The sequence below is a fragment of the Bacteroides sp. AM23-12 genome, assembly GCF_003434395.1.
Taxonomy (GTDB): domain Bacteria; phylum Bacteroidota; class Bacteroidia; order Bacteroidales; family Bacteroidaceae; genus Bacteroides; species Bacteroides thetaiotaomicron.
In genome coordinates this window covers 219,893-307,385 of record NZ_QTLF01000005.1, presented here as the reverse complement: position 1 = coordinate 307,385, position 87,493 = coordinate 219,893, and the positions used below count along the sequence as shown (strand labels likewise).

The window sequence follows — 87,493 nt, the reverse complement described above, 5'->3', positions numbered from 1 at the left end:
GACTTAAAGATACAAAGACAACGGGTACTTTATCGGGGGCTTACAAATGATGCAAGCTTTCTTTTTATTTCTTTCTTGCTCTTCATTTTCTTTGATGATATAATCATTAATTTGGGATTGTTGATCATTGATTGTTTTTTGCTGCCTGTTTAGCCTTCTTGTATGATTGACATATACATATAAACTAAACAAAAAACTAAATCCCATAATGAGCCATTCAATCCAATCTTTTGTAGAAACATTATTCATTGTCTATATTTTAATAGAAAACATGGAAAATATTTATTTGGCATCTCTTATCGTCCTGATTATTGTACTATTATTTGCAGGCATTGCTTACGCTATAGTATATACATTGAACGAATTGTATGAGACTGCAAGTAGTCTATTGAAGAAAAGAATTATTGCCACCATATCAATTATATTGCTATTAAGTTTTTTGTATTCTTTACCTATATTCATCTCTCATTTTTAAGCATTTGCTTAAACTTAGTCACCTTATCCTCATTCGAATCATCGAAAGATAATATTTTATCAATAATACATGAATCATCTAAATCTTCATGAGAACTTGGAAGCCATCTACATAGATAAACATCTATGTCATTGTTAGATTGCCAATACATAACATAGTTTCCACTAGGTAAGCTTTTATAAAATAAATCACCATTTTTTTGTTCTATACCGTAGTTGGTTAGATAATTTGTAACGTTCATTTTAATTCTGTATTATTAATTGCTATAAGATTACCTATTTGTAAAAGAACTCAAAAAGGCAAACCTGTGATGGCTTCTAAGCTTTCCTCTAAGATGGTTGTTTCAAATAGATTTTTCATATCCTGATTGTCTTTTACAATAGGATATATATTATCTAAATATTTACAGATAATATTTTGCAAACCAGTCATGTCAATAAATTCAATTGTCTTTTCTTTCTTGTTTTTATTTATAATAGCTAAATACTGTTCATTCATTATATTCCAATATGTTTCTGTGTATCTATCTACATTTGTGAGTTTTGCTATAAAAGAATCATTAAATATTAAAGATGTTATTTGCTTAACAATCATTATACAATCATCATAATGCAATTCTTCTTTTCTAGTAAAGGAGATATTAGAATAGAAGTAGTCTCTGAAAAATCTAAAAATAATTAAATTTTGATTATAAATAACTTTAGTGTAATCCCCAGAGTCTTTTAGAATGTTTCGACCAATGGCAGATAGCATTTCGTTCATTCGTTGAGATATATTTTCTAATGAAGAAATTGCATCTAACATTTCATCGTCTTTTTTTCTTCTCTGTAACTGCTGAAGGTATAAAAACAACATTCCTGATAACTGATTCTCTATATAATTCTCAATCTCTTCAACATGATCAAATGTCTTAATTGCAGTCGTGGGCTCTAAGATACTTATGAATTTGAAAATATTAATGTCATCAACATGGGCAAAATTAAATGGTATTTTATCCTCAAATATCTTCTTATTCTTCTTATATGTCTGATATTCTGCATAAACATTTTTATCAATAAACACGAAGGAAGGTATTCCGGCCATAGTAGCTGTCTCGTGCTCCTTTCTTGTTATTGAAACATATTGTTCATACAGCTCTTTTTTGTCTTGAGAAACTTTTTCTCCTGATGCGGTACTTCCATACCGTCCACCAACAATAAGCACCATCATTTGGCAAGTCTTGACTTCGTTATAGCATGACAGGTCTAATGGTTTATTGAACTCGAAAGTAACATTATCATTTTCAAACAGAACAGGTTCCATTCCAAAATTAACAAGAAACCGTTCTATTCTTTCTCTTACATGCTTTAGGTCATAGTATGTTGAACTTAAAAAGACTCTAGGTTTTGCCATAATATTATTTATATCTTGAGTTTTTATTAGTCTTCTTTCTTCACTCGCTTGGGATTGTATGTCCTGTTTTCTTGCAGATCATCACGCTTAATCACGTAATCACCATTATTATCCATTTCCTCAAAAGTTCCTTTATGGGGGGCTTCTTTAGGATAAATCCGTTCAACTTGAACTCGATCACCTTTTTAAAATATTTCTTTTCCCATGTATTTTGACTATTTAGTTATACAATCATTTACTAGACTCCTTATTTATTTGTTTTGTATATGCTTAACTTTAAATTCTTTCATGGACTTTTCTATCTTTTGAAAAAGGTCTGTCGTTTTTGTTGAGTATGTAGATAAAGACCCTCTAGGATCATCTGCAAATCTAAATAATTCATCTGCATCCGCATATATTGATACTAACTCATTATAAGCATCCTTGCAATTTGAAGGATAATCATTTAGTAGTGGCATTATAGTCTCGATTGAATCTCTCTTTTGTTTTAACCTTTTATACGTATCTGTTGTGATTATGAACTCATTAAGCTTTGCTAAGGCTTCATTGAAATCGGTGCAATACTCCCCATTGTATTCATGATCATAAATTACTTTTCTCCAAGTATCACAATAGGTAAGAACTATAGCTTCACTTAAATTAGCTTCTTTCTCAATCATGGAAGCAGCATTAGAGAGTTTTTCTTTATACTTCTTTTCTGAATTACATGAAACCAAAACTATGGTTAGTATTGCAGTTAAATAAAAAAACTTTTTCATCATATTGTTTTTTGTGTTATATAATCAATTAATTGGGCTCCTAAATTCTTTTATTTTTGCTTCTTATAGGTTCCAGCTTCACTTCCAGTTTCGACTTTAAGAGTCGTGCCTGATATCTTACAATCTAAATAATATGGAGTCTTTTCATCTGGATATACATCATAAATATAGATTCTACCTTCCTCGATTTTATAATCGAACATTTGAAAGGAAATTGGAGTAGCATTGCTGTAAATTCCAAAAGAGCCAGTACCATCCTCATCGAAACTTAATAATTTGTGAGTACCTTCGATTCCTGTCGACCAATAACCTATAATGTTATTGCTGTTAAGTTCAGTCCAATCTTCTTCATCTTTGCTGCAGCTAGTTAAGATGAGAATAGCAAAAAGTGTGAATAAAATGTTTTTCATAATACTATAGTTTTATAAGTTGTTTTGTTTTAGTTTATTGAGGCGTTCTTGTCATTCTATAATATCCTTTTATATTATAAGGAACTACATATTATTTGTTCATTAATACATTATAATATTAGGAATTACATTTCGGAGACCTATTATTCGTCTAATTCACAATCACTAGGATACTAAACTACGTAAATGGTGTGTGCAACAAGCAACTATTAGTAAAACCTTTGATTCTTACGATCACTATACTGAAACCTATTACGCTTCATCTAACGCAGTAGCAGCTTCAGCCGAGAGAATCTATCTATTCATCAAAGAGTATATTACTTACTTATCAGATGAAGAGAAAGAAGCCATCTTTCCGGAGAAGTACAAGAAAAAGGATGATTCTTAACCTCGTCCTGTCTTACGTGTAGACGGTTTTGTTTCAGATGGCAATTTAAGAAGCTTACGACTTAGTTCTTCATAAGAGTCTTTGACGTAAATACAATCATCTTTGCTGAATCGGATAATAGTGTAATCTTCATCTTTATATAAAGATTGGATAAAATCAATGTTGATAACCTTTTCAATATCATAGGCATCAATCACCTTGATAAAATTTTTCATAACAGTTTCATTTAGTAAAGAAACGGAAGCCCTGCATCCGGCCTGAGAAACTTGATTCAGAGCTCCGTGTCTTTCGATTAAACATTTTAAAACGTAATCTTTAAAACATTACAAATATGAGCAAAAAAAATGGTTCGGACAATAATATTGTCCCAAATCTCAAAAAATTACCCCTCGCAGAGTATTTTGCAGCCTTACCAAAGGCAGAACGTTGTCCAGTTATCATATCAGCTCCTAAAGAAGATGTTATTACAGCTATTGTAGAAGCGACACAACGTAATCGTCATACAGTTCGTTGCTGGATGTATGGATATACCCAACCTAACAGTATGGTTGAAAAAAAGATTGTGGCTGAGATCTTACAATCAGATGTCGCAACCTTATTTCCTGAAAGAAAGGAGGAATGATTATGACTGGAATGGAATTTTATTTCACTCCTAAAGGTGAAGTTATGATTACCGATGAATGTGGTACGCGTCAATTGGAACAGTCAAATCGGGAGTTTATTTCCGAAATCATAACTCGAATGGGAATATTTTGGCCAGAAGCACTGGAGAAAGCATCATTGGAATATACAGACCGACGGTATAATATTCCTTGGTTTGAATTTTCAATAGTACGTCGTTTTCTTAAATGTAATTTTGGTGAGTTCGATTCAACAATGGATATTGATCAGATGGGAAACTTTCACTTTGAGGAGGTCAAATGTCCGTTAAAGGGTGAATGCAAATATGAAGGAATAATCTGTAAACCAAAATTTAATAGTACACTCTCGGAACGTGAGTTAAGCGTTATGCGATCATTTTATGAAGGGATGGAAGAAAATGCAGTAGCAGATAAGTATTGCATTTCATTGGAAACTGTACGTACACATAAACGGAATGCCTTTAGGCGTATAAATGTCCACTCCTTGGCAGAGTTCTTTTAGTATGCTAGGAAAAACAATCTATTTCAATAACAAGTAAACTCTAAAATCAATATTAATCAGGCAGCATAGCATAGAGATGCAGATGTGTTTCAGTAAATCAGCTCAACACCATTCAAAAGTTAAACAAAGAAACAGCCTATTAGAGATTATGGAAAATTGCTTCGAAATGATGGTAGCACGATGTATTAAGATCGGAATAGTTCAAACGTTGACGATGTTAGGACTACTCCCCGAAGTAGTAACAATATCACAAGCGGAAGATATATACGGAAAACGCCTGATTACAGAATGGCGCGAAAAAGCCTGGATCAAATTTTATCCGGCAAATAATAAGGAACGAGGGAAATATTATGTGAAGCGTTCAGAACTGGAAACAGCCAGCGCAATGATGGACCTGCATAATAAAGTACCGGACAACATTATCAAACAACTAATGCAACTAACCGTATGACCCACATACTCTATCATTTCGCCGTTTGTTACGTTTGGCAGGATTCGTCCGGAGTCATCCATGTTTCCGGGTTGGATATAGTAGCTGGTGGCTATATACTGAGATTCTCTATTATGATAGATTCTAATTTTTATATTGGATGTTCCATCTTGTTTTATATGTCTTCCTGTTTGGAAAACGATCGCTTTAAATGTTGCCATACTGTTTTAATGTTTTTTAAATGTTTAAAATTGCATTAAACAGCTTGGATCGGGGTAATTTGATAGGAGATTGCTTTAATTTCCCCTAAACGGATGCAAATAGAGAAACATGTTCAAAGATAGTTCAAAGAAATACCCTCTTTATTTACCCCAAAACGGGGTATAATTGTGTCTAATTTACATAAACGAAAAAAGCCGATACAAACTGTATCAGCTCAACACCATTCAATTTTTCTTAACTTGAAATTTTCGTCGGGGTAGCGGGATTCGAACCCACGACCCCCTGCTCCCAAAGCAGGTGCGCTAACCGGACTGCGCTACACCCCGAAAACTTTTAACCGAACTCCCTTTTCCTTTTTCGTCGGGGTAGCGGGATTCGAACCCACGACCCCCTGCTCCCAAAGCAGGTGCGCTAACCGGACTGCGCTACACCCCGAAAACTTTTAACCGAACTCCCTTTTCCTTTGTAGTCGGGGTAGCGGGATTCGAACCCACGACCCCCTGCTCCCAAAGCAGGTGCGCTAACCGGACTGCGCTACACCCCGCTACTTTTAAAGGGTTGTTCTTTTCAAAAGCGGTGCAAAGATAGGGAGTATTTTTTAATTATCAATAACTAAATGAATGTTTTTTATTGATTAAATTACAATCGACTGAAATTCATCTGTTTGCAAGTCAACTTTTTTTCTTGGCAGAAATAAGAAGCATCATTGGACGCCGAAGTTCGTCTTGCATTTCCGGAATAGTATCCAGCATCATTTCACTCGGTTGGGGCTCTATCAATTCACAAATTTCAAATCCGGTCTGAAGAAGACTATTAATATATGTAGTTAAAGTCTTATGATACTTCACGACTTCTTCTCCTAAAAAAATAGCAGTACGTTTGCCTTCACTGAAGTAGTGGTCTACAGGCCAGTGAGCACGTTTTCCATCTTGGTCGTAATACCAATCCTGATTACCATAGGCTGTGAATATCGGATGCTCTACTGAAAAAACAAAAGAACCTCCTGCTGTGAGGCAGCTGTTGACTTTACGGCATATATTAATAAAAGATTCCAGATAATGAAAGGTCAAGGAACTGATTACGATATCATAAGTATCCGGTTGAAAGTCGAAATCCTCGATTGCCATACATTTATATTCGATGAGTGGTGAAGAATTTCTTTTTTGAGCTTCTTCCAGCATCTTCCCGGAAATATCAATTCCTGTAACACACTTTGCTCCATGTTCGATGGCATAGATACAGTGCCAGCCAAATCCGCAGCCTAAGTCCAGTACTCTCTTGTCTGTAAAGTCCGGTAGCATTTTCTGTAATATATGCCATTCTCCGGCACCTTGTAATCCCTCTACAGAGCGTGACATTTGAGCATATTGGCTGAAGAAGCGGTCGTCGTCATATTTATTTTCTTTCATAACTTCAATGAGGTTCATATTAGATGGGCAAATATATGCATTTATGCGATTATTGGGACGAATTAACTGAAAATAAAATCAGATAGGATGAACCATCTTTTGCTGTTTTCTGTTTTCAAAGTAGAAAACTAAAAATAAAAAAGCCATATGAAAACGGAAAAACAAAAAGAAACGAATGAAAAGGAAGTTCATTTGTTAGAACAAAAAGGATATGAAAGAATGGTCAATGAGATTGTTCCGGTACAACAAGCGGAAACTTACCGTAAACCGACCCAGAAAGCGGTAAAAGATGCTGTAAAGGAGTTGAATCCTGATACAAATAGTTTGGGTAGCAGAGGATGATCGAGTCCTCTGCTATTTTAAGTAGACGATCAGCAGGCATAATGAATATTCGGGCTATACCAGACTCAGATTAGTCTATTCGTTTAGTGAAAAAACGATCATTCTGAAAAAAAGAATATTTAAACAGGGAGGAAGGGCTATAATTACATCTGTCATAAGCTAAGAATCAATAAACGCCTGCATCTTTAAATAGGAAAGTACATAATTTCATTAATTGTCTGATATACTGATCGACTTGAACTGTTCTTTCCCTTGTTGCTAATCATTAAGCTGGATGAATGGCTTAATGATAATCATTATGCTACTTCTTGCCTTGCTTATAATTCTAATAAATCAGATGAAAACAAGCACTGAATCGCCTTTTTATCTCTTTCGCATCAAGGAAAAATAAGTTCCTCGGTGAGCAAGGTAGCGTTGGTTTAAAACCAACGAGGTGTTCCTTTTAAACCAATAAGTGTTTTGTACATACGAAAAGATGTATATATTATGCCGTTTTATGCAATATCAGGCTGCGTTTTCGCATATTATTGCATTTATTTATGCAGTTTATTTTCTGGTTTGTTGCTTTTGGTACAATAATTTTGGGACGTAATCTTAAGAATAGCACATCAAGATGCAAATATCAAAGGCTCTTATTTAGGAAAAGTAAGGATAAAACTGCTTCCTTTACCCACTTCCGACTTAACATTAATACTTCCTTCATGCAAAGTCATGATTTGCTTGCATAAACTTAATCCGATCCCCGAACCGGATGTTTTGGTGGTAAAGAAAGGAACAAATATTTTATCCAGCACATCGGGCAGAATACCTTCTCCATTATCAGATATCGTTAATGTCGTATTTCCGGCAGAAAGTTTTCTTGCTTTTACCTGAATCTTCTTATCTGATTTCCGACTGCATGCTTCACGGGCATTTTTCAGCAGATTAATAAGAATCTGTTCTATTTGTGTTCGGTCCACATTTAATTTCAGTTCGGGCGAGGGAACCTCAAACTGAAACTCTTCTTCCGGAAATAATTTCTTTAAATCCGTGAATAATTCCGCAATAGAAATTTGTGTACGAATAGGAGCAGGGATTCGTGTGAGCCGGCGATAGTTCTCTACAAATTCCAGTAATCCTTTGCTTCTTCTGTGAATGGTCTGCATGGCTTGCAGCATAACAGAATATTCTTTTTCTCCCAGTTGACTGGGGATCCCTCTCTCGCTTAATGTTTCCGAAAGAGAAATGATTGGTGTGATAGAGTTCATGATTTCATGAGTCAGCACGCGTATCAGCTTTTGCCAGGCTTCCATTTCATTGCGTTCCAATACAGAATGAATGTTTTTTAAACTGATTAACTGCTGTTCTCTACCTTGAGTGGCAAATGTAGTGCGTGATATGGCCATTTCCAGCACAGTGCTATTTTGTTCGATACGGATGACGGGGGTGTCATGGGCAACAGAAGCCTTTAGCAATGTTTCCGGCAATTGTGATATTTGTCCTAAGTGGATAACGGCCGCCTGATTCATCCATTCTATATGTCCGGCTTTATCGACAACAAGCACTGCCGTATCAACTTTGTTCAATAAGTTCTCGTAGTATTGGTGCTTGATCTCTTCTGCCAGCAATCTTCCCCGAAAATCTTTTAAAGTATCCGAAAGTTCTTCCGCCCATTCATTCATTATTTTGTTTTTGAAAGGTGGATGGAAAGTTTGCATCATGTCATTATAGCGGAGGCCGTCTGTCAGTCGTCGCAATAGGGCAATTTGTTTGAACTGCATACGGTAAAGGTGTATAGCCGTGGTTATCAGCAATATAATGCAGATAGTAGTGCTGAACCATAACTGCTTTTGAAATAACAGGTAGCTACTGATAGAAAACAATACTATCAGTAAGATATGTAAAATCACTCTGAATGCAAATCGTCTCATAAGCCTAGTTTTTCAAGTTTGCGATATAAGGCAAAGCGGGTAATGCCTAAATAGTCGGCAGCACGTGAGATATTCCCTTCACTAAGTTTCATTGCTTTTTCAATGGTTTGCCGTTCCAGTTGTTCAAGGTTCAAAACAATTTCTTCTTCCTTTTTTTGCTTGGGGGTGACGTGGAACTGGAAGTTTTCGGGTTTTAACAAAGAACCGTCTCCCAATATTACGACACGTTCCATTGTATGTTGCAACTCCCGTACATTGCCCGGCCACGTATATTTCAATAACTTATTTTTGGCTTCCCGTGTCAAGCCACGCATTTCTTTTTTATATTTGCGTACATAACGGTCCAGAAAATATTCGGCAAGCAGAATGATATCATTCCCACGTTCGCGGAGCGGGGGAATATGTATTTCAATTGTGTTAATACGATAGAGTAAGTCCTGACGGAAACTTCCTTCATCCACCATACGGCGAATATCCGCATTCGTTGCGCAAATCAGACGAACATCAATAGGCACGGCCTGTGTGCTTCCTAAGCGGCTGATCTGCCGTTTTTCGATCGCAGTGAGCAGCTTCGATTGCATGGGAAGCGAAAGATTACCGATTTCATCAAGGAATAAAGTACCATTGGTGGCAACTTCCATCCGTCCGGCTTTTGACTTTTTAGCATCGGTGAAAGCTCCTTTTTCAAATCCGAACAGTTCACTTTCGAAAAGTTGTTCGGGGATACTTCCCAGGTCGATGGTGACAAAAGGTTTGCCGTATCGGGGGGAACAGCGGTATAACAGTCGGGCAATCACGTCTTTTCCCGTTCCGTTTTCTCCCAAAATCAGAATGTTGGCATCTGTACTGCTAAGTTTGTTTATGGTTGCGAATACTTCCTGCATGACCGGAGATTCTCCGATAATGTCCCCTTCCGGAGAACTTTGTCCGCTGAGTGCTTCTACTTGCTCTTTTAAGATGTTTACCTCCCGTTGAGATTGGCGCAGACGCATACCGGAGGTGAGAGTAGCCAGCAATTTCTCCTTCTCCCAAGGTTTGGGGATAAAATCTGTTGCACCGGCTTTAATGGCCCGTACAGCTTTATCTGTATCCGCATATGCAGTCATGAAGATGACAATAGCTTGCGGATCAATCTGCAAAATCTGCTTCAGACTTTCAAAACCTTCCTGACCGCTAATTGCATCACGGCTGAAATTCATATCTAATAAGATAAGATCGGGCTGAAAGGTAGTCATAAAATGCTCAATCCGGTCGGGAGTGGTAGCTACCTTTATCTTTTCCGTATAGGGTTCGAGTAGTAGATTGAGGGCAAAGAGCACATCTTCGTTATCATCTACAATGAGTATCTTTCCTAGTTTGTTGACTTCATCCATAGGGTATGGGGTATATGATTCGTTACTTATCCTAAAGTTTTAATGCAAGGGCAAAGATATGGATAATAATCATGTGTTGTATGTGCGATTGCGCACTAAATTTGTGCGTATTTGCACGCTGCTTGTAATAGTGTGGTAAATGTAAATAGCTGAATTATAATGAAATATAAGAATGGCACAGGTTTTGAATAGTAAATAACAAATAAATCTAAGAATGAATCTGAAAATACTCTATATAACACTCGGAATCCTGTCGACTGAACTGCTGGCTGCTCAAAATCAAACAATGGAGATGTCGTTGGAGCAGGTGGTGAAAATAGCCCGTCTGGAATCACCTGATGCACAGACTGCACGACATAGTTTTCGTTCGGCTTACTGGAACTACAAATATTATCGGGCTAACTATTTGCCATCTTTGAGTTTGTCATCCGATCCTAATCTGAATCGTGCCATCAATAAGATTACAATGGGGGACGGTTCCGTTAAGTTTGTCGAGCAAAATCTGTTGAATACCGATCTGACTTTGAACCTGTCGCAGAATATTCCCTGGACCGGAGGTTCTCTTTTTCTCGAAACATCTGCGCAACGTATGGACTTGTTCAGCGAACATAAATACTCATGGCAAACTTCTCCTGTCATGATAGGATATCGCCAGTCGCTTTTTGGTTATAATAGTCTGAAATGGGATAAACGTATAGAACCGGTACGCTATCAGGAAGCCAAGAAAAGTTATGTGGAAACACTGGAACTTGTTTCCGCCAATGCAATTAATAAATTCTTCGCTTTGGCTACCGCTCAAAGTAATTACGATATTGCTTCTTTCAATTATACAAATGCCGACACGCTCTATCGTTACGCTCAGGGGCGCTACAATATAGGCACGATCACAGAGAATGAAATGCTGCAGTTAGAATTGAATCGTCTGACCGAAGAAACAAATCGTATGAATGCCCGTATAGAAATGGATAATTGCATGCAGGAACTTCGTTCTTATCTGGGCATTCAGGAAGATCGGGAACTTCGTGTGCGTATCAACTCCCAAGTGCCGGATTTCAGTGTCAATCTGGATGAAGCATTGGCATTGGCATACGAAAATAGTCCGGATATACAGACGATGAAACGAAGAAAACTGGAAAGCGAGAGTGCTGTGGCAAGAGCCCGTGCCAATGCGGGGCTGAAAGCAGATATTTATCTCCGTTTCGGACTGACGCAGACTGCCGAAAAGTTGCCGGATGCTTATCGGAATCTGTTAGACCAGCAATATGTAAGTCTGAGTATCGCTCTTCCTATTTTAGATTGGGGAAGAGGGAAAGGACAAGTGCGGGTAGCCCGTTCCAATCGTGATCTAGTATATACGCAAGTGGAGCAAAATCGGACGGATTTTGAATTGAATGTCCGCAAACTGGTGAAACAATTTAATCTGCAAACACAACGGGTACGTATCGCTGCCCGTACAGATGAAACGGCTCAACGAAGAAATGAAGTTGCCCGCAAACTTTATATACTGGGAAAATCCACTATCCTTGATCTGAATGCTTCCATTGCCGAGAAAGATAGTGCCCGCCGTAATTACGTATCGGCTTTGTACAATTATTGGAGCTTATATTACACACTTCGAAGTATGACACTTTACGATTTTGAACGGAATATGCTATTGACAGAAGATTACAATCTTCTTATAGAATAGCAACTTACTTAGCTTTAATAAATAAAAATATAAAATACCTGATAAAGTCATGGATATAAAATTAGAAAAGAAACCTTGGTACATTCGATACAGATACTATCTGATAGGCGGACTTTTGTTTGCTGCCTTTCTGATTTATGTAATTGTTCTGTCATTAGGCCCCCGAAAATTACGTATTGATGCCGAAAATATTCAGATAGCGGAAGTGAAAGAGGATAATTTTATGGAATATGTAGATGTGGAGGGACTGATTCAGCCTATACTGACTATCAAAATCAATACCCGCGAAGCGGGAAGCGTTGAAAGCATCGTTGGTGAGGAAGGGAGTCTGCTCCATCAGGGGGATACCATTATCGTCCTTTCCAATCCAGACCTGCTTCGCAGCATTGAAGACCAGCGTGACGAATGGGAAAAGCAAATGATTACCTATCAGGAACAGGAGATTGAGATGGAACAGAAAAGTCTTAATCTGAAGCAGCAGGCTCTGACGAATAATTATGAACTGGAACGACTGAAAAAGAGCATTGCCCTTGATCGGGAAGAGTTTCAGATGGGAGTAAAGAGTAAGGCTCAACTACAAGTAGCCGAAGATGAATATAACTACAAACTAAAAAACGCGGCATTGCAACAAGAAAGCCTGCGACATGATTCGGCTGTTACGATGATTCGTAAAGAACTGATTCGCAATGACCGTGAACGGGAGCACAAGAAATATGAACGTACTCATGAGCGATTGAATAACCTGGTGGTGACGGCTCCTATAAAAGGGCAACTAAGCTTTGTCAGGGTTACTCCGGGGCAGCAGGTTTCTTCCGGCGAAAGCATTGCCGAAATAAAGGTACTCGATCAGTATAAGATACATACTTCGCTAAGCGAATATTACATTGACAGGATCACTACCGGACTGCCTGCTACCGTCAATTATCAGGGAAAGAAATATCCGCTGAAAATAACGAAAGTCGTCCCTGAAGTAAAAGACCGTATGTTTGATGTCGATCTTGTCTTTACCGGCGATATGCCCGATAATGTCAGAGTTGGCAAAAGCTTCCGTGTACAGATTGAATTAGGTCAGCCGGAACGGGCGCTTATTATTCCACGGGGTAATTTCTATCAGTCTACAGGAGGACAATGGATTTACAAAGTGAATGCTTCGAAGACAAAAGCAATCCGTGTACCATTAAGTATTGGGCGGCAGAATCCGCAGCAGTACGAAATTACGGAAGGTTTGCAGACGGGAGATTGGGTAATTACGACAGGATATGATACCTTTGGCGATGCAGAGGAGTTGATATTGAAATAAGGAATATATAATATTATGAAGATAATACGGTTGGTAATTTATTAAGGAACCGATTTATTTCTCATAAAAACGAATAAACACAATAACTTTTAAATATTACAATTATGATCAAGACAATTAATTTACAGAAGATTTTCAAGACCGAAGAAGTGGAAACTTGGGCGTTGAATAATGTAAGTATCGAGGTGAAGCAAGGAGAGTTCGTTGCCATTATGGGACCTTCCGGTTGTGGAAAGTCAACATTGCTCAATATTCTTGGGTTATTGGACAATCCGACAGGAGGGGAATATTACCTCAATGGAACAGAAGTTTCCAAGTACACAGAGTCACAGCGTACCAGCCTTCGTAAAGGAGTGATCGGTTTCGTCTTTCAAAGCTTCAATCTGATAGATGAATTGAATGTTTATGAAAATATTGAATTGCCTTTGCTTTACATGGGTATCTCAGCTTCCGAACGTAAAAAGAGAGTGGAGACTGCTATGGAACGAATGGCTATCACACATCGCAGCAAACACTTCCCGCAACAACTTTCCGGAGGTCAGCAGCAGCGTGTTGCTATTGCCCGTGCAGTAGTTGCCAATCCTAAGTTGATCCTGGCCGATGAGCCTACCGGTAATCTGGACTCAAAGAACGGTAAAGAAGTGATGGGGCTATTGAGTGAACTAAATAAGGAAGGAACCACTATTGTGATGGTAACACATTCACAGCACGATGCCGGTTATGCCGACCGTATCATTAATTTGTTTGACGGACAGGTAGTAACGGAAGTCAGTATGTAATATATTCATAAAGTACCATGATTAAACACTATTTGAAAGTAGCCTTTCGCAATTTGGTAAAGTACAAGACACAGAGCCTTGTCAGTATCATTGGATTAGCTGTTGGTTTCACTTGTTTTGCGCTGTCTGTCTTATGGATTCGTTATGAAATGACTTACGATACTTTCCATAACGGAGCCGACCGTATCTATATGGTACGTGCGCATTATACTGATTCCCCTGGTAGTACATCCAATGTTACTCCTTACCCTTTGGCAAACTATTTACAGGAGAAAATGCCGGAGATAGAAGCTACTGCTTCCACTTCCATATATCGGGATATGAAATTCCGTATGGGAGATAATGAACAGGAGGTAGTAATGGCTACAGCAGATTCTGTTTTCATGAACTTTTTCAATATACGGCTGCTGAAAGGAACAGTCAACTTCCTGAAAGAAAATGATCCGGAAATCGCCATTACGGAAGAGTTTGCCCGAAAGCTTTTTGGCAGTGAAGAGGATGCTTTGGGGAAAGAAGTAGAACTGAGCGGACGTCCCCGTAAGATAGGCGCCATTGTGAGCGGATGGTCTCGTCATTCCAATATACCGTATAGTGTATTGAGTTCGGCAAGGCGCTATCCACGCTGGAGTAGTAAGGGAGAACAACTGTTTATCCGTGTTCGCGCAGGAGTGGATAGGGATACTTTTCAAAAGAAGATGGAAGACATTGATATCTTGGATATTCCCAAAGAGAGCGAACTTGTGAAGCTTCTGATCACGCCCATTTCGGCTTTGCGTTATTCGGATTATGTTTCTAAAGTAGAGGTAGTTATCTCCTTCAGTTATATTTTCTATTTCTCTTTAGCAGGCGGATTGGTCATTATTTGTTCCTTATTCAATTACCTGACGCTTTATATCAGTCGGCTTTGCATGCGTAGTAGTGAAATGGCGCTTCGTAAAGTAAATGGTGCAAGTAATACATCTTTATCGGTGCAGTTTGCCATTGAACTGTTGTTGATTCTATGTATCGCCCTGTTATGCGGACTGTTGATGATAGAGGTGAGTCTGTCCGGCTTCCTGAACTTCACACAGATAGAGGCCAGTGTATATTATGGAGAGATCATTGCATATCTTTTGATTGTAATCATTCTGTCTTTCCTGTTTGCACAGATGCCTTTATCTTATTTTCGCCGTCGGACATTGCAGGAAGCGATAAAAGGAAAAGCGGTAGCTACCAGACCTTATTTGTTTCGTAAGATAGGAATTATCATGCAGTTAGTTGTCAGTCTTGCTTTTATCTTCTGTGCGGCTGTTATGATGAAGCAACTCTATTTTCTGAAAAATACGGACTTAGGAATGGAACGTCATAATGTCGGTAATGTAGCCTTATGGAATGGTGATATTAAGCAATGGTCGGCGAAGATAGCTACTTTGCCCATGGTGACAGAGGCTTTACCCCCTTCGTATTTCCCGATTATTCCTACAGGACCGATGATGTATGTCGAAATAAACAACTGGGATGATTCGTCGAAAGCGGTTGAAGAACCTTTAACAGTTGGTATGATGCCTGCTAAAGAAGAATTCTTTGAATTCTATAAATTGAATTTATTGGAAGGCGAGTTTATATCGGACAAGAATCAAGAAAATGAAGTAGTGATAGATGAAAATACATGCCGTAAATTTGGATGGAAACGGGCTTTGGGCAAAAGTTTCTATCATGAATATAATGGTCAGCGTAGCCTATATAAGGTTGTCGGAGTAGTCAGGAACTTTAGCTATCGTTCTCCTACGAGTGAACCGGGACTGATTGCTTTTCAGCATCCTAAAGCGCAAGATTATCTGTTGAATCGTGCCAGCATTCTGTTTAAATTTAGAGAGGGCACGTGGAATGAATGTCGTGCGACCATAGAGAAACTGTACAGAGAGGAATTTCCGAATGCGTATATGCGATTGTTTAATGAAGAAGAGGAATATAACAAGTACCTCCGCTCCGAAGATGCACTGATGAAATTATTGAGTTTTGTATCATTGGTTTGCGTCATTATTTCTGTATTCGGAGTTTTCTCATTGGTAACGCTGTCTTGTGAACAGCGTCAGAAAGAGATTGCTATACGTAAGGTGAACGGAGCGCAAATCCATCATATCCTGCAGATGTTCTTCCAGGAATATTTATTGTTATTGATCATAGCTGCCGTTATTGCATTCCCCACAGGATATGTTGTAATGAGGAGATGGATCGACAGCTACGTGAGACAAACATCGATAGATGGCTGGGTATATATAAGTATCTTTGTTGTGATAGCTATTATTCTTTTGCTTAGCATCATTTGGAGAGTATGGAAAGCTGCCCGGCAGAATCCGGCAGAAATTATCAAGAGTGAATAACATAAACACAATGTCATGATATATCATTATTTAAAAATAGCTTTTCGCAATCTGATCAAGTACAAGACGCAGAGTATTGTAAGTATAGTCGGCTTGGCAATTGGTTTCACCTGTTTTGCATTGTCTGCCCTATGGATACGTTATGAAATGACATACGATACGTTTCATGAAGGGGCGGAGCGCATCTACTTGGCAGGTAATAAATTTGATTTGCAGGGAGACGGATTTTCTTATTATTCATCCAGTTTGTTGGCTGATTATATAAAGAAAAACTGTCCGGAGGTGGAGAGTGCTTGCCATATATATAATGGAGGTATAACTTCCATTGAACATGAGAAGAATGTATATCATACATACCAGTTGGAAGTTGATTCTAACTTTATTTCAATGTTTAATATCATTACGATAGATGGCGATAATCGTTTGAGACTGGGGGATAAACAAATTGCCATTACGGATAAAACCGCCCAAAAAATATTCGGAGAAGAATCCCCGATAGGCAAACAATTGCTATTTCCTGACAGAGGAAATGCTGAAATGACGATTGTCGCAGTAGTAAAATCATGGGAAGGACATTCCATGTATCCTTTTGATATTTTGTTACCATATAAAGATCGAGATCCGGATTGGGGAAGACAGCAATGCCATACTCTTTTCCGTATCTATCCGAATAGTGATGTAGAAGCTGTAGAGAAGAGACTGGCGAAATATAAAATACAACTGGACTCATATAGCCCGGTTATATCTACTCCTATAGCTCTGTTATCAACATTGAGGAGTACTCATCCGAGGGAGGATATCAATGTCAAATTGAATCATGTTCGTCTTTTTGCTTGCATTGGAGCTTTGGTTATTATTTGCGGATTATGTAACTATTTAACAATGCTCGTAACCCGTATCCGAATGCGCAAGCGCGAATTGGCACTACGAAAGGTGAATGGAGCCTCCAATGGCAATCTTCTTTCATTACTCCTTTCAGAATTGATCTTGTTGCTTGTGCTGTCATTAGGTTTGGGAATCATGATGATAGAGTTAATTCTGCCTGTTTTTAAGGAGTTGTCGCAAATCGATGAGAGTACTTCATACTTTTATAGTGAAGTGTTTGTATATATATTATTATTGTTACTGATAACAATGGGTTTTGCAGCTATACTTGTGCGCTATGTCAACAAGCGGACATTGCTCGATAGTATCAATCACAAATCAAATCTTCATCTTTCCGGCTGGTTTTATAAAGGTAGCATTTTATTCCAGCTTTTTATAAGTATCGGTTTTGTGTTCTGCACTTTGGTCATGATGAAGCAACTCAATTTTCTGCAAAATTCCAAAGAATTGGGATTGGAGAAACATAATGTGGGAGCCATTCTTTCTATTTATGGATTTGAAAATACCCCTTTCAAAGAGATACTAAAGCAGATGCCTGATGTAACAGAATGTTTATGTGGTTTTTCCAGTCCTATTCCTAAATCGTCATTTTCTTCTTATGAATTGAGGGAATGGGAAGGACAGACTGATAAAGAACAACGAATCAAATTAGAGAATGAAACAATCAATCAGGATTATGTTGATTTCTTTCAGATAGACGTTATAGAAGGTGATATGTTGGATGAAAAAGACGGACAAGGAGTAGTGGTAATCAATGAAGCTGCCGTAAAAGCTTTCGGATGGTCTCAACCGATAGGTAAAAAGATATATCTGAATGAAGTTTGCACAGTGAAAGGTGTTATCAGAGATATATATTATAATGCCCCGATTTATCCAGTGATTCCGGCTGTATTCTTTTTGCCGAAGGATAATCCGGGCAACGGAAACAGAGGACCTTTTCTTTTTAAATTTAAAGAAGGTACATGGAATAAAGTATACCAAAAACTGCAGGAAGAGGCGCATAAGGACAATATGGATGCGGTATTGGACTTGATAAATATGGAAGATACCTACAATGAATACATGAAGTCAGAAAACACATTAAGCAAGTTATTGAGTGTTGTTTCTCTTATCTGTATAGTGATTGCCGTATTTGGTATATTCTCCTTAGTGACTTTATCATGCGAACAGCGTCGAAAGGAGATTGCCATTCGGAAAGTAAACGGTGCAAGTGTTAAAGTTATTTTGAACTTATTCTTTAAAGAGTATTTGCTTCTGCTTATCGTTGCGTCATTCATCGCTTTTCCATTAGGATATGCCATTATGAAGCACTGGCTTGAAGGATATGTAAAACAGACTTCGATAGACATCTGGATATATGCAGGAATATTTGTAGCAATGCTTCTTATTATTTTTATAAGTATTATCTGGAGAGTTTGGAGAGCTGCCCGACAGAATCCGGCAGAGGTAATTAAGAGTGAATAAAATAATAAATAATATACGATGATACGACACTACTTAAAAATAGCCTTTCGCAATTTGATAAAATACAAAACGCAAACTATAATAAGTATTATAGGATTATTTGTCGGATTTACCTGTTTTGCTCTTTCTACGTTTTGGATACATTATGAGATGACTTATGATGCCTTTCTAAAAGGATCGGAGAGAACTTACATATTATATAAAGAATCAGTATTAGAGAATTCCGGTTTCGATACTTCGTCTCCATACCCTTTATCTACTTATTTGAAACGAGACTTTCCGGAAATAGAAGCAGCGTGTGCTTTGACTAGATGGCAAAATGTAGAAATCTCAGTGGAAGGACAGACACCTTTGGAAGGTATTGAGATAGGAGCAGATTCTTGTTTTATGAATATGTTTGATATTTCTGTTGTATCGGGGAATACGGATTTTATGCACTCGGATGAGAAAATAGCCTTAACAAAGGATATGGCGATGCGTCTGTTCGGTTCAACGGATATTTTAGGACAGAAAGTGAACTTAAGAGGTAGCTCTCAGACTGTATGTGCAATTCTTGATGGTTTGGAAGATCATAGCAATCTGTCATTCGGCTTTTGGACAGAAGGTGCTTATTTTAGTAGTTGGACCGAAGACTGGCAGAATTCAGGCTTCATGACAATTCTCAGATTCCATAAGAAAGTGGATCTTCAACTTTTTCAGAAGAAGCTTAACGAATATGCTCAGGAAAAAGAGAAGGAAAATATATTTATTGGGAAATATCGATTGATGCCAATCACAGGTTATTATTATTCAGCTCTAAATACAGAAAGGACAGTCGAGTTTTATTACCTGATTCTTTTTGCAGTAGTAGGCGGATTAGTTATATTGTGCTCTCTTTTCAACTATTTTTCTTTATTCTTTGCCCGTATGCGTATGCGTGTCAGAGAGTTGGAACTGAGAAAAGTGTGTGGCTCTTCTCATATGGGACTATTTATATTACTTTCCGTTGAATACTTGTTGATATTGTTATTGTCAGGATTACTGGGAATGACTTTTATTGAACTTTTTCTATCAGTATTCAAGGAAGTGTCAAATATCAGTGGAAATATTTACGTAGAATCTTTCTTCTATCTGGGAGGAGTTGCCATTACTTCCTTAATTTTATTTCTACCGTTTATTCTAAAGAAGAATTATCATTCCCAAAAGACAGTCGGAAAAGCTTTGTACCGTAAAATCAGTGTCGTGCTTCAACTGATAATTAGTATTCTTTTTATATTCTCAGTAAGCGTCATTATGAGACAGCTTTTTTTCCTGAATAATGTTGATTTAGGTTGGGAGAGAAAGAATATAGCAGTTTTTCAATATCTGTATCCGAATGATTCTTTTAGTGCCATAGCGGATAAAGTAGAACAGATGCCATGTACCAGGGAGGTACTGAAAGGAAATTATGGCTTATTGCTTCAGGGAGTAAGAATTTCATGGCGGATAACAGACTGGGATGGAAAGCAAAGTAGCACAGATCAGACAAATTTGGAATGTCTGGCAGAAAATGAAGAAATAATGCGATTCTATCATTTAAAGCTACTGAAAGGAGAAATGCTGAAAAAAGATGATGTTGATAAGATTGTAATCAATGAGACTGCCGTTAAATCTTTGGATATGCATGATCCAATAGGAAAAAAAATATACCAGGGAAAAGACAGGCATGCGTATACCATTGTCGGAGTCATTAAAGACTTTCATACCAGCCCACCTACAATTCCTGTAAAACCGGTAGCTTTTATAGGTCAGAATAACGAACTCTCTGACAGAAAGCAGATTATAGTCAAATATCATGAAGGGCAATGGCAAGAGCTAAAGCAGAAAACCGAGGATCTATTTGCCAAAGAATATCCGGGAGTTGAATATGTATTGCCCAATATAGAGGAACATTATAATGAATATTTAAAATCAGAATACATTCTTCTTAAATTATTAGGCTTTGTAAGTATAGTCTGCGTGATTATCTCTATTTTGGGTATTTACTCTTTGGTGACACTGACTTGCGAACAGCGATCCAAAGAAATTGCTATTCGTAAAGTGAATGGAGCTATAATTCGGGATATTCTGATTCTGTTCCTGAAAGAATACCTGATATTATTGATCGCAGCGTCCCTCATAGCTTTCCCAATAGGTTATATAGCTATGAAACATTGGTTGGAAAGCTATGTAGAACGGACAGAGATAAGTGCCTGGATGTATGGAGCTATTTTTATCATTGTAGGGCTTATTATATTCTTCAGTATTATAGGCAGAGTATGGAAAGCTGCCCGACAAAATCCGGCGGAAGTAATCAAAAGTGAATAACATCCTTATTATAAAAGCAATATGAAGAACCAATTATCTGCTATCAGGACTTTATCCCGTTTCAGAACATACACGATGATCAATATTATCGGGCTTGCAGTCAGTGTGGCTGCAACGTTGATAATTGTACGCTATATCCATCAGGAGATAACAGTTGACCATTTCTGTAAGGACCTGGACCGATTGTACTTGCTGACTATTCAAAGGAGTAATGGCAGTATTTCGATCGCAGATAATACAGACAGGAATAATGATCCTAATTTTATAGACCCTTTAAAGAATCCGGAAGTAGAAGCATATTCTTATAGTGTTTCTTTTGACGATGATTATATTGTAGTCGATAATCACCGTTACCGGGCCAATGTTTTGGTAACTGATAGCTTGCTTTTGCAGTTGATGGACTATCCGATAGCTTCGGGAATTAAAACTATTCAGAAACCGGATGATGCAATTATTACCCGGAAATATGCCCGGCATATTTTTGGTGACGAAGACCCGATAGGGAAACAATTAACTTCATCGTCAGGTTCTGTACTTACCATTCGTGGCATTGTGGATGAACCGAGTACCAAGGCATCTTTGCAATTCGACCTGATAGCTCCGGTGAATCAGGGGAAATATGCAGACTGGAGTCGGGTGGGATTCTGCATGGTCCGGCTGGCAAACGGAACAGATCTGAAAAAGTATAATGAAAAGATTTCCAAGTCACAGTCATTAATATGTTACAGTCATTCCCCTATACAGTATGGGCTTACTCCCTTGAAAGGATTGTATTTCAATAAGATTGTCGAACCTTCGGGAACTTCTTTTTTGCGAGGGAATATCAACCATGTGATGATTTTGACTGTAGTGGCTTGTATGTTGTTGTTGGTGGGAGTCTTTAATTTTATCAATATCTACACGGTTATCGTTCTAAAGCGGGCACGTGAGTTTGGTGTAAAAAAAGTATATGGTGCGAGCGGCTTTCAGATATTTACCCAGATTTATGTAGAGAATATATATATGGTGGCAGCCGCCTTGCTTATTATCTGGATGCTGATCGAAACTTCAGCCGGGATATTCGCCTCGGTATATGCAATTCCTGTAAAATCGGATATCGTTTTTGATCTGTCGCTGTCTCTCATTTTATTATTCGTGTTGCCGTTGGTGACGTCTGTCTTTCCTTTCTTACGTTACAACTATTCTTCTCCGATCACCTCTTTACGTTCTGTAAATGCCGGAGGAAATTCAATTGTTTCTCGTGTAGTATTCTTATTTATTCAATATGTCATTACGTTCAGTCTGATAGTAGTCGCATTGTTTTTTGTTCGCCAGTTGTACACAATGCTGAATGCGGATTTAGGATATCAGGCAAAGAATATCATTTCATGCCAGTTCCTGTCATTCGAAACACAAAACAGAAGATATGCAAATGATGAAGAATGGCAGAAAGAACGTGACTTGGAGCGGCATAAGGTACAGGTTATTAAACAGAAGATGGACGCATGCCCTTTATTCATTTCATGGGGATATGGGGAGGCACCTATCAATCTGGAACCATACGTCAATGTGGAGAGTAACGGAGAGAAACATAAAATGGCTATCATGTATGTTAATAATAATTATATGGATATGTTTGGTCTGAAGCTGAAAGAAGGAAGAACGTGGAATGATAAAGACCAGTTTGCCCAATATAAAATGATGATAAATGAAACAGCCAGGAAGCTCTTCCGGATAAAAGATATTAATGAAGCTTCACTGCAAACTGAGTCCCGTCTATGGTGGAGTGTGGGGACAGATGAAAGTAAAAATCCTGCTTATCAGGTAGTAGGTGTGATAGAAGACTTCCGGACCGGACACTTATCTATGGGGGATGCACCACTGGCTATTCTGTATGATGAAGGAGAAAACCCTACCGAACCTTTAATGGCTAAAATAGCCGAAGGTAAACGCAAGGAAGCCATTCAATTCTTGAAGGAACTACACAACGAAGTAATGGGTGAGGGGGAGTTCAATTACTCCTTCGTCGAAGATGAAGTTGAAAAACTGTACGATGATGACAAGAGAACAACCCGCATCTACGTCACCTTTGCCGGACTGGCTATCTGCGTTTCCTGCCTCGGATTGTTCGGGCTGTCATTGTATGACATTCGCCAGCGCTACAGGGAGATTGCATTGCGTAAAGTGAACGGAGCTACCGGCAAACAGATCGCTTTGTTATTGGTCAGGAAGTATCTTTATATTTTGGGAGCCGCCTTTGCTGTCGCTATTTCTTTGGTCTATTATATTATTAATGACTATACCAAAGACTTTGCGGTGAAAGCTCCGATAGGAGCAGGGATTTTTGTGACAGGCTTCATCCTTACCTTGCTTATCTCACTGGGTACATTACTCTGGCAGGTACGCAAAGCTGTCCGCATCAATCCGGCATTGATCATGAAGAACGAATAAGATTAAAAATGACTAAGATTACAACGAATGGAACGAACTGCTATGGAAAACCTCGTACTATTAAAACTTATATTCAGAAACTGGTGGCGCAATAAACTTTTTGCGGTCATCTCTTTGGTCAGTCTTGTGGTCGGTATTTCCTGTACCAATCTTTTGATCTCGTTTGTCATCCATGAATATACGATAGAAGGGGAAAATCCAAAGAAGGACCGTATCCTGCGCCTGACTCAGCGACTGCCATCCATGCAGAGCACCGGACAAGTATCATTTGTCTACGGAGGATCGGTTGCCGGAATGATAGCTTCGTTTCCGGAGATTGAATCTTATCTCCGGCTGACCGAGAAAGAGGCAACTCATATTGAAATTGAGAACCAGCGCTTTCCTCAACAGGTCATTGTTGAGGCCGACAGTTCTTTCTGCCGTTTTTTCCCGTACCAGATATTGTCCGGCAATATGAAAGAAGCCTTGACCAAGCCGGACTGTATTGCTTTGAGTGAAGAAAAGGCCATGCAATACTTCGGGAAGTTCGATTGTATCGGGCGAGAACTTTCTGTGGTATATGGAGATAAAGTTGAAATGAAAAAGGTATCTGCCATATATAAGTTTTATGCGCAGTCAGCACTCCGTATTGATTTGCTTGGTAATTCTCAGAACCTGCAGGAAGAAGGAACTTCCTGTATGATTCTTCTCAAAGAAAAGACTGACGTGTCAGCCTTTTGCGAGCGTTTTGAGTCAACAGAACTGCCTACAGTGACAGGTCCCGGTTATTATAAACTCCAGACATTACAAGAATCCTACTTTGACACAAAACTGGCTGATTCCGTGAAAACATTCAGTCATCGGCAGATCGCTTTGTTGAGTATCGGTTTATTATCAGCTTTTCTTGTCTTATTCATCGCTTGCTTCAATTACGTAAACCTAAGCTTTTCGCGCCTGCTGAAACAAGTAAACATGATTCATGTAGAGACATTGATGGGAGCTTCCCATTCATATATTTGCCGGCAACTTTTTATTGATACATTCCTTACCGTATTTATTGCTTTCATCCTTTCCATTCTTGTAATGGGGGACATACTTTCTCTTTTCAATTATTTCTTTGATGCCCGTCTGACTTTCGGTTTCATTCTTTCATGGAAAGTCTTTCCATATATTCTTCTGTTTGTTTCTCTTTTGGCCATTATACCGGCCACCTATATGACGAAGAAACTGAACCGCATTTCTATCAGCGGATATCGGCAATTTTTTCAAGGGAGAAAAAGAAGAAGACTGGTAGCGACCCTTGTAGGCGTGCAAATGGTTATCTCCATCGGATTGATGACTGCCTTTATGATGATACGTACGCAACTTTCAACCATAGAAGAGCAGGGTGAACGCTTTAAAGGAATTTTAATCTTAGGTAATGAGGGGACTGCCCTGACCGTCCCTTTGTATAATGACATTAAAAACCTGCCCGGTATCCAAACTGCCCTGTTATCCAAAGGGCGGATAACGAGTCCTTTTAATATCATCATTCCACTAAACAGGAACGGGCAGGAAGTAATGGTAAATAAAGTTTTATTGACCGAGAACTATGAACTGCTGGACTTATTCAACATAGAACTTCTCGAACCGGAACGAACGAAGGATTTATTTTCCAAGGTAGCCCATCCGGTAGTTGTTAATGAAGCCTTTGTGCAGTTTTTTGTGCCGGCAGGAGAAGACCCGGTGGGGCAGGCCTTAAGCAAATATGCGCAGGACAACGCCGGTGAAGGAACTATTATTGGTGTATGCAAAGATTTCAGACTGACTTCTTTCAACTCTGCCATTACTCCGATGCAGATCATTCTTCAAGAGATTCCGGTTGATCAGGCAACCTACCTGTCTTGTCGTATAGATGAGAGCAGACGCAATGAGATAGTAAAAAATCTCCGGTTGCTGTGGGAGAAACACGAGCCGGGACATTCTTTTGTTTACATAGACGCCTATCAGCAATATATATCCAACAATACAGATATGGTGAATTTCTCCCGATTATTACTGGCTTATGCTATAATCAGTTTGTTCCTGACCCTTTTTGGTATCTTTGGAATTACATGGTATGCGGTAGAACAACGAAAAAGAGAAATTGCGATTCGTAAAGTACACGGTGCTTCTTCCCGCCAAATTCTATTGTTGTTGAACCGTCCGTTCTTCTATTATATTCTGATAGCCGACGTGATCGCTGTCCCTATCGTATATGTCTTGATGAAACGGTGGAGGGAACAGTTTATGTATCCTGCGAATTGGGGAATAGAAGTATTTATAGTACCTGTCGTTTTATTAATGCTTGTAACTTTTGTCACAGTTGTCCTTAACGGATATCATACGGCATTAAGTAATCCGGCTGAGACTATTAAAACGGAATGATCACTATGAATATGTAGTTCTTCAGTATCCAGTTTCTAAGAAGATAAAACGTTCTTCCTTTGCCGTCGACTTTGAAGCTAATCAACCGTTGGAAAAACAGGAAAGGTGGCATCGGACAAAATAAAAAGCTACTCTCTTTGGGGGGAAGAGAGTAGCTTAACTTCAAGATGCACTATAGAGTGCACTTGCTATAAAATACCTATCGAATGCTCATGTGTCAGTTAATAATAGTGCCCTTGACATCTAGTTCTCTGATAGCAGCGACAGTACTGTTTCCTCCGTCATCGGGGATCGTGAGTCTGATGTAACGTGCTTTGATCGATTTTACATAATATTCCAGGGCGGCATCCTGATTCGTGAATCCGAATCTGCCGATAGGAGTCCAGTTCACGTTATCTTCACTAGCTGCAAACTCGACCACTTTGATAGGATTGTTTGAACCTCTGCCGCGCGGAAGCAATTCCACCTGTGCTATTTGTATGTTTTGCTTCATATCTATCACAATATCATACGGTAGCGGGTCGCTTCCACCTTGCCATTTGGCATGCCAGAATGTTTCAGTGTCTCCGTCTATCAGACATTTGGCTAATCCATTGCCGGCTCCTTCTCCCGAAGCTTCCTGTGTCGTAAAGGACAGAACTTCCCAGCCGCTCTTTGATATTTTCGTTCCTTCTTTTATGATGCAGAATCCTGTGTAGGTGTCTTTATCCGCACGGATAGTGGAACTTCGCCTATTTGCACAGGAAGCATATAATTTCCCGGAAGAATGTTATCTTTCAGCTTGTAACTGACTGTGGTCTGATCAACTCCCTGAGACAATGACGGGGATTCGGGTTTGGTATAGCACTCTGCCGGCAGAAGACTGAAATAAGTCTGATTGGCACTGTTGTATGTATCTACTACCGACTGGTTGTTGACTAAAGTACAGTTGATGTTCCATTTATTGCTAAAAGGTACTCCAATGGTAATCGGCAACTCTTTTACATTGTCGACATTGATTTCCTGTATACCATCGTTTATGATAGTTACAATGGGTTCGGAAACTTTAAATCCCAGTAGGAGGGTGGAACGGCCGGGGTTCAACTTCTCTCCTGTAGTGCTTGCTTTGAGTGGGAGAATGTATTGAACATTGTCATAGCCGCACAACGCATGAATCTTTGTCGGGTCGTATACGATAGTGCCTTTTGCCAGTCTGTCACCGGCAGATACGTTAACCGTTGTGTTAGTCATTTGATAACAATCTTCCGGAAGTATCTGGTAACTGGTTCCGTTGGCAGTATTGAGTGAGTCGAGCAGGCTTTTGTCTACGGTGAAGGTGACGGTACTGTTATTCAGTTCCAGTCCTCCGTGTTGTATCCATAAGTCAGCATTGTATTTTTCTCCTACATTATACGATTGCAGAATAGTCAGTCCGTTTTCAGACAATGACAAAATCCCTTCGGATGTATTGCTCGTATCAAAGGTTTCATCACAACCGATAATAGAGAGAGTGATGCAACCTGATATTAGTATATAACTTATTTTTCTCATAATGCTCATTGATTTATTGTGCTTATACAATTACCATCCCGGATTCTGGACGAGGTTTTGTGTCTTTCTCATTTCGTGATCCGGTATTGGCTGTAAGTACATCTTTCTGTTGAATACAATTTTTTCAGTTTCCACTACGCGGTTGAACTCTTCGGTATCATTGATAGTTCCCCGAACATTCATACCGTGTGCATATCCGTTCTGGCGTCCTTCACCGTCTTTGTCGGCAATCATCCAGCGGCGTACATCGAAATAACGTTGACCTTCCGTTGCCAGTTCAATCTGACGTTCGCGCTGAATGGCTGCTCTTTGCAATTCTTTATTACCTACGATACCGGGATTCAGTATTTCTACTTTCGGCAAGCCTGCCCGTTCGCGTACGAGGTTCAGATAAGTCAGTACGCGTGAGTCGCTCGGATTTACTTCGTTGGCAACTTCTGCATATATCAGATAGAAATCCGCCAGACGGAAGATTATGGAAGGACGGTTCTGACTAGCTACACCCGGACTGGTTTTGCTGATTGATCGGTTGAAGCGCTTGAAAAGCATATATCCGGTTGTAGTGGCTTGTCCTTCCTGAACGCCTGCATTACCTCCATTGTAGAACTGGACTTGTTTGCAGGTGACAGGCCATTGGCGTCCGTTGAAGAAGACAGTGTTGTAGAAACGTGCTTCACGATTCAGATAGCGGTTACTGACTGTTACGTTGGTGTAGTTCTTAGAGTATTTTCCGTCATTCTTGTCCTTGTAAGTTCCGTAACTATCTTCTTTATAAAGTGTTGATTTCGGCAGATAGTCGGTTTCCTTGATAGGAAGTCCGTCGTTCATATAGAAGGCGTCTACGAGTTCTTGCGTTACTCCGGTCGAACCCAAACCGTTCTTTTCGCAGCGAGGAACGATTCTTCGGTCGAATGCGTCACCGTCAAGTCCTCCCCAGTCGTTGTTGGCGGTGCCCCAGATGATTTCTTTATTGTATTTCTGAAAGAGGTTGTAAACGGAGGCATCTACGTCTAGAATCTGTTCACCGGTGCTGCTTGTTGTATATTCTTTGTATAACTCGTAGCGGTTTCCGGTTTCTGCGTAATCGATGAAATCTTTGCAGGCGTTTAATGCAGTATTCCATTTGTTGTCATCACGATCCGGGAAGAGTCTTGTACCGTCTGGGTTGGTCAGAGACAGCGCTTCTCTGTATCCCCCGTTGAGAAGGGGGCTGGCTGCATATAGCCACAATTTGGCACGTACGGCCAAAGCGACACCTTTGGTTGGCCATGCGCGGTAAGATTCATTTTCGTGCATCGGTTCCTGTGGCAGTTCATTAGCTACTTCACGTAGTTCCTGATCAATATACGTGATAACTTCATCTACCGTATTTCTGGGAACATCCTGAGTCTCTGTCGCCTCGTATACCTTATCTTTTACGAGGATAATAGGACCGTATTGTTCCAATAGCAGATAATTGTAAAATGCACGCATGAAGCGTACGTTGGCACGCATCTCATTCAGTTCGTCTTCTTCCAGTCTGTCGCCTTGCGTACCGCTGGTTGTAATCACATGAGCTTTCTCTAGGAAAATGTTAGCCTGCCGGATGTATTTATAGCAGTCGCCATAGCGGTGAAAACCAGCGGTCGCCGCATTCTTGTCCGAGTTGTTGGCCTTGGCAGCATTTCCATAACCTACTACTAGTTCATCGCAGATTGCAGCCCACGGATTTTTAAAGGCTCCTACATTCAGGCTGTTTATTCCCGAATAATCGGGGATTCCTGCAAAGACATTGGCATACCATCGTTTGGTATAGGCTACGTTTTCAAATATTTGATCTGTATTTTGCAAGCCTCCTGACATCTGGTCCGAAACAGCCAGATAATCACATGAACTGACGGAGAAGAATAATCCCATCAGCAACATATATATGTGACTTTTACTTTTCATATTTTTATCTTTTATGGTTTTTAGAATGTGAAATCAAGACCGATTGTATAGGTTCGCGGCAGCGGATAGTTAAGTCCGGCATTCGCATTTCCGGCTTCCGGATCGAAATATTTGATATGATCCCATACTGCCAGGTTATATCCCATCAGATAGATACGGGCAGCTTCGAAGCCGATCTTGCTTAAAAATTTCTTAGGTATCTGATAGCCGATTTCTATATTCTTCAATCGGAGGAAAGAGCCATCGCGCAGCCACCATGTACTGGCAACGCGGTTATTAGCATTGTTCGCATTGCTCTTGTGCAGACGGGGAATAATTACATCCTGGCTCGGATTGTTCTCTGTCCAGCGGTTTAATGCAAAGGTACGATAGTTGGACTGGTCGACACCCCATGAGAACGGATACCATCCTTCGGAAGTCTTTCCACCCAATAATACAGAAGTGTTTCCTGCTCCCTGAAAGAAGATGCTGGCGTAGATTCCTTTATATTCGGCATTTAAACCGAATCCGTAGATAATTTCCGGAGTTTCCGGATGACCGATTCCTCTTACACGGTCATAAGAGTCGATGATTCCGTCTCCATTGACGTCGGTATATTTGATGTCACCGGGACCAAGGAGTCCGCCTAAGGTTGGTTGTGGAATTTCCGAACGGAGTTTATAAGTCTTCAGACCGTTAGCGTTAGTGCTTACGGTAAAGTCGTCTTCGGTATAAAGTCGTTCTGCGATGTAATAGAGGTTATCTTTATCACTGACACGTTTGCCCGTAATAGCCTGGTAATCATACTTTGGAGGAAGTTCATCATATTCCAGAATTTTATTGCGGGTGAATGTGAATGTACCTCTTGCGCTAAGTTTTACCTTGCCTATATTTTGATGAGCGTTCACAGACATGTCAACACCTCTGTTGCGAACCTTACCGAAGTTTTGCCACGGATCGTCTCTCAGACCGCCAAGCTGGGGAACAGTCTGACGTTGCAGCAGAATCTGGCTTCTGGTAGAATCGAAGTAATCAAAGATAACTTCAAGACGGTTGTCAAACAAGCCGATATCGAAACCGTAGTTTTGTTTGTCTTCTACTTCCCATCCCAAGTAAGGAGCTGCAAAACGTCCTTCTATGATACCGTTGCCGATACCGTTCAGACCGCCTCCGGTATCATTGTAACCTTGCGTAAAACCTCCAGCATCCATTTTGTAGGTCGGACGGTACAAGAAACGGGTTCCTCCTGTATTGTCGTTACCGGCACGTCCGACAGAGGCTCTTAATTTGAGTTTGGGGACATACTTTTTGATCACTTCCGGGTAGAAAGACTCATTGGAAATGTAGTAGGCGAGACCTACTGCCGGGAAGAAACCGAAACGGTTGCCCGAAGCAAATGCTTCTGAACCGGTGTATCCGAAGTTGCCTTCAATGAAATAGCGTCCGCCGTAACCGTAAGTTAAACGTCCTACCAGACCTTGCTTACGATAGGGAAGTGCTACATTGTGATATTGGGTTTCCTTTTGCATGTACAATAGCATGGCACCCACTTCGTGCTGGTCGAACGTACGTTTATAGTTGATGGCAGCATCTATGTAAATCTTCTTGGTTGCGCTTGTCGCACTATTCTTAGGGTCCTGCAATTCAGGGTTTCCGGATACGACTGTGGCAAATAATAGATTGCCGTTTTCATCGCGTCCCGTAGCATGATATCTTGTCGGATTATATTCACGGCGAACGATCATTTCACTATCATAGTCATAACTTGCGTTCAGGCGTACAGACAAACCTTTGGTGATAAAATCCAGTTTCTGGTCTACATAAACTTTGGATTGAATGGCAGTACGGTATTCTTTGGCGTATCCGGAGTTCATCAATAAGTTGTACGGGTTGCGCATGTTAGCGTCACGTTCCTGTGAGTAGGTTGAAACAGTACCATCACTGTACACAGCCGGAAATGTATAAGGAGGAGTAATCAGCATGGAACGGAATATATTGGCAGTTCCTGTTCCCGGATAATTATTAACCAGATACTGAAGTGCGAGGTCAACTCCTACAGTTGTAGTGCTTGATACGTTCATATCAATATTTGAACGAAGATTGATACGGTCGATGCCGATGTTTGTATTATATTGTTTGGTAGGACTTCCTTTGAAAATACCACTTTCGTTGTAATATGCTGCCGAAACAAAGTATTTTGCTTTTTCTGTACCTCCACGTACATTCAAGGTATATCTGTGTGTGAATGTGTTTTTACGTAACATTTTGTCGATCCAGTTGGTATTTGGATATAGGTCCGGATCGTCATTGTTCCGGTAATGTGCAATTAAGTCATCCGAAAACTGCGGTAATTCCCCATCATTATGGAGTGCTTCGTTGAACAGGTCCAGATAGTCGGCCGAACCAACGAACTCGGGAAGACGGGTGGGGGAAGAAATGGTGTGTTCTGTCTTGAATGAAATCTTTGCCTTCTCTACACGTCCGCGTTTGGTAGTGACAAGTACTACACCATTGGCTCCCTCGGCACCATAAATGGCTGTTGCAGCGGCATCCTTCAAAACCGAAAACGTTTCGATTTCGTCGGGTTCAATATCACTCATGCTTCTGGGTACACCGTCCACAAGTACCAGCGGAGATGTACCACCCGCAAAGGTACTTACACCTCGAATCCAAAACTCTGCGTTATCATATCCGGGTTCACCCGAACGTTGTACTGCAATCAAACCGGCGACTTGTCCGGCAAGACTGTTATTCAGGCTTCGCGAAGGGACAACTATATCCTTTGGTTTGATGGAACTCATAGAAACGACTACGCTTTCCTTTTTCTGCTGTCCGTAGCCGACTACTACAACTTCGTCCAGCGCTTTGGAGTCTTCGTTCAGCATCACATTGATGTTGCGGCGCCCTTTTACTTTTATTTCTTCGGTTACGTATCCAAGATATGATACTTGCAAAATTGCATTGTCGGAAGGAACCATAATCTGATAACGTCCTTCCACATCGGTTATTGCTCCGACGTTTGATTGTCCTTTTACTACAACATTAGCTCCGATGATAGATTCTCCTTTGCTGTCTGTTACTACACCTGTTATTTTAATCTTATTTTGTTGCGTTGTTTCTGAACTCTCTATGCCATTCATCGGCTTTTCTGCATTGCCGGCATTTATGAGTGGAGAAAAACATAAAGAAAAGAACAGAACACCGATTCGCGCGGTTGTGTGCACTTTGTTTGAAGTAAATAAAATGTTTTTCATAATTTTGATTTTAAAATAATAACTAGTTTACTGGTTTTGTTTGTAAACGATAGAGATGGTAAATCATAATACTGTAATATTTCCATAGGCATTGATTGTGTGTTGATTTTTGATTAAAAATTAGGTTGTGAAATATAGAATTTAGTAAACTCTAAGGCGGTATAAGTTCATGGAGAACTTGGTGGAATGAGTATTATGAGTACATATTAATTTCAAATACCTTCTGAAATATTACTTTATCAGAATTATAAAAGGAAAAGATAGGGTAAACGAAGAAATAACTTTTTAAAAAAAACATCAATTTATAGCGTACTTCTGAAAAATATAACTATTTTTGTCGCCAACAAAGCAAAGAAAATCATTCAATATTTGTAAACCTTAAATTTTCAAAAGATGAAAGCTTATTTTTCTAAAATCTGCTACCAAGTTCTCCATGAACTTATCTGAATATATCCTTAATTTATCTATTATTTATCTGATTATTAATATATTGTATGTTTGATCGGAATGAGCTAAAATAGTATTTAACATATTCCTGTTTTGTCTGTCTTATCCTTATTTTACGTTTTGTATAATTATATATGTATCATTATTTTGTAATGAGCGTGTGCCGGTATAGAAAAACTTTTAATGCCTTATTTCAATTAATTTTAAGCAGGTTCATGGGAAAAACAATTTTAAAAATTACCTTTGCAATATTCTAAGTTTTATCTCAAATAAAAAGCATATGAACAAAATGAGAGTTTTTTTATTGTTTGCTGTTTTGGTTGGTGTGATAAGTGCTTGTCAATCAAAGAGCGGACAGACTGCGGGACAAGAGCAGGATACTATGGATGATAGTCTGGCTGTTGCTCCTACAGAAGATGAGAAAACAATCTTCGGGGTAGTAGAAGATGCTTCGATGAATAATTTTATGTTGGTTACTTCGAAAGGAGATACAGTGTTCGTCAGTACGATGGATCAGGAACCGAGTGAAGTCGGTGGCTTCGAACTGGGAGACACCGTACAGGTGAATTACATAGAAGAAGAGGAAGAGCCGGGATCGAATACGATACCAACTGCAAAGAAAGTGATTGTAGTAGGGAAGAAGGCGGACCGGACTAATGACTAATTAATAATCTAATCAGAACTACAGAATGAAAAAGAAAATGTTGGCAGCAACTCTGTTGATGGGTTTATTGGCTGCATGTGGAGGTAACTCTGCCTCAATTGTTGGCTCGTGGGTAGAACCTGTGCCGGGACTGGAAGGACAAGTACAAGGTATTAAGATGGAAGAAGGAGGCGTTGCTTCTTCTGTCAATATGGCTACTTTGGTTTATGAAAGCTGGAAACAGGAAGGAACTAAACTGATTCTGACAGGAAAAAGTATCGGTAATGGCCAGACGATTGAATTTGTGGATACGATGGATATCAAGAGACTGACGGCTGATTCTTTGGTTCTGGATAACCAAGGAATGGAAATTCGTTACGCAAAGCAGAAGTAATTTGTTTGCTGTAGAATTAAAAAAGCTACTTTCCTGATGATTTGTCTTTCGGAAAGTAGCTTTTTTTATAGCTTTTCAGAGATGCTGCTTACAAAAGGTCTAAAGTTTTGAAAGCTTTCACTAACTTTTCTACAGCACTGTCTATTTGTTCTTTGGTGTGAGTAGCCATCAATGCCACGCGTACCAATGTGTCTTGCGGAGCACATGCCGGCGGAATAACCGGATTGATGAATACACCTTCGTCGAAAGCTAACTTAGTAACCATGAAAGTCTTCTCCGTATCGCGTACATAAAGAGGAATGATAGGAGACTCAGTGGCACCGATCTCGAAGCCTGCTTCACGGAAACGTCTCAGAGCATAGTTGGTTGCTTCCCACAGAGCGTTCAGTCTTTCCGGTTCATTCTGGATGATATGAAGCGCTTCCAGAGCAGCTGCTGTTGCAGCCGGAGTGTTGGATGCACTGAAAATATAAGTACGTGCATTGTGTCGCAGCCAGTTGATGATGGAAGAATCAGCAGCGATAAAACCGCCGATAGAGGCCAGTGACTTACTGAAAGTACCCATGATCAGGTCTACTTCGTGTGTCAGACCGAAATGGTCGCATACACCACGTCCCTGTTTTCCGAATACACCCAAACCGTGAGCTTCGTCTACCATGATAGTAGCATTGTATTTATGTTTCAGGCGAACGATTTCGGGTAGGTTTGCCAAGTCACCTTCCATAGAGAATACACCGTCTACTATGATCAGTTTCACTGAATCCGGATTGCACTTCTGAAGTTGCTTTTCCAGATCCGCCATATCGTTGTGCTTATATTTTAATTGCTGTGAGAAGGAGAGACGACGGCCATCTACGATAGAGGCATGGTCACGGTCATCACATATTATATAATCATTTCGGTCGGTCAGGCATGAGATAACTCCGGAATTAACCGTAAAACCGGTAGAGAAGCAAAGTGCTTCATCCTTGCCAACAAAGGCTGCCAGTTCTTTTTCAAGTTGAACATGAAGATCGAGCGTACCATTCAGAAAACGTGAACCGGCACAACCGGAACCGTATTTGCGCATGGCTTTGATACCTGCTTCAATCACTCTTTCATCTCCCGTAAGGCCAGTGTATGCATTGGACCCGAACATTAACACATGTTGTCCGCCCATTTCTACTTCTGTACCCTGCTTTCCCTCAATCTCACGGAAATATGGGTAAACGCCCTGTGCCATAAATTTCTGTGGCAGGTCGTACTTAGCTAACTTCTCTTGTAATAATCCCATGAATTATAATTTATTATACTCATACTCAGATCATTCGCTGATGATCCAATTTCCTTTTATCTTAACAAGTGTTTAAAACAGGGGGCAAAGATAACAAAATTTGCTTTTATCTGTTCTTTTTAAAAGAAAAAAGTTGCTCCCATGAGATTAGAAACCTCTAATAGATCAAAATTTAATATATTTGTATTACTTTTGTCGTCTACAATTGACAAAGATTAGCATGAACGAAAGAATGAAAAGAATAATATTCGTCGTCAATCCTATTTCGGGAACACAAAGTAAAGAATTGATTCTTAACTTGCTGGATGAAAAAATTGATAAGGCGAGATACACTTGGGAAGTAGTGTATACGGAAAGAGCCGGTCATGCAGTAGAGATAGCTGCCAAAGCTGCGGAAGAGAAAGCTGACGTCGTTGTGGCTATCGGGGGGGACGGAACAATTAATGAAATAGCTCGTTCGCTGGTACATACTGATACCGCATTGGGAATTATTCCCTGCGGATCGGGGAATGGACTGGCGCGGCATCTGCACATACCTATGGAACCTAAGAAGGCACTGGAAGTGCTCAATGAGGGATGCTTGGATACCATAGATTATGGTAAGATTAATGGTACGGACTTTTTCTGTACCTGTGGAGTAGGGTTTGATGCATTTGTCAGTTTGAAATTTGCTCATGCCGGAAAGCGCGGACTATTGACTTATCTCGAAAAGACGTTGCAGGAAAGTCTTAAATATCAGCCCGAAACATATGAACTGGAAACGGAAAACGGAGTCAGCAAGTATAAAGCTTTCCTTATTGCCTGCGGAAATGCGTCACAATATGGAAACAATGCATATATAGCTCCACAAGCCACATTGACGGATGGTTTGCTGGATGTGACCATCCTCGAGCCTTTTACCGTTTTGGATGTACCCTCTCTTGCTTTCCAGTTATTTAATAAAACTATTGATCAGAACAGCCGGATCAAGACATTCCGTTGTAAGAAGTTGTGTATTCGACGGGCTGTGCCGGGAGTCGTGCATTTTGATGGTGACCCGATGGAGACGGAGGCGGATGTAAATATCGAACTTATTAAAAGCGGATTACGCGTAGTTGTGCCGAAGACAGAAGAAAAAGATGCAGCCAACGTTCTTCAAAGAGCACAGGAATATGTGAACGGAATAAAACTGATTAATGAGGCGATTGTGGACAATATAACAGACAAAAACAAGAAAATATTGAAAAAGCTGACAAAGAAAGTCTGAAATAAATGCCGATTTCTGATTTATTGTGTACTTTTGCAAGCTACTTAACGAAAAATATCATAAATATTAGAAAATATGTTCAGAACGCACACATGTGGAGAACTGAGAATCTCCGATGTTAATAAACAAATCACGCTGTCTGGATGGGTACAGCGCAGCCGTAAAATGGGAGGTATGACTTTCATTGACCTTCGCGACCGTTACGGTATTACCCAGTTGGTTTTTAATGAAGAAATTAATGCTGAACTTTGCGACCGTGCCAATAAACTGGGTCGTGAATTCGTGATTCAGATCACAGGAACAGTGAATGAGCGTTTCAGCAAGAATGCAAACATCCCTACCGGAGATATTGAAATTATCGTTTCCGAACTGAACGTTCTGAACACCGCCATGACTCCTCCGTTTACAATTGAGGATAATACGGACGGTGGTGATGATATCCGTATGAAATACCGTTATCTGGATTTGCGTCGTAATGCCGTACGCTCTAATTTGGAATTACGTCATAAGATGACAATCGAAGTACGCAAGTATCTTGATAGCCTGGGCTTTATAGAGGTAGAAACTCCTGTACTGATCGGTTCTACTCCGGAAGGTGCACGTGACTTCGTGGTACCTTCACGCATGAATCCGGGACAATTCTATGCACTTCCGCAATCTCCGCAGACACTGAAACAGTTACTGATGGTTTCCGGGTTCGACCGTTATTTCCAGATTGCAAAATGTTTCCGTGACGAAGACTTGCGTGCCGACCGTCAACCGGAATTTACACAGATTGACTGTGAAATGAGTTTCGTAGAACAGGAAGACATCATTTCTACTTTCGAAGGAATGGCCAAACATCTGTTCAAGACTCTTCGGGGTGTTGAACTGACCGAACCGTTCCAGCGTATGCCTTGGGCTGATGCCATGAAATATTATGGCAGCGACAAACCGGATTTGCGTTTCGGCATGAAGTTCGTTGAACTGATGGACATCATGAAAGGTCATGGTTTCTCTGTATTCGATAATGCCGCATACGTTGGCGGTATCTGTGCGGAAGGGGCTGCAACTTATACCCGTAAACAACTCGATGCCTTGACTGAATTCGTCAAGAAACCGCAGATTGGTGCGAAAGGTATGGTGTATGCTCGTGTAGAAGCAGACGGTACGGTGAAATCAAGTGTAGACAAATTCTATACACAGGAAGTGCTGCAACAGATGAAGGAAGCATTTGGCGCTAAACCGGGTGATTTGATTCTGATTCTTTCCGGCGACGACGTGATGAAAACACGTAAGCAACTTTGTGAACTCCGTTTGGAAATGGGTTCCCAATTGGGATTGCGTGATAAGAATAAGTTTGTTTGCCTTTGGGTGATTGACTTCCCAATGTTCGAATGGAGTGAGGAAGAAGGCCGTCTGATGGCTATGCACCATCCGTTCACGCATCCGAAAGAAGAAGATATTCCATTGCTGGATACTGACCCGGCTGCTGTGCGTGCTGATGCTTATGATATGGTTGTCAACGGCGTGGAAGTCGGTGGAGGATCTATCCGTATTCACGATGCCCAGTTGCAAGCCAGAATGTTCGAAATCCTTGGTTTCACACCGGAGAAGGCACAGGCTCAGTTTGGCTTCCTGATGAATGCCTTCAAGTATGGTGCACCTCCTCACGGTGGTTTGGCATACGGTCTTGACCGTTGGGTGTCTCTTTTCGCCGGTCTGGATTCTATCCGTGACTGTATCGCATTCCCCAAAAATAACTCAGGGCGCGATGTAATGTTGGATGCACCGTCTGAAATTGATCAGACTCAACTTGACGAACTCAACCTGATCGTTGATATCAAAGAAAATAAGTAAACGATGAACAAATATCGTTCTCTTTATAATACCACCCTGTCACTCATAATTAATTTATTATTAGTGATGGGGTGCTTTATTCTCTGTCGTGTCATCTTTCTGATAGAAAATTTGAAGGCTTTTTCCGATCTTTCAGCCGGACGAATCTGGAGAATGTTCGAGGGAGGATTCCTTTTTGATACTTCTGCCATTCTTTATACGAATCTTCTGTATATTTTCCTAATGCTGATTCCGCTTCATTATAAGGAAAATGTAATATATCAGAAGATTACAAAGGGGATTTTTGTGACAACCAACCTGATTGTCATTATTATGAACCTGATGGATACGGTTTATTTCCAATATACCCATCGAAGAACGACTGCGTCCGTATTCAGCGAATTTAAGAATGAAGGGAATCTGGGAGGTATTATAGGGACAGAATTATTGAATCACTGGTATCTGACGTTGTTTGCCATTGCTTTTGGTTATGCTTTATTTAAGTTGTATCGTAAGCCGAAGCCGGTAAAGGTAGAGCGTATGCCAGTTTATTATACGGTTCATTTGCTTACTTTGGGGCTTGGAGTGTACTTGTGTATCGGCGGAATGCGTGGCGGATTTACCGGCATGGTGCGTCCAATCACAATCAGCAACGCCAATAAGTATGTAGACCGGCCGATGGAGACGGGGATCGTACTGAATACCCCTTTTTCTATCTTCCGCACGTTTGGAAAGACCTCATTTGCCATACCTCAGTATTTCGATAAAGAGGAGATGGAAGCTTTGTACACGCCGGTGCATATGCCTGCGGATAGTGTGCAATTCAGGCCGTTGAATGTGGTTGTTTTTATTCTGGAGAGCTTTAGCAAAGAGAATAGCGGCTTTCTGAATGAAGAACTGGACAATGGAACCTATAAGGGATATATGCCTTTCCTTGATTCGTTGATGACTGAAGGTCTGACTTTTAAATATTCATTCTCTAATGGTATGAAGAGTATCGACGGAATGCCTTCCGTATTGTCGGGTATCCCGATGTTTATAGAACCGTTCTTTCTGACACCATCTTCTTTGAACACGGTATCCAGTATAGGCGGGGAGTTGGGCAAAAAAGGATATTACACCGCTTTCTTCCACGGGGCGGACAATGGCTCTATGGGATTTGAAGCTTTTGCACGTACGGCAGGGTACACCAATTACTTTGGTCGTACGGAATATAATGAGGCTAATCCGGGTAACAAGGATTTTGATGGGCATTGGGGAATTTGGGATGAGAAATTCTTCCAGTTCTTTGGCAATACTTTATCCGGTTTTCAGCAGCCTTTTGCAGCTGCGTTGTTCAGCCTTTCTTCCCACCATCCGTTTGCAGTTCCAGCAGAATACGAAGGCGTTTTTCCGAAAGGGAATAAAGCTATTCGTCAGTGCATCGGATACACGGATCATGCTTTGAAGTTGTTCTTTGAAAAGGTTTCGAAAGAACCGTGGTATAAAAATACGCTGTTCGTATTTACAGCAGATCATACCAACTCGCCGGAACGTCCGGAGTATGAGACGGAAAGCGGGTTGTTCTCTGTTCCTGTAGTGTTTTATCAGCCAGGAAGTAATTTGAAAGGTTTCCGTAAAGATGTGATAGCACAACAAATTGATATTATGCCTACTGTATTGGGGTATTTAGGGTATGACAAACCATTTGTTTCCTTTGGGTGTGACTTATTGAATACGCCTGCTGAGGATACGTATGCCGTAAATTATATCAATGGAATATATCAATTCTTTAAAGGTGACTATTTATTGCAGTTTGATGGCCGGAACGCCGTAGCCATGTATGCGTTTAAAACGGATAAGTTGCTGGAACATAATCTTCTGGGTCAGATTGATGTGCAACAGTCGATGGAAGATGAACTGAAAGCAATCATTCAGCAGTACATGATACGAATGAATAACGACGAACTTGTTGTGAAATGAAAGAATCAGTGCGCATATTTCGCTTTATAGTAATCGGAACGATGAATGCTTTGATCATGGCCCTTGTTGTGTGGCTGATGATGAGAGAAATGTTATTCGAAGGTGACTATATGGTGGCTAATGTAACTGCGTATATTATAGCCCAGATTCATAACTTTATCTGGTGTAAGTATTGGATATTCCCCGTAGAAAAAAGAAAGAACAATGTCTGGAAACAGATACTATTCTTCTGTTCTGCTTTCGGGGTTGCTTACACTGCGCAGTTTTTATTCCTTATTTTGTTGGTAGAAGGTCTGGATGTTAATGAATATCTGGCCCAGTTCCTTGGATTGTTTATTTACGGAGCTGCCAACTTTATTGCTAATAAGAAGATTACTTTCCAATAAAAAAGGATATAATACGGGGGTCCACAAGAGTTGCTATTCAGGCTTTTCTCTTGTGGACCTCTTGTATTATTTCTATCGGTGATTAATTGTGATTCTGCTCGCTAATCCAAAAAACGTTTGGTGAGTCCGTCATATTCATCAATTCGACGGTCACGGAGAAAGGGCCACCAGCGGCGGACGTTCTCCGAACGTTCCATGTCTATTTCAACTACCATGTTTTCAGGATGATCGTTGCTTGCCTGTGCCAAAAACTCTCCTTGCGGTCCGGCTACGAAACTATTTCCCCAAAACTGTATGCCGTTCGTTTGACCGGAAGGGTCGGGCTCGTGCCCTACACGGTTGACAGAGATAACCGGAAGACCGTTTGCCACTGCATGAGCACGTTGGGAGATTATCCACGCATTGAGCTGACGGGCTTTTTCATCGTCCGTATCGCTACTTTCCCAGCCGATGGCGGTAGGATAAATTAGAAGTTCAGCCCCTTTTAGTGCCATCAGACGGGCAGCTTCCGGGTACCATTGATCCCAGCATACCAGTACTCCCAGTTTGCCTAAGGATGTCTGAATCGGTTCGAAACCGATATCTCCGGGGGTGAAATAAAACTTTTCGTAATAGGCAGGATCATCGGGAATGTGCATTTTCCGATATTTTCCGGCAATACTTCCGTCGCAGTCGAAAACGACAGCTGTGTTATGATATAGGCCCGGTGCGCGTTTTTCAAAGAGTGAAGCAACAAGCACTACCTTATTAGCCGCTGCCAGTTCGGAGTAGAAACCTGTAGATGGTCCTGGGATAGGCTCAGCAAGGTCAAACAGATTCGTATTTTCTGTCTGGCAGAAATAAAGTGAATTGTGCAACTCCTGCAGCACGATCAGTTGTGCTCCGTGAGCAGCACAGGCTTCAATGCTTTTAGCGAGGTTCATCAGGTTGACCCGAATATCTGCGGTATTGGATTGTTGGATTAATCCTACTTTTATCTTTCTCATGATGAATAATTATTTAATATACTACTGAAATGTCCGTTATTGGATAACACCTGACGGATACTGCATGGTGACGCAATGCAGAGAACCGTGTTGCTTGATCAATGCCCGGCAATCAATACCGATGACCTGATGTTTAGGGAATGCTTGTTGTAATACTTCTCCCGCTTTCTGGTCATTATCCGGCTGTTGATAGGTGGGGTAAAGAATTGCATCATTCATAATCAGAAAGTTGGCATAGGTAGCAGGCAGTCGTTCACCGTCTTCTTCTATCTTGTCTGCCATTGGCAAAGCCAGCAGGCGATAGGGCTCTCCTGCCAATGTGCGGAATGTTTTTAATTGTTCCTCCATGGCATGCAGTGCTTCATAATGTTCGTCTTCGGTATTGTCGCATTTCACGTAGGCAATGGTGTCGGTGGAACAGAAGCGTGCCAAGGTGTCGATATGACTGTCGGTATCATCGCCGGCCAGATAACCGTGATCCAGCCAGAGGACTTTCTGCAGGTGGAAAGTTGATTTGAGATATTCTTCTATCTCTACTTGATTCAGTTTCCCGTTCCGGTGGGGGGAGAGCAGGCATTCGGTGGTAGTAAGCAGTGTTCCCATACCGTCGCTTTCGATGGAACCTCCTTCGAGAACGAAGTCAAGACAGTCTATATACTGGCCTTTCAGCGCTCCGGCTTTTACAGCCTGTCCGGTAATCAGATTATCCAGTTCGGAGGCGAACTTCAATCCCCAGCCGTTGAATGTGAAGTCGAGCAGGGAAGGGTTGCCGGTATCTATCATGGTGATAGCTCCGTGGTCGCGTGCCCATGTGTCGTTTGTCTCACATTTCAGAAAGCGGACATTGTCCATGTTTACGGTAGCCACTATCTGTTTCTTTACTTCTTCGGGCTCGGGAGTCACGATTAATAATAACTCACGTTTGGCTATTTCTTTGGCTATGTTGACAAAACATTCTTGTACTTCTTTCAGCATATATGCCCAATCTGTACCGGCATGCGGCCATGTCAACTGTATGCCGCTTTGCAGATCCCATTCGGCAGGCAGGTGAGGAGCTCTCATTTCTACCTGTACAGTCATATTCTTTCCAAAGTTCAATTGCAAATCTTTTTCCGAGCCACTGGGGCTGGGAAGTCCAACCATGATTCCCATCAGATTATATTATATTTAGTTATAAAATCAGTTTATAAAATGAGCAGGTACCAGTCTTTTGACACATACCTTATGCTTTGGTTTCCTGTTTCGGCTTCCGGTCAAAGAATGGATTCTTTGAAGAGGCGCTCACCGGAATAGCCATAACCATTTTGCAGTTTTTCAGCCAATTGAGGCGTTGTGCTGCCAATCCGGCAGAGAACATGACACGGGTATCTACACGCATATCGGCTGCTGTGGCACAAGCGGAGCCGATGGCGATGCCAACGTCAATACTGTTCAATGCACAGGGGACGTCTTCCGTGCGTCCGGCACATGTCGCAAATCCGCAATGTCCGCAATTCAAACCTTGTGCCTGTTCGCGTGTTCCTATCAATACAACACATTCGGCACTCAAGATGTTGTCGGCATCCCGAAGGAAAAACTTCATTCCGTGTTCTTCTACCATAGCTATCATTTTGTCCGACAACAGTTTAATATCTTCATCGGTAATCAAGGCCACTTCAATGATATCAATCCCTTTTCCTTTCGGAGCAGTGCGTGCGGCGGTCATCATTTGGCGTGCTACCTGTAATATATGCTCATGACGGGCATCTCTTTCGTTCAGTATCATAACTTTTCTCGAATTAATTAGTGAGGCAAAGATAACGTTTTTCAAGAAAATACTACCTTTGCCGGAAAGAAAGAATTGAAAACGCCATGCTACATATCAACAATGCTTGTATCGCTTTTGGGACAGAAGTACTTTTTTCCGGATTAAATCTGAATCTGGAGAGGGGGAAAACCGCCTGTATTGTAGGGCAGTCCGGCTGTGGAAAGACCTCATTGCTAAATGCGGTGATGGGCTTTGTGCCGTTAAAGGAGGGGACCATAAAAGTAGGAGATACCTTGTTGGATAAATCAACTATAGATATAATCCGGCGGCAAATTGCATGGATTCCACAAGAACTGGCCTTGCCTTTTGAATGGGTAAAGGAAATGGTGGCTCTTCCGTTTGATCTGAAAGTAAATCGTTCCGTTCCTTTTTCGGAAGAAAGGCTCTATGAATATTTTGATGATCTGGGGCTGGAACATGATTTGTATACTAAAAGGGTGAATGAAGTCTCAGGCGGACAACGTCAGCGTATCATGCTGGCAGTGGCTGCGATGCTCAACAAACCTTTGATCATTATTGATGAACCGACATCAGCGTTGGATGCCGGGTCAACAGACAAAGTGCTGGCTTTCTTCAGGCGGCAGGCAGAGAAAGGGGCGGCTGTGTTAGCTGTATCACATGATAAAGACTTTGCTTCGGGCTGTCATTATTTAATAGAACTATAAACGATATTTAATACTAGCATAAAGGGAATTTATTTTGGGAACCATCGATATTTCATATTATAATTTATTTATTGGCTTGCTATTGCTTGCCATTCCGTTCTTTTATCTTTGGAAGTTCAAGACGGGTTTGCTGAAACCTGCCGTGATAGGTACGCTTCGAATGATTATCCAGCTATTTTTTATCGGTATATATCTGAAGTATCTTTTCTTGTGGAATAATCCCTGGATTAATTTCCTTTGGGTGATTATCATGATATTTGTTGCCGGACAAACAGCGTTGGTACGTACTCAACTGAAACGGAGCATCTTGCTGATACCGATTTCTATAGGTTTTTTGTGCAGTGTAGTAGTGGTTGGATTGTACTTTATCGGTGTTGTCCTCCAGTTAGATAACATTTTCAGTGCTCAGTATTTTATTCCAATATTCGGCATTTTAATGGGGAATATGCTTTCAAGTAATGTGATTGCATTGAATACTTATTATAGCGGACTGAAGCGGGAACAACAATTATACCGTTATTTATTAGGAAATGGAGCTACACGCCAGGAAGCTCAGGCACCATTTATAAAACAGGCCATCATCAAGTCATTCAGTCCTTTGATTGCGAATATTGCAGTGATGGGATTGGTGGCTCTGCCGGGTACGATGATCGGACAAATTTTGGGAGGAAGCAGTCCGAATGTGGCAATCAAATATCAGATGATGATTATGGTTATTACCTTCACGGCTTCCATGCTGTCACTGATGATTACTATTTCACTGGCTTCCCGAAGATCATTTGATGCATACGGGAAGTTATTGGAAGTAACGAAAGAAACGAAGAAATGACTGTTACTGACCGGATATTCCAAAATGTGGCGGAACTGTCTGTTCCGAATTTTTTCATTACTGTAGAGTTCTCGGTAATGGGAAATGAAATGCCGGAACATATCGAATCTTTCGTTTTGGAAAAATATCAAGCTATTCTTCATGGCGCAAACGGACGCAAATTTGTCTATACAGAAGGAGGGTGGCGTCTTTTTTTCACTTTCTTTCCTACAGACAAAGTGGTAGATGAACGGTATGCACTAAAGAATAAGGTGCAGATGAAGTTTCACAAATAAATATTTCTTCCATTCAGGAAAGAGATCCGGTGAGTTATTGCATAGCTTGCAGTTTCTCCCTCATACAGCGAAGCTGAACGAATTGTTCTCCTGTTTGTATATACCCGCCTTCCAACATTCGTTTTGAAATTTGGAATTTATCAAGATGATGGAGTATGTACTTTTCCACACCTGATGATTGCTTTTTGGTGAAAGACAGGAAGTCAACCTTTCCATTTTCGTGAATAAATACTTTCGCTTTAATCGTACGGAGCCCCGAATCTTTGCAATGTTTGGCTTCTGCTTTATCTATCCAAAAGATAGCTGTAGCTTTTACGGTATCTACCATACAAGTTTCTGTATTATCAACGCTCATGTTTTCATTGATTGACTCATCGGAATTCTGATTCTGTTTCATTTGGCAGGAAACAGCCAGAATAATTACTAAACAGCAGGATAGAATTGTTTTCATCGTGTTCTAATTTTAAGGATATGCGACAAATTTACTAAAAAAACGATAAGATGGGAGCTTATTCCTATTTTATTTGCTATATTTGCAACCAAATTTTCTCTAAATAATGAAAATTAAGGAAATAGTAAGCGCCCTTGAACGATTCGCGCCTCTGCCATTGCAAGACGGTTTTGATAATGCCGGCCTGCAAATCGGATTGACAGATGCGGAAGCAACAGGGGCTTTGTTGTGTCTTGACGTTACTGAAGCTATCTTAGATGAAGCTATCGCGTTGGGGTATAACCTCGTCATATCGCATCATCCTTTGATATTTAAAGGTTATAAATCCATTACTGGCAAAGATTATGTGGAACGCTGTATGCTGAAAGCAATAAAAAATGATATTGTGATCTATTCAGCACACACTAATCTTGATAATGCACAGGGAGGGGTAAATTATAAGATAGCCGAAAAAATCGGATTGAAACATCTGAAAGTGCTTGAACCAAAAGAAAATAGCCTGATGAAGCTGGTGACTTTTGTCCCCATTGCTCAGGCGGATATTGTAAGGAACGCACTTTTTGCTGCCGGTTGCGGTAATATTGGTAACTATGATTCATGTAGTTACAATCTGGAAGGGGAAGGGACATTCCGTGCCAAAGAAGGAACACATCCTTTCTGTGGAGTGATTGGAGAACTCCACCGGGAAGGAGAGGTGAGAATTGAAACAATTCTTCCTGCATTCAAAAAGTCGGAAGTAGTCAGGGCACTATTGTCTGTTCATCCTTATGAGGAACCTGCATTCGACTTGTATCCGCTACAAAATGAGTGGGCACAGGCAGGATCGGGAATCGTTGGCGAACTGGAAGAGCCGGAAACGGAGATGGAATTCTTGAAACGTATAAAGAAAACGTTTGAAGTAGAGTGTCTGCGTCATAACAAACTGACAGGGAGAGAAATACAGACAGTGGCATTGTGCGGAGGTGCCGGAGCATTTTTGCTTCCACAGGCAATCCGGTCGGGAGCCGATGTTTTTATTACAGGTGAGATTAAGTATCATGATTATTTTGGTCACGAAGGAGATATCCTGATGGCAGAAATCGGTCATTACGAAAGCGAACAATATACAAAAGAAATTTTTTATTCCATAATCCGGGATTTATTTCCTAATTTTGCGCTCCAATTGAGTAAAATAAATACGAATCCCATAAAATATTTGTAAGTAAAATGGCTAGAGAAGCAAAAAAAGATCCGAATGAGTTGACGGTGGAACAGAAGTTGAAAACACTGTTCCAGCTGCAAACTATGTTGTCTAAGATTGATGAAATCAAGACATTGAGAGGTGAACTTCCATTGGAAGTGCAGGACCTTGAAGATGAAATCGCTGGTTTGAGTACCCGTATCGACAAGATCAAAGCTGAAGTGGATGAACTGAAATCTGCTATTGCAGGTAAGAGAGTAGAAATTGAAACGGCAAAAGCTTCAGTAGAAAAATATAAGTCACAACAAGACAACGTCCGCAACAACCGTGAATATGATTTCTTGACGAAGGAAATTGAATTCCAGAGCCTGGAAATCGAACTTTGCGAAAAAAGAATCAAAGAATTCAGTGCGGACAGAGAAGAAAAAGAAGCTGAAGTAGTAAAGAATGAACAAATACTCAGCGAAAGACAAAAAGACCTCGAACAGAAGAAGGGCGAACTGGATGAAATTATCTCTGAAACTAAACAGGAAGAAGAGAAGCTAAGAGATAAAGCCAAAGATCTGGAAACTAAGATTGAACCGCGTTTGTTGCAGTCATTCAAACGTATCCGTAAGAACTCCCGCAATGGATTGGGCGTTGTATATGTACAACGTGACGCGTGCGGTGGTTGCTTTAACAAGATTCCGCCTCAGAGACAGTTGGACATCCGTTCCCGTAAGAAAGTGATCGTTTGCGAATATTGCGGACGTATTATGATCGACCCGGAATTGGCTGGTGTACAAATTGAGCATAAAGTAGAGGAAGCTCCGGCTACTACTACCAAAAGAGCAATCAGAAGAAAAACTGCTGAATAAGGTACCATATTTGAATATGTATTCGAAAGCCTCGCATTATTGCGGGGCTTTTTTTATTTCTTCTAACTTTACTACCCCTTTAAACAAACCTAACCTTGAATTGTTATCTTTTCATTTCATAAAAACCTGAACCGAATATGAATGTACGAGCGTGGAGCGTATCGCTCCTTTTGTTTCTTTCAACTGTAACTGCGGTTGGACAGACAGTGAACCGCTATTTGAATACTCCTCTTCCTAAAGAATGGGAAGAGAGTGGAGAAGTGTTTCAACAGACTCTTCCGGTGGACGACCACTGGTGGAAGTCTTTTCAGGACACCAGACTGGACTCTTTGATTGCTTTGGCAGTAGATCGCAATTATTCCGTAGCGATGGCAATTAATCGTATAGCTGCTGCACGTGCCAATCTTTGGGCAGAACGTGGAAATTTCTTTCCATCTATCGGACTGAATGCTGGATGGACCCGACAGGAAACCAGTGGAAATACCAGTACCTTACCTCAGTCTACAGATCATTATTACGATGCTGCACTCAGTATGAGTTGGGAAATCGATGTCTTCGGCAGTATCCGTAAACGGGTAAAGGCGCAGAAAGAAAACTTTGCCGCCAGCAAAGAGGAATATGCGGCGGTTATGGTTTCTCTGGCATCAGAGGTAGCCTCAGCTTATATTAACCTGCGGGAATTGCAGCAGGAACTTGAAGTGGTAAATAAGAATGTAGCTTCTCAGGAAGAAGTTTTGAAAATCACGGAAGTACGGTATAATACCGGACTTGTTGCCAAGCTGGATGTGGCACAGGCCAAATCCGTTTTATACAGTACTAAAGCCTCTATACCACAATTAGAGGCAGGTATCAATCAATATATTACGACACTGGCTGTTTTGCTGGGTATGTATCCGCAAGAAATACGTCCTGTATTGGAAACTACTGGAACATTACCTGATTATATGGAACCGATCGGAGTAGGTATGCCGGTTGATTTATTACTGAGAAGACCGGATGTACGAAGTGCGGAGAGAAGTGTGAATGCCCAAGCTGCATTACTTGGCGCTTCCAAGTCCGATTGGCTGCCGAAGATCTTTCTGAAAGGTTCGTTTGGCTATGCAGCCCGTGATTTGAATGATCTGGTGAAAAGTAAAAGTATGACCTATGAGATTGCTCCGTCATTGAGTTGGACTATTTTTAGTGGAGGACAATTAGTGAATGCAACAAGACTGGCTAAGGCACAGTTGGATGAATCTATCAATCAATTTAATCAGACAGTTCTGACTGCGGTACAGGAAACGGATAACGCCATGAACTCCTACCGGAACTCGATCAAGCAGATTGTAGCTTTGAGGGAAGTGCGTAATCAAGGTGTCGAAACTCTGAAACTTTCACTGGAACTTTATAAACAAGGGCTTTCTCCTTTTCAGAATGTGCTTGATGCACAACGGTCTTTGTTATCTTATGAGAATCAACTGGTACAGGCGCAGGGTAGCTCGTTACTGCAACTGATAAGTCTTTATAAAGCGCTGGGAGGCGGTTGGAGAGAATAAAAGAATCTATAAATAAAATATAACCTAACGGATATGAAAAAACTAATGTATATTTTTCTTGTGTTGTCGGTATTGACTGGTTGCAAGGAGAAAAAAGACGCCGGAGCAATGAAGGGAATGCCGACTCTGGCAATTAGCGTAGCGAAACCTATAGTGAAGGACATCACTTTGACGAAAGATTATCCGGGCTATCTGACAACGGAGAAAACTGTAAATCTTGTGGCCAGAGTGAACGGAACATTACAGTCTGTCTCTTACGCACCGGGCGGACGGGTAAAAAAAGGGCAGTTGCTGTTTGTAATAGAACCTACCTTATATAATGATAAGGTGGCACAAGCGGAAGCTGAACTGAAAACTGCTCAGGCACAATTGGAATATGCCCGTAATAATTATAGCCGTATGAAGGAGGCTGTGAAAAGTGATGCTGTGAGTCAGATACAGGTGTTGCAGTCGGAATCGTCTGTGACAGAAGGAGTAGCAGCTGTCAGCAATGCGGAAGCTGCTTTGAGTACAGCGCGTACAAATTTAGGATATTGTTATGTTCGTGCCCCTTTTGACGGGACAATCAGCAAGTCGACAGTGGATATCGGCAGTTATGTCGGCGGTTCTTTGCAGCCGGTTACGCTGGCTACTATTTATAAGGACGATCAGATGTATGCGTATTTTAATGTTGCTGATAATCAATGGCTGGAGATGTCGATGAACAATCAGCAGCCAACGAAGGATCTTCCGAAAAAGATCATGGTTCAGCTGGGGAAAGAAGGTACCGAATCCTATCCGGCAACACTGGATTATCTGTCACCGAACGTAGACCTGAATACAGGAACTCTGATGGTACGTGCCAATTTTGATAATCCGCAGGGAGTACTGAAGAGTGGATTGTACGTCAGCATTACCTTACCTTATGGAGAGGCCGATCATGCAATTCTTGTGAAAGAGGCTTCCATCGGAACCGATCAGCTCGGTAAATTCCTGTATGCCGTCAATGATTCGGACATAGTACACTATCGGCATATTGAAATAGGACAACTGATTAATGATACCTTACGGCAGGTGTTGGGAGGACTCTCACCACAGGAACGATATGTTACAGAAGCTCTGATGAAGGTCAGAGATGGAATGAAGATAAAGCCGATACCCTGATGCGGTCGGCTTGTTGGTTATCTTCAGACGATGCAGGTAACTGTTTGTCCTTATATAAATATTAATCGTAAACTTATATATTATGTTTTCTAAGTTTTTCATTAACCGACCAATTTTTGCTACCGTACTTGCCCTGCTCATTGTGGTAGCCGGTTTGGTCGCACTTAATATATTGCCTGTGGCGCAATTTCCGGAGATTACACCTCCGACGGTTCAGGTATCGGCTGTCTATCCCGGTGCGAATGCTGAAACTGTAGCCCAAACGGTAGGACTCCCCATCGAACAGCAGGTGAATGGGGTGGACGGTATGCTCTATATGTCTTCAAATTCTTCCTCTTCGGGAGCATATTCTTTGACAATTACATTTGCCGTCGGTACAGATATCGATATGGCTACTGTACAAGTCCAAAACAGGGTAAGTGTTGCTCAATCATCCTTGCCGGAACCGGTAGTGGTACAGGGGGTGACTGTGCAGAAACAGTCTTCGAACATTGTCATGTTCCTGACAATGACTTCGAAAGACTCTGTATACAACAGTCTCTATCTGACTAACTATGCCAAATTGAATTTGGTCGATCAGTTATCACGTGTGCCTGGCGTAGGAGCTGTTAATGTCATGGGAGCAGGTGATTATTCCATGCGTATCTGGCTGGATCCTGAAGCTATGCGTATCCGGAACATTTCTCCGGCACAAGTATATCAGTCCATTCAGTCTCAGAATATGGAAGTGTCCGCCGGCTATATCGGTCAACCGATCGGACAGGACAATAAAAATGCCTTTCAATATACACTTAATGTACAGGGGCGACTTACTTCTCCGGAGCAATTCGGGAATATTATCATTCGTCGGGAACAGGATGGGGCAATGCTTCGCCTGAAAGATATTGCGCGAATAGATTTGGGGTCTGCTTCTTATAGTGTAGTATCACGATTGAAGGGGATGCCTACCGCAGCGATTGCTATCTATCAACAGCCGGGCTCCAATTCGCTGGACGTTTCAAAAGGAGTGAAGGCTAAGATGGAGGAACTGGCGACCAGTTTTCCTACAGGAGTAGCCTATAACGTAACTTTGGATACAACGGATGTAATTCATGCTTCTATTGATGAAGTAATGGTGACATTTTTTGAGACAACGCTGCTGGTAGTACTGGTTATTTTCCTGTTTTTGCAGAACTGGAGAGCGGTTATTATTCCTTGTATCACAATTCCTGTATCGCTGATCGGTACATTGGCAGTTATGGCGGCATTTGGTTTTTCGATCAATACGCTGACTCTGTTCGGATTGATTCTGGCAGTTGCCATTGTAGTGGATGATGCTATTGTGGTGGTTGAGAATGCTTCAAGATTGCTGGAGACCGGACAATATTCAACTCGTGAAGCAGTCACAAAAGCTATGGGGGAAATTACGGGGCCGATTGTCGGAGTGGTGCTTGTTTTGCTTGCCGTGTTTATTCCGACGATGATGATCAGCGGTATTTCGGGGCAGTTGTATAAGCAGTTTGCACTGACAATTGCTGCTTCTACCGTATTAAGCGGTTTTAACTCACTGACACTGACGCCTGCTCTTTGTGCTCTATTCCTCGAAAAGAGCAAACCGTCTAACTTCTTTATATACAAAGGATTTAATAAAGCGTATGATAAGACACAGGGAGTCTACGATAGTACGGTGAAATGGTTACTTCAACGTCCGCTTATCTCTTTTGTATCTTTTGCTATTCTGACAGTGATTGCCATAATACTCTTTATGCGTTGGCCGTCGACATTTATTCCGGATGAAGATGATGGTTATTTTATTGCTGTTGTTCAGCTTCCTCCGGCAGCCAGCTTGGAACGTACACAAGCTGTCGGGGATAAAATCAATGCTATTTTGGATTCTTATCCGGAAGTGGAGAATTACATTGGAATCACTGGTTTCTCCGTGATGGGCGGAGGTGAGCAAAGTAACTCCGCGACCTATTTTGTTGTCCTGAAAAACTGGGACGAAAGGAAAGGGAAGGAGCATACGGCTGCTGCCGTTGTCGACCGTTTTAATGGCGAAGCGTATATGGAGATACAGGCAGGACAAGCATTTGCTATGGTTCCTCCGGCTATTCCAGGATTGGGTGCTTCCGGTGGCTTGCAACTTCAATTGGAAGACCGGAGAAATCTGGGACCGACAGAAATGCAGCAGGCTATTGACGCATTGCTTGCTTCTTCTCATTCCAAACCGGCCTTAGCTTCTGTATCCAGTCAGTATCAGGCAAATGTCCCTCAATATTTTCTGAATATCGATCGTGATAAGGTGCAATTTATGGGCATTGCTCTGAATGATGTATTTTCTACATTAAGCTATTATATGGGGGCGGCATACGTTAATGATTTCGTTGAATTCGGTCATATTTATCAGGTGAAGATCGAAGCGCGTGATCAGGCACAACGCGTCATTGATGATGTCTTAAAACTCAGTGTGGCTAATTCGGCAGGAGAGATGGTCCCCCTTTCTTCTTTCACCAAAGTGGAAGAGCAGTTGGGACAGGATCAGATCAATCGTTACAATATGTATTCAACAGCTGCCTTGACTTGTAATGTAGCGCCCGGAAGCAGTTCCGGACAGGCTATTCAAGAAATGGAAACTTTGTTTAAAGAACAGCTGGGAGATGAATTTGGCTATGAATGGACGTCAGTTGCCTATCAGGAAACACAGGCGGGAAATACGACCACCATTGTTCTGGTCATGGCCTTGATTGTAGCATTCCTTGTTTTGGCTGCGCAATATGAAAGCTGGACCAGTCCGGTGGCTGCCGTGATAGGTTTGCCGGTGGCCTTGTTGGGAGCAATGATAGGATGTATGATAATGGGAACTCCGGTCAGCGTATATACACAAATTGGTATTATCCTGCTTGTTGCACTTTCGGCAAAGAATGGTATTCTGATTGTAGAGTTTGCCCGTGATTTCCGTGCTGAAGGAAACTCAATTCGTGAGGCTGCATACGAAGCAGGACATGTCCGCTTACGTCCGATCTTGATGACTTCTTTTGCTTTTGTATTGGGAGTAATGCCTTTGCTGTTTGCTACCGGGGCTGGTGCGCAGAGCCGTATAGCGTTGGGTACTGCGGTTGTTTTCGGTATGGCGATGAATACTTTATTAGCGACAGTCTATATTCCTAATTTCTATGAATTGATGCAGAAACTGCAAGAGAAGTTTAGCAGGAAGAAAAATGATGATGTGAAAAAAAACACAGATATGTAAAAAAAGAATATCGATTGAAAAGCTTTCGGAGACAAGAAAAAGATGGTGTCACTATGTGCTTGGGATACTTACACTATGTGTGTGGTATAGTGTAAGTATCCTGACCTTATAGTGACACTATCTTTATAGCGCGTTATAATCGGGAATATCCTGAAGAAAGGTATAGCTCTGATGGGCGTAATCCATCCGGCAACAATAATGCTGCATTCCATTACTTACTATCAGATAGTCAACTTTCAATACCATATTATAGCGGGTTATCTGATCGAATACCGCTTGTGTGATCTCGATGTGCGGAGCTTTGTATTCTACGATCATTCGTGCTGAAAGGTCTCTCCGGTAAAGTACTGTATCACATCTTTTAGTTGTGCCGTTCAGCTTAACCATTACTTCGTTAGCAAGGAGTGCGTTCGGATATCCTTTGTGCGCAATAAGAAAGTGAACAAAGTGTTGCCGTACCCATTCTTCCGGGGTAAGTGCGACATATCGTTTGCGAATCACGTCGAAAATTACATTTTTTCCGTTTCGTACGTTTATTTTAGTGTCGAATACTGGTAGGTTTAACGATAACATTTATTATTTTTGTAAGTTAAATAACGGTTTCCATTATTGGAACCACAAATTTAATAGATAATTATGAAAACGAAAGAAGAAATCGTAGCTAATTGGCTGCCCCGTTACACAAAACGTAACCTGGAAGATTTTGGAGAGTATATTCTGTTGACTAACTTCAACAAGTACGTAGAGATTTTCGCAAATCAGTTTGATGTTCCTATTTTGGGTAGAGATGCCAATATGATTTCCGCTACAGCCGAAGGCATTACAATGATCAATTTCGGTATGGGAAGCCCTAATGCCGCTATTATCATGGATTTATTAGGAGCTATTCATCCGAAAGCCTGCTTATTTTTAGGTAAATGTGGTGGTATCGACAAGAAAAATCAAATTGGCGATTTAATCCTTCCTATTGCCGCTATTCGTGGTGAAGGAACATCCAATGATTATTTTCCACCTGAAGTTCCCGCTTTGCCTGCATTTATGTTGCAGCGTGCTGTTTCTTCGTCCATTCGTGACTATGGCCGTGATTATTGGACGGGTACTGTCTATACCACCAATCGCCGTATTTGGGAGCATGACGAAGCATTCAAGGAGTATCTGAAAAAGACACGTGCGATGGCGGTTGATATGGAAACGGCCACTTTGTTCAGCTGTGGCTTTGCCAATCATATTCCGACAGGAGCATTGTTATTGGTATCTGACCAGCCTATGACTCCGGATGGAGTGAAAACTGATAAAAGCGATAATCTGGTTACCAAGAACTATGTAGAAGAGCATGTTGAGATTGGTATCGCTTCTCTGCGTATGATTATTGATGCAAAGAAAACTGTAAAACACTTGAAATTCGACTGGTAACTGCCGGTCTTTCTAAAAAATATATATGGCAAAACAAGAGCTGACCTGTGATGACATCCTCAAAGAACTGAGGGCAAAGCAGTATCGTCCCATCTACTATTTGATGGGAGAAGAATCGTATTATATCGATTTGATTGCCGATTACATTACTGATAATGTCTTGAACGAAACGGAAAAAGAGTTCAACCTGACTGTAGTGTACGGTGCTGATGTGGATGTAGCGACAATCATAAATGCTGCCAAACGCTATCCTATGATGTCCGAACACCAAGTGGTGGTAGTCAAAGAAGCGCAAGCGGTCCGGAACATCGAAGAATTATCGTACTATCTTCAGAAACCGCTTCATTCCACTATTTTGGTGATATGCCATAAGCATGGAACATTGGATCGTAGGAAAAAGTTGGCAGCTGAAGTAGAAAAGACTGGTGTTTTGTTCGAGTCTAAGAAGATAAAAGATGCCCAGCTTCCGGCCTTTATTGCTTCCTACATGAAGAGAAAAGGAATAGATATGGAACCTAAGGCAACAGCTATGCTGGCTGATTTTGTCGGCTCGGATTTAAGTCGTTTGACAGGTGAATTAGAAAAGCTGATTATCACTTTGCCTACGGGACAGAAACGTGTAACTCCCGAACAAATTGAGAAGAACATAGGCATAAGCAAAGATTATAATAACTTTGAATTGCGGAGTGCTCTGGTTGAAAAAGACATTCTGAAAGCAAATAAAATAATAAAATACTTTGAGGAAAATCCCAAAACGAATCCAATTCAAATGACATTGTCTTTATTGTTCAGCTTTTATTCAAACTTGATGTTAGCATATTATGCGCCTGATAAATCGGAGCAGGGTATTGCTAATATGCTAGGGCTAAGAACTACTTGGCAAGCTCGGGATTACTCAATTGCGATGCGCAAATATAGTGGAGTAAAGACAATGCAGATTGTTGGTGAAATACGATATGCCGATGCAAAATCAAAAGGAGTGAAAAATAGTTCAATGTCTGACGGAGATATTCTTCGTGAATTAGTGTTTAAAATTTTGCATTAGGAAAACTGAATACTCTAAATAAACAAAAGGCATATACTTTTACTGTAAAACAGATTAAGTATATGCCTTCTTTATATACTGCAAATTAGTTGTGTCAGACTCATAACCAAATCTTCTTTTATAGACGAATATTTTACAATGGATCTGTTGTTCTCTTTTTCCTGACTTTTATGAATGGAAAGGAATTTGAAGATCTTTTGCTTCTCTTCTTTAAGTTCAATTTTGGTAATTTCTCTCTTTTCTAGTTTTTGAGGTTATGTTATATTCATTTTCAAAATTGAAAAAATCTGATTTAATTCAGACTATAAATATAGAATGGCAAATCATATTAGCATAAATGGTTTTGCATAAATTGGAAGGATCATCTTTCTTTTCCTGAATTGATAAAATGTCATTTTGATAATTTGTGGGATAATTGGGATATTTTGCTGTTATTTTTCTAGTTGATCTTAATTTGGGTATTGATGAAATAGGTGTAATTTATTATAATACAGGTGTTTAATTCAATTTTAGAGCTTCTAGAATTGAAAAAAAACAATTGATCGACTGAATGTGCGGAAATATGGCAAGGATTTACGATTTGCGAGGTACTTCAGAAGAAAATGTAAAAGAAGATTTGAAGAGTTCTCAATATACATAAGTAAATAATGCATTTTATTCCTTGATTTATTGTTTTTGCAACTATTGATATTTACGTTTGTGTAATCATGCCTGTTTGTTTGTGAAGTTTATATCTGTGAATAGATTACAAATGTGATCAAGCTGACTGAATCACAAAAGTATACTGATTGTTTTACAGTAGTAATATACAGTTTATAAATGTAATAGGAGAGTGGTTAACAATTTGTTTTTTATATGTTATGTCATTGTATACCATATAAATATACTCTAATATTGAATTATAGCTCTAAAATTACTGTTTGAGTGAAGCATATTTTTGTGAATATTGTATTTACTTATTTATTATCTGTATATATAATGTTGTAAATCAATATAATATATTGTTTTGTTAAATCTAAAATATCATTGTAATTTATGCTTTATTTTGTGTTTTACAAACATATTAGTCTAATTGTGATAATAATCACACATTTGTAATATTGTTATTTTTGTACTTGTAATTTGCATTTGTGATTTGTAATATTTACCTTTGTATATCCGTAGTGGTTATTAGTATTTTTGTGAAACCAACGTTTAATACATACAATTGTAACAAGAAAGAAGCTGTATGGAGATAAAAGACAGAATTAGAATGATAATGGAGAGAGAAAAAGTTCCTCCAAGAGTTTTTGCTGAGACAATTGGAGTCCAGCAATCTACTCTCTCGCATATTTTGAATGATCGGAATAAACCAAGCTTGGAGGTTGTAATGAAGGTACATCAGACCTATAATTATGTAAATCTTGAATGGTTGCTTTATGGTAAAGGCGAAATGATAGCATCTGCAGAAGATGCTTCTGCAGTTTCTTCCAATGGAGATTATCAGCCTTCTTTGTTTGATGAGAATCCTGTAAATCCGTCCAAAGAGACGATTAATCCGGAAAATCGCAAGGAAATGGCATTAAGAACAGCCGAAAATGCACCTAAAGAGATTGTAAAACAGGAGATTAGGTACATAGAAAAGCCTGCCAGAAAAATCACTGAAATAAGAATATTCTTTGATGATAATACTTATGAAACCTTTCGACCTGAAAAATGAGAGGTAAAATCGGTGGTTTGAGCAAATTCCTGTATCTTTGCACCGGAATACGAATTTATACTTTTATATCCATACATGAAGAAATTTATTTTAGATCTGACAGTTACTGAGAATATCAGATTGAATGCAAACTATGTATTGCTGAAATTGACTTCTCAGTCATTGCTGCCCGAGATGTTGCCGGGGCAGTTTGCCGAACTTCGGGTGGACGGTTCATCTACTACATTTTTACGCCGTCCTATTTCTATTAATTTTGTAGACAAGCGACAAAACGAAGTGTGGTTCCTTATTCAGTTGATTGGAGACGGAACAAGACGTTTAGCAGAAGTAAATTCGGGCGATGTGATCAACGTAGTACTTCCTTTGGGGAATGGCTATACAATGCCTCAAAAGCCTTCTGATAAGCTTTTGCTTGTGGGCGGAGGTGTCGGAACAGCCCCTATGTTATATTTAGGTGAACAATTGGCGAAAAATGGTCATAAACCTACCTTCCTTTTAGGGGCTCGTAGCAATAAAGACTTGTTGCAGCTGGAAGAATTTGTTAAATATGGAGAGGTATATACTACTACAGAAGACGGAAGTCACGGAGAAAAAGGATACGTCACCCAGCATTCTATATTAAATCAGGTACATTTTGAGCAGATTTATACTTGTGGTCCTAAACCGATGATGATGGCTGTGGCAAAATATGCCAAAAGTAATCAGATAGAATGTGAAGTTTCTTTGGAAAATACAATGGCTTGTGGAATTGGAGCATGTCTCTGTTGTGTGGAAAATACGACAGAAGGACATTTGTGTGTATGTAAAGAAGGTCCTGTTTTTAATATAAATAAACTACTATGGCAGATTTAAGTGTAAACATTGGTGAATTGCAGATGAAGAACCCGGTGATGACTGCATCTGGTACATTTGGATATGGTGAAGAGTTCTCGGATTTCATTGATATAGCGCGAATAGGCGGTATTATTGTAAAAGGAACTACTCTTCACAAACGTGAAGGTAACCCATATCCTCGTATGGCAGAGACTCCTTCCGGTATGTTAAACGCTGTAGGACTGCAAAATAAGGGAGTTGACTACTTTGTGGAACAGATATATCCTCGTATAAGAGACATTCAAACGAATATGATTGTAAACGTGTCGGGGTCTGCTATTGAGGATTATGTGAAAACTGCAGAGATCATTAATGAACTTGACAAAATTCCTGCTATAGAACTAAATATCTCGTGCCCTAATGTAAAGCAAGGAGGTATGGCTTTTGGTGTGTCAGCAAAAGGTGCTTCTGAAGTAGTAAAAGCGGTACGTGCAGCTTACAAAAAGACACTTATAGTTAAACTCTCTCCGAACGTTACTGATATCACAGAAATTGCCCGTGCAGCAGAAGAAAGTGGTGCGGATAGTGTATCATTAATCAATACATTGCTGGGAATGGCTATTGATGCGGAACGTAAACGTCCTATTCTGTCAACTGTGACAGGAGGAATGTCCGGTGCTGCTGTGAAACCGATTGCCTTGCGTATGGTTTGGCAAGTTGCAAAGGCGGTAAATATTCCTGTCATAGGCTTGGGAGGTATTATGAACTGGAAAGATGCTGTTGAGTTCATGCTTGCCGGTGCTTCTGCGATCCAGATTGGTACGGCAAATTTTATAGATCCGGCTGTTACAATCAAAGTTGAAGATGGTATAAATAATTACTTGGAAAGACACGGATGTAAGTCAGTAAAAGAAATTATTGGTGCGCTTGAGGTATAATTGAAAACATACAATAACCCTTCGCATATAATACGAAAGAAAAATGCTATTTTACTTTTTAAGTATACTGAATAAAATCAGTACCGGAATGATAGATGAAAAGAGATTCCCAGTGCGAAGAGTAAAATAACAGATTTGTCTTTCTTATAGAACATAAATAAAAACGACGGTGAAAATTCTCATATTTTTCACCGTCGTTTTTATTTACATATATTTTTAGTCTTCCAGTAAGTCAGGGCGAAGTTTTTTGGTTCGTTCTAAAGATTGCTGTAGCTCCCATTCTTTTATTTTTGCTTCATGCCCGGATAACAAAATATCGGGTACTTTCCAGCCTTTATAGTCGGCAGGACGAGTATATACAGGTGCCGCCAACAGATTATCCTGAAAAGAATCAGAAAGTGCCGACTGTTCATCTGAAATCACTCCGGGGATGATACGGACAATTGCGTCCGCCATGACTGCTGCTGCCAGTTCGCCTCCTGTCAGCACATAATCTCCGATACTGATTTCTTTGGTGATCAGGTGTTCACGGATACGATAATCAATACCTTTGAAATGTCCGCAAAGGATAATCAGGTTTTGGGCCAAAGAAAGGCTGTTGGCCATTGGCTGATTGAACTGTTCTCCGTCGGGGGTCGTAAAAATCACTTCATCATAGTCGCGTTCAGCCTTCAGAGCGTTAATGCAGCGTTCGATAGGCTCTATCTTCATGACCATGCCGGCGAATCCGCCAAAAGGATAATCATCGACACGACGATATTTGTCTTCGGTATAATCGCGCAGATTGTGGATATGTATTTCTGCAAGTCCCTTATCCTGAGCTCGTTTCATGATGGAACAATTGAAGAAGCCTTCAATCATCTCGGGTAAAACTGTTATAATGTCAATACGCATAATCTTTATAATTTTTCGCAAAAGTACAAATATTCAAAGATAAACCTGTATTTTTGCCTTAAACAATCGAAGAAATATGGATATAAAGGAAAAAATAGAGGAATTGCGTGCTGAACTTCATCGGCATAACTATAATTATTACGTTTTGAATGCTCCCGAAATTTCAGATAAGGAGTTTGATGATAAGATGCGTGAACTCCAGGATCTGGAGCTGGCACATCCGGAATATAAAGATGAAAATTCGCCCACTATGCGTGTCGGCAGTGACATTAGCAAGAATTTCACGCAGGTTGCGCATAAATACCCTATGTTGTCTTTGGCAAATACATACTCTGAAAGCGAAGTTACAGATTTTTATGAGCGTGTACGAAAAGCGTTGAATGAGGATTTTGAGATTTGCTGTGAGATGAAATATGATGGTACTTCCATTTCTCTGACCTACGAAGATGGAAAACTGGTTCGTGCCGTTACACGCGGAGATGGAGAAAAGGGCGATGATGTGACAGATAATGTAAAGACAATCCGTTCTATTCCACTTGTGCTCCATGGTGACAATTATCCTTCTTCTTTTGAGATTCGTGGGGAAATTCTTATGCCCTGGGAAGTATTTGAGGAGTTGAACCGCGAAAAAGAAGCACGTGAGGAGCCACTTTTCGCTAATCCGAGAAATGCAGCCTCAGGAACATTGAAGCTTCAGAATTCTTCTATTGTAGCTTCTCGCAAGCTGGATGCGTATTTATATTATCTTTTGGGAGATAATCTGCCTTGTGACGGACATTATGAAAATCTTCAGGAAGCCGCAAAATGGGGATTTAAAATCTCTGATTTGACGCGTAAATGCCAGACGTTGGAAGAGGTTTTTGAATTTATCAATCATTGGGATGTAGAACGAAAGAATCTGCCTGTAGCTACTGATGGAATCGTCTTGAAGGTAAATAGTCTGAGACAACAAAAGAATCTTGGTTTTACGGCGAAATCACCCAGATGGGCAATTGCCTATAAATTTCAGGCAGAACGTGCATTGACACGATTGAATATGGTAACTTATCAGGTAGGCAGAACAGGCGCTGTAACTCCTGTTGCCAACTTAGATGCTGTTCAGCTATCCGGAACGATTGTCAAACGTGCTTCATTGCATAATGCGGATATTATTGAAGGGCTTGATTTGCATATCGGAGATATGGTTTATGTAGAAAAAGGTGGCGAGATCATTCCTAAAATTACAGGAGTGGATAAAGATGCCCGTAGCTTTATGCTTGGTGAGAAGGTCAGGTTTATTACCAATTGCCCCGAATGTGGCAGCAAATTAATTAGATATGAAGGCGAAGCTGCCCATTATTGTCCTAATGAAACTGCATGTCCCCCTCAGATTAAAGGTAGAATAGAGCATTTTATTAGTCGGAAAGCCATGAATATTGATGGGTTGGGTCCTGAAACGGTGGATATGTTCTATCGTTTAGGATTGATTCATAATACGGCGGATTTGTATGAATTGAAAGCCGATGATATCAAAGGGTTGGATCGTATGGGAGAAAAATCTGCTGAGAATATTATTACGGGGATTGAGCAGAGTAAGACAGTTCCTTTTGAACGCGTCATCTTTGCTTTGGGAATTCGGTTTGTTGGCGAGACGGTAGCAAAGAAAATAGCCAAGTCGTTCGGAGACATTGACGAGCTGCAACAGGCTGACCTTGAAAAGCTGATAAGTATCGATGAAATCGGGGAAAAAATAGCGCGAAGCATTCTTCTGTATTTCTCAAATGAGTCTAACCGAGAGTTAGTTGGCAGGTTAAAAGAGGCTGGGTTACAGCTCTATCGTACAGAAGAAGATATGAGTGGATATACGGATAAATTAGCCGGTCAGTCTATTGTGATCAGCGGCGTATTTACGCATCATTCACGGGACGAATATAAAGACCTTATTGAGAAAAATGGCGGTAAGAATGTGGGAAGTATCTCTGCTAAGACCAGTTTTATCCTTGCCGGTGACAATATGGGGCCAGCCAAACTGGAAAAAGCAAAAAAACTTGGAGTAACCATACTAAGCGAGGACGAATTTCTGAAACTTATATCGTAAGATATGAAAAATATTCGTACTTTTGCGCCTAATAAAATTAGAGATTATAATTAAAACTCATGATACAGACTAAATTGAAAGGAATGGGGGTAGCACTGATTACTCCTTTCAAAGAGGATGAAAGCGTTGATTATGATGCGTTGATGCGTTTGGTAGACTATCTATTGCAGAATAATGCGGATTTCTTGTGTGTGCTGGGGACTACAGCCGAAACACCGACTCTTACCGAGGAAGAGAAGAAAACCATCAAAAAGATGGTGATTGACCGCGTTAACGGAAGAATTCCTATTTTGCTGGGTGTAGGCGGTAACAATACACGCGCAATAGTAGAAACATTGAAAAATGACGATTTTACAGGAGTTGACGCTATATTGTCTGTAGTGCCATATTATAATAAGCCATCGCAAGAGGGAATTTATCAGCATTATAAAGCCATATCGGAAGCTACGGAACTTCCTATCGTGCTATATAATGTGCCGGGGCGTACAGGAGTAAATATGACTGCTGAGACAACCTTGCGCATTGCCCGTAATTTTAGTAATGTAATCGCTATTAAAGAAGCTTCCGGTAATATTACTCAAATGGATGACATTATCAAGAATAAACCGGATAATTTCAATGTTATTTCCGGTGATGATGGTATTACTTTTCCATTAATAACCTTGGGAGCTGTTGGAGTGATCTCTGTAATCGGCAATGCTTTCCCGCGTGAATTCAGTCGTATGACACGTTTGGCGCTTCAAGGTGATTTTGCTAATGCACTCACTATTCATCATCGATTTACTGAGCTATTTGATCTTTTGTTTGTGGATGGAAATCCGGCAGGAGTAAAATCTATGCTGAATGCAATGGGGATGATTGAAAATAAACTTCGATTGCCGTTGGTTCCGACTCGAATTACGACATTTGAGGCAATACGTAAAGTCTTGAACGAACTGAATATTAAATGCTGATCTGATATACTGAGAAGTATCGATTCTCCATACATTTTATAAATAGGTATTCCTCCTTCACCTTTTTGTCATGTCTCCCATGAACAGGCAGATACAAGGTGAAGGGGGATTTTTTAGTTCTTTCTATTTTTTTGCTATTAGCATAATTTGATTAGCTAATAGCAAAATCCGATAACCTAATAGCATATTTGATAACCTAATGTAGTATAAAAGTGAAACGCTTTTCCTTCATCCTGTATCCACTTGTTTATAGTGCTTTCGAGCAAAAGGTGAAGATGAAAGTGCATGTTTCAACATATGTTGCCATGCACTCTTTAAACTTCCCAATGTTTGAAAATAAACTTCTTGATGTTTGAAAATAACTATTAAAGTGTTTTTATAAAACATCCTATTGATTGTACATAATTATACGGTCGTTTGATTTAAAATATCGGACTGGGCCGAAATGACCGCTCGATTTAGATAACACAACCGCTTGATTTATGCAAAAGTTGCAGTCATTTGTGGTAAAACGACCGTTTAATTTTCTTTCTCGTGATGCCGGATTTCTTCGATGGAATGGGGTAAAAAACAAAATCCTCCACAAAAAATGCAGAGGATTTTGGTGATCGCGACAGGATTCAAACCTGTAACCGGCTGATCCGTAGTCAGCTACTCTATTCAGTTGAGCTACGCGACCTTGTTAAATGTTGGTAGAAGTGACCGCGACAGGATTCAAACCTGTAACCGGCTGATCCGTAGTCAGCTACTCTATTCAGTTGAGCTACGCGGCCATTCTGTTTTTCCGAAAAAAGTGATCGCGACAGGATTCAAACCTGTAACCGGCTGATCCGTAGTCAGCTACTCTATTCAGTTGAGCTACGCGACCATTGTTTCGTTTTAACGGGTGCAAAGATACGTACTTTTCCCGAATTAGCAAGCATTCGGCGACTTTTTTTTGTAGAAAATTATTCGATGAAACGGTAATTAAACAGTTGGAAACCGATACTTAACCCGACATTCCACTCCCTTCTCGGTGAGCTATAATGATTTACATAAGCAGAGATGTCTCCGAACGGTAATTGACACACAACAGAAATTTCTCCTAAATATTCGAATTTAGAGAAGGCTTTTCCATAATATGCCTTATTTAATGAGTTTCTTTCAATCGGATATATAGGCATAAAACCATAAAATTCACCTCGCAGATGGAACATTTGATTGAGGCGATAGATGGGACGAATGCCGGCTCCCACAAATTGATTGGCGCGGAAAGCTTCATTATAGGTGAGTTTGCTATGTAGAGTAGGTGAAAACTCACCTGCTTGCATCATAGTCGCCGTATAATTCTCGGAAAAGTTCTTGGAAGCGTACAAAGCTTTTAAATACCATCCCAAAACCCAGTGTTCGCTCATTGTATGGTATTTTTCTTTCATATATGATAATTGCAGCCAGGAATGGTGTTCTTTATTTATTTGAACTCCTTTGGTCTCTTCACCGGGATAGAATCTTTCCCGTCCCATGAATATCTGTGCAACAAGAGCTTCTTTGTAGCCTTGTGTCGGGTATTGCCGTGAATTAAGCGTACTTCCATTGAAGCTGATAGAGCCGCCGAATAAATCATAACGGCTTCTGTCGAATCTGTCTTTCTCAAAATCGATGATATTTCTCTGGAAATATTTGTCTTCTATTCTGGCGATCCCTATTCCAAACTCAGCTCGTTTGCTTAAAAGAAAAGGTAGTCCGACCTGAAGTTTAAGGAAGCGTTCGTCTTTCTGATTAAATGCTGGCTTGTCATTCCTGGAAAATAACTTGTCTTTCTTAAAATAGTCGAAAGTAGTAATAGATGCGATAAAGCGGTAAGAGGTCGGGATCGCAGTAGAAAAGTCGATCTTAGCCATGAATTGCGCATTATTATAGACTTTCCCGAGTTGACCGTCAAAAAGAAATTCTTTCGCATAGTAATTTAAATCCTGATAGCTGAGACCGAGATAAATTTGGTTCGAGTTGGATGTGGAAATATTCCCACCTAATCGTACGGCAAAATTATTCTCCAGTTTGACTTTTAAATGCAGGTCATATGTTTCATCCTCCGGATTGTATACGGCATGCGGGATGATCTCGGAAATCATGTTGTCTGAAAGCAGCCGGAAATAGCCTTCTTTCAAGTTTTCGTAAGTGAATTCCTTATTGTCAGAGCTATGAAATTCTTTTTTAATATATGCCTGTTGTTGGGGATTGGCTCCATCAATAATGATGTTTTTAAAGCGTAATTCCGGATAGTTGCTTCGGTATACCATTCTTCTCAAACGTATATTATCCAAATTAACCCTCCTTTGTATACGGCTTTTTATAGAATCCATCATGCTTATGGTTCGGTTATATCCGATATCATGCAATTCATCTATTCGCTGGAAATCCATCAAGCTGACATTGTCATATTTGAATGTCATCAGAATACCCATTGAATCCGGAATAGAATAATCGGTTTTTTGCATGACCATGTTTTCTATCTGGCTCATGAGGTCATTTTCCTTGGGTTTGGTGGGGTTTGTAGATACCACACTTCCAATTATAATATCCGGATGAAAATCGTCTCTCATAACGTCTGTTGGGAAATTATTGTAGATTCCTCCGTCATATGCCAGCACATTGTCAATCTCTATAGGCTTAAACATAAAGGGAAAGCTCATGGAAGCTCGGACGGCATCTCCCAAATCTCCGTTTCTCATTACGAGTTGCTTTTTATTGTAGACATCAGAAGCTATGCATCGGAAAGGAACGAATAACTTGTCGAAATCGCCTTTACACGAAGCTGTAGCGCGTGCATACAAATCTACAAAAACCAGATTCATCTGTATGGGATTTACTACGCTTGTGGGCAGAAATTGTGGTTTGAAGTTTTTTAATGAGTCTTTGAATGAGAAACGGATATTAAAAAACTCTGGTGTCGGGACATTTTTCTTGAAGTGGTATACGTATTTCTCTTCTATTTGTCCTGAATACCATCTTTTAAAGTCCTCTGACTTCAATAATTCTTCCATATCATCAGGAGAATACCCCATCGCATAAAGAGAGCCGATAATGGCCCCCATGGAAGTTCCTGTAATATAATCGATAGGAATGTTATTTTCTTCTAAGGCGCGAATGATGCCGATGTGTGTCAATCCTTTGGCACCGCCACCACTTAAGACAAGACCTACTTTTTGGGCGCAGACAGTCGGCATGAATAACCATATAGCAATTAACACTAAAAGTATTTTTCTCATAACCCAAATCAAACAATTGAAGTATTTATCATTTAGTGTTCAAATATATGCAATACTTTCCAATTTATCGATATTTTAGCGTTCGTTTTATGATGAAAAAAGAGCATTGCAACACGTTTTAGTGTTGAATGCTCTTTCATTGATTTATGTTATAAATAAAGGGGCGGTATTAAATCAGCTCAATACTGCGCTTCACGAAGTTGTTCAGAGCTTCACCTTTTAGCATATTGTTCTGCAATAAAGCCAGGTCGATGAGTTGACGGATTACCTTGTTGTTGCTGGCATATCCTGCAAAGATGCCTTCTTTTTTATTTTTCAGTTCATCCCATTTTTTATCCAGCTCATTCAGTTCATCTTTCTCCGCAGTAGGAATATCTTCTTCCTTCTTGTCCTTTTGGCTGTCTTTTAGTTCGTTGCGACGCTTGCTGACACTATTCATCTCTGTTTGTATAGGAGCTACTTCAGGGTGACAAGCTGCTTCTTCTTCGTCAAGCACTTGCTTGATAAGCTTATGGTCGGAGTTCAGAACCAGATTGAACATATCCGGCATCTCCCCATAGAAGCTCATTCCGGCCTGAATATTTGCCATTTCCTTCATACGACGCATATACTCGCTTTGAGTAATCATCACCGGAGCTGAATTGTCTCCCAATGCCTGTGTCATTACATTGAACTCAACTTTATCCATTTTGGGTAACTGGCTCTTGAAAGCAGTTGTGATAGCTTCTTGCTTTTCTCCTTCCAGTGTCTCGTTTTTCTTGTCTTCTTTGATGATAAGGTTGTCGATCACATCGCTGTCTACACGGGTGAAGCGAGATTTCTCAAACTTCTGTTCCAGCATACTTACCATAGCTACATCTAATTGACCATCCATAAGCAGAACATTGTATCCCTTGTTGGTGGCAGCCTCGATATAACTGAATTGTTCATCTTTATTATTAGCATACAAATAGATCAGATTTCCATCTTTGTCTGTCTGATTATCTTTAATAAGGGTCTGATACTCTTCAAATGTATAATGTTTGTTATCTGTATCGGTGAAAAGGGCGAATTTTTGCGCTTTCTCATAGAAATCCTCTTGAGTAAGCATGCCGTAATTGATAAATATTTTCAAATCATTCCACTTCTCTTCAAACTGTTTGCGGTCGTTCTTGAAAATCGATTGCAGGCGGTCGGAAACTTTCTTCGTGATATAGGTAGAAATCTTCTTCACATTCGAGTCGCTTTGCAAATAAGAACGGGATACATTCAATGGAATATCCGGGGAATCAATAACTCCATGTAATAAAGTCAGGAAGTCCGGTACAATTCCTTCTACGGAATCCGTTACATATACTTGGTTGCAATATAACTGAATCTTATTTTTATTCAGCTCAATATTGCTCTTTACTTTCGGGAAGTAGAGGATACCAGTCAGATGGAACGGATAATCCACATTCAGATGAATCCAAAATAATGGCTCGTCTGACATCGGGTACAACTTGGTATAGAACGACTTATAATCCTCGTCCGACAGTTCGCTCGGCTTACGAGTCCACAAAGGAGTAGTGTCGTTAATAATATTGTCTTCAGTGGTTTCTACCTGTTTTCCATCTTTCCATTCTTTCTTCTTCCCGAATGCAATGGGGACAGGAAGGAAGCTGCAATATTTCTTCAGAAGCTCAGAAACACGTGCTTCTTCGAGGAATTCTTTGCAATCGTCATCGATATATAAGATGATATCTGAACCACGATCTGCCTTATCTACTTCTTCAATAGTGAATTCAGGGCTACCATCGCAAGTCCATTTTATAGCTTGTGCTTCGTCTCTGTAGGATTTGGTGATAATTTCAACCTTTTTTGCAACCATAAAGGCAGAATAGAAGCCTAAACCGAAATGTCCGATGATTGCATTTGCATCATCTTTGTATTTTTCCAGAAAATCATTCGCTCCTGAAAATGCAATCTGATTGATGTACTTTTCTATTTCTTCTGCAGTCAGGCCAATACCACGGTCGGAGATAGTAATAGTGTCTTTACCTAATTCAACGTGAATTGTCAGATCGCCCAGTTCACCTTTAAACTCCCCAATGGAAGCAAGGGTATTTAGTTTCTGAGTGGCATCTACTGCATTAGACACTAATTCGCGAAGAAAAATTTCATGGTCACTGTACAAGAACTTTTTGATGATAGGGAAAATGTTCTCTGTTGTAACCCCAATATTACCTTTTTGCATAATAACGTATATTTTTTTGGTTTATTTATTAGAATGTTTTTAATTGATATTTGTTCAGATAGAGACAAAAAAAATGCCAGACCCTAAGGTCTGACATTCTGGCATATTTTATGACTTATCTTATTTAAGTAATCTTCTTTCAAGATGCAATAACTTTCATCTCCAATTCACCTTTCTCTTTATTCAGAGAGACTTGAATGACATCTTTTTCTTTCAGAGAAGAAGTTATAATGAGTTCTGACAGTCCATCCTCCAAATGGGTTTGAATAGCTCGTTTTAAAGGGCGGGCTCCGAATTGCACATCGTATCCTTTTTCGGCCACGAATCTTTTAGCTTCATCATCAATAACTAGCTTATATCCAATAGATTCAATACGATCATATAGTCCCTTTAGCTCAATATCAATGATTTTCGTGATAGCTTCCAAAGAGAGTTGGTCAAATGTTATGATTTCATCGACACGGTTGATAAATTCGGGCGCGAATGATTTATTTAATGCTTTTTGTATAACACTTCGCGAGAACTCTTTGTCATCCAGACGGCTTTGTGTAGCAAAGCCTACACCACGTCCAAACTCCTTTAACTGGCGGGTACCAATATTGGAAGTCATGATAACAACTGTATTTTTAAAATCAACCATTCTGCCATAACTGTCAGTCAGACGGCCTTCGTCCATCACTTGAAGAAGGAGATTGAACACATCCGGATGTGCTTTTTCGATCTCATCAAGCAAGACGATAGAATAAGGTTTGCGACGTACTTTTTCAGTTAATTGTCCGCCTTCTTCATATCCTACATATCCCGGAGGAGCTCCAACCAGACGTGAGACAGTGAATTTTTCCATAAATTCGCTCATGTCTATACGAATCAGTGCATCGGAAGACCCGAACATATATTTTGCCAATTCTTTGGCTAAATGGGTTTTACCTACACCAGTCGGACCTAAGAACATAAAGGTTCCAATGGGCTTATTGGGATCCTTCAATCCCACACGGCTTCTTAAAATAGCCTTGACCAGTTTCTCTATCGCCGGATCCTGTGCGATTACTTTCGATTGCAGATCCTCCTTCATGCCAGCCAGCTTGATTCCTTCGGCTTGTGCCATACGCTGTACCGGAATGCCGGACATCATAGAAATAACATTGGCAATTTCCTCTGCATCAACAGTCTGTCTATTCTCTTTCAGACTGTTTTCCCATTCTCGTTTCATTTCGTCCAGCTGAAGCGTGAGCTCTTTTTCCTTATCTCGGAAACTGGCAGCGAGTTCAAAATTCTGCGATTTCACAGCTTCATTTTTCTTGCTTTTAGCTTCTTCGATGAGTTTTTCCTGCTCTTCGATTTCCTTGGGTACATTGACGTTGGTCAGATGTACACGTGATCCTGCTTCATCCAAAGCGTCAATAGCTTTATCGGGGAAGTTACGGTCCGTAATATAACGGTCTGTCAACTTGACACAAGCTTCCAATGCTTCATCTGTATAGTTCACGTTATGATGATCTTCATATTTATCCTTGATGTTACGCAGAATCTGAAGAGTTTCGGCAGCAGTAGTGGGTTCCACCATAACTTTTTGGAAACGACGTTCCAAAGCGCCGTCTTTTTCTATATTCTTACGGTATTCATCAAGGGTAGTAGCACCAATACATTGTATTTCGCCGCGTGCCAATGCAGGTTTCAGCATATTGGCTGCATCCATTGAACCGGCTGCAGAACCTGCACCTACAATTGTATGGATCTCATCAATGAACAGGATTACATTCGGATTCCTTTGTAACTCGTTGAGAATGGAACGAATACGCTCTTCAAACTGACCACGATATTTTGTTCCTGCCACAACTGCGGTCATGTCAAGAGCTACTACTCGCTTATCAAACAAGATGCGTGAGACTTTCTTTTGAATAATTCTCAAAGCAAGTCCTTCAACGATTGCTGATTTTCCTACACCAGGTTCACCGATCAGAATCGGATTGTTCTTTTTACGGCGACTTAGGATTTGAGCCAAGCGTTCAATTTCCTTTTCTCTGCCTACTACAGGGTCCAAACGTCCTTCTTCTGCCGCTTTTGTCATATCTGTACCGAAATTGTCAAGTACAGGCGTGTCATTAGCCGGTTTTTTTGAAGCTGTTTGCGCCTGTTGCTGGCGTTCTTCAGAACCGCTTCCACCAGATCGGGGAGAAGACATTTCTTCATCATCATCGTCTTCCGGGAATCCCATGCCGGAATTTACATCCGGTTGCAATGTGGCTTGTTCCAACACTTTCACGTAATTAACGTCATTAGCTTCGAGCACGGAAGCAGCCATATTGTTTCTTTCTCTTAGGATCGCTAACAAAACATGCTCTGTATCAGCTATATTACTTCTCATTCCACGTGCTTCTAAAATACACATTTTTAATATTTTTGCCGCGTCATTAGACAACGGTATCTCTGCATCAGGCAATAGCATATCATCAGCTTCTGTCTTCAGCCGAGCTTCAATCTGCTGCTTTACTGCAGCTAAATTGGTGTTGAGTTTTGACAATATCTCGATAGCTTTTCCTTCACCGTCACGAAGCAATCCCAGAAGTAGGTGCTCAGGTCCGATATGCCTACTCCTCAACCGGTTAGCTTCTTCCTTGCTATAGACGATAATGTCGGAAACTCTTTGTGAGAATTGATTATTCATACTTTTTCCTTTTCTTCTAAGGGGTTATTTACTGGCAAATATACGCATTTAATCAAGTTTGTATTGCATATTTGCTTTATTTCTTATATCTACAAATGGCGTGCCATAAAAACAATGCTTTGTATTATATATATAAGGTATAACAAATACCACTCCCTGTTTTTCACAGATATAGTCTCCTTAATGGTAGTATTTATTCTTTTTCTCATTTCTTTTTCTAATATTAATGGTTAGAAGTCAATCCGTTCCTTGAAATTTTTAATTTTAATAACTAAATATAGACAAACAGACTGTCCTTCAAGCAGAAAAAAACTTTCTTCGGAAAAACTTTCGTATATCGTGGAAAAGTAGTACTTTAGCGTGGTTTTTCACAGACCATACAATGTATAATTAATAATCATTTTAAATGCTTGAACAAGACAGAATTATAAAGATTAACATCGAGGAGGAAATGAAGTCATCGTACATTGACTACTCCATGTCGGTCATTGTTTCACGTGCCCTTCCGGATGTTAGAGATGGATTTAAGCCCGTTCACCGTAGAATTTTATACGGAATGATGGAATTGGGTAATACTTCAGACAAACCTTATAAAAAATCTGCAAGAATTGTGGGTGAAGTACTGGGTAAGTACCATCCGCATGGAGACTCTTCAGTTTATTATGCTATGGTGCGTATGGCTCAGGAATGGGCAATGCGTTATCCTTTAGTAGATGGCCAAGGTAACTTTGGTTCTGTAGATGGTGATAGCCCCGCTGCCATGCGTTATACGGAGGCTCGTCTAAACAAGTTAGGTGAAGCGATGATGGATGACCTGTATAAGGAAACTGTAGACTTCGAACCTAACTTTGATAATACGTTGACAGAGCCGAAGGTGATGCCGACCCGTATTCCTAATCTTTTGGTTAATGGTGCTTCCGGTATTGCGGTAGGTATGGCAACTAATATGCCTCCTCATAATCTTTCGGAAGTAATTGATGCTTGTGAAGCATATATTGATAATCAGGAAATCACAGTAGAGGAACTGATGACTTATGTCAAAGCTCCAGATTTCCCTACAGGTGGTTATATATATGGTATCAGCGGAGTACGTGAAGGATATCTGACAGGTCGTGGACGTGTAGTAATGCGTGCAAAAGCGGAAATTGAAACCGGACAGACACATGATAAAATCGTAGTGACTGAGATCCCTTATAATGTTAATAAGGCTGAACTGATCAAATATATTGCTGATCTTGTTAACGATAAGAGAATAGAAGGTATCTCGAATGCAAACGACGAGTCTGACCGTGACGGTATGCGTATCGTTATCGATGTAAAACGTGATGCTAATGCAAGTGTAGTGCTGAATAAGCTGTATAAGATGACAGCCTTACAGACTTCCTTCGGTGTGAATAATGTTGCATTGGTTCACGGACGTCCTAAGACATTGAATCTGAGAGATATGATTAAATACTTCGTAGAGCACAGGCACGAAGTAGTTATCCGCCGTACTCAGTTCGATCTGCGTAAAGCAAAGGAACGTGCACATATCCTTGAAGGTTTAATCATTGCTTCTGATAATATTGATGAAGTTATTCGTATTATTCGTGCAGCTAAGACTCCAAATGATGCTATTGCAGGTTTGATAGAACGTTTTAATCTGACAGAAATACAGTCACGTGCAATTGTAGAGATGCGTTTGCGTCAGTTGACTGGTCTGATGCAGGATCAGCTTCATGCTGAATACGAAGAAATCATGAAACAGATTGCTTATTTGGAAAGCATTTTGGCTGATGATGAGGTATGTCGTAAGGTGATGAAAGATGAATTATTGGAAGTTAAAGCGAAATATGGTGACGAACGTCGTTCTGAAATCGTTTATTCTTCCGAAGAGTTTAATCCGGAGGACTTCTATGCTGATGATCAGATGATTATCACAATATCTCATATGGGATATATCAAACGTACGCCATTAACAGAATTCCGTGCGCAGAATCGTGGTGGGGTAGGCTCTAAGGGAACAGAAACTCGTGATGCGGACTTTGTAGAGCATATATATCCGGCTACTATGCACAATACCATGATGTTCTTTACACAAAAAGGTAAATGTTATTGGCTGAAAGTTTATGAGATACCAGAAGGAACGAAGAATTCCAAAGGACGTGCTATACAAAACCTGTTAAATATTGACTCTGATGACAGTGTTACTGCATATTTGCGTGTTAAGAGCCTGGATGACACTGAATATATCAATAGTCATTACGTATTATTCTGTACGAAGAAAGGTGTTATCAAGAAGACATTGCTTGAACAATATTCACGCCCGCGTCAGAATGGTGTAAATGCTATTACAATTCGTGAGGATGACAGTGTAATTGAAGTTCGAATGACGAATGGTAATAATGAAATCATTATTGCTAATCGTAATGGTCGGGCTATTCGTTTCCATGAAGCTGCAGTTCGTGTAATGGGACGTACGGCTACAGGTGTACGTGGTATTACATTGGATAATGATGGTCAGGATGAAGTAATAGGAATGATATGTATAAAAGATTTGGAAACAGAATCCGTAATGGTTGTTTCTGAACAGGGATATGGTAAACGCTCTGAAATTGAAGATTATCGTAAGACTAATCGCGGTGGTAAGGGTGTAAAGACCATGAATATTACTGAAAAAACAGGTAAGTTGGTAACAATTAAGTCAGTGACTGATGAGAACGACTTAATGATTATCAATAAATCCGGAATAACTATCCGTCTGAAAGTTGCTGATGTCCGTATTATGGGACGTGCTACTCAAGGTGTTCGTCTGATTAATCTTGAAAAACGTAACGATCAGATTGGTTCTGTATGTAAAGTAATGACAGAAAGTCTTGAGGATGAAGTTCCCGCAGAAGAAGCAGAAGGTACTATTGTCAGTGATCTGACTACTGATCAGGATGTTGACAATGCAGATACTGCTACAGATGTTAATGAAAATAACAACGAAATTGAGGAATAGACATAATATTAATAATTAATCAAACAACAATCATGAAAAGAGTATTATTTTCAATGGTTTTATTGATGGCCGTAAGCTTATCATTCGCTCAAATGAAGAATGTAAAAGAAGCCAAAAGCATTGCCAGTGATGTAAAACCGAATTTTAATCAAGCTGAAAAGCTGATTAATGAAGCCATTAAGAACCCTGAGACCAAGGATCTTCCTGACACATGGGACGTTGCTGGATTTATTCAGAAACGTTTTATTGAAGAAGAACGTGATAAGAAGGGTGTTCTGAAACAGCCGTTTGACACATTGAAGGCATACAACAGCATTTTAAAAATGTTTGAGTATTATACTAAATGTGATGATCTAGCTCAAGTACCTAATGAAAAAGGTAAAATTAAAAACAAATATAGAAAAGCAAATGCTTCAACTATATTGGTTGAACGTCCTAACTTAATTAACGGTGGTATTCAATTCTTTAACCTTGATAAGAATAAGGAAGCTTTGCAATTCTTTGCAACATACGTAGAATCAGCTTCTTATCCTATGTTGGCAGAGCAAAATTTGGCTAAAACAGATACTCTTTTGGCACAAATAGCATATTACGCAACATTGGCTGCTGACAGAGTAGGAGATAAAGATGCAATTATTAAATATGCTCCTGCTGCTTTGGATGACAAAGATGGCGGTAAGTTTGCAATGCAATTGATGGCAGATGCATATAAAGCTAAAGGTGATACTGCAGCATGGGTTAAATCATTGGAAGAAGGTATTTTAAAATTCCCTGGAAATGATTATTTCTTTGCGAATTTGGTAGATTACTATACTAGCTCTAACCAAGCTTCTAAAGCAATGGAATTTGCTGATAGAATGTTGTCTACTGATGCTAATAACAAGTTGTATCTTTATGTGAAAGCGTATCTTTATCATAATATGAAAGAATATGATAAAGCTATTGAGTTCTACAAGAAAGCTATTGCTGCAGATCCTGAATATGCAGAGGCATATTCTAATGTAGGATTAGTGTATTTGATGAAGGCTCAGGATTATGCTGATAAAGCTACAACAGATATCAATGATCCGAAATATGCAGAGGCACAAGCTACAGTGAAGAAATTCTATGAAGAAGCTAAGCCATTCTACGAAAAAGCCAGAGCTTTGAAACCTGATCAGAAAGATTTGTGGTTACAGGGTCTTTACCGTGTTTACTATAATCTGAACATGGGTCCTGAATTTGAAGAAATCGATAAGATGATGAAATAATTATATTCAGTTTTTATAAAAAGACTATCCCAAAATTTAAATTAGGATAGTCTTTTTTGTTTTTACAAATAAAGAAGCTTGAATGATGATTCTGATTTTTTTTTATCAAAATATATAATGATGAATTTCTTTTTGTGAGAAAATGAAAAAGAGGCTATAACCAATTCATTTGGAATGCCTCTTTTGGTTTTAGAGAGAGAAGAGAGAGAAATTAGTTATAAGTATTATCTATTTTTCTATTAAACATAATGATAATTATTCCCTGAACGTAAACAGTTTATTTTCGTTCTTTCTCCATCATCCGTTAATAACAAGCAATGGCGTATCGGAATGGAAAATCATCTTACGAGCGATACTTGGGTTAAATAATCGTGCAAATATATTTCTCTTATAGGAAGTTAATGTTATTATATCAATTTGATTATCTTTGATATATTGATCAAGTCCTTTTAATAGATTATCATTCATTACCACATCATAATGAATTTCAAGCCCGGGATATTGTTTTTGGAAATAGTCTTTGATACCTGCAAGTTTAATTTCATTCCAAGTATCTTTGGATTCAGCCAGATGTATTAATGAGACTGAAAAATGGAAAGATTTCCAAGTGTTGAAAAATGCTTCAAAAGCAATCAAGTCTCTCTGATCAAAATTGGTTAAGAAAGCAATACGTTTTACTTCATTGAATTCTTTGAATGGAGTATTTTCCGGAATTGCTAATACTGCTGTGCGGCTTCGATCAATAATTTCAGCTGTTACACTGCCAATTAAGTCAATGTCTTTCTGGCTTTTTCCACGCGTTCCCATAATGATAACCTTAGGACGCTGCTCCTTGGCATATCTTAAAATTTCTTCTTCTGGAATTCCTTCTCGCAAAATGCAACTATATTTGATATCCGGAAATTCTCCAGATGCAACTTTTTCCTTTATCTTATCAGATAGTGCGTTGAGATCTGAATGGACCTGTTGGATGATTGTTTTAACAGATTCTTCATCTCCGATCTGATAATTGAATACATCGCCATATGGTAATGACGAAGCGTATATCGGTGTAAAGTAAACATGTAATAGAATCACTTCAGAATTCTCAGTTTTAGCCAAATTAAAGCCAAATTCACACGCTTTCATCGAATAACTGGAGAAGTCGACAGGTATTAAAATTTTGTTCGATTTATTATCTACCTTAGGTGTCTTCTCTCCCACTATACTTTCAGATAACCAGGTAGAACTTTCCGTTATTTTTAATGCACGTGGTAGATCACTTTCTTTAATTCGTAGACGTACTCCTGAAGATACAACAGGTTGTATTTGATTTACGTTATGAATGTATGTTTCTATTCCTTCATTTTCGAGGACATTCTTTAGAATCTGAGCTTTTGTATAAGTCAGAATAGCTAAGGTTACTAATTTATCTTCCATAATAATCTGTTTTTGAAGGTGAACAAATAAGAAATCCCAATTGTTTGGGCAATTGGGATTCTTGTTTTATATTTTAAATTTGCATAGGTTCGGTAGCTTGTTCTTTTTGCATACTCATGTTTATTTCATCTAAAATTTTTAGAGCCCGGTCGAGAACAGTTGTGTCATCCAGCATTACAAGCCCGCCATCCGGACCGGGCTCAAGATGTATTCCGACACTTTTTCCTTCCTTGAAATTGTGGCCTCCGAAGAAGTTGCGCACTGTATCTACGTGCAAACCAAGTTCGTCTGCTATTCTATGCATGCTACCGCTAGGCAATGAATCTTTAATCTTGCGAAGTTCATTAAATGTTATTGTTCTCATGTCTCATAAATTTAATGGTTAATACTATATTGTATTTAATTTTTTATCACGCTATAAACTTAAGCAAAAAAAAAGATAAAACAAATTATTTGCTTATCTTTTTTCCTAAATTCCTAAATTCTGTTTACGAATTTTATATCACTTCAATAGCGGAAGCCGGCACCCATCCTACTTTGCCGTCTTCCAAGCGAATTTCTTTCCATTCTTTCATTGAGTTATCTTTGATACTGACCTTACGTCCCTCATGAAGGATGAACAAACTTGTTCCACTTTCACTCGGAGTGCTGCGAACTGTTACACTAGGATTCATGACGATCGCTTCGCTTCTATTTACTAAACGTTCTTTTTGCTCTGAAGCAAAAAGATTAGAGCATATTACAACAATTAAGAAAACGATACCTGATATAAATCCTCCTTTTTTCAGTATAATCTGCTTGGAGAAAATAAAGAAGTAAAGAGCGATGATAAATAGAATAAAGGAGACAATTCCCCATGTAGCCCATGCGTCTACACTCATACTGTTTATCAAGGCTTTGGCCCATGATACAAAGAAAACTTCCGGAACAGGTTCTACTTTATCTATTGTTTTAGCGCGTGCTACTTCCAGATTGGCACGGATGTCGCTGTTTCCTGGTTTCATAAGCAAAGCACGTTCGTAGTTGAGTACGGCTTTTGCTATTTCTCCAGCTTTGTAGTAACTGTTTCCTAAATTATAGTACACATCTGCAGATTCCCCATTTTTTAATAAGGATTCATATATTTGGATAGCAGTTGCATAATCATCTTTTATATATGCGGAATCTCCTTCGGCTTTTGTTACATCTTCCAACTTCGTATCAGAAAATGTATGTGAACCCGCATGGATAGAATCAGCTTCGGTTGTTTGTATAGAATCAATGCTTTGAGTTCCTTGTCCGAAACAAGTGACTGACATTGATAATAATATAAAAAACAATATTTTTTTCATGACACAATCTCTTCTGGGTTAATGTTTTATTGAATTTTCCATTCTGCTTATCACTTCTATTGAAGAAGAATAAACTTTATCCATTGCCTGATTTTCATCACCTGGAGCGAAACGGGCAAATTCACAATCATTCAATGCATTTAGGAATTCTTTAATTAGTTCTTCACTTACTCCATGGTTTCTCAGCTTCTCTTCAATATTGTCTTTCGACAAACGGGAAACCGGAATACTAAGTTTGTCGCTGATATATCCCCACAATGCTTTCAGTACTTCATCATAGAAGGCATCTTTCTTGTTTTCAGAGAGCAACTTACCGGCTAGTTTCATGCGTTTGGTTGCTACCTTATTAGCTTTCTTTGTTTTCATCTTAGCAACATTGGCATTTGCAGCGGCTTGTTTACGGTAGATGATAAAGAAGATGATGAAGGCTAGAGCAGGAATGATATAGAACAGCCAATAGGTCATTGAGCCATAGAAGAAACTACCCTTAGGTTGGAGAGTAACTTCATTTTGCTTAATGTAACGGATATCTTCACCCAATACTTTCAAGTCTTCTTTATTGGTGAAATTGGCAATCACCTGATCAGCATTTCCTGCACCTTTCTCAACATTGATTACATAGTCTTCCGTTTTCAACGTTTTGTAAGATTTTGAACGGATATCGAAATAGCTGAAAGATACCCCCGGAATTTTATAATTGCCAGCATGTCTTGGAATAGCCAGATACTCAATAACTTTATTTCCTGTTAGACCTTCCTGAGTTAATCTGACTTGGTTGTCCACCTTTGGATCATATACTTCAAAGTCATCTGGAAATTTAATTTCCGGATTAGAAATCAGTTTCAGGTTTCCAGTTCCGGAGATGACTAACTTGATAGTGATAGCATCATTAGTTTTCAGCTCCTTGCTATTGATGGAAGAAGAAATGTTGAACTCTCCCACTCCACCTGAAAAGTTTGCAGGTTTACCAGCAGGAAGCGGATTGACATTAATTGCTATTTTAGGAGTAACGATAGATTTCGGTACTTTAACTACATTGCTTCCACCATTGAAAAATGCATCAAAAGGATCGTCAGATTGTACAGCTTTACCTACCGTCATCTGGAACTGTGCCGGTTCTATAAATAACTTACCCGGTTGCTGGGGAAATAATACAAATTGGCGATAGATTGTCGTATTATAGTTACGTCCTTTATAATGCTCCTGTGTCCATCTTGCATTTGCATTCATTTCAATTTCTTGAGAATGAAATCCTTTAAAGTCAGGCAGTTTGGCATTATTTAATTGCAAGTCATGCTCTCTGGTGTATATTTTATAGGTCAAGACAAATGCTTCCTGCTCGTATACATTCGTTTTACTGGCAGTTGCCGTGATAAACAAATCCTGATTAGATACACTTGTACCAGATGAAGAGCGTGCAGATGAGCTACCGTCATTTTGTCCTCCATTACCAGCCTGGTCTTGTGGCAAAACCTTCACCTTTACGGAGTTTGAAACCATCTGGTTGCCATCAGCTACAATAGAAGCTCCGGGGATTGTATATTCACCGGCAGTATTTGCCATCAATATATAAGTGAATGTAATACTACTTGTAGAGGTGACATTACCATTCATTATCTGTGTACTGCTTTGCTGAGAACGGCTTGGCCCCATCAGGACGTCGAATCCTTTGATAGACGGTGCCTGAAAGTCTTTAACTTTTTGTGTGGTTACTGTATAAGATAGCCTGAATTGATCCCCTACCACCACTACATCGGGAGCGGAAGCAGTGAATGACACCTTGTCGGCAAGCGCTTGGGTGCTATATGCTATCAATGCCATCAATATAACAATCAGTTTTTTCATTGCTTATGAAATTTATATCATCAACTTTTTATTATTACCAATCTTTTTCTAGACGACCGCCCTGAATAACCTTCTGTTGTTTCTTCACTTTGTCCTGTACGTCTTTCTCATCTTGCATTACAGAATTAAGTAACTGCTCAGCATTTTCCTTTGACATCTGATTATCTTGTTTTTCAGGCTTCGGCGGTTGTTGCTGATCCTTTTGATCGTCTTTCTTCTGATCGTTCTGTTTATCTTTGTTTTGGTCCTGTTTCTGGTCTTGTTTCTGCTGCTGATCTTTATTCTGATCCTGATTTTGATCTTGATCCTGCTGATTCTGTTGGTCTTTCAGCATCTTTTGAGCGAGTGCCAGGTTATACCGTGTTTCATGATCTGCAGGATTGTTGCGCAACGACATTTTGTAGGCATCCACAGCTTTTGCATAATCTTTACCAGCTTGAAAAAGCACCCCCATATTATGGTAAATGTGTGCCAATTTCATTTTATCCTTTTCTATTTTGCTGGCAGAATCATATTGCTCCATGGCTTCCTGAAACTTTTGTTGCTGTGAGAGCGTATTTCCCAAATTGTACATGGATACAGCAGATTTAGGATTAACTTCCAAAGCCTTGCGGTAATTAACCTCTGCATCTACGAATACACTATCATTGAACAGACGATTTCCTTTGCGGATATAGTCACGCTCTGCTTTCTGTGCCGAAACACCAACAGCCAATAACAGAAAAGCAGCGAACAGGATATATTTCATTTTTAACATACGCATAGCTTACTTCTTATTAGAGAAAAGATGAACGTTTTTGAATAATGGATTCTTACGATCCAAAATTAACATCTCAGCTAGTAACAATAGTAAAATGATCCATGCAATAGCCTGAAACTGTTCGTTGAAATCCGTATATATTTTCGATTCCACATCAGACTTAGCCATCTTACTTATTTCCTGACTGATAGCCTTTTGAGCAGAATTAGAATTATCTACCCGTACATAGATACCCTTTCCGTCTTTGGCTATTTCTTGACACATGCCCTCATTCAGACGGGTTACAATTACATTACCTTCGCGGTCACGGCGATAATCATTGGTACCTTCTACAGGAATAGGAGCACCTTCGGGCATACCTACTCCCAGCACACTTACCTGAATCCCTTTTTCGGCAGCAGCTTTAGCAGCTTCTACAGCGCCACCTTCATGATTCTCACCATCCGTGATGACAATGATAGCACGTCCCACTCCTTCTTGCGGAGTAAAACTGCGGGTTGCCAGGTTGATTGCCTCTCCGATTGCTGTACCCTGCTTGGAAATCAGCGATGGGCTGATAGATTCCAAAAACATTTTGGCGGAAATATAATCGCTCGTGATCGGTAGCTGGGTAAAAGCATCTCCGGCAAATACGATCATACCGACTTTGTCGTTATCTAATTCATCTACCAATCTGGATATTAATCTCTTGGCTTTTTCCAAACGGCTGGGCTGCACATCCTGCGCCAGCATAGAATTAGATATATCCAGAGCTATAATCACTTCCACCCCTTTACGTTTCACCGTTTCCTGCTTGGAACCAAATTGCGGACGAGCCAGCAATACTGAGAATAAGCCGATAGCGGCAAAGATGAGCCAAAATTTCACATCCGGTCGATATTTAGATACATCCGGCATTAATTGCGCTAACAATTCCGGATCTCCAAAACGTCGGATATTTCTCCGTCTCCTGTAATTGGAATACAAGTAGAAAGCTGCTAAAAACGGTAATAGCAGCAATAAATATAAATATGCAGGTTCTTCAAATCGAAACATCTTCTTCCTATTTTACGTTACAAATCACGATTGACGAAACATTCCTACGGAATTTTCTTGAGTATTGAATTACGCAATAAAACTTCCAGTAGTACACAAAGGAAAGCAGCCAGTGCAAACCAGCGATAGTTTTCTTCCCGTTTGCTATACTCTTTTACGTTCAACTTTGTTTTCTCCAGCTTGTCAATTTCTTCATATACCTCTTTCAGTTTCGAGTTGCTCGTAGCTCTGAAATAGTTACCATCGGTAGTACCGGCAATCTGAGTCAGTGTTTTCTCATCGATTTCCACCGGCATATTGATATACTGTACTGTATTACCGACCGGATAAGGATATGGAGCCATTCCATTCGTACCCACTCCGATGGTATACACACGGATACCGAAACTTTTGGCAATCTCAGCGGCTGTCAATGGCGAAATATCTCCTTTATTATTGGTACCATCCGTCAATAAGATGATAACTTTTGATTTCGCTTTACTGTCTTTCAGGCGGGTTACAGCATTTGCAACTCCCATACCAACAGCTGTACCATCTTCAATAAGGCCACATTTGATATTATGAATCATATCCAGCAATACAGCATGGTCCACAGTCAGCGGGCATTGAGTGAATGTTTCTCCGGCAAACAGAGTGATACCAATATTATCATTCGGGCGTCCGTTAATAAATTCGGCTGCTACATCTTTAGCAGCTTCCAGTCTGTTTGGCTTCAAGTCTTCCGCCAGCATACTGGTAGACACGTCGATAGCCAGCATAATATCAATTCCCTCTATTTCGCTGTTTTGCCACTTATTAGTGCTTTGCGGACGCGCTAATACCACAATAATCAAAGCCAATGCAATGACGCGCAGTATAAATGGAGCATGTAGCAAATAATTCTTATAACTTTTAGGAGTATGCGCATATACCCGTGCATCCGAAATCTGAAGGGTAGCTTCAGTTTTCTTTCGCTTCAAGATATACCATACAATATAAGGTATAAGCAATAATAGCAAAAACAGATATTCAATATTGGCAAAAACCATTTTATTTTCGATTTAACAGTTTACTATTTAGTATTCACACCACATTATGCAAAGAGATCATAAAGCTGCATACCTATATATACAAAAGTACCTATTAATGCTGCTGACAAGAATACAATACCGCAGATTAATAATATTTTAGTACGCAGAGAACGTTTCTCGATAATTGTGATTTCCGTTGGTTGCGGTTTCTGATTCTCCTCTTCCGGTTGCTTTGTTTCGTTGATAAAGTCGATTGCATTAATCAAATTCGCATCATTTTCATTCATTTGCGGATCATGCTTGGCAAATTTTACTAAATCAGCTGTCTGGAAGAGTTCCTTCAAATCTGATATTGCCTCTTTATCATTCATTTCCAATAACTTATCGATGATTTCAGAAGAAGTCATCTCTAGTGCATTGAATCCGAAACGATCTTTAATATAAGTACGAAGAGTATCTGTCAATTCCGTATAATATGCCTTCGGCTGTCCTTTCTGCCATACTTTCTCATTCTTGATACGTTCGATTTCCTTCATAGCAGCCTGATGTGGCGGCAACTTAGGTTCTACTTTTATCTTACGGATAATCGGTTTGTTATCACGTATACGAATGATCAGATAGATCAATAAGCCGAGTAAAGGCAATGCAAGAAATGAGCAACCGATCAGCCCATACCAGTCTTCCCATGCGAAAGGCGCTTTCATCACCGTTTTCTGTCCGAAGAACTGGTCTGGATGCAATGTGTCAACTGGCATAGAATATACTTTCAATGCCAGAGCTTTCGATCTATATTCTTTGCCATCCACAGTGACAGGCATCGGCGGAAGATAATAGAGAGCTGAGTCAAACGAGGTAACAATGTATTCCTGAGTAATCAGCATTCGTTGGCGATCATTCAGAAATTGTGTATCCGGTTTGGCGGTTTCTATAATTTCTACCCCTCGCACCAGTGTATCGGTATAAGCAGGAAAAACAGCACGTTGTTTGGCGTCCATCGCTACTTGTAATTGTACTTTCGCCTGTTCGCCAATTAATATCTGCAACGAATCTATCTTAGCTTCCACTGTAACAGACTGTGCCACAGTTCTACCTATAGAAAGCAGACATAACAATGCTATCAGAATAATATTTCTATTCATCTTTGATTCCATTAATTTCGTTTGGCAAATAAATTCAGCAATGCCTTTACGTAATCCTGGTCGGTTCTCACAGATACGGAGTCAACATTACTTTTGGTAAATGTGTCGTTCAGTTCGGTCTGTTTGTTTATCCACCAGTCACGGTGTGCCCGGCGTACAGCTTTGGAAGAAGTATCGATCCATTGTTCATGGCCGGTTTCCGCATCTTTTATTCGCATCAGTCCCACCGGAGGAAGATCACTCACTCTCCTATCGTAAACCTGCAATGCCACTACGTCATGCTTTCGGTTGGCAATAGTCAGAGCGTTTTTAAAGTTATCCTGATCGATGAAGTCAGATAGAATAAACGCTGTACAGCGTCTTTTCATTACATTAGTCAGATACTCCAATGCGAGACGAATATTGGTACGACGGCTTTCCGGTTGGAAGTCAATCAGTTCGCGGATAATATATAGAATGTGTTTACGTCCCTTTTTAGGAGGAATAAACTTTTCTATCCGGTCTGAAAAGAAGATCACACCAATTTTATCGTTGTTTTGTATAGCAGAAAATGCAAGAGTAGCTGCAATTTCCGTTACCATATCCTTCTTCAGTTGTTTAACCGTACCAAATTCCAAACTTCCGGAAACATCGACCATCAACATCACTGTCAGTTCGCGCTCTTCTTCAAACACCTTCACATAAGGTTTGTTGAATCGTGCCGTCACATTCCAGTCGATGTCGCGTATATCGTCGCCGAACTGATACTCACGGACTTCAGAGAACGACATACCTCTACCTTTGAAAGCCGAATGGTATTGGCCTGCAAAGATATTGTTAGACAGTCCTCGTGTCTTGATTTCAATCTGACGAACTTTTTTTAATATTTCACTTGTTTCCATTTATACAGTAGTTAAAGTAGTAAGTAGTCAGGTAGTTAAGTAAAATACACTTGACTACCTTTTACTGCATTGTAATATTACGGCAGATTAGGGCACTTCAACCTTGTTCAGAATCTTGCTGATGATTTCGTCCGAAGTCATGTTGTTGGCTTCCGCCTCGTATGTCAGTCCAATACGGTGACGAAGAACATCATGCGCAACAGCACGTACATCTTCCGGGATTACATAGCCGCGGCGTTTGATGAAAGCGTATGTGCGGGCAGCTAGCGCCAGATTGATAGAAGCACGCGGTGAGCCACCAAATCCGATCATGTCTTTCAGTTCTTTGAGATCGTATTTCTCGGGGAAACGAGTAGCAAATACAATATCTACAATATAACGTTCTATTTTCTCATCCAGATAAACCTGGCGAACCACCTTGCGGGCTTCGATAATTTCTTCTGCTTTCAGGATAGGTTTCACATTGAACTTCTCACCGTTGATATTCTGACGGATAATCAGTTTTTCTTCTTCCAGCTTCGGATAGTCAATCACTACTTTCAGCATGAAACGGTCTACCTGTGCTTCAGGAAGCGGGTAAGTACCTTCTTGTTCAATCGGGTTCTGAGTGGCCAATACTAAGAAAGGTTCCGGCAACATGAATGTTTCCTTACCAATAGTAACCTGACGTTCCTGCATGGCTTCCAGCAAGGCACTCTGTACTTTGGCCGGAGCACGGTTTATTTCATCCGCCAATACGAAGTTGGCAAAGATAGGTCCTCTTTGTACTTTGAAAGATTCATCTTTCTGACTGTAAACCATTGTACCAATAACATCGGCCGGCAATAAGTCGGGAGTGAACTGAATACGGCTATATTTCGCGTCGATCAGGGAAGCGAGTGTTTTGATAGCCAAAGTTTTTGCCAGACCGGGTACACCTTCTAAAAGAACATGTCCGTCGGAAAGCAATCCGATAAGCAGTGATTCAACCAAATGTTTCTGACCAACAATGATTTGGTCCATACCTGTCGTAAGATTGGTAACGAAAGCACTTTGTCTTTCAATCCGCTCATTCAGTTCGCGGATATCAATTGATTCAGCCATAAATACTTAATATTTTATTATTTAATTCTCATTAATTAAGGTGTAAGACTTACCAGTGTGTAAGGCTTCTAAATTCGCTCCCAAAAGTACGCCATATAATTAACGATTGCAACTAATTTTTATTAAAAAACAATGCGAAATCTTTAGATTAAGGTACTTTCATACGCTTTTGTACTTACGTAACATTTCACCCGGCTATACATTGCTGTATGAGCCGGGTGAATAGGTGTTTTTTGTTTTTATTCTTTTGTAAGTTCCGGTATCTCGATTGTCGTACCGTATGGTACGTTATCGGGGTTCTTGATTACTTTCGGGTTATGTTTTACGATATATGGCCACATGGCTTTTGTACCGTAAAAGCGTAATGAAACTTTCGTTAAAGTCTCTCCTTCTTTAATTGTGTATTTTGTTTTGGTACCGGTTATCTTGTAGGATGCGGAATCCGAATATGCCGAAGCTGTTGGTTGTTGTTGGGCAGGTTTACTTTCTGCTTTGACAGGTTCCGCTGTCGGTTCCTTCTTGACAACAGGTTGCGGTTGGACTGCTTCCACCACAGTATCCTTGTGTGCAATTGTATCTGAAAGCTGTGCTTCCGGCTGCACAGGTTGAGTAACTTCCGGTATATCAACCACATTCTTATCAGACGAAGATGAGAACAAATCCGGATAATAAATAAACAGGATAGCTCCTCCGCACAGTAGTAAGACTATAATAATAGTTGCTATTAAATAAGGAATAGCTGATTTTTCCTTTTTATCACTGTCTTTATCAGTATAGGTGGCTTTCGGTTGTTCTATTTCCGGCTGTTCTTGGAGAGTGACAGGCTCCATATTTGCTTTATGAAGCTCTTGGGCTATAATTTGCTCTGCAGTAACTTCCGCTTTTTCTGTAATAACCGTTTTCTCTTCCTCCTCTTCTGTTGTTTCAGTCTCTGGTTTCTGCTCTTCTATAATTGTTTCTTCCGATTGTTCCTTAGCAGGTTCCTCTGTCACCGGACTGAAGTCAGGTTCCAAAACAGTTTCCGAAGATTCCTCTACAGGCTCTTCTCCTGGGGCTTCCTCAGATACAGATTCCGGTTTCGGTTCAATTTTCACTTCCGGCAATTCTTC

Annotated in this window: 70 protein-coding genes and 6 tRNA genes (1 of these 76 only partly in view); 36 read left to right on the top strand and 40 right to left on the bottom strand. The window is 40.0% G+C overall.

Annotated features, from left to right (window positions below; translation table 11 throughout):
* Nucleotides 1–458: 458 nt before the first annotated feature.
* From DW640_RS07770 to DW640_RS07755, 4 genes are all read right to left on the bottom strand, one after another.
* Complete coding sequence (locus DW640_RS07770) at nt 459–716, bottom strand: hypothetical protein (protein WP_090614099.1); 258 nt, start codon at nt 714–716, stop codon at nt 459–461.
* A gap of 50 nt (nt 717–766) precedes the next feature.
* Nucleotides 767–1,867, bottom strand: a complete 1,101-nt coding sequence (locus DW640_RS07765) for a DUF4062 domain-containing protein (protein ID WP_090614101.1) — start codon at nt 1,865–1,867, stop codon at nt 767–769.
* Between the two features lie 251 nt (nt 1,868–2,118).
* Complete coding sequence (locus DW640_RS07760; protein WP_224207172.1) at nt 2,119–2,628, bottom strand: hypothetical protein; 510 nt, start codon at nt 2,626–2,628, stop codon at nt 2,119–2,121.
* Between the two features lie 47 nt (nt 2,629–2,675).
* Entirely contained in the window at nt 2,676–3,035 is a 360-nt protein-coding gene (locus tag DW640_RS07755) for a DUF5640 domain-containing protein (protein WP_011107485.1), read from the bottom strand.
* A 193-nt stretch (nt 3,036–3,228) separates the two neighbouring features.
* Between DW640_RS07755 and DW640_RS07750 the strand changes: the two genes are divergently transcribed.
* Entirely contained in the window at nt 3,229–3,423 is a 195-nt protein-coding gene (locus DW640_RS07750) for a hypothetical protein (protein WP_011107486.1), read from the top strand.
* Here DW640_RS07750 and DW640_RS07745 read toward each other — a convergent pair.
* On the bottom strand, nt 3,420–3,638 hold the full coding sequence (locus DW640_RS07745; RefSeq protein ID WP_011107487.1) for a hypothetical protein: 219 nt from the start codon (nt 3,636–3,638) through the stop codon (nt 3,420–3,422). The two genes, DW640_RS07750 and DW640_RS07745, sit on opposite strands and share 4 nt — an antisense overlap.
* Nucleotides 3,639–3,754: 116 nt before the next feature.
* Here DW640_RS07745 and DW640_RS07740 point away from each other — a divergent pair, with 116 nt between their 5' ends.
* The 3 genes from DW640_RS07740 to DW640_RS07730 all read left to right on the top strand — a co-directional run bounded on the left by DW640_RS07740 (nt 3,755) and on the right by DW640_RS07730 (nt 5,017).
* A complete protein-coding gene (locus tag DW640_RS07740) occupies nt 3,755–4,045 on the top strand; it encodes a hypothetical protein (protein WP_117577758.1) in 291 nt (96 codons plus the stop codon).
* 2 nt (nt 4,046–4,047) lie between these two features.
* Nucleotides 4,048–4,566, top strand: a complete 519-nt coding sequence (locus DW640_RS07735) for a LuxR C-terminal-related transcriptional regulator (RefSeq protein ID WP_225665408.1) — start codon at nt 4,048–4,050, stop codon at nt 4,564–4,566.
* Nucleotides 4,567–4,714: 148 nt separating this feature from the next.
* On the top strand, nt 4,715–5,017 hold the full coding sequence (locus DW640_RS07730; RefSeq protein WP_187323747.1) for a hypothetical protein: 303 nt from the start codon (nt 4,715–4,717) through the stop codon (nt 5,015–5,017).
* Here the strand turns inward: DW640_RS07730 and DW640_RS23945 are convergent.
* The 5 genes from DW640_RS23945 to DW640_RS07705 form a co-directional block, all read right to left on the bottom strand.
* Nucleotides 4,915–5,217, bottom strand: coding sequence for an Arm DNA-binding domain-containing protein (locus DW640_RS23945; protein WP_225011949.1), 303 nt, complete (start codon nt 5,215–5,217; stop codon nt 4,915–4,917). The two genes, DW640_RS07730 and DW640_RS23945, sit on opposite strands and share 103 nt — an antisense overlap.
* Before the next feature lie 252 nt (nt 5,218–5,469).
* Nucleotides 5,470–5,544: transfer RNA gene (locus DW640_RS07720), tRNA-Pro, on the bottom strand.
* Between the two features lie 34 nt (nt 5,545–5,578).
* A tRNA-Pro gene (locus DW640_RS07715) sits at nt 5,579–5,653 on the bottom strand.
* 34 nt (nt 5,654–5,687) lie between these two features.
* Nucleotides 5,688–5,762, bottom strand: a tRNA-Pro gene (locus DW640_RS07710).
* Between the two features lie 127 nt (nt 5,763–5,889).
* Nucleotides 5,890–6,627, bottom strand: coding sequence for a bifunctional 2-polyprenyl-6-hydroxyphenol methylase/3-demethylubiquinol 3-O-methyltransferase UbiG (locus tag DW640_RS07705; RefSeq protein WP_182427090.1), 738 nt, complete (start codon nt 6,625–6,627; stop codon nt 5,890–5,892).
* 147 nt (nt 6,628–6,774) lie between these two features.
* Between DW640_RS07705 and DW640_RS07700 the strand changes: the two genes are divergently transcribed.
* Nucleotides 6,775–6,969 (top strand): hypothetical protein, encoded by a 195-nt coding sequence (locus DW640_RS07700; protein ID WP_008761523.1) that lies wholly within the window; start codon nt 6,775–6,777, stop codon nt 6,967–6,969.
* Nucleotides 6,970–7,601: 632 nt separating this feature from the next.
* On the opposite strand, the gene DW640_RS07695 is transcribed toward DW640_RS07700, so the two are convergent.
* Both DW640_RS07695 and DW640_RS07690 read right to left on the bottom strand, forming a co-directional pair.
* On the bottom strand, nt 7,602–8,879 hold the full coding sequence (locus DW640_RS07695; protein ID WP_055298434.1) for a PAS domain-containing sensor histidine kinase: 1,278 nt from the start codon (nt 8,877–8,879) through the stop codon (nt 7,602–7,604).
* Nucleotides 8,876–10,252: a sigma-54 dependent transcriptional regulator gene (locus DW640_RS07690; protein ID WP_090614115.1), complete on the bottom strand. Its 1,377-nt coding sequence runs from the start codon at nt 10,250–10,252 to the stop codon at nt 8,876–8,878. The genes DW640_RS07695 and DW640_RS07690 overlap by 4 nt, the downstream gene beginning before the upstream one ends.
* A 214-nt stretch (nt 10,253–10,466) precedes the next feature.
* Here DW640_RS07690 and DW640_RS07685 point away from each other — a divergent pair, with 214 nt between their 5' ends.
* The 8 genes from DW640_RS07685 to DW640_RS07650 all read left to right on the top strand — a co-directional run bounded on the left by DW640_RS07685 (nt 10,467) and on the right by DW640_RS07650 (nt 25,870).
* Entirely contained in the window at nt 10,467–11,939 is a 1,473-nt protein-coding gene (locus DW640_RS07685; RefSeq protein ID WP_090614118.1) for a TolC family protein, read from the top strand.
* A gap of 49 nt (nt 11,940–11,988) precedes the next feature.
* A complete protein-coding gene (locus DW640_RS07680) occupies nt 11,989–13,239 on the top strand; it encodes an efflux RND transporter periplasmic adaptor subunit (protein ID WP_117577751.1) in 1,251 nt (416 codons plus the stop codon).
* A 104-nt stretch (nt 13,240–13,343) separates the two neighbouring features.
* Nucleotides 13,344–14,018: an ABC transporter ATP-binding protein gene (locus tag DW640_RS07675; protein ID WP_008761529.1), complete on the top strand. Its 675-nt coding sequence runs from the start codon at nt 13,344–13,346 to the stop codon at nt 14,016–14,018.
* A gap of 17 nt (nt 14,019–14,035) precedes the next feature.
* Nucleotides 14,036–16,381: an FtsX-like permease family protein gene (locus DW640_RS07670; protein WP_117577749.1), complete on the top strand. Its 2,346-nt coding sequence runs from the start codon at nt 14,036–14,038 to the stop codon at nt 16,379–16,381.
* Nucleotides 16,382–16,396: 15 nt separating this feature from the next.
* Nucleotides 16,397–18,730 (top strand): ABC transporter permease, encoded by a 2,334-nt coding sequence (locus DW640_RS07665; protein ID WP_117577747.1) that lies wholly within the window; start codon nt 16,397–16,399, stop codon nt 18,728–18,730.
* Nucleotides 18,731–18,748: 18 nt separating this feature from the next.
* A complete protein-coding gene (locus DW640_RS07660) occupies nt 18,749–21,055 on the top strand; it encodes an ABC transporter permease (RefSeq protein ID WP_199610269.1) in 2,307 nt (768 codons plus the stop codon).
* A gap of 21 nt (nt 21,056–21,076) precedes the next feature.
* On the top strand, nt 21,077–23,485 hold the full coding sequence (locus tag DW640_RS07655; protein ID WP_117577743.1) for an ABC transporter permease: 2,409 nt from the start codon (nt 21,077–21,079) through the stop codon (nt 23,483–23,485).
* A 27-nt stretch (nt 23,486–23,512) separates the two neighbouring features.
* On the top strand, nt 23,513–25,870 hold the full coding sequence (locus DW640_RS07650) for an ABC transporter permease (RefSeq protein WP_117577742.1): 2,358 nt from the start codon (nt 23,513–23,515) through the stop codon (nt 25,868–25,870).
* Between the two features lie 217 nt (nt 25,871–26,087).
* Here DW640_RS07650 and DW640_RS23940 read toward each other — a convergent pair whose 3' ends face one another.
* The 4 genes from DW640_RS23940 to DW640_RS07635 form a co-directional block, all read right to left on the bottom strand.
* Nucleotides 26,088–26,444, bottom strand: coding sequence for a discoidin domain-containing protein (locus DW640_RS23940; RefSeq protein ID WP_233525432.1), 357 nt, complete (start codon nt 26,442–26,444; stop codon nt 26,088–26,090).
* 101 nt (nt 26,445–26,545) lie between these two features.
* Nucleotides 26,546–27,400, bottom strand: a complete 855-nt coding sequence (locus tag DW640_RS07645; RefSeq protein ID WP_233525430.1) for a DUF1735 domain-containing protein — start codon at nt 27,398–27,400, stop codon at nt 26,546–26,548.
* A 30-nt stretch (nt 27,401–27,430) separates the two neighbouring features.
* On the bottom strand, nt 27,431–29,329 hold the full coding sequence (locus tag DW640_RS07640) for a RagB/SusD family nutrient uptake outer membrane protein (RefSeq protein WP_117577740.1): 1,899 nt from the start codon (nt 29,327–29,329) through the stop codon (nt 27,431–27,433).
* A gap of 20 nt (nt 29,330–29,349) precedes the next feature.
* Entirely contained in the window at nt 29,350–32,562 is a 3,213-nt protein-coding gene (locus DW640_RS07635) for a TonB-dependent receptor (RefSeq protein WP_016267555.1), read from the bottom strand.
* A gap of 727 nt (nt 32,563–33,289) precedes the next feature.
* Here DW640_RS07635 and DW640_RS07630 point away from each other — a divergent pair.
* On the top strand, nt 33,290–33,673 hold the full coding sequence (locus DW640_RS07630) for a hypothetical protein (RefSeq protein ID WP_032813409.1): 384 nt from the start codon (nt 33,290–33,292) through the stop codon (nt 33,671–33,673).
* A gap of 25 nt (nt 33,674–33,698) precedes the next feature.
* Entirely contained in the window at nt 33,699–34,046 is a 348-nt protein-coding gene (locus DW640_RS07625) for a lipocalin family protein (RefSeq protein ID WP_008761537.1), read from the top strand.
* A gap of 88 nt (nt 34,047–34,134) precedes the next feature.
* On the opposite strand, the gene DW640_RS07620 is transcribed toward DW640_RS07625, so the two are convergent.
* Nucleotides 34,135–35,319 (bottom strand): aminotransferase class I/II-fold pyridoxal phosphate-dependent enzyme, encoded by a 1,185-nt coding sequence (locus DW640_RS07620; protein ID WP_055298452.1) that lies wholly within the window; start codon nt 35,317–35,319, stop codon nt 34,135–34,137.
* Nucleotides 35,320–35,539: 220 nt separating this feature from the next.
* Here DW640_RS07620 and DW640_RS07615 point away from each other — a divergent pair, with 220 nt between their 5' ends.
* The 4 genes from DW640_RS07615 to DW640_RS07600 all read left to right on the top strand — a co-directional run bounded on the left by DW640_RS07615 (nt 35,540) and on the right by DW640_RS07600 (nt 40,731).
* A complete protein-coding gene (locus DW640_RS07615; RefSeq protein WP_008761539.1) occupies nt 35,540–36,565 on the top strand; it encodes a diacylglycerol kinase family protein in 1,026 nt (341 codons plus the stop codon).
* Nucleotides 36,566–36,640: 75 nt separating this feature from the next.
* Nucleotides 36,641–38,404 (top strand): aspartate--tRNA ligase, encoded by a 1,764-nt coding sequence (aspS, locus tag DW640_RS07610; RefSeq protein WP_008765710.1) that lies wholly within the window; start codon nt 36,641–36,643, stop codon nt 38,402–38,404.
* A gap of 3 nt (nt 38,405–38,407) precedes the next feature.
* Nucleotides 38,408–40,345 (top strand): LTA synthase family protein, encoded by a 1,938-nt coding sequence (locus DW640_RS07605; RefSeq protein WP_199610267.1) that lies wholly within the window; start codon nt 38,408–38,410, stop codon nt 40,343–40,345.
* Entirely contained in the window at nt 40,342–40,731 is a 390-nt protein-coding gene (locus DW640_RS07600; protein WP_117577738.1) for a GtrA family protein, read from the top strand. The genes DW640_RS07605 and DW640_RS07600 overlap by 4 nt, the downstream gene beginning before the upstream one ends.
* Before the next feature lie 101 nt (nt 40,732–40,832).
* Here the strand turns inward: DW640_RS07600 and DW640_RS07595 are convergent, their stop codons facing one another.
* From DW640_RS07595 to DW640_RS07585, 3 genes are all read right to left on the bottom strand, one after another.
* Entirely contained in the window at nt 40,833–41,717 is an 885-nt protein-coding gene (locus DW640_RS07595; RefSeq protein ID WP_117577736.1) for a carbon-nitrogen hydrolase, read from the bottom strand.
* Nucleotides 41,718–41,753: 36 nt separating this feature from the next.
* On the bottom strand, nt 41,754–42,869 hold the full coding sequence (locus DW640_RS07590) for an agmatine deiminase family protein (RefSeq protein WP_117577734.1): 1,116 nt from the start codon (nt 42,867–42,869) through the stop codon (nt 41,754–41,756).
* Between the two features lie 70 nt (nt 42,870–42,939).
* Nucleotides 42,940–43,482, bottom strand: coding sequence for a ferredoxin domain-containing protein (locus DW640_RS07585; protein WP_022472026.1), 543 nt, complete (start codon nt 43,480–43,482; stop codon nt 42,940–42,942).
* Between the two features lie 86 nt (nt 43,483–43,568).
* On the opposite strand from DW640_RS07585, the gene DW640_RS07580 reads away from it, so the two are divergent.
* The 3 genes from DW640_RS07580 to DW640_RS07570 are packed head-to-tail and all read left to right on the top strand — an operon-like array spanning nt 43,569 to nt 45,293.
* Complete coding sequence (locus DW640_RS07580) at nt 43,569–44,189, top strand: ATP-binding cassette domain-containing protein (protein ID WP_008761546.1); 621 nt, start codon at nt 43,569–43,571, stop codon at nt 44,187–44,189.
* A 34-nt stretch (nt 44,190–44,223) separates the two neighbouring features.
* A complete protein-coding gene (locus DW640_RS07575) occupies nt 44,224–45,018 on the top strand; it encodes an ABC transporter permease (RefSeq protein ID WP_008761547.1) in 795 nt (264 codons plus the stop codon).
* Nucleotides 45,015–45,293: a hypothetical protein gene (locus tag DW640_RS07570; protein WP_008761548.1), complete on the top strand. Its 279-nt coding sequence runs from the start codon at nt 45,015–45,017 to the stop codon at nt 45,291–45,293. The genes DW640_RS07575 and DW640_RS07570 overlap by 4 nt, the downstream gene beginning before the upstream one ends.
* A gap of 34 nt (nt 45,294–45,327) precedes the next feature.
* Here the strand turns inward: DW640_RS07570 and DW640_RS07565 are convergent, their stop codons facing one another.
* Nucleotides 45,328–45,744 (bottom strand): DUF4891 domain-containing protein, encoded by a 417-nt coding sequence (locus DW640_RS07565; RefSeq protein ID WP_117577732.1) that lies wholly within the window; start codon nt 45,742–45,744, stop codon nt 45,328–45,330.
* A 106-nt stretch (nt 45,745–45,850) separates the two neighbouring features.
* On the opposite strand from DW640_RS07565, the gene DW640_RS07560 reads away from it, so the two are divergent.
* From DW640_RS07560 to DW640_RS07540, 5 genes are all read left to right on the top strand, one after another.
* On the top strand, nt 45,851–46,945 hold the full coding sequence (locus DW640_RS07560) for a Nif3-like dinuclear metal center hexameric protein (protein ID WP_048697464.1): 1,095 nt from the start codon (nt 45,851–45,853) through the stop codon (nt 46,943–46,945).
* A gap of 5 nt (nt 46,946–46,950) precedes the next feature.
* The gene (locus tag DW640_RS07555) at nt 46,951–47,781 is read left to right on the top strand and encodes a zinc ribbon domain-containing protein (protein WP_008761550.1); all 831 of its coding nucleotides are present in this window, start codon (nt 46,951–46,953) and stop codon (nt 47,779–47,781) included.
* A 137-nt stretch (nt 47,782–47,918) separates the two neighbouring features.
* Complete coding sequence (locus DW640_RS07550; RefSeq protein WP_008765715.1) at nt 47,919–49,316, top strand: efflux transporter outer membrane subunit; 1,398 nt, start codon at nt 47,919–47,921, stop codon at nt 49,314–49,316.
* A 33-nt stretch (nt 49,317–49,349) separates the two neighbouring features.
* Nucleotides 49,350–50,459 carry an efflux RND transporter periplasmic adaptor subunit gene (locus DW640_RS07545; protein ID WP_008761552.1) on the top strand — a complete coding sequence of 370 codons (1,110 nt, stop codon included), beginning with the start codon at nt 49,350–49,352 and terminating at the stop codon, nt 50,457–50,459.
* Between the two features lie 82 nt (nt 50,460–50,541).
* A complete protein-coding gene (locus DW640_RS07540) occupies nt 50,542–53,688 on the top strand; it encodes an efflux RND transporter permease subunit (protein WP_061474265.1) in 3,147 nt (1,048 codons plus the stop codon).
* A 123-nt stretch (nt 53,689–53,811) separates the two neighbouring features.
* Here the strand turns inward: DW640_RS07540 and DW640_RS07535 are convergent, their stop codons facing one another.
* Nucleotides 53,812–54,261, bottom strand: a complete 450-nt coding sequence (locus tag DW640_RS07535; RefSeq protein ID WP_008761554.1) for a type I restriction enzyme HsdR N-terminal domain-containing protein — start codon at nt 54,259–54,261, stop codon at nt 53,812–53,814.
* Nucleotides 54,262–54,324: 63 nt separating this feature from the next.
* Between DW640_RS07535 and DW640_RS07530 the strand changes: the two genes are divergently transcribed.
* From DW640_RS07530 to DW640_RS07510, 5 genes are all read left to right on the top strand, one after another.
* Nucleotides 54,325–55,101 (top strand): AMP nucleosidase, encoded by a 777-nt coding sequence (locus DW640_RS07530; protein ID WP_008761555.1) that lies wholly within the window; start codon nt 54,325–54,327, stop codon nt 55,099–55,101.
* A gap of 25 nt (nt 55,102–55,126) precedes the next feature.
* Nucleotides 55,127–56,146, top strand: coding sequence for a DNA polymerase III subunit delta (holA, locus tag DW640_RS07525; protein ID WP_016267563.1), 1,020 nt, complete (start codon nt 55,127–55,129; stop codon nt 56,144–56,146).
* A 1,228-nt stretch (nt 56,147–57,374) separates the two neighbouring features.
* On the top strand, nt 57,375–57,845 hold the full coding sequence (locus tag DW640_RS07520) for a helix-turn-helix domain-containing protein (protein WP_032813412.1): 471 nt from the start codon (nt 57,375–57,377) through the stop codon (nt 57,843–57,845).
* Nucleotides 57,846–57,920: 75 nt separating this feature from the next.
* On the top strand, nt 57,921–58,697 hold the full coding sequence (locus tag DW640_RS07515) for a dihydroorotate dehydrogenase electron transfer subunit (RefSeq protein ID WP_008761558.1): 777 nt from the start codon (nt 57,921–57,923) through the stop codon (nt 58,695–58,697).
* Nucleotides 58,685–59,596, top strand: a complete 912-nt coding sequence (locus tag DW640_RS07510) for a dihydroorotate dehydrogenase (RefSeq protein ID WP_055217889.1) — start codon at nt 58,685–58,687, stop codon at nt 59,594–59,596. The genes DW640_RS07515 and DW640_RS07510 overlap by 13 nt, the downstream gene beginning before the upstream one ends.
* Nucleotides 59,597–59,812: 216 nt before the next feature.
* Here DW640_RS07510 and trmD read toward each other — a convergent pair whose 3' ends face one another.
* Nucleotides 59,813–60,490 carry a tRNA (guanosine(37)-N1)-methyltransferase TrmD gene (trmD, locus tag DW640_RS07505; RefSeq protein WP_008761559.1) on the bottom strand — a complete coding sequence of 226 codons (678 nt, stop codon included), beginning with the start codon at nt 60,488–60,490 and terminating at the stop codon, nt 59,813–59,815.
* Nucleotides 60,491–60,566: 76 nt separating this feature from the next.
* On the opposite strand from trmD, the gene ligA reads away from it, so the two are divergent.
* Together ligA and dapA are read left to right on the top strand one after the other, a co-directional pair.
* Nucleotides 60,567–62,567, top strand: a complete 2,001-nt coding sequence (ligA, locus tag DW640_RS07500; protein ID WP_008761560.1) for an NAD-dependent DNA ligase LigA — start codon at nt 60,567–60,569, stop codon at nt 62,565–62,567.
* A 59-nt stretch (nt 62,568–62,626) separates the two neighbouring features.
* Entirely contained in the window at nt 62,627–63,520 is an 894-nt protein-coding gene (gene dapA / locus DW640_RS07495; RefSeq protein WP_008761561.1) for a 4-hydroxy-tetrahydrodipicolinate synthase, read from the top strand.
* 602 nt (nt 63,521–64,122) lie between these two features.
* Here dapA and DW640_RS07490 read toward each other — a convergent pair.
* From DW640_RS07490 to DW640_RS07465, 6 genes are all read right to left on the bottom strand, one after another.
* Nucleotides 64,123–64,199: transfer RNA gene (locus DW640_RS07490), tRNA-Arg, on the bottom strand.
* 20 nt (nt 64,200–64,219) lie between these two features.
* Nucleotides 64,220–64,293: transfer RNA gene (locus DW640_RS07485), tRNA-Arg, on the bottom strand.
* Between the two features lie 21 nt (nt 64,294–64,314).
* Nucleotides 64,315–64,388, bottom strand: a tRNA-Arg gene (locus DW640_RS07480).
* 79 nt (nt 64,389–64,467) lie between these two features.
* Entirely contained in the window at nt 64,468–66,768 is a 2,301-nt protein-coding gene (locus DW640_RS07475; RefSeq protein WP_032813414.1) for a patatin-like phospholipase family protein, read from the bottom strand.
* Between the two features lie 169 nt (nt 66,769–66,937).
* Nucleotides 66,938–68,983, bottom strand: coding sequence for a molecular chaperone HtpG (htpG, locus tag DW640_RS07470; RefSeq protein ID WP_048696729.1), 2,046 nt, complete (start codon nt 68,981–68,983; stop codon nt 66,938–66,940).
* Nucleotides 68,984–69,122: 139 nt separating this feature from the next.
* The gene (locus tag DW640_RS07465; protein ID WP_055298458.1) at nt 69,123–71,648 is read right to left on the bottom strand and encodes an ATP-dependent Clp protease ATP-binding subunit; all 2,526 of its coding nucleotides are present in this window, start codon (nt 71,646–71,648) and stop codon (nt 69,123–69,125) included.
* A gap of 406 nt (nt 71,649–72,054) precedes the next feature.
* On the opposite strand from DW640_RS07465, the gene gyrA reads away from it, so the two are divergent.
* Both gyrA and DW640_RS07455 read left to right on the top strand, forming a co-directional pair.
* Nucleotides 72,055–74,631 (top strand): DNA gyrase subunit A, encoded by a 2,577-nt coding sequence (gyrA, locus tag DW640_RS07460; RefSeq protein ID WP_008765727.1) that lies wholly within the window; start codon nt 72,055–72,057, stop codon nt 74,629–74,631.
* Between the two features lie 32 nt (nt 74,632–74,663).
* Nucleotides 74,664–75,881 (top strand): M48 family metallopeptidase, encoded by a 1,218-nt coding sequence (locus DW640_RS07455; protein ID WP_008761564.1) that lies wholly within the window; start codon nt 74,664–74,666, stop codon nt 75,879–75,881.
* A gap of 297 nt (nt 75,882–76,178) precedes the next feature.
* Here the strand turns inward: DW640_RS07455 and DW640_RS07450 are convergent, their stop codons facing one another.
* From DW640_RS07450 to DW640_RS07395, 11 genes are all read right to left on the bottom strand, one after another.
* The gene (locus DW640_RS07450; RefSeq protein ID WP_008761565.1) at nt 76,179–77,300 is read right to left on the bottom strand and encodes a universal stress protein; all 1,122 of its coding nucleotides are present in this window, start codon (nt 77,298–77,300) and stop codon (nt 76,179–76,181) included.
* A gap of 73 nt (nt 77,301–77,373) precedes the next feature.
* Nucleotides 77,374–77,664: a hypothetical protein gene (locus DW640_RS07445; protein ID WP_008761566.1), complete on the bottom strand. Its 291-nt coding sequence runs from the start codon at nt 77,662–77,664 to the stop codon at nt 77,374–77,376.
* Between the two features lie 133 nt (nt 77,665–77,797).
* Complete coding sequence (locus DW640_RS07435) at nt 77,798–78,631, bottom strand: tetratricopeptide repeat protein (protein ID WP_016267572.1); 834 nt, start codon at nt 78,629–78,631, stop codon at nt 77,798–77,800.
* Between the two features lie 18 nt (nt 78,632–78,649).
* Nucleotides 78,650–80,476, bottom strand: a complete 1,827-nt coding sequence (locus tag DW640_RS07430; protein WP_055298460.1) for a BatD family protein — start codon at nt 80,474–80,476, stop codon at nt 78,650–78,652.
* Nucleotides 80,477–80,510: 34 nt separating this feature from the next.
* Nucleotides 80,511–81,233, bottom strand: a complete 723-nt coding sequence (locus tag DW640_RS07425) for a tetratricopeptide repeat protein (protein WP_170848600.1) — start codon at nt 81,231–81,233, stop codon at nt 80,511–80,513.
* A gap of 9 nt (nt 81,234–81,242) precedes the next feature.
* Nucleotides 81,243–82,271 carry a VWA domain-containing protein gene (locus DW640_RS07420; protein WP_008761569.1) on the bottom strand — a complete coding sequence of 343 codons (1,029 nt, stop codon included), beginning with the start codon at nt 82,269–82,271 and terminating at the stop codon, nt 81,243–81,245.
* Nucleotides 82,272–82,315: 44 nt separating this feature from the next.
* Nucleotides 82,316–83,299, bottom strand: a complete 984-nt coding sequence (locus DW640_RS07415; protein ID WP_117577730.1) for a VWA domain-containing protein — start codon at nt 83,297–83,299, stop codon at nt 82,316–82,318.
* Between the two features lie 44 nt (nt 83,300–83,343).
* Nucleotides 83,344–84,432, bottom strand: coding sequence for a BatD family protein (locus DW640_RS07410; protein WP_011107515.1), 1,089 nt, complete (start codon nt 84,430–84,432; stop codon nt 83,344–83,346).
* Complete coding sequence (locus DW640_RS07405; protein WP_008761572.1) at nt 84,432–85,301, bottom strand: DUF58 domain-containing protein; 870 nt, start codon at nt 85,299–85,301, stop codon at nt 84,432–84,434. The genes DW640_RS07410 and DW640_RS07405 overlap by 1 nt, the downstream gene beginning before the upstream one ends.
* An 87-nt stretch (nt 85,302–85,388) precedes the next feature.
* Entirely contained in the window at nt 85,389–86,384 is a 996-nt protein-coding gene (locus DW640_RS07400; RefSeq protein WP_008761573.1) for a MoxR family ATPase, read from the bottom strand.
* Between the two features lie 239 nt (nt 86,385–86,623).
* A protein-coding gene (locus DW640_RS07395) for an HU family DNA-binding protein (RefSeq protein ID WP_008765733.1) crosses the window boundary here: on the bottom strand, nt 86,624–87,493 show its 3' portion. It continues 594 nt past the right edge of the window; 870 of the gene's 1,464 nt are visible here — the last part of the coding sequence; its start codon lies beyond the right edge, outside the window; it ends in the stop codon at nt 86,624–86,626.

What these genes read in the sequence shown, in the direction of transcription:
- DW640_RS07770 (WP_090614099.1), bottom strand. Translation starts at nt 716, where the DNA reads ATGAACGTTACAAATTATCTAACCAACTACGGTATAGAACAAAAAAAT.
- DW640_RS07765 (WP_090614101.1), bottom strand. Translation starts at nt 1,867, where the DNA reads ATGGCAAAACCTAGAGTCTTTTTAAGTTCAACATACTATGACCTAAAG.
- DW640_RS07760 (WP_224207172.1), bottom strand. Translation starts at nt 2,628, where the DNA reads ATGATGAAAAAGTTTTTTTATTTAACTGCAATACTAACCATAGTTTTG.
- DW640_RS07755 (WP_011107485.1), bottom strand. Translation starts at nt 3,035, where the DNA reads ATGAAAAACATTTTATTCACACTTTTTGCTATTCTCATCTTAACTAGC.
- DW640_RS07745 (WP_011107487.1), bottom strand. Translation starts at nt 3,638, where the DNA reads ATGAAAAATTTTATCAAGGTGATTGATGCCTATGATATTGAAAAGGTT.
- DW640_RS07740 (WP_117577758.1), top strand. Translation starts at nt 3,755, where the DNA reads ATGAGCAAAAAAAATGGTTCGGACAATAATATTGTCCCAAATCTCAAA.
- DW640_RS07735 (WP_225665408.1), top strand. Translation starts at nt 4,048, where the DNA reads ATGACTGGAATGGAATTTTATTTCACTCCTAAAGGTGAAGTTATGATT.
- DW640_RS07730 (WP_187323747.1), top strand. Translation starts at nt 4,715, where the DNA reads ATGGAAAATTGCTTCGAAATGATGGTAGCACGATGTATTAAGATCGGA.
- DW640_RS23945 (WP_225011949.1), bottom strand. Translation starts at nt 5,217, where the DNA reads ATGGCAACATTTAAAGCGATCGTTTTCCAAACAGGAAGACATATAAAA.
- DW640_RS07705 (WP_182427090.1), bottom strand. Translation starts at nt 6,627, where the DNA reads ATGAAAGAAAATAAATATGACGACGACCGCTTCTTCAGCCAATATGCT.
- DW640_RS07700 (WP_008761523.1), top strand. Translation starts at nt 6,775, where the DNA reads ATGAAAACGGAAAAACAAAAAGAAACGAATGAAAAGGAAGTTCATTTG.
- DW640_RS07695 (WP_055298434.1), bottom strand. Translation starts at nt 8,879, where the DNA reads ATGAGACGATTTGCATTCAGAGTGATTTTACATATCTTACTGATAGTA.
- DW640_RS07690 (WP_090614115.1), bottom strand. Translation starts at nt 10,252, where the DNA reads ATGGATGAAGTCAACAAACTAGGAAAGATACTCATTGTAGATGATAAC.
- DW640_RS07685 (WP_090614118.1), top strand. Translation starts at nt 10,467, where the DNA reads ATGAATCTGAAAATACTCTATATAACACTCGGAATCCTGTCGACTGAA.
- DW640_RS07680 (WP_117577751.1), top strand. Translation starts at nt 11,989, where the DNA reads ATGGATATAAAATTAGAAAAGAAACCTTGGTACATTCGATACAGATAC.
- DW640_RS07675 (WP_008761529.1), top strand. Translation starts at nt 13,344, where the DNA reads ATGATCAAGACAATTAATTTACAGAAGATTTTCAAGACCGAAGAAGTG.
- DW640_RS07670 (WP_117577749.1), top strand. Translation starts at nt 14,036, where the DNA reads ATGATTAAACACTATTTGAAAGTAGCCTTTCGCAATTTGGTAAAGTAC.
- DW640_RS07665 (WP_117577747.1), top strand. Translation starts at nt 16,397, where the DNA reads ATGATATATCATTATTTAAAAATAGCTTTTCGCAATCTGATCAAGTAC.
- DW640_RS07660 (WP_199610269.1), top strand. Translation starts at nt 18,749, where the DNA reads ATGATACGACACTACTTAAAAATAGCCTTTCGCAATTTGATAAAATAC.
- DW640_RS07655 (WP_117577743.1), top strand. Translation starts at nt 21,077, where the DNA reads ATGAAGAACCAATTATCTGCTATCAGGACTTTATCCCGTTTCAGAACA.
- DW640_RS07650 (WP_117577742.1), top strand. Translation starts at nt 23,513, where the DNA reads ATGGAACGAACTGCTATGGAAAACCTCGTACTATTAAAACTTATATTC.
- DW640_RS07645 (WP_233525430.1), bottom strand. Translation starts at nt 27,400, where the DNA reads ATGAGAAAAATAAGTTATATACTAATATCAGGTTGCATCACTCTCTCT.
- DW640_RS07640 (WP_117577740.1), bottom strand. Translation starts at nt 29,329, where the DNA reads ATGAAAAGTAAAAGTCACATATATATGTTGCTGATGGGATTATTCTTC.
- DW640_RS07635 (WP_016267555.1), bottom strand. Translation starts at nt 32,562, where the DNA reads ATGAAAAACATTTTATTTACTTCAAACAAAGTGCACACAACCGCGCGA.
- DW640_RS07630 (WP_032813409.1), top strand. Translation starts at nt 33,290, where the DNA reads ATGAACAAAATGAGAGTTTTTTTATTGTTTGCTGTTTTGGTTGGTGTG.
- DW640_RS07625 (WP_008761537.1), top strand. Translation starts at nt 33,699, where the DNA reads ATGAAAAAGAAAATGTTGGCAGCAACTCTGTTGATGGGTTTATTGGCT.
- DW640_RS07620 (WP_055298452.1), bottom strand. Translation starts at nt 35,319, where the DNA reads ATGGGATTATTACAAGAGAAGTTAGCTAAGTACGACCTGCCACAGAAA.
- DW640_RS07615 (WP_008761539.1), top strand. Translation starts at nt 35,540, where the DNA reads ATGAACGAAAGAATGAAAAGAATAATATTCGTCGTCAATCCTATTTCG.
- aspS (WP_008765710.1), top strand. Translation starts at nt 36,641, where the DNA reads ATGTTCAGAACGCACACATGTGGAGAACTGAGAATCTCCGATGTTAAT.
- DW640_RS07605 (WP_199610267.1), top strand. Translation starts at nt 38,408, where the DNA reads ATGAACAAATATCGTTCTCTTTATAATACCACCCTGTCACTCATAATT.
- DW640_RS07600 (WP_117577738.1), top strand. Translation starts at nt 40,342, where the DNA reads ATGAAAGAATCAGTGCGCATATTTCGCTTTATAGTAATCGGAACGATG.
- DW640_RS07595 (WP_117577736.1), bottom strand. Translation starts at nt 41,717, where the DNA reads ATGAGAAAGATAAAAGTAGGATTAATCCAACAATCCAATACCGCAGAT.
- DW640_RS07590 (WP_117577734.1), bottom strand. Translation starts at nt 42,869, where the DNA reads ATGGGAATCATGGTTGGACTTCCCAGCCCCAGTGGCTCGGAAAAAGAT.
- DW640_RS07585 (WP_022472026.1), bottom strand. Translation starts at nt 43,482, where the DNA reads ATGATACTGAACGAAAGAGATGCCCGTCATGAGCATATATTACAGGTA.
- DW640_RS07580 (WP_008761546.1), top strand. Translation starts at nt 43,569, where the DNA reads ATGCTACATATCAACAATGCTTGTATCGCTTTTGGGACAGAAGTACTT.
- DW640_RS07570 (WP_008761548.1), top strand. Translation starts at nt 45,015, where the DNA reads ATGACTGTTACTGACCGGATATTCCAAAATGTGGCGGAACTGTCTGTT.
- DW640_RS07565 (WP_117577732.1), bottom strand. Translation starts at nt 45,744, where the DNA reads ATGAAAACAATTCTATCCTGCTGTTTAGTAATTATTCTGGCTGTTTCC.
- DW640_RS07560 (WP_048697464.1), top strand. Translation starts at nt 45,851, where the DNA reads ATGAAAATTAAGGAAATAGTAAGCGCCCTTGAACGATTCGCGCCTCTG.
- DW640_RS07555 (WP_008761550.1), top strand. Translation starts at nt 46,951, where the DNA reads ATGGCTAGAGAAGCAAAAAAAGATCCGAATGAGTTGACGGTGGAACAG.
- DW640_RS07550 (WP_008765715.1), top strand. Translation starts at nt 47,919, where the DNA reads ATGAATGTACGAGCGTGGAGCGTATCGCTCCTTTTGTTTCTTTCAACT.
- DW640_RS07545 (WP_008761552.1), top strand. Translation starts at nt 49,350, where the DNA reads ATGAAAAAACTAATGTATATTTTTCTTGTGTTGTCGGTATTGACTGGT.
- DW640_RS07540 (WP_061474265.1), top strand. Translation starts at nt 50,542, where the DNA reads ATGTTTTCTAAGTTTTTCATTAACCGACCAATTTTTGCTACCGTACTT.
- DW640_RS07535 (WP_008761554.1), bottom strand. Translation starts at nt 54,261, where the DNA reads ATGTTATCGTTAAACCTACCAGTATTCGACACTAAAATAAACGTACGA.
- DW640_RS07530 (WP_008761555.1), top strand. Translation starts at nt 54,325, where the DNA reads ATGAAAACGAAAGAAGAAATCGTAGCTAATTGGCTGCCCCGTTACACA.
- holA (WP_016267563.1), top strand. Translation starts at nt 55,127, where the DNA reads ATGGCAAAACAAGAGCTGACCTGTGATGACATCCTCAAAGAACTGAGG.
- DW640_RS07520 (WP_032813412.1), top strand. Translation starts at nt 57,375, where the DNA reads ATGGAGATAAAAGACAGAATTAGAATGATAATGGAGAGAGAAAAAGTT.
- DW640_RS07515 (WP_008761558.1), top strand. Translation starts at nt 57,921, where the DNA reads ATGAAGAAATTTATTTTAGATCTGACAGTTACTGAGAATATCAGATTG.
- DW640_RS07510 (WP_055217889.1), top strand. Translation starts at nt 58,685, where the DNA reads ATGGCAGATTTAAGTGTAAACATTGGTGAATTGCAGATGAAGAACCCG.
- trmD (WP_008761559.1), bottom strand. Translation starts at nt 60,490, where the DNA reads ATGCGTATTGACATTATAACAGTTTTACCCGAGATGATTGAAGGCTTC.
- ligA (WP_008761560.1), top strand. Translation starts at nt 60,567, where the DNA reads ATGGATATAAAGGAAAAAATAGAGGAATTGCGTGCTGAACTTCATCGG.
- dapA (WP_008761561.1), top strand. Translation starts at nt 62,627, where the DNA reads ATGATACAGACTAAATTGAAAGGAATGGGGGTAGCACTGATTACTCCT.
- DW640_RS07475 (WP_032813414.1), bottom strand. Translation starts at nt 66,768, where the DNA reads ATGAGAAAAATACTTTTAGTGTTAATTGCTATATGGTTATTCATGCCG.
- htpG (WP_048696729.1), bottom strand. Translation starts at nt 68,983, where the DNA reads ATGCAAAAAGGTAATATTGGGGTTACAACAGAGAACATTTTCCCTATC.
- DW640_RS07465 (WP_055298458.1), bottom strand. Translation starts at nt 71,648, where the DNA reads ATGAATAATCAATTCTCACAAAGAGTTTCCGACATTATCGTCTATAGC.
- gyrA (WP_008765727.1), top strand. Translation starts at nt 72,055, where the DNA reads ATGCTTGAACAAGACAGAATTATAAAGATTAACATCGAGGAGGAAATG.
- DW640_RS07455 (WP_008761564.1), top strand. Translation starts at nt 74,664, where the DNA reads ATGAAAAGAGTATTATTTTCAATGGTTTTATTGATGGCCGTAAGCTTA.
- DW640_RS07450 (WP_008761565.1), bottom strand. Translation starts at nt 77,300, where the DNA reads ATGGAAGATAAATTAGTAACCTTAGCTATTCTGACTTATACAAAAGCT.
- DW640_RS07445 (WP_008761566.1), bottom strand. Translation starts at nt 77,664, where the DNA reads ATGAGAACAATAACATTTAATGAACTTCGCAAGATTAAAGATTCATTG.
- DW640_RS07435 (WP_016267572.1), bottom strand. Translation starts at nt 78,631, where the DNA reads ATGAAAAAAATATTGTTTTTTATATTATTATCAATGTCAGTCACTTGT.
- DW640_RS07430 (WP_055298460.1), bottom strand. Translation starts at nt 80,476, where the DNA reads ATGAAAAAACTGATTGTTATATTGATGGCATTGATAGCATATAGCACC.
- DW640_RS07425 (WP_170848600.1), bottom strand. Translation starts at nt 81,233, where the DNA reads ATGTTAAAAATGAAATATATCCTGTTCGCTGCTTTTCTGTTATTGGCT.
- DW640_RS07420 (WP_008761569.1), bottom strand. Translation starts at nt 82,271, where the DNA reads ATGTTTCGATTTGAAGAACCTGCATATTTATATTTATTGCTGCTATTA.
- DW640_RS07415 (WP_117577730.1), bottom strand. Translation starts at nt 83,299, where the DNA reads ATGGTTTTTGCCAATATTGAATATCTGTTTTTGCTATTATTGCTTATA.
- DW640_RS07410 (WP_011107515.1), bottom strand. Translation starts at nt 84,432, where the DNA reads ATGGAATCAAAGATGAATAGAAATATTATTCTGATAGCATTGTTATGT.
- DW640_RS07405 (WP_008761572.1), bottom strand. Translation starts at nt 85,301, where the DNA reads ATGGAAACAAGTGAAATATTAAAAAAAGTTCGTCAGATTGAAATCAAG.
- DW640_RS07400 (WP_008761573.1), bottom strand. Translation starts at nt 86,384, where the DNA reads ATGGCTGAATCAATTGATATCCGCGAACTGAATGAGCGGATTGAAAGA.